Origin of the sequence: Corynebacterium sp. CNJ-954 (assembly GCF_001942345.1) — a bacterium.
Lineage (GTDB): Bacteria > Actinomycetota > Actinomycetes > Mycobacteriales > Mycobacteriaceae > Corynebacterium.
In genome coordinates this window covers 54610-168657 of the sequence record NZ_MKKI01000041.1, presented here as the reverse complement: position 1 = coordinate 168657, position 114048 = coordinate 54610, and the positions used below count along the sequence as shown (strand labels likewise).

109 protein-coding genes and 3 pseudogenes (2 of these 112 cut by a window edge) are annotated in these 114048 nt (G+C 66.2%); 67 read left to right on the top strand and 45 right to left on the bottom strand.

Going from position 1 to position 114048, the window contains the following annotated elements; translation table 11 throughout:
• The 6 genes in view from BJF89_RS12240 to BJF89_RS12205 are tightly spaced (at most 56 nt apart) and all read right to left on the bottom strand, a layout consistent with a single transcriptional unit that may run on beyond the window.
• On the bottom strand, positions 1–1517 hold the 5' portion of the coding sequence (locus tag BJF89_RS12240; RefSeq protein WP_075815240.1) for an amidohydrolase. Its footprint begins 145 nt before the window's first position; the window shows 1517 of its 1662 coding nt (coding positions 1–1517); it begins with the start codon at positions 1515–1517; the stop codon falls past the left edge of the window.
• A gap of 9 nt (positions 1518–1526) precedes the next feature.
• Positions 1527–2993: a cytosine permease gene (locus BJF89_RS12235; RefSeq protein ID WP_255372630.1), complete on the bottom strand. Its 1467-nt coding sequence runs from the start codon at positions 2991–2993 to the stop codon at positions 1527–1529.
• Positions 2994–3049: 56 nt separating this feature from the next.
• On the bottom strand, positions 3050–4849 hold the full coding sequence (locus tag BJF89_RS12230; protein ID WP_075815239.1) for an amidase: 1800 nt from the start codon (positions 4847–4849) through the stop codon (positions 3050–3052).
• Positions 4842–5870: an agmatine/peptidylarginine deiminase gene (locus tag BJF89_RS12225; RefSeq protein ID WP_075815369.1), complete on the bottom strand. Its 1029-nt coding sequence runs from the start codon at positions 5868–5870 to the stop codon at positions 4842–4844. Before BJF89_RS12225 ends, BJF89_RS12230 begins: the two co-directional genes overlap by 8 nt.
• Before the next feature lie 20 nt (positions 5871–5890).
• Positions 5891–8410 (bottom strand): amino acid permease, encoded by a 2520-nt coding sequence (locus BJF89_RS20065; protein ID WP_083650722.1) that lies wholly within the window; start codon positions 8408–8410, stop codon positions 5891–5893.
• 3 nt (positions 8411–8413) lie between these two features.
• Positions 8414–9898, bottom strand: coding sequence for an NAD(P)/FAD-dependent oxidoreductase (locus BJF89_RS12205; protein WP_075815238.1), 1485 nt, complete (start codon positions 9896–9898; stop codon positions 8414–8416).
• Between the two features lie 307 nt (positions 9899–10205).
• Here BJF89_RS12205 and BJF89_RS12200 point away from each other — a divergent pair, with 307 nt between their 5' ends.
• Together BJF89_RS12200 and BJF89_RS18285 are read left to right on the top strand one after the other, a co-directional pair.
• Positions 10206–10856, top strand: coding sequence for a TetR/AcrR family transcriptional regulator (locus BJF89_RS12200; protein WP_083650721.1), 651 nt, complete (start codon positions 10206–10208; stop codon positions 10854–10856).
• Between the two features lie 106 nt (positions 10857–10962).
• Complete coding sequence (locus BJF89_RS18285) at positions 10963–11124, top strand: hypothetical protein (protein ID WP_187344711.1); 162 nt, start codon at positions 10963–10965, stop codon at positions 11122–11124.
• A 6-nt stretch (positions 11125–11130) separates the two neighbouring features.
• Here BJF89_RS18285 and BJF89_RS12195 read toward each other — a convergent pair whose 3' ends face one another.
• Positions 11131–12657, bottom strand: a complete 1527-nt coding sequence (locus BJF89_RS12195; RefSeq protein WP_083650719.1) for a PucR family transcriptional regulator — start codon at positions 12655–12657, stop codon at positions 11131–11133.
• 130 nt (positions 12658–12787) lie between these two features.
• Between BJF89_RS12195 and gabT the strand changes: the two genes are divergently transcribed.
• The 4 genes from gabT to BJF89_RS12175 all read left to right on the top strand — a co-directional run bounded on the left by gabT (position 12788) and on the right by BJF89_RS12175 (position 16741).
• The gene (gene gabT / locus BJF89_RS12190; RefSeq protein WP_075815235.1) at positions 12788–14128 is read left to right on the top strand and encodes a 4-aminobutyrate--2-oxoglutarate transaminase; all 1341 of its coding nucleotides are present in this window, start codon (positions 12788–12790) and stop codon (positions 14126–14128) included.
• Positions 14129–14155: 27 nt separating this feature from the next.
• Entirely contained in the window at positions 14156–15619 is a 1464-nt protein-coding gene (locus BJF89_RS12185; protein ID WP_075815234.1) for an NAD-dependent succinate-semialdehyde dehydrogenase, read from the top strand.
• 235 nt (positions 15620–15854) lie between these two features.
• Positions 15855–16220, top strand: a complete 366-nt coding sequence (locus BJF89_RS12180) for a RidA family protein (RefSeq protein ID WP_075815233.1) — start codon at positions 15855–15857, stop codon at positions 16218–16220.
• Positions 16217–16741 (top strand): MarR family winged helix-turn-helix transcriptional regulator, encoded by a 525-nt coding sequence (locus BJF89_RS12175; RefSeq protein WP_075815232.1) that lies wholly within the window; start codon positions 16217–16219, stop codon positions 16739–16741. The genes BJF89_RS12180 and BJF89_RS12175 overlap by 4 nt, the downstream gene beginning before the upstream one ends.
• A gap of 15 nt (positions 16742–16756) precedes the next feature.
• Here BJF89_RS12175 and BJF89_RS12170 read toward each other — a convergent pair whose 3' ends face one another.
• Positions 16757–17416, bottom strand: a complete 660-nt coding sequence (locus BJF89_RS12170) for a flavin reductase family protein (RefSeq protein WP_075815231.1) — start codon at positions 17414–17416, stop codon at positions 16757–16759.
• A 424-nt stretch (positions 17417–17840) separates the two neighbouring features.
• Between BJF89_RS12170 and BJF89_RS12165 the strand changes: the two genes are divergently transcribed.
• The 17 genes from BJF89_RS12165 to aqpZ all read left to right on the top strand — a co-directional run bounded on the left by BJF89_RS12165 (position 17841) and on the right by aqpZ (position 33149).
• Complete coding sequence (locus BJF89_RS12165; RefSeq protein WP_369803715.1) at positions 17841–19376, top strand: aldehyde dehydrogenase; 1536 nt, start codon at positions 17841–17843, stop codon at positions 19374–19376.
• Between the two features lie 29 nt (positions 19377–19405).
• Positions 19406–20347, top strand: coding sequence for a VOC family protein (locus tag BJF89_RS12160; RefSeq protein WP_075815230.1), 942 nt, complete (start codon positions 19406–19408; stop codon positions 20345–20347).
• A gap of 16 nt (positions 20348–20363) precedes the next feature.
• On the top strand, positions 20364–21161 hold the full coding sequence (locus BJF89_RS12155; protein ID WP_255372629.1) for an alpha/beta fold hydrolase: 798 nt from the start codon (positions 20364–20366) through the stop codon (positions 21159–21161).
• A 90-nt stretch (positions 21162–21251) separates the two neighbouring features.
• Complete coding sequence (locus BJF89_RS12150) at positions 21252–21770, top strand: cupin domain-containing protein (RefSeq protein ID WP_075815229.1); 519 nt, start codon at positions 21252–21254, stop codon at positions 21768–21770.
• A gap of 5 nt (positions 21771–21775) precedes the next feature.
• On the top strand, positions 21776–22522 hold the full coding sequence (locus BJF89_RS12145; protein ID WP_038545553.1) for an SDR family NAD(P)-dependent oxidoreductase: 747 nt from the start codon (positions 21776–21778) through the stop codon (positions 22520–22522).
• A 42-nt stretch (positions 22523–22564) separates the two neighbouring features.
• The gene (locus BJF89_RS12140; RefSeq protein WP_075815228.1) at positions 22565–23347 is read left to right on the top strand and encodes an SDR family oxidoreductase; all 783 of its coding nucleotides are present in this window, start codon (positions 22565–22567) and stop codon (positions 23345–23347) included.
• Positions 23340–25037, top strand: coding sequence for a thiamine pyrophosphate-binding protein (locus BJF89_RS12135; RefSeq protein WP_075815226.1), 1698 nt, complete (start codon positions 23340–23342; stop codon positions 25035–25037). Before BJF89_RS12140 ends, BJF89_RS12135 begins: the two co-directional genes overlap by 8 nt.
• Positions 25030–25989: a PDR/VanB family oxidoreductase gene (locus tag BJF89_RS12130; RefSeq protein WP_075815224.1), complete on the top strand. Its 960-nt coding sequence runs from the start codon at positions 25030–25032 to the stop codon at positions 25987–25989. The genes BJF89_RS12135 and BJF89_RS12130 overlap by 8 nt, the downstream gene beginning before the upstream one ends.
• 61 nt (positions 25990–26050) lie before the next feature.
• On the top strand, positions 26051–26266 hold the full coding sequence (locus BJF89_RS18895; RefSeq protein ID WP_075815222.1) for a recombinase-like helix-turn-helix domain-containing protein: 216 nt from the start codon (positions 26051–26053) through the stop codon (positions 26264–26266).
• A gap of 7 nt (positions 26267–26273) precedes the next feature.
• Positions 26274–27374, top strand: a complete 1101-nt coding sequence (locus BJF89_RS12120; protein ID WP_083650717.1) for an aromatic ring-hydroxylating dioxygenase subunit alpha — start codon at positions 26274–26276, stop codon at positions 27372–27374.
• A 56-nt stretch (positions 27375–27430) separates the two neighbouring features.
• On the top strand, positions 27431–28588 hold the full coding sequence (locus tag BJF89_RS12115) for an FAD-dependent monooxygenase (RefSeq protein ID WP_075815220.1): 1158 nt from the start codon (positions 27431–27433) through the stop codon (positions 28586–28588).
• Positions 28585–29376: an ABC transporter permease gene (locus BJF89_RS12110; RefSeq protein ID WP_075815218.1), complete on the top strand. Its 792-nt coding sequence runs from the start codon at positions 28585–28587 to the stop codon at positions 29374–29376. The genes BJF89_RS12115 and BJF89_RS12110 overlap by 4 nt, the downstream gene beginning before the upstream one ends.
• Positions 29373–30302: an ABC transporter permease gene (locus BJF89_RS12105; protein ID WP_083650715.1), complete on the top strand. Its 930-nt coding sequence runs from the start codon at positions 29373–29375 to the stop codon at positions 30300–30302. Before BJF89_RS12110 ends, BJF89_RS12105 begins: the two co-directional genes overlap by 4 nt.
• Positions 30295–31110, top strand: a complete 816-nt coding sequence (locus tag BJF89_RS12100; RefSeq protein WP_255372628.1) for an ABC transporter ATP-binding protein — start codon at positions 30295–30297, stop codon at positions 31108–31110. The genes BJF89_RS12105 and BJF89_RS12100 overlap by 8 nt, the downstream gene beginning before the upstream one ends.
• A gap of 52 nt (positions 31111–31162) precedes the next feature.
• The gene (locus tag BJF89_RS18890; protein ID WP_158026062.1) at positions 31163–31474 is read left to right on the top strand and encodes a hypothetical protein; all 312 of its coding nucleotides are present in this window, start codon (positions 31163–31165) and stop codon (positions 31472–31474) included.
• Complete coding sequence (locus BJF89_RS12095) at positions 31408–32139, top strand: ABC transporter substrate-binding protein (RefSeq protein ID WP_139312023.1); 732 nt, start codon at positions 31408–31410, stop codon at positions 32137–32139. The genes BJF89_RS18890 and BJF89_RS12095 overlap by 67 nt, the downstream gene beginning before the upstream one ends.
• A gap of 242 nt (positions 32140–32381) precedes the next feature.
• Complete coding sequence (aqpZ, locus tag BJF89_RS12090; RefSeq protein WP_075815209.1) at positions 32382–33149, top strand: aquaporin Z; 768 nt, start codon at positions 32382–32384, stop codon at positions 33147–33149.
• Positions 33150–33168: 19 nt separating this feature from the next.
• On the opposite strand, the gene phnE is transcribed toward aqpZ, so the two are convergent.
• The 4 genes from phnE to BJF89_RS12070 all read right to left on the bottom strand — a co-directional run bounded on the left by phnE (position 33169) and on the right by BJF89_RS12070 (position 36822).
• The gene (phnE, locus tag BJF89_RS12085) at positions 33169–33990 is read right to left on the bottom strand and encodes a phosphonate ABC transporter, permease protein PhnE (RefSeq protein ID WP_075815207.1); all 822 of its coding nucleotides are present in this window, start codon (positions 33988–33990) and stop codon (positions 33169–33171) included.
• Positions 33987–34760, bottom strand: coding sequence for a phosphonate ABC transporter ATP-binding protein (locus BJF89_RS12080; RefSeq protein WP_222843841.1), 774 nt, complete (start codon positions 34758–34760; stop codon positions 33987–33989). The genes phnE and BJF89_RS12080 overlap by 4 nt, the downstream gene beginning before the upstream one ends.
• Positions 34757–35698 (bottom strand): phosphate/phosphite/phosphonate ABC transporter substrate-binding protein, encoded by a 942-nt coding sequence (locus BJF89_RS12075; protein WP_255372627.1) that lies wholly within the window; start codon positions 35696–35698, stop codon positions 34757–34759. The genes BJF89_RS12080 and BJF89_RS12075 overlap by 4 nt, the downstream gene beginning before the upstream one ends.
• Before the next feature lie 65 nt (positions 35699–35763).
• Positions 35764–36822, bottom strand: coding sequence for a TIGR03364 family FAD-dependent oxidoreductase (locus tag BJF89_RS12070; RefSeq protein ID WP_369803714.1), 1059 nt, complete (start codon positions 36820–36822; stop codon positions 35764–35766).
• A gap of 157 nt (positions 36823–36979) precedes the next feature.
• Between BJF89_RS12070 and BJF89_RS12065 the strand changes: the two genes are divergently transcribed.
• Both BJF89_RS12065 and BJF89_RS12060 read left to right on the top strand, forming a co-directional pair.
• A complete protein-coding gene (locus tag BJF89_RS12065) occupies positions 36980–37750 on the top strand; it encodes a GntR family transcriptional regulator (RefSeq protein ID WP_075815206.1) in 771 nt (256 codons plus the stop codon).
• On the top strand, positions 37747–38460 hold the full coding sequence (locus tag BJF89_RS12060; RefSeq protein ID WP_083650713.1) for a phosphonatase-like hydrolase: 714 nt from the start codon (positions 37747–37749) through the stop codon (positions 38458–38460). The genes BJF89_RS12065 and BJF89_RS12060 overlap by 4 nt, the downstream gene beginning before the upstream one ends.
• Before the next feature lie 9 nt (positions 38461–38469).
• Here the strand turns inward: BJF89_RS12060 and BJF89_RS12055 are convergent, their stop codons facing one another.
• The 6 genes from BJF89_RS12055 to BJF89_RS12030 all read right to left on the bottom strand — a co-directional run bounded on the left by BJF89_RS12055 (position 38470) and on the right by BJF89_RS12030 (position 47067).
• Complete coding sequence (locus BJF89_RS12055) at positions 38470–39432, bottom strand: TauD/TfdA family dioxygenase (protein WP_075815202.1); 963 nt, start codon at positions 39430–39432, stop codon at positions 38470–38472.
• A gap of 139 nt (positions 39433–39571) precedes the next feature.
• On the bottom strand, positions 39572–41932 hold the full coding sequence (locus BJF89_RS12050; protein WP_075815200.1) for an arylsulfatase: 2361 nt from the start codon (positions 41930–41932) through the stop codon (positions 39572–39574).
• Positions 41932–43554 (bottom strand): ABC transporter ATP-binding protein, encoded by a 1623-nt coding sequence (locus BJF89_RS12045; RefSeq protein ID WP_075815357.1) that lies wholly within the window; start codon positions 43552–43554, stop codon positions 41932–41934. Before BJF89_RS12045 ends, BJF89_RS12050 begins: the two co-directional genes overlap by 1 nt.
• 26 nt (positions 43555–43580) lie before the next feature.
• Positions 43581–44525, bottom strand: a complete 945-nt coding sequence (locus BJF89_RS12040) for an ABC transporter permease (protein WP_083650709.1) — start codon at positions 44523–44525, stop codon at positions 43581–43583.
• Positions 44522–45490, bottom strand: a complete 969-nt coding sequence (locus BJF89_RS12035) for an ABC transporter permease (protein ID WP_075815198.1) — start codon at positions 45488–45490, stop codon at positions 44522–44524. The genes BJF89_RS12040 and BJF89_RS12035 overlap by 4 nt, the downstream gene beginning before the upstream one ends.
• 11 nt (positions 45491–45501) lie before the next feature.
• Entirely contained in the window at positions 45502–47067 is a 1566-nt protein-coding gene (locus tag BJF89_RS12030; protein ID WP_075815196.1) for an ABC transporter substrate-binding protein, read from the bottom strand.
• Positions 47068–47336: 269 nt separating this feature from the next.
• On the opposite strand from BJF89_RS12030, the gene BJF89_RS12025 reads away from it, so the two are divergent.
• From BJF89_RS12025 to BJF89_RS11990, 8 genes and pseudogenes are all read left to right on the top strand, one after another.
• On the top strand, positions 47337–47894 hold the full coding sequence (locus BJF89_RS12025) for a 2-oxo-4-hydroxy-4-carboxy-5-ureidoimidazoline decarboxylase (RefSeq protein ID WP_075815194.1): 558 nt from the start codon (positions 47337–47339) through the stop codon (positions 47892–47894).
• Positions 47891–48220, top strand: coding sequence for a hydroxyisourate hydrolase (gene uraH, locus BJF89_RS12020; protein WP_075815192.1), 330 nt, complete (start codon positions 47891–47893; stop codon positions 48218–48220). Before BJF89_RS12025 ends, uraH begins: the two co-directional genes overlap by 4 nt.
• Positions 48221–48229: 9 nt before the next feature.
• Entirely contained in the window at positions 48230–49684 is a 1455-nt protein-coding gene (locus BJF89_RS12015; RefSeq protein ID WP_255372626.1) for a nucleobase:cation symporter-2 family protein, read from the top strand.
• Positions 49681–50969, top strand: a pseudogene (guaD, locus tag BJF89_RS12010) (guanine deaminase). Before BJF89_RS12015 ends, guaD begins: the two are co-directional and overlap by 4 nt.
• A 111-nt stretch (positions 50970–51080) precedes the next feature.
• The gene (locus BJF89_RS12005; protein ID WP_075815190.1) at positions 51081–52634 is read left to right on the top strand and encodes an amino acid permease; all 1554 of its coding nucleotides are present in this window, start codon (positions 51081–51083) and stop codon (positions 52632–52634) included.
• Positions 52635–52873: 239 nt separating this feature from the next.
• A complete protein-coding gene (locus BJF89_RS12000) occupies positions 52874–53314 on the top strand; it encodes a pyridoxamine 5'-phosphate oxidase family protein (protein ID WP_075815188.1) in 441 nt (146 codons plus the stop codon).
• A gap of 59 nt (positions 53315–53373) precedes the next feature.
• Positions 53374–54441, top strand: a complete 1068-nt coding sequence (locus BJF89_RS11995) for an MBL fold metallo-hydrolase (protein WP_075815186.1) — start codon at positions 53374–53376, stop codon at positions 54439–54441.
• Complete coding sequence (locus BJF89_RS11990; protein WP_075815184.1) at positions 54438–55088, top strand: DUF6226 family protein; 651 nt, start codon at positions 54438–54440, stop codon at positions 55086–55088. The genes BJF89_RS11995 and BJF89_RS11990 overlap by 4 nt, the downstream gene beginning before the upstream one ends.
• Before the next feature lie 26 nt (positions 55089–55114).
• On the opposite strand, the gene BJF89_RS11985 is transcribed toward BJF89_RS11990, so the two are convergent.
• Together BJF89_RS11985 and BJF89_RS11980 are read right to left on the bottom strand one after the other, a co-directional pair.
• Positions 55115–55621 carry a glutathione peroxidase gene (locus BJF89_RS11985; protein WP_075815182.1) on the bottom strand — a complete coding sequence of 169 codons (507 nt, stop codon included), beginning with the start codon at positions 55619–55621 and terminating at the stop codon, positions 55115–55117.
• 39 nt (positions 55622–55660) lie between these two features.
• Positions 55661–56638: a YafY family protein gene (locus BJF89_RS11980; protein WP_255372625.1), complete on the bottom strand. Its 978-nt coding sequence runs from the start codon at positions 56636–56638 to the stop codon at positions 55661–55663.
• Between the two features lie 118 nt (positions 56639–56756).
• Between BJF89_RS11980 and BJF89_RS11975 the strand changes: the two genes are divergently transcribed.
• Positions 56757–57140: a VOC family protein gene (locus BJF89_RS11975; protein WP_075815180.1), complete on the top strand. Its 384-nt coding sequence runs from the start codon at positions 56757–56759 to the stop codon at positions 57138–57140.
• Between the two features lie 89 nt (positions 57141–57229).
• On the opposite strand, the gene BJF89_RS11970 is transcribed toward BJF89_RS11975, so the two are convergent.
• The 4 genes and pseudogenes from BJF89_RS11970 to BJF89_RS11955 form a co-directional block, all read right to left on the bottom strand.
• Entirely contained in the window at positions 57230–58741 is a 1512-nt protein-coding gene (locus tag BJF89_RS11970; RefSeq protein ID WP_075815178.1) for an NAD(P)-binding domain-containing protein, read from the bottom strand.
• 151 nt (positions 58742–58892) lie between these two features.
• Positions 58893–59933, bottom strand: coding sequence for an allantoicase (gene alc, locus BJF89_RS11965; protein WP_075815176.1), 1041 nt, complete (start codon positions 59931–59933; stop codon positions 58893–58895).
• Positions 59934–60102: 169 nt separating this feature from the next.
• Positions 60103–61503: pseudogene (gene allB, locus BJF89_RS11960) on the bottom strand (allantoinase AllB); the annotation flags it as partial.
• Between the two features lie 20 nt (positions 61504–61523).
• Positions 61524–62744: a hypothetical protein gene (locus BJF89_RS11955; protein WP_255372624.1), complete on the bottom strand. Its 1221-nt coding sequence runs from the start codon at positions 62742–62744 to the stop codon at positions 61524–61526.
• Between the two features lie 536 nt (positions 62745–63280).
• Between BJF89_RS11955 and BJF89_RS11950 the strand changes: the two genes are divergently transcribed.
• From BJF89_RS11950 to BJF89_RS11940, 3 genes are all read left to right on the top strand, one after another.
• Positions 63281–64717, top strand: a complete 1437-nt coding sequence (locus tag BJF89_RS11950; RefSeq protein WP_075815349.1) for an MFS transporter — start codon at positions 63281–63283, stop codon at positions 64715–64717.
• Positions 64677–65249, top strand: a complete 573-nt coding sequence (locus tag BJF89_RS11945; RefSeq protein ID WP_369803712.1) for a TetR/AcrR family transcriptional regulator — start codon at positions 64677–64679, stop codon at positions 65247–65249. The genes BJF89_RS11950 and BJF89_RS11945 overlap by 41 nt, the downstream gene beginning before the upstream one ends.
• A gap of 194 nt (positions 65250–65443) precedes the next feature.
• On the top strand, positions 65444–66451 hold the full coding sequence (locus BJF89_RS11940; RefSeq protein WP_075815174.1) for a tetratricopeptide repeat protein: 1008 nt from the start codon (positions 65444–65446) through the stop codon (positions 66449–66451).
• A gap of 22 nt (positions 66452–66473) precedes the next feature.
• Here the strand turns inward: BJF89_RS11940 and BJF89_RS11935 are convergent, their stop codons facing one another.
• The gene (locus tag BJF89_RS11935; RefSeq protein WP_075815172.1) at positions 66474–67571 is read right to left on the bottom strand and encodes a GTP-binding protein; all 1098 of its coding nucleotides are present in this window, start codon (positions 67569–67571) and stop codon (positions 66474–66476) included.
• On the bottom strand, positions 67568–68203 hold the full coding sequence (gene aztA, locus BJF89_RS11930; protein ID WP_075815170.1) for a zinc ABC transporter ATP-binding protein AztA: 636 nt from the start codon (positions 68201–68203) through the stop codon (positions 67568–67570). Before aztA ends, BJF89_RS11935 begins: the two co-directional genes overlap by 4 nt.
• Positions 68204–68232: 29 nt before the next feature.
• Between aztA and aztB the strand changes: the two genes are divergently transcribed.
• From aztB to aztD, 4 genes and pseudogenes are all read left to right on the top strand, one after another.
• Positions 68233–69084, top strand: coding sequence for a zinc ABC transporter permease AztB (gene aztB, locus BJF89_RS11925; RefSeq protein ID WP_075815168.1), 852 nt, complete (start codon positions 68233–68235; stop codon positions 69082–69084).
• 9 nt (positions 69085–69093) lie between these two features.
• Positions 69094–70371, top strand: coding sequence for a PQQ-like beta-propeller repeat protein (locus BJF89_RS11920; protein ID WP_139312021.1), 1278 nt, complete (start codon positions 69094–69096; stop codon positions 70369–70371).
• Positions 70371–71284, top strand: a pseudogene (aztC, locus tag BJF89_RS11915) (zinc ABC transporter substrate-binding protein AztC). Before BJF89_RS11920 ends, aztC begins: the two are co-directional and overlap by 1 nt.
• An 84-nt stretch (positions 71285–71368) precedes the next feature.
• The gene (gene aztD / locus BJF89_RS11910; protein ID WP_075815346.1) at positions 71369–72655 is read left to right on the top strand and encodes a zinc metallochaperone AztD; all 1287 of its coding nucleotides are present in this window, start codon (positions 71369–71371) and stop codon (positions 72653–72655) included.
• Here aztD and BJF89_RS11905 read toward each other — a convergent pair.
• The 3 genes from BJF89_RS11905 to BJF89_RS11895 all read right to left on the bottom strand — a co-directional run bounded on the left by BJF89_RS11905 (position 72652) and on the right by BJF89_RS11895 (position 76037).
• Positions 72652–72954 (bottom strand): hypothetical protein, encoded by a 303-nt coding sequence (locus BJF89_RS11905; protein WP_075815166.1) that lies wholly within the window; start codon positions 72952–72954, stop codon positions 72652–72654. The genes aztD and BJF89_RS11905 overlap by 4 nt on opposite strands.
• A gap of 63 nt (positions 72955–73017) precedes the next feature.
• Positions 73018–74979 carry an FAD-dependent oxidoreductase gene (locus BJF89_RS19650; protein WP_255372623.1) on the bottom strand — a complete coding sequence of 654 codons (1962 nt, stop codon included), beginning with the start codon at positions 74977–74979 and terminating at the stop codon, positions 73018–73020.
• The gene (locus BJF89_RS11895) at positions 74904–76037 is read right to left on the bottom strand and encodes an MFS transporter (protein WP_075815164.1); all 1134 of its coding nucleotides are present in this window, start codon (positions 76035–76037) and stop codon (positions 74904–74906) included. Before BJF89_RS11895 ends, BJF89_RS19650 begins: the two co-directional genes overlap by 76 nt.
• Positions 76038–76130: 93 nt before the next feature.
• Here BJF89_RS11895 and BJF89_RS11890 point away from each other — a divergent pair, with 93 nt between their 5' ends.
• On the top strand, positions 76131–76751 hold the full coding sequence (locus BJF89_RS11890; protein WP_075815162.1) for a helix-turn-helix domain-containing protein: 621 nt from the start codon (positions 76131–76133) through the stop codon (positions 76749–76751).
• A 39-nt stretch (positions 76752–76790) separates the two neighbouring features.
• Here the strand turns inward: BJF89_RS11890 and BJF89_RS11885 are convergent, their stop codons facing one another.
• Together BJF89_RS11885 and BJF89_RS11880 are read right to left on the bottom strand one after the other, a co-directional pair.
• Entirely contained in the window at positions 76791–78389 is a 1599-nt protein-coding gene (locus BJF89_RS11885; RefSeq protein WP_075815160.1) for an ABC transporter ATP-binding protein, read from the bottom strand.
• Entirely contained in the window at positions 78386–79999 is a 1614-nt protein-coding gene (locus BJF89_RS11880; protein WP_075815158.1) for an ABC transporter ATP-binding protein, read from the bottom strand. Before BJF89_RS11880 ends, BJF89_RS11885 begins: the two co-directional genes overlap by 4 nt.
• A gap of 48 nt (positions 80000–80047) precedes the next feature.
• Between BJF89_RS11880 and BJF89_RS11875 the strand changes: the two genes are divergently transcribed.
• Both BJF89_RS11875 and BJF89_RS11870 read left to right on the top strand, forming a co-directional pair.
• A complete protein-coding gene (locus BJF89_RS11875; protein WP_075815156.1) occupies positions 80048–80647 on the top strand; it encodes a TetR/AcrR family transcriptional regulator in 600 nt (199 codons plus the stop codon).
• A gap of 74 nt (positions 80648–80721) precedes the next feature.
• Positions 80722–81765, top strand: coding sequence for an ABC transporter substrate-binding protein (locus tag BJF89_RS11870; RefSeq protein ID WP_075815154.1), 1044 nt, complete (start codon positions 80722–80724; stop codon positions 81763–81765).
• 81 nt (positions 81766–81846) lie between these two features.
• On the opposite strand, the gene BJF89_RS11865 is transcribed toward BJF89_RS11870, so the two are convergent.
• Positions 81847–83208: a YibE/F family protein gene (locus BJF89_RS11865; RefSeq protein ID WP_083650700.1), complete on the bottom strand. Its 1362-nt coding sequence runs from the start codon at positions 83206–83208 to the stop codon at positions 81847–81849.
• Positions 83209–83310: 102 nt separating this feature from the next.
• Here BJF89_RS11865 and BJF89_RS11860 point away from each other — a divergent pair, with 102 nt between their 5' ends.
• The 6 genes from BJF89_RS11860 to BJF89_RS18645 all read left to right on the top strand — a co-directional run bounded on the left by BJF89_RS11860 (position 83311) and on the right by BJF89_RS18645 (position 88944).
• Complete coding sequence (locus BJF89_RS11860; RefSeq protein ID WP_075815152.1) at positions 83311–83895, top strand: TetR/AcrR family transcriptional regulator; 585 nt, start codon at positions 83311–83313, stop codon at positions 83893–83895.
• The gene (locus BJF89_RS11855) at positions 83892–84824 is read left to right on the top strand and encodes an ABC transporter ATP-binding protein (RefSeq protein WP_075815150.1); all 933 of its coding nucleotides are present in this window, start codon (positions 83892–83894) and stop codon (positions 84822–84824) included. Before BJF89_RS11860 ends, BJF89_RS11855 begins: the two co-directional genes overlap by 4 nt.
• Entirely contained in the window at positions 84821–86437 is a 1617-nt protein-coding gene (locus BJF89_RS11850) for an ABC transporter permease (RefSeq protein WP_075815148.1), read from the top strand. The genes BJF89_RS11855 and BJF89_RS11850 overlap by 4 nt, the downstream gene beginning before the upstream one ends.
• Before the next feature lie 193 nt (positions 86438–86630).
• Complete coding sequence (locus BJF89_RS11845; protein WP_075815146.1) at positions 86631–88265, top strand: ATP-binding cassette domain-containing protein; 1635 nt, start codon at positions 86631–86633, stop codon at positions 88263–88265.
• A 50-nt stretch (positions 88266–88315) separates the two neighbouring features.
• Positions 88316–88753 (top strand): hypothetical protein, encoded by a 438-nt coding sequence (locus BJF89_RS11840; protein WP_255372622.1) that lies wholly within the window; start codon positions 88316–88318, stop codon positions 88751–88753.
• On the top strand, positions 88753–88944 hold the full coding sequence (locus BJF89_RS18645; protein ID WP_139312017.1) for a hypothetical protein: 192 nt from the start codon (positions 88753–88755) through the stop codon (positions 88942–88944). Before BJF89_RS11840 ends, BJF89_RS18645 begins: the two co-directional genes overlap by 1 nt.
• Positions 88945–89062: 118 nt before the next feature.
• Here BJF89_RS18645 and BJF89_RS11835 read toward each other — a convergent pair whose 3' ends face one another.
• The gene (locus BJF89_RS11835; RefSeq protein ID WP_075815144.1) at positions 89063–90274 is read right to left on the bottom strand and encodes a Dyp-type peroxidase; all 1212 of its coding nucleotides are present in this window, start codon (positions 90272–90274) and stop codon (positions 89063–89065) included.
• Positions 90261–90842 carry a copper chaperone PCu(A)C gene (locus BJF89_RS11830; protein ID WP_075815142.1) on the bottom strand — a complete coding sequence of 194 codons (582 nt, stop codon included), beginning with the start codon at positions 90840–90842 and terminating at the stop codon, positions 90261–90263. The genes BJF89_RS11835 and BJF89_RS11830 overlap by 14 nt, the downstream gene beginning before the upstream one ends.
• Positions 90843–91013: 171 nt before the next feature.
• On the opposite strand from BJF89_RS11830, the gene BJF89_RS11825 reads away from it, so the two are divergent.
• Entirely contained in the window at positions 91014–92507 is a 1494-nt protein-coding gene (locus BJF89_RS11825) for a PepSY domain-containing protein (RefSeq protein WP_075815140.1), read from the top strand.
• On the opposite strand, the gene BJF89_RS11820 is transcribed toward BJF89_RS11825, so the two are convergent.
• Complete coding sequence (locus BJF89_RS11820; protein WP_304441342.1) at positions 92488–93834, bottom strand: L-serine ammonia-lyase; 1347 nt, start codon at positions 93832–93834, stop codon at positions 92488–92490. The genes BJF89_RS11825 and BJF89_RS11820 overlap by 20 nt on opposite strands.
• An 8-nt stretch (positions 93835–93842) precedes the next feature.
• Complete coding sequence (locus BJF89_RS11815) at positions 93843–95060, bottom strand: M20 family metallopeptidase (protein ID WP_075815136.1); 1218 nt, start codon at positions 95058–95060, stop codon at positions 93843–93845.
• A 130-nt stretch (positions 95061–95190) separates the two neighbouring features.
• On the opposite strand from BJF89_RS11815, the gene BJF89_RS11810 reads away from it, so the two are divergent.
• Together BJF89_RS11810 and BJF89_RS11805 are read left to right on the top strand one after the other, a co-directional pair.
• Positions 95191–96198 (top strand): Lrp/AsnC family transcriptional regulator, encoded by a 1008-nt coding sequence (locus tag BJF89_RS11810; protein ID WP_075815134.1) that lies wholly within the window; start codon positions 95191–95193, stop codon positions 96196–96198.
• A gap of 195 nt (positions 96199–96393) precedes the next feature.
• Complete coding sequence (locus BJF89_RS11805) at positions 96394–97767, top strand: DUF3100 domain-containing protein (protein WP_083650697.1); 1374 nt, start codon at positions 96394–96396, stop codon at positions 97765–97767.
• A 48-nt stretch (positions 97768–97815) separates the two neighbouring features.
• On the opposite strand, the gene BJF89_RS11800 is transcribed toward BJF89_RS11805, so the two are convergent.
• The 6 genes from BJF89_RS11800 to BJF89_RS11775 form a co-directional block, all read right to left on the bottom strand.
• Positions 97816–98607, bottom strand: coding sequence for an ABC transporter ATP-binding protein (locus tag BJF89_RS11800; protein ID WP_075815132.1), 792 nt, complete (start codon positions 98605–98607; stop codon positions 97816–97818).
• The gene (locus BJF89_RS11795; RefSeq protein WP_075815130.1) at positions 98604–99581 is read right to left on the bottom strand and encodes an ABC transporter substrate-binding protein; all 978 of its coding nucleotides are present in this window, start codon (positions 99579–99581) and stop codon (positions 98604–98606) included. Before BJF89_RS11795 ends, BJF89_RS11800 begins: the two co-directional genes overlap by 4 nt.
• Positions 99578–100696: an iron ABC transporter permease gene (locus tag BJF89_RS11790; protein WP_255372621.1), complete on the bottom strand. Its 1119-nt coding sequence runs from the start codon at positions 100694–100696 to the stop codon at positions 99578–99580. Before BJF89_RS11790 ends, BJF89_RS11795 begins: the two co-directional genes overlap by 4 nt.
• Before the next feature lie 65 nt (positions 100697–100761).
• Positions 100762–101373: a TetR family transcriptional regulator gene (locus tag BJF89_RS11785; RefSeq protein WP_075815128.1), complete on the bottom strand. Its 612-nt coding sequence runs from the start codon at positions 101371–101373 to the stop codon at positions 100762–100764.
• Positions 101370–102098: an ABC transporter permease gene (locus tag BJF89_RS11780; protein ID WP_075815126.1), complete on the bottom strand. Its 729-nt coding sequence runs from the start codon at positions 102096–102098 to the stop codon at positions 101370–101372. Before BJF89_RS11780 ends, BJF89_RS11785 begins: the two co-directional genes overlap by 4 nt.
• Positions 102095–102814, bottom strand: coding sequence for an ABC transporter ATP-binding protein (locus BJF89_RS11775; RefSeq protein WP_075815124.1), 720 nt, complete (start codon positions 102812–102814; stop codon positions 102095–102097). Before BJF89_RS11775 ends, BJF89_RS11780 begins: the two co-directional genes overlap by 4 nt.
• A gap of 128 nt (positions 102815–102942) precedes the next feature.
• Here BJF89_RS11775 and BJF89_RS11770 point away from each other — a divergent pair, with 128 nt between their 5' ends.
• The 10 genes from BJF89_RS11770 (at position 102943) to BJF89_RS11725 (ending at position 111020) form a co-directional block, all read left to right on the top strand.
• On the top strand, positions 102943–103230 hold the full coding sequence (locus BJF89_RS11770; RefSeq protein WP_075815334.1) for a helix-turn-helix transcriptional regulator: 288 nt from the start codon (positions 102943–102945) through the stop codon (positions 103228–103230).
• 108 nt (positions 103231–103338) lie between these two features.
• Positions 103339–104172 (top strand): alpha/beta fold hydrolase, encoded by an 834-nt coding sequence (locus BJF89_RS11765; RefSeq protein WP_075815122.1) that lies wholly within the window; start codon positions 103339–103341, stop codon positions 104170–104172.
• 175 nt (positions 104173–104347) lie between these two features.
• Positions 104348–104653, top strand: coding sequence for an urease subunit gamma (locus tag BJF89_RS11760; RefSeq protein ID WP_075815120.1), 306 nt, complete (start codon positions 104348–104350; stop codon positions 104651–104653).
• 2 nt (positions 104654–104655) lie between these two features.
• Positions 104656–105393, top strand: a complete 738-nt coding sequence (locus BJF89_RS11755) for a hypothetical protein (protein WP_075815332.1) — start codon at positions 104656–104658, stop codon at positions 105391–105393.
• A gap of 9 nt (positions 105394–105402) precedes the next feature.
• Positions 105403–105801: an urease subunit beta gene (locus BJF89_RS11750; protein ID WP_075815118.1), complete on the top strand. Its 399-nt coding sequence runs from the start codon at positions 105403–105405 to the stop codon at positions 105799–105801.
• Positions 105798–107519, top strand: a complete 1722-nt coding sequence (ureC, locus tag BJF89_RS11745; protein ID WP_075815116.1) for an urease subunit alpha — start codon at positions 105798–105800, stop codon at positions 107517–107519. Before BJF89_RS11750 ends, ureC begins: the two co-directional genes overlap by 4 nt.
• Positions 107519–108244 (top strand): urease accessory protein UreF, encoded by a 726-nt coding sequence (locus BJF89_RS11740; protein WP_075815114.1) that lies wholly within the window; start codon positions 107519–107521, stop codon positions 108242–108244. Before ureC ends, BJF89_RS11740 begins: the two co-directional genes overlap by 1 nt.
• A 15-nt stretch (positions 108245–108259) precedes the next feature.
• On the top strand, positions 108260–108913 hold the full coding sequence (gene ureG / locus BJF89_RS11735; RefSeq protein WP_075815112.1) for an urease accessory protein UreG: 654 nt from the start codon (positions 108260–108262) through the stop codon (positions 108911–108913).
• Positions 108910–109866 carry an urease accessory protein UreD gene (locus BJF89_RS11730; RefSeq protein WP_075815110.1) on the top strand — a complete coding sequence of 319 codons (957 nt, stop codon included), beginning with the start codon at positions 108910–108912 and terminating at the stop codon, positions 109864–109866. Before ureG ends, BJF89_RS11730 begins: the two co-directional genes overlap by 4 nt.
• 56 nt (positions 109867–109922) lie before the next feature.
• Positions 109923–111020: a virulence RhuM family protein gene (locus tag BJF89_RS11725; protein WP_075815330.1), complete on the top strand. Its 1098-nt coding sequence runs from the start codon at positions 109923–109925 to the stop codon at positions 111018–111020.
• Positions 111021–111094: 74 nt separating this feature from the next.
• Here the strand turns inward: BJF89_RS11725 and BJF89_RS11720 are convergent, their stop codons facing one another.
• Complete coding sequence (locus tag BJF89_RS11720; RefSeq protein ID WP_075815108.1) at positions 111095–111514, bottom strand: type II toxin-antitoxin system VapC family toxin; 420 nt, start codon at positions 111512–111514, stop codon at positions 111095–111097.
• Complete coding sequence (locus BJF89_RS11715; RefSeq protein ID WP_075815106.1) at positions 111511–111762, bottom strand: type II toxin-antitoxin system Phd/YefM family antitoxin; 252 nt, start codon at positions 111760–111762, stop codon at positions 111511–111513. The genes BJF89_RS11720 and BJF89_RS11715 overlap by 4 nt, the downstream gene beginning before the upstream one ends.
• 103 nt (positions 111763–111865) lie before the next feature.
• On the opposite strand from BJF89_RS11715, the gene BJF89_RS11710 reads away from it, so the two are divergent.
• Genes BJF89_RS11710 through BJF89_RS20060 form a run of 4 tightly spaced genes read left to right on the top strand, consistent with a single transcriptional unit; the run spans position 111866 to position 113016 of the window.
• Positions 111866–112102 carry a helix-turn-helix transcriptional regulator gene (locus BJF89_RS11710; protein ID WP_075815104.1) on the top strand — a complete coding sequence of 79 codons (237 nt, stop codon included), beginning with the start codon at positions 111866–111868 and terminating at the stop codon, positions 112100–112102.
• A gap of 2 nt (positions 112103–112104) precedes the next feature.
• Positions 112105–112584, top strand: coding sequence for a hypothetical protein (locus BJF89_RS11705; protein WP_075815102.1), 480 nt, complete (start codon positions 112105–112107; stop codon positions 112582–112584).
• A 24-nt stretch (positions 112585–112608) separates the two neighbouring features.
• On the top strand, positions 112609–112791 hold the full coding sequence (locus BJF89_RS19645) for a hypothetical protein (protein ID WP_255372620.1): 183 nt from the start codon (positions 112609–112611) through the stop codon (positions 112789–112791).
• A 57-nt stretch (positions 112792–112848) separates the two neighbouring features.
• Positions 112849–113016: a hypothetical protein gene (locus tag BJF89_RS20060; RefSeq protein ID WP_369803721.1), complete on the top strand. Its 168-nt coding sequence runs from the start codon at positions 112849–112851 to the stop codon at positions 113014–113016.
• 93 nt (positions 113017–113109) lie between these two features.
• On the opposite strand, the gene BJF89_RS11695 is transcribed toward BJF89_RS20060, so the two are convergent.
• On the bottom strand, positions 113110–114048 hold the 3' portion of the coding sequence (locus BJF89_RS11695; protein WP_222843840.1) for a helix-turn-helix domain-containing protein. It continues 693 nt past the right edge of the window; the window shows 939 of its 1632 coding nt (coding positions 694–1632); the start codon falls outside the window, past its right edge; the stop codon is at positions 113110–113112.

Below are 114048 nucleotides of genomic sequence, written 5' to 3'. Positions count from 1 at the left end.
GGCCGAATCTGACCGGTGCTGTCCATATGTCCAGCGTAGGCACCTCCGGCAGTGAGTGCAGTGAGCGCCTCGGCGGGGGTGAATGCGCGTTCCGGGTGGTACGGCGGCAGGGAAGGGGACAGGGAGGAACCACCGGTCAGAGCGACATACAGATTAGGAAGTGCCTCGTGGGGTGCCGTCGGAGCATCGGTTCCCAGTGTCATCGGGATACCTGCCTCACGGAACTTGTGCCACGGGAAGCCGCGCTCCTGTCGTTCGTCTCCGAGGACGGCCTTCCAGTTGTCCAAGATCGCCGGATCGCTGTGCACCGGCTGCATGGAGGCGACGGCGCCGAGCTCAGCCATCCGACGGATCGTGTCATCGGTGACGCTCTCGAGGTGTTCGATACGGTGGCGGCGCGACCTGATGTCACTCTGGTTCTCCGTGGCGCAGTGCTCAAGGACCTCGATCGCTATCTCGCTGGTGCGGTCACCGATGGCGTGCATGGCGATCTGAAGGCCAGCGGCGTCCACTGCTGCGGCAACCGGTTTCATCCGTTCGGCCTCCCAGATGGGGGCGGCGTTCGATCCGTCGGCGTACGGGCAGCACATTGTTGCGGTCTTGGCGTCGATCACCCCGTCCATGATGAACTTCACGCCGGCGATCCTGAACCATTCGGATTCGCCGCTGGCCTCGAGTTCCTCCCGCAACGCGATGACCCGGTCGACCTGGTCCAGATTCGCCTGGGGATCACTTTCGGCGATCATCAGGACGTGGCCGGTGATGGGGAACGGCAGACGGCCGTCCCGTTCGATGATGGTGCGTAGCCCGGAGACCTCAGGTTCCGTCAGCGCCATGTCGGTGATTCCCGTGACCCCGGATTCCAGGTACGCCGAGAACGCCAGGCGCAGCGAGCGGATCTTGTCCTCGGTGGTGGCGACCCTGTCGAGGAAGTCCCAGGCATACTTGCGCCCGGCAGTCTCGTAGAGAAGACCGGTTGCCTCGCCTGAGTCGTCGCGGGCGATCTCTCCGCCGACGGGGTCGGGGGTGTCCCGGTCAATACCGGCCTCCCGCAGAGCAGCCGTATTCAGCCAGGTGGAGTGGAGGTCGTTGGCGTCGAGGTAGACGGGGATGTCGGGGAGGACATCGTCGAGCATCGCAGCGGTGGGGTGCGAATCACCGATGGCGTCGAACAACCAACTGACCCCCAGGACCCGGGGGGCGTCCGGATTCTCCCGGCGCCAGTCCAGGAGACGTTGCTGGATCTCCTCCAGCGACCGGCAGTCACGCAGCTGTGCCTTGCCGAGGGCCGTGCCGAAAGAGGCCAGGTGGGTGTGCGAGTCGATGACACCGGGGGCGACAAAGCGCCCGTTCAGGTCGACCTCCTCGACCGGCGTTGTTGAGTCGGCGGAAGCGGTACGAACGTCGTCGAGAGACCCCACCGCAATGAAACGCCCGTCGTCAACGGCAAAGGCGTCGGCGGTGTTGCCGTCAGCGTCTGCGGTGAAGATGGTGGTGTTGTGGTAGATCGTGGTCATGTTCTGCTCCTAGCGGGAGGTCGGGTATTCGGTGGAGGTCCTGCGGAAGAGGAGGAAGTAAACACCGGCGCTGACGAAGATGCCGACGGGGATCGAGAGGTCCATCCCGGTGAGGCTGGACACCGGGCCGACGAATACGTCGGTGTTGATGCACAGCAGGGCGGCCACTCCGCCGATGGAGATGCTGGCAAGACCGTTCCAGTTCCAGCCGTCGCGGTACCAGAAGGGGCTGCCGGGGGCATCGTCGAGCAGCATCCGACCGTCGTACCGGTTCCGACGAAGAATCACGTCGGCGGCGAAGACACTGATCAACGGGCCGGAGGCGATGACGATGAGCTGCAGGAGCAGCGACACCGAGGTGGTGAAGTCATAGACGGCCACGGAGACGATCGTCAGAAGCGTGCCGATGACGGTGATGATCAGTGTCGACGGGATACGTTTCAGCGGAATACCGAGGGCCTGCAGCGAAAGGCTTGCACTGTAGATAGTCATTCCGTTGAGTCCGATCGCTGCGACGATGACGCCGAGGGTGAAGATCGGGAAGAACCAGGAAGGCATCGCCGTTTCGAAGGCTCCGAGTGGGTCACCGATCATGTCGAATCCCGCGCCGGTGGCGATCAGTGCTCCGACCATGGTGAAGATGATGCCTGCGGTCGCTCCGCCGCAACCGGTGGCTGCGGCGGTCTTCCACTTCGGTGTTGAACTCGGCAGGTAGCGGGCCATGTCAGGACTGTTGAAGAAGGACAACGGGGAGGACGCGAGGATGGCCACTCCGACCGTCATGGTTGCCGCGAGTTCTGCCCCACTGAGGTGCTCGGACGGCTGGTAGCTCAGATCGAAGTGGGGGATCATGAACACCGTGGCGAGCAGGAAGACGACGGCCAGCCCGTTGGCGACGTAGGGGTACAGCCTGGTGATCAGTCCGTGACCGTAGATGCCGACGAGAGCGGTGATTCCGGAGATTACGATCACCACGGTGACGTCGACTGCTGCATTGGAGGGCACCCCGAACCGTGCCAGCAGGCCGACACCGTTGACGGAGGCCGCGGACCAGGTCAGAGACAGGTACACCGCGGAAAGCAGCCAGCCGTAGAGGCCGACAATGATCTTGTTGCCTCGGATGCCGTACATGGCACGGGTGATGACGGAGCCGGAGGTACCCGCCGCAGGTCCACTGACCGCGAGGATGCCGACCAGTATCCAACCCAGGTTCGCGATGACGGTGACCGCGAGTGCCTGCCACAGACTGAGTCCCAGCCCGGCGACGAGCACGGCCCCGAGGGTGATGGTGAGGAAGCTGATGTTCGGAGTCGCCCATACCCAGAACAGGGAGCCGGGGCGTCCGCCACGCTTGTCCTCGGTGATGTACTCGATTCCACGTGTCTCCGGACCGTGTACCGAGACGTCAGGGTCTTCCATGGTTACCGGACTGGTGTCGCGGGCGGCGCCGTCAACTGTGGTTGTCTCTGCGCTCATCCCGTCCGACGGTGGGCCCGGGGGAGTACTCCGCTCGGGCTTTGGTGCTAGTGCAGTCATGACACGGGCCTTTCGGTGGTGGGGGTGGTGCGTTCTGGTGGTGTTCGACGGGTCCGGGCCGGTGCTGTCGCCTCGATCTCGGCCCCGAACCGGAGTAGTCGGTTGTCGTCCCAGGCACGCCCGGCGATGGTGAGTCCGACCGGCATTCCTTTATCCGCGGTGATTCCCATCGGTACCGTGACCGTGGGGATGCCGAGGTGGCGGGGGACGAGGTTTCCGGTGGCGACCCAGACTCCGTTGCGCCAGGCGGCGTCTGCCGAGGAAGGGTCGGTGTCGGCGTCAGCCGGACCGATATCCGCCATCGCGGGGAAGATCACGGCGTCGAGTCCCAGGTCGTCCATCCAGTTCTCGAGATCGACGCGCCTGGTCTCCTCGAGCCCACGGACACCGTCGGGCAGTAACCCGAAGCTGGAGTTGTCCGTGAGGTCGGCGGGGCCGGTATAGCCGAGCCGCGCGATGAGCGACGGGTAGGTGGCGATGTCGTCGTCGAATCCGTCGTAACGGTCGGGGAGGGCCCCTTCAGGGTGGGGGAAGATCCGGGTTCCGTCGACGTCAGTGAGGGAATGGAAGGAGGGTGCTCCGTTGGCCTGCAGGAAATCCTCCCACGACCAGGCTGCGAGCGCGCCGACCTCCAGGTCAAGGTAGTCCGCGCTGACCAGCCCGCGGGTGGAGATCGTGGATGCTCCGGGGCGGTCGCCCTCGTAATTCGTGACGGCCGGGAAATCGACCTCGATGACAGTGGCACCGGCAGCTTCGAGATCGGCGCGTACGGTTTCCCACACGGCGATGACAGCCGGAGATGTGGTGATCCGCTGCCCCATAGGGCCTCCGACACCGACGTCGCCGGTGCGGTCACCACCGGTTCCCGCTGCTTCGTCTGCGTTGACGTACATCGTCGGGATTCCGAAACGGACCCCGGTCAGTCCGTGAGAGCCGTCAGCGACATCCCGGTAGGACGAGGGCCGGATCTCGGAGGACGCCGGAATGTCGATCCACGGCTGCATACGCCAGAAGTCGCCGCGGGTGGTGTGGTCGTCGGCGACGACGACGTCCAGCACCTCAGCCATGTCGGCCATGGACCGGGTGTGGGGTACGACGACGTCCATGGTCGGTACCAGCGGCCAGTTGCCGCGGGTGGAGATCACTCCGCGTGACGGCGTGTAGGCGCACAACGCGTTGCAGGACGCCGGGGCCCGTCCGGACGACCATGTCTCTTCCCCCAGGCCGAAGGCGGCGAACTCCGCCGTGGTCGCACTGCCGGAGCCGTTCGATGACCCGGAGGCGAACGCGCTGGTCAGGTAGTCAGGGTTGTAAGGGCTTTCCGCACGCCCGTGAAGGCCGCGCTGCATACCGCCGTTCGCCATCGGCGGCATCGTGGTCAGCCCCAGCAGGATGGCACCACCGTCGCGTAACCTTTCGATGGTGAAAGCGTCCTTCTGTGCGACGAGGTCGGCGAAGGCAGGCGAACCTGCCGACGCGGTCAACCCGCGGGCGAGATACGACTCTTTCGCCGTGTAGGGAATACCGTCCAAGGGGCCGAGGGTCGTGCCGGCGCGGCGACGGTCATCGGAGGCGCGGGCATCGTCCAGGGCGTCGGGGTTGTCGACGATGACCGCGTTGAGCGGGACGCCACCGTCGCTGGCGAGACCGTCCCCGCGTGCGGGATCGGGACGGTCGAACTGTCTGATCCGGGCCAGGTAGGCCTCCACCAGCTCGACGGCGGTCGTTGTCCCGTCCTCGAGGTCGCTACGGAGTTCAGCGATGGATTTCCCGGTCACGTCATAGATGTCATCCATGACGCACCTCAGGCTGCTGCTGGGTGATGCAGTGGATGCCGCCACCGAAAGCGAAGATGTCGCGGGCATCGACGAGTTCCACGGTGCGGCCGGGGTAGGACTGGGCGAGGATGCCCCGCGCGCGTTCGTCGGCCTGTTCATCACCGAAGGCGCACAGGATGACTGCGTTATTGCAGACCAGATGGTTGATGTAGGAGTAGTCGACCCAGCCCTCCTCGTCCCGCAGGACATCGGGAGCCGGGAGGTCGACGACCGTCAGGGGGTTCCCGTCGGCGTCGACGGCGGAGTCCAGTACCTTGCGGAGTTCCCGGGTGACCTCATGGTCCGGGTGGTCGGGGTTCTCCTGCCGGTGCAGCAGCACATGGCCGGCCTCGGTGAACGAGGCGACGATGTCCACGTGCCCTCTCGTCCCGAATCCGTCGTAGTCCCGGGTGAGTCCGCGAGGGAGCCATATGGCGTGCCGGGTTCCCAGGCGGGTATGGATCTCTTCTTCTGCCTGTTCTTTCGTCCATCCGGCGTTCCGGTCCGGGTCCAGCTGGACGGTATCGGTGAGCAGTACCGTGCCACGGCCGTCGACATGCAGTCCGCCGCCTTCTCCGACCAATGGTGAGTCGTCGACGGGGACGCCGGCGGCGTCGGCGACGGTGGTGGCCAACCGGGCGTCATTTTCCCAGGCAGCCCAGGACTGTGCTCCCCACCCGTTGAAGATCCAGTTCACGGCGCGTAGGGAGCCGTCGGCGTCATGGACGAAGGTGGGGCCGGAATCTCGGATCCAGGCGTCGTCGAGCGGAGTGGTGACCAGTGTGATGCCGGTGGTGCCGGCAAGGAGGTCTCGGGCGACCTGCTCATCGTCGGGGTCTGCGACCAGGGTTACCGGCTCATACAGTGCGACGGTGCGGGCGACCCTGGCCCACGCGGCACGGGCACGGGTGAGTGTCTCGGAACCGTCGGGGCCGAAAGTGTCATTGGCGGTCGGGAACGACATCCAGGTCCGCTCGTGCGGATACCATTCGGCGGGCATGGTGGTGGGGGCGGTGGAAGTCACGGGAGCGGCTCCTTTGCTGGGCTTGTCTCCGGGGTGTCGTCGAGTGTGTCGGAGTTGTCGCTGGTGGATTCGGTGACGGGCAGGGTCTCGCCACGGAAGAAGGCGGGGTGGAGGACACGGGTCCAGACCATCAGGACCACACCGATGAGCAGGACACCGACGCCGAGGATGAAGACCATCCCGATGCCGGCGATCGAGTTCCCGGAACCGTAGTCCGGGTCGAGGGAGTCGACCGCGGTCTGCACGAACATCACGAGCAGAACGACGCCGCCGATGAGCGGGAAGAGGAAGCGGAAGATAGTGGTCCGGGCGGAAATGAACAGTTCCTTGCGGAAGTACCAGACGCAGGCCAGAGCGGTGATGCCGTAGTAGAAGCAGATCATCAGCCCCAGTGCCGTGATCGTGTCCCAGAGGGCGTTCTCACTGATCAGTCGGGTGATGGTGTAGAACGCTCCTGCGGCGACGGCGGAGGTCACCGTGGCGACGGACGGGGTGCGGAACCGCGGGCTGATCTTCGCGAAGACCGGAGGCAGTGCCTGGTAGTAGCCCATGGCCAGGAGTGTGCGGGACGGGGAGATCATCGTCGAGTTAAGTGAGGAGAACGACGAGGTCAGTACGGTGATCGACATGAGGATCGCGAACGGTCCCATGATGGGGGAGGCCAGGGCGGCGAACAGGGACTCCTGGTTGGCCGGGTTACCTGCACCCAGGCCTTCGGAGCCGGCACCGGCCCAGGCGACCACGCCGACGGCGCAGAGTGTGTAGATCGCGATGATGATGACCACGGTGATGGTGGACGCCCGGCTGGCGGTCGTCTTCGGGTCCTTGGTCTCCTCATTCATGGTCAACGTGGTGTCCCAGCCCCAGAACATGAAGATGGAGAGCGAGATACCGGCAGCGATCACGGAGAAGCTCTCGATGCCGGCCGGGTTGAACCACTCGAGGCTGATTGGTGTGGGGTCGAAGGAACTGCCGTTGTTCGCCTGCACGATCGCGGAGACGGCGAAGGCGGTGAGCACCACGAGCTGGATCGCCACGAGGATGTACTGGACCATCTTCGTCGACCCCAGCCCCCGGTAGGAGACCCAGGCGGCGATCGCGATGAAGACCAGCGTGGTCGGGATGTTGACCCAGAGGTTCCGGGTGAGGTCGGCGATGTCCTGGTTGTCGAATATCTGGCCGAGCAGGATGTAGAGGAAGTCCACGGCGACGGCGGCCAAGTTCGACAGGACGATGACGGTCGCTGCGATAAGGCCCCATCCTCCCATCCATCCGACCCACGGTGAGAAAGCTTTTGTGGCCCAGGTGAAGGACGTACCAGAGTCCGGGAAGCGGGAGTTCAGCTCGCGGTATCCGAAAGCCACCAGGAGCATCGGGAGGAAACCGAGGATCAGGATCGCGGGGACATGGGCACCGACTTCGGCGATGGTCGGGCCCAGACCTGAGGTCAGGGTGTAGGCGGGTGCGATGCAGCCCACGCCGATGACGACGGTACCCAGGACGCCGATCTGGCCTTTGGCGAGGCCTTTGTCACTGGGGACGGTACTGGCCGTCGTTCCGGTGCCGGTGGTGTGTGAGGTCATGGTGTCAGCCTCCGGTTCGGGGTCGGTGGCGTGGTCCGGTTCATGGAAGGAATAGCCGGACGGGATGACGATCACCGGCACTGGTGCGACCCGCAGCATCTTCGTGGCGGTGGAACCCAGGAACATGCGGCCGTGACTGGCCAGACGGGACGAGGCGACGAGGACGATCTCGTCGTCGTGCCAGTTGAGTTCGGCCATCGCGGCGGGGACGTCTCGTCCGGTGGCGATGTGTGTTGTCGCCCGGCCGGCTTCGACGAGCTCGGTGGCGTCCTCGGCCAGACGCTTGGTGGCGTAGGTCTCGAGGTCCTGGAGGACATCGGTGGTCACCTCCGACTCGTCCTGCGGCACGGTTTTGTCGCTGACATCGAGAGTCACCAGGGACACCAGGCGTAGCGGAATCCCACGGTTGCGGGCCGTGATGATGGATTCGCCGATGAGGTCGGTGGCGCCGCGACGGGGTCCGAACATGGCGGTGACATGTCCGAGGGGGCCGGGGTGGTCGTATCCGGCGGGTGCCAGGGCGACCGGCACGTGGGACGCATGGAGCAGGTGGGAGGCCATCGTGCCCAGCCGGTGGCGACGGAGCAGCCCACCCGGTCGTGATCCGGTGACGATGATTCCCCCGCCCAGTTGCCGTGCCGCGTCGAGGAGCCCTTCCGGTGCGGACTGGCCTGGGACGAGGTGGGTTGAGCACCGGATGTCCTCGGGGACGGTCAGCGCGGCCTCGTCGAGCCAGGTCTGCAGCTGGCGGTCCCGGATCCGGCCGTAGCTCTGGTCGAAAGGCTGGGCGGCGGTGAAAACGTCATCCTCGGGGGCGACCATCACCAGGTACAGGTGGGCGTCACGTTCTCTCGCGATGGCGATACCGAGGCGCAGGGCGTCCCGTCCCGTTGACGTCGCACTGTAACCGACGACGATGCGCGCAGTGGTCATGGCTCAGAGCCCCTCGATGATGTTGTTGGCCACGGCCTCGCCCTGACGGACGGCGCCGTCGACATGCTGGTAGCCTTCGGCGGCGATGTCGGAGCACGCGTAGTGGATCGGGCCGGTCGGCTGATTCTGCAGGTGGCCCCACCGGTGGAGCCCGCCCAGGTCGTAGCTGGTGGCGTAGGCGCCCCGGGTCCACTCCTCGGCAGCCATGTCCGACAGGTAGAAGGCGATGGGGTTCTTGGTCTCCGGGCCGAGGTAGTCAGCCATCGCGGAGAGGATGGCTTCCTTACGCTCGGCCTCGGGCAGTGCCCACATCTTCTCCGCGTAGACGTCGGAGATGAAGCCGACCAGGGTGCCGTTGGCGTCCTCGACGGGCTGTCCGTTCTGCCACTGGACGTTGGTGTTGTCGTAGACCTCCTGGACCAGGCGTCCGCCACCGAAGGACGTGCCGGAGAGGCCCTTGTCGCGCCAGAAGGGGGTTTCGTAGACCGCGTGGATCTTTATCACCAGGCCCATGGAGATGTGCTGATGCGCGATGTGCTGTTCGCGGGGCATCGGGGGGACGAACTGGATGCGGTTGTAGAGGTTCGGGGGGACAGCCAGCACCACGTTCCTGGCATGCACGGTGACGCTGTCGGACACGGCAGTGACAGCGCCCGGGGCGCCGTTGTCCGAGACGCCGTTACGGACGTCCGCGGGGATCCCGTTTGCCTCGTCGGCGGTCGTCGGGTCGACGTCGGCCCAGGTCAGTTCCCGCACAGGCGAAGAGAGGACGATGTCTCCGCCGAGTTCACGGATCTTGTCGGCGAGATTGAGCGAGACGGACTGCATGCCACCGACCACGCGCTTGTCGAGGATGAAATCCTCATCCACCAGATTGGAGAAGGATCCGGCGGAGGCGGCCATCAGAACGGCCTGCAGCGTGGAGAACGCGTAGGACGGTTTGGTCAGCATGCCGGAGGCGACGTAGATCGACACGTTGTCGATGGCTTCCTGGTCGTCGCTGTGCTGGGAGAGCCAGTCGCGGAAGGGGACGGTGTCGAGTTCTGCGGCCCGCTCGGCGGCCCAGGGTGTTTCGGCCCCGACCTCGTCGGCGAGATCGTCCATCAGGGCGATGAGTTTGTTCATCTCGGCCTCCGTCTCGGCCGAGCACGGGAGGCGGTCACCTTCGTAGGTGTGACGGGAGCCGTCCGGTGAGACGTAGACGGACTTGCCCTCGCGGTAGCGCTGGTAGGTCTCGAGGCCGAGTTCCTCGACCATCTCGATCAGTCGGGTCTGATCGGGGGAGATCCACTGTCCGCCGATCTCGATGAAGTGCGGGTTGCCGTCTCCGTCGACCGCGGTTCCGTTCCAGGTGCGCCCGCCGACGCGGTCGCGGGCCTCGAGGACGGTGACGGACTTGCCGGCCTTGGCCAGGGTGTAGGCGGCGGTGAGACCAGCGGGGCCTGCTCCGATGACGACGACGTCGCGGTCGTGAGTGGTGGTGGTCATGTTTGTGTCCTCCTTGTTAAATGAACCACATTCGTTTATCGTGACCGTACATCCGCAGCGGCGGGAACGCCAGGTTTCGGCCGAGAAAATATTGCGACACGACGGGGTGCGGGCCGCCTGTGATTCACTGGAGTAGCGCACCACCTGCGCTGATGTGATTCATCCCACTCATGTAAATTATTTGTGACATTCGCGTCCGGTTGTCTCGGAGGCGGCGGATACAGCGGTTGGAGAGGCCCGGATAGTTGTGACGGAGAGTCGAACGGATCACAGGAGGGGGCGGCGTGCCGGACGTCCGACGGCACCGGTGCTCGACCGAGAGCGGATCGCCGACGCCGCACTGATCCTTGTCACCGAGGAAGGGCAGGCGCGTCTCACGATGAAGCGCCTGGCGGATCGTCTAGGGGTGTCGGTCTCCGCTCTCTACAATCACATCGCCAACAAGGCGGACCTGTTGCTGCTGGTGGAGGATGCGGTGATGTCCCGGGTGGATGCGTCCGCGCTCGGGGAGCTCGTCGTCGCGCAGAACCCCGGCACGTCATTGCCGGACGCACTGCGGTTCTGGGGGCGGTCGTACCGGGACGTCTTCGCGGCGTACCCGGAGCTGGTACCTCTTATTGCCACGATGCCGGTCTCCGGTGCCCCTGCCACCCGGCGGATGTACGAAACAGTATCGGCCGGGTTGATCGCGGCCGGTGTGCCGCGGGCACAGGTGGTGACCGTGATCGTCTCCTTCGAGTCGTTCCTGTACGGTTCGGCGATGGATGCGAACGCTCCGACGGAGATTTTCTCCTCGGCACCGGAGGAGTCGGACGCGCCGACATTCCAGGCGGCGGTCGATGCGTTCACGGCGCGGGTCTCGGATGCCCCGTCCGGGACGGCGAACCCCTACGCCGACGATCCCTTCGAGTGGGGACTGCAGGCACTCGTGGAGCGAACGGTGGAGATCGCCCAGTGATCCGCGAATCTCATAGCGGATCGCGACCTTCCCGGCGGGGATGTGCTTGACTACGAGGATCTCCACTGAATCTGTGGTCAGGCACGAAAGGACGAGGAGAATAACGATGCATTCCCCGTCCCATGGGGGTGAGTTCATCACCGAGACGTATCTCGACGAGCTCGGTCTCAGCGGGCGTCAACTCGCGGCAGCCTTGGGTGCCGCACTGTCCACGGTGTCACACCGGATTCTCCGGACAGCCGCACCATCGGAGATTCCTCGTAAGTAGTACCGCTCACCGGCGCGTCACCGACACCAGCAGCAGCTCGGCACGGACGACCGGATCGTCCAGGTCCACTTCGCAGACTCGGGCGATGCGGTCGAGGCGTGAGCGCACCGTGTGGCGGTGGACCCCCAGAATCTCTGCGGTTGTCGCCACCCGGCACCCGCTGCGCAACCATGTCGCCAGCGTGGCCTGCAGCCCGTCCTCGGCCGAGGCCAGACGGTCGATGGTCTCCGCGGCCCGCTGGTCCAGAGCGGCCCGGACGTCCGGCTGTTCCAGCCAGTCCGTCCCCGCCTCGTACGGGCCGACGTGGGTTCCCGGAGCCAGCGTCCGTGCGGCTGTCTCCAGACGCTGCACACGCTCCAGGGTCACATTGCTCCATGACATGGGTTCCCCGACCGCGATGCGTACCCGGGACGCACTGTCGCCGAAACTTGCTGCGATGGCGTCCACCGCCCGCGCCCCCCGGAACAGAAACAGCGCGCTCGCGGTATCCAGGGACGTGCCCGGCAGGTCGGTGACGAAGAGGTGGCGGCCGGTGCGGGACGCTGCCCGGTCCGCTGCGGTGACGGCCCGGTCCAGGTCGGCGCGGCGGTCCGTCGCCACGACCGTCGGGCGGACCAGCCCTTCGCCGTCCGATGCTTCATCAAGTACCCGTCCCATCGACTGGTCCCCGCCGTCCAACCCCAGCAACAGCTGGAGAGCCAGGGAGTTCAGTTCGGTGCGGCTGCGGCGCAGGTATGCGGGACGCTGGAGCAGGATGTCCGCGAGACCGGCAGCATGCTTGATGACCGACCTGTCGTGTGGACTGAACGGATGGCCGGCCACCATGGTGATCAGATGGAACCGGGATCCCTGCGGGGTCATACGTTGGGTGATTCGCCACAGCCCGTCTGAATCGTCGGCACCACTGGCGCGTTGTCCACGGGCGACGGCCACCGCCGACCACCCCGTACGGTCGTGACTCCCGTGCAGTCGGCCGTCACTGTCCGTGACTGCCACGGCAGCGTCCAGCTGGCGGGCGGCGGTCGTCAGGAGCTCGTCGAGGCCGCCACGTACGGCGGCGGCGCTCAGTTTCTCCTGGGCGACAACCAACCCCTCCTGTTCGCGGCGGCTGCGGCGGGCGCGCTCCTCCGTCACGGTGTTGAGGATCGAGATGAACGCCGTGTGGCGTGGGACCTCGAACACGGCGATGCCGCACCGTCGCGCCGCCTGGACCAGCGAGTCCGGGACCGTGGGGAAGAACAGTCCGGTCCCGAAACCGATCGCAGTCACCCCGGCTTGGGCGAGACGATCGACGTAGGCCGGGAACGGATCGTCGTCCCGATCGTCGTCTGCCGACCGGGGAGAAGCTTCCCGGGCGAGCGCCACGCCGACGGTCAGGACCACCGCCCGGGGTTGCAGGAATTCCCGGGGATCGGTGAGCTCGGTCGGCTGAATGACCGAGAACACCGCCTCTGGGTCGCCTGTACCAGTCACCGGTCGAAGGTCCAGCGTCCGCTGGGCACGGAGCCACCGTAGGGGGATGTCATCGTCCATGGCCCAAATGTACATTGTCGCGAAAGAAGTTCGCCTCGTTGTCCATGTCGCCGAGATCACGGTGCAGCGCATAATGGCACCCACGAACACCGGAAGACCGATCCCGAACAGAACGACAAGGAGAATCCCGATGAAGGACCTCAACTACCGCCTCCCGCAGGAACGCACACTCGTCACCTCCGGACCCGGCCCCGAGAGCACGGCCCTGGCCGCACGCCGGGACGCCGTCGTCCCCCGGGCGGTGACCCCGAACCTCCCGCATTACATCGTCGATGCGGACGGTGGAGTCCTCGTCGACGCTGACGGAAACTCTTTCGTCGACTTCGCCTCCGGTATCGCCGTCACGACGGTCGGCGCATCCAACCAGGCGGTGGTCGACGCGGTCAGTGACGCTGCCTCGCATTTCACCCACACCTGTTTCATGATCTCGCCCTACGAGTCCTACATCCGCATCGCCGAGAAGCTGGCCGAGATCACCCCGGGTGACCACGAGAAGCGCACCGTGCTGTTCAACTCCGGCTCGGAAGCTGTGGAGAACGCCGTCAAGATCGCCCGCAGCTACACCGGACGCAACGGTGTCGCCGTCTTCGACCGGGCCTACCACGGTCGTACCAATCTGACGATGGCCATGACCGCGAAGAACATGCCCTACAAGTCCGGCTTCGGGCCGTTCGCCTCCGAGGTCTACCGCGCACCGGTGTCCTACCCGCTGCGCGACGGACTGTCCGGCCAGGACGCCGCCGAGCGGGCGATCACTGCTCTCGAACAGCAGGTCGGTGCATCCAACCTGGCGTGTGTCGTCATTGAGCCGATCCAGGGAGAGGGTGGGTTCATCGATCCCGCTGAGGGCTTCCTGCCCGCCCTCGCCGACTGGTGCCGCGACAACGACGTCGTCTTCGTGGCCGACGAGATCCAGGCCGGCCTGTGCCGCACCGGCGACTGGTTCGCCTCCGACCATGAGAATGTCGTCCCGGACCTCGTCACCATCGCCAAGGGCGTGGCCGGTGGTATGCCGCTGTCAGCGGTGGTCGGACGCTCCGAGATCATGGACGCACCGCACCCCGGTGGCCTCGGCGGCACCTACGGTGGCAATCCCGTCGCCTGCGCCGCAGCACTCGCAGCCGTCGACCAGATGGAGACCCTCGACCTGAACGGCCGGGCGCGGGAGATCGAGTCGATCGTCCGTGAGGTCCTTGAACCGCTGGTCGGCGCCGAGACCGGGCTCGCCGAGGTCCGGGGACGAGGTGCGATGATCGCTCTCGAGTTCACCGATGCCGACGGGCGTCCGGACGCCGCCACCACCAAGGCTGTGGCCGACGCCTGCAAGAAGCAGGGCGTGCTCATCCTGACCTGCGGAATGGACGGCAATGTCGTCCGGCTGCTTCCGCCGCTGGTGATCACTGAAGACCTGCTCAGGGATGGTCTCGGCGTACTCGCCGACGCGATCCGCGATAACGGTGTAGGCAAGTAGACGAGAGAAACAGGAGGAACAACCGCCATGACCAACCGCACACTCCCGTCCGACCTGACCGACCTGCTCGCCGCCCAGGTGGGCGAGGTCGACAGCACTTTCGATGTCGAGGACCCCGCCACCGGCGAGGTGCTCGTCACCGTGCCCGACCGTTCTGCCGATGACGCGCTCGACGCTCTCGGCCGGGCCGTGGACGCCCAGAAGATCTGGGAGAACGTCCCCCCGCAGCGCCGGTCGGATGTCATCACGCGCGTCTTCGACATCATCAACGAGCGCGCCGAAGACTTCGCCACCACCATGACCCTGGAGATGGGCAAGCCCCTCGCCGAGGCTCGCGGTGAGGTCACCTACGGCAACAGCTACTTCCGGTGGTTCGCCGGGGAAGCCGTCCGCATCCCGGGACGGTTCACCCAGGCCCCCGCCGGCAACGGACACATCCTCGTCTCCAAGCATCCGGTGGGACCGGTTCTCGCGATCACCCCGTGGAACTTCCCGCTGGCGATGGCCACCCGCAAGATAGCCCCGGCCCTGGCTGCAGGTTGCCCTGTGGTGGTCAAGCCGGCGAAGGAGACCCCGTTGACGATGATTCTCGTCGGCGAGGTCATCCGGCAGGCGCTCGACGAGGTCAGTGATGAGTTCGGGGACCTCTCCGGCCTGGTCACCATCGTCCCGTCGACCCACTCCGGTGCGATCTCCGAGACGCTGATGGCCGATGACCGGCTGCGCAAGGTGACCTTCACCGGCTCCACGCCGGTCGGGGCGACGCTGGTCCGCCAGTCCGCCGACCAGCTGTTGCGCACGTCGATGGAACTCGGCGGAAACGCGCCCTTCGTTATCGCCGCCGATGCTGATCTCGACCTCGCCCTGTCCGGGGCGATGGCGGCGAAGATGCGCAACGGTGGTGAGGCTTGCATCGCCGCGAACCGTTTCCTCGTCGACGCGTCCGTTGCCGAGGAGTTCACGCAGCGCCTCACCGAGTCGATGTCGCAGGTCACCATGGGGCATGGCATGGACGAGGGCACCACCCTCGGCCCGATGATCACCGCCAAGCAGCGTGACGGAATCGCCGAACTCGTCTCTGAGGCCGTCGAGGCCGGCGCGACGGTCACCACCGGCGGCGAGGTGCCGGACGGCCCGGGTCACTTCTACCCGGCGACCGTTCTGAAGGACGTCCCGAAGGACGCCCGGATCCTCCGCGAGGAGATCTTCGGTCCCGTCGCCACGGTCACCACCTTCGACGGCCTGGAGGAGGGCGTGGCGATGGCCAACGACACAGAGTTCGGCCTGGCCGCCTACGGTTTCGCCAGCTCGCTGGAGAATGCCCAGTATCTGGCCGCGAACCTCGAAGCCGGCATGGTCGGCATCAACCGTGGTGCGATCTCTGATGCCGCGGCGCCTTTCGGCGGCGTGAAGCAGTCCGGCTTCGGACGGGAAGGCGGCAGTGAGGGCATCGAGGAGTACCTGGAGGCGCGGTACATCGCGCTGAACTGAGGTACGCGCGGGACGTGCGCCATCGGACTCGGAAACCGTCCCTGCCGATGCCAGAGGCGCGCCAGCACAAGACCGGGCCTGGGGGCCGTGAGTTGATCTGACTCGCGGCCTCCGGGCCCGGTTCTCGTGTTTGGTGAACGGTGGACCCTCATCGGTTAGGGACGAGGAATTATTGCTCACTAAGCGTTTATTCGCTAAGATACTTTGCGACCACCACCCGACGGAGAGAGTAACCATGTCTGACGTGTCCACCGACCACCCGTACAGCCCCGCGAAACGGGCGGGCGATCACATCTACGTGTCCGGGGCATTGTCAGTCGATGCTGACTACCGCCCGGTTCCAGGCCGCAGAGACTCGCTGGACGCTGCGTTGCAGCGCATGACAGAGCGATTGGCCACTGCTGGTGGGCGCCCTGATGACGTTGTGAAACTGACCTATTACGTCACTGACCTGTCGCTCCGGGAAGAGGCCAACCAGCAGTTCCGCGAGAACTTCGCTGCGACTGGGGCTGCCAGGACCTTCCTCGAGGTCTCCAGGCTTCCTTACGGTGCCTCCGTCGAGATTGATGCTATCGCCGTGACATCGGAAGGCGGCGAATGAAGTCCGAGAGGGCAGTGGACTATGTCGATCACATTGTCGACCAGTGGGGTGTTGTCGACCCCGACCTGGACGTCAGTCCTCTCGAAGTATTCGGCCGTCTGCACCGGACCTACCTGCTTTACAGCCACATCATCAGTGAGACGTTCGAAGAGTACGGCATCAACCAGGCTGGTTTTGATGTTCTGGCGTCCCTGAAGAGGGCAGGGAAGGGGGCTTCTCTCACACCGTCGCAACTGTCGGAACAGGCGTTGGTCACTTCTGGTGGGGTTTCCCTGCGGCTCAATCGGCTCGAGGATGCGGGGCTCGTGGAGAGGATACGCGGCCGTAAAGACCGCCGAGCCGTGAGTGTGCGACTCACCGAGTCGGGCGAGGAACTGATTGCACGGGTGTCACGCCGACATTTCGCCAGGGAGGCGGAACTGCTTGAGGGGCTGGACAGCGTAGACCGCCAGCAGCTGGCCGAACTGCTCCGCAAACTCTTTGTATCGCTTGACAGTGACGGGGAGGATCAGTCGGGCTGAGCTTTCCCCCGTAGCCTACGTGGTCGTCATATGACCGTTCGGACGCTGCATCGTGAATTTCTGCGCACTGTCGAGACCGAAGTAGTCACCCGGTCCACCCGCACGTAGGACGGGTTTTGCCAGCGCGGTCTGGTAGATCCCATCGACGAGTAGCTCCCGGGCGATGTGGACGCCGACGACTTCGCCGAAGACTACGCGGGTCTCCGTGACTGTGCCGGTCAGAGTCTGGAGGGGGACGACCTGTGTGGTCCGGCATTCGAAGACTACAGGGGACTCGGTGACGTGGGGTGCACGCACGATGCGTGAGGTACCGGGCGTGAGTCCGGACAATGTGAATTCATCGACTTCCCGAGGAACTGGTGCCGAGGTGGCGTTCATTGCCGAGGCAAGACCGTCCGTCACGAGGTTCCAGCAAAACTCTCCCGTGGCTTCCGCATTGGCGAGGGTGTCTTTAGGGCCGTTGCTCGCGAAGCCAATGATCGGCGGCTCGTAGTTGAAAGCATTGAAGAAGCTGAATGGCGCGAGGTTGAGGACGCCATCCGTCGATTGGCTGGAAATCCAGCCGATCGGACGCGGCGCGATGATCGCATTGAAAGGCGAGTGGGGGAGCCCGGTGCCGGATCCAGGCTCATAAAAATGGGTGTCACGGACCGCGTCGGTCGAGCTGTCTGTCATCGCCTGCGCTTTCGTTGTCGATGCTGAACACCTGATGCCCCTACACCGGCAAAAGCGTCAGCTGAGTTTATGTATGTCGGCAGCCGCATTCTACATCCCCGTGTTCGGGGGTACGGCTAACTGCTGTGACGCCTGCGAGTTGGCATATTCCCAGTTCAGTGAGTGTGAATCTGATGCCGTTCTGATGGGCGAGGTCTGATCGGGGGTGGATGACGGGGGTGAGTTCCGGTATCGCATCAAATATTTCTTTTCGGTTAACATCTTAGCGCTGAACAGTGCTTCTTAGGGGGAGCTGACCCTAAGAAGGTGATTCTGACGGGCGGATATCTCGTCGCACCTATTGAGTGCCGTCAGTCACATCAATAACATTGCGCAAAATAGTAAAGCGGTAAGTAATCAAGCGGATGTAAGAGGAGCTGACCACGTGACCACCACAACCGAGAGGACGAGCCAGGAGGCGGTCCGAGGGACACAGCCCCCCACAGCTCCGCTCGTCACCGACGCGTTCCGGCTGGGCGGTGACTGGGTCACCGGCGACGGCGGTTCGTTCACGGTCATTGACCCAGCTACGGGGCAGGCCGTACAGACGATCCACCAGATCTCGGCGGACCAGGCCACGCAGGCCATTGATGCAGCTTCTGAGGCCTTCCTGTACTCCGGGTGGAAGGACTTGTTGCCGCATGAGCGCGGTGGCTATCTCCGCACGATCGCGGACCTGATGGTGGATAACCTGGATCGGTTGGCCACTATCCAGACACTGAATACCGGCAAGACCCTGTCGGAAACCCGCAAGCTCGTTGCGAGTGCTGCCGGTACGTTCCGCTACTACGCGTCGGCTGTGGAATCCCGCGAGGAGCCCGTCACCCCACGACGTGGCCCGTGGCAGACGGTGAGCGTTCTTGAACCACTCGGGGTCGTCGCGGCGATAACCCCCTGGAACTCGCCGGTCGCCTCGGACGCACAGAAGATCGCGCCTGCACTTGCGGCAGGAAACGCTGTCGTCCTCAAGCCAGCTGAGTGGACACCCCTCGTTGCGATGGCGCTGATGGAAATCGTGGTGGAGTCCGGTTTACCTGAAGGATTGGTCACTGTGCTGCCAGGGAAGAGCTCAGTGATCGGTGACGCCATAACCGGCCATCCTGCGATTGCCAAGATCTCTTTCACCGGCGGTACCTCCGCAGGCAAGTTGATCGCTCACCAGGCGGCCGAGCGCCTTATCCCGACGACACTGGAGCTCGGTGGAAAATCCCCGACAATCGTCTGCGAGGATGCGGACATCGAACAAGCCCTCCAAGGTGTACTGTTCGGTATCTTTTCGTCGAGCGGGCAGAGCTGTATCGCGGGATCGCGACTCTTTGTCCACCAGTCCATCTACCGGGGCTTTGTCGACGAACTGGTCCGTCGCGCTCGTGCCCTGCACATTGGCCCGGGAGTCGACCCGGACACGGACGTCGGCCCTCTCGTACACCGTAGACATCGGGAGTCCGTGGCCTGGTACGTGGACAGGGCACGGAGCGAGGGCGGCGCCATCCTGTGCGGCGGGAAAGCCCCTGACGATCCGGCACTTGCCGCCGGTACGTACTACGAACCCACCGTCATCGAGGGACTCGGCAATTCCAGCGCCACCTGCCAGGAGGAAATCTTCGGTCCGGTCCTTGTCTGCCTTCCCTACGAGGGTGACGACGATCTCATCGCTCAAGCCAACGACACCGTTTACGGCCTCGCGGTCGGCATCTGGACGCCCGACTTCCTCCGCGCGCACCGACTCGCTGGCGCGATCGATGCCGGCACGGTCTGGATCAACACCTACAAGCAGTTCAGCATCTCCACCCCGTTCTCCGGGTTCAAGGATTCTGGGCTGGGGGTGGACAAGGGAATGGACGGCCTCGCCGAGTACTCGAAACGGAAGAGTCTCTACTGGGGGCTCGAATCGACCCCCATGACCTGGGGACAGCACTGAGCGACCAATCAGCACAAAAAGGAGACATCATGACCACCGCATATCATCCACCCATCGCGCAGTTGCGAAAGGTCCGCTTCGTGGAGCTGCGCACCAGCGCACTCTCCGACTCCGCCGACTTCTACTCGGGTGCATGGGGACTCGATGTCGTTGAACAGGAGGAGGGAAGCTCCTGGCTCCGGGGCACCGGATCCGAGCACCACATCCTTCAGCTGACCGATGCTCCGAAGAACGGTCTGGGACGTATCTGCTTTGCCGTCGGAACTCCGGCCGAGGTCGACGAAGCTGCCCGCCGTCTCGAAGCGAGGAACATCCCGATCGTCTTCGGCCCCGGCCCTGCGGACAACGCAGGCGCAGGCTACAGCGTCAGTTTCCTTGATCCCGAGGGCCGTCTCATCGAGTTGCTCGCCGATTTCTGGGCGGTGCCGGAGAGGTACACCAGTGACGCGATCCCCAAGAACATCGCGCACGTCGTGCTCAACACCGCGGATATCGACAAATCCGTGGACTTCTACCGCGATGTCCTGGGTATGAGGGTATCCGACTGGTCGGAGCATCAGATGGCCTTCATGCGATGCAACACCGACCATCACTCCATCGCCTTCAATCAGGCGGAGTGGGCGTCCGTCAACCATGTTGCCTACGAGATGCCGACCGTCAACGACTTCATGCGGGGCATCGGCAGGCTTAAGCAGACCGGTATGACCCCACTGTGGGGTCCAGGGAGGCACGGTCCCGGGGACAACACCTTCTCGTACTTCGGTGATCCGGCAGGGCTTGTTTGCGAGTACACCTCTGAGATTGCCCAGGTCGACGAGGACCAGTGGTTGTGCAAGGTGTGGCGCCGGACACCTGAGCTGTCCGACACCTGGGGTACCGCCGGCCCACCGAGCAAAGATGTCCGCTCCCACATGGCCGGCGTCCCCGACGAGGGTTCCTTCCACCTGCTCCCAGCGGACAAAGCCAGTTGACGAAAGGATGACGATGATGACCACACAATCGGGCCCTTCCGTGAGGGAAGGCCCCCTCGGGATCCATCTCACGGAAACCGGTGACGGAATCCCCCTGTTCATGCTCCACGGTATCGGGAGCTCCGGCGACGTGTTCCAGGACCAACTTCCTCTGCTGTCGGATGAACACCGTGTCGTCACCTGGGATGCACCGGGATACGGGCGGTCGGCTGATCCAGACAAGCCCATGACCATGGATGACTTTGCCGATGCCGCTGCCGAGTGCATCAGGGCATGTTTCACCGCTGGCGCTCACGTCGTCGGAATGTCCTGGGGTGGAGTCATCGCCACACGACTCGCACTGCGACATCCTGATCTGGTCCGGGGCCTGATCCTGGGCTCCTCGACGGTCGGTTCCGGAACCAGTGCGGAGCAGGCTGAGAGCATGCGCACGAGGCCCGACGATATCGAGCGCACCGGTGTGGAGGCGTTCGCCCGGCAACGGGCTGTCCGCCTCGTCTCTCCGGAAGCCAGCGAGATGATCAGAAGTCGCGCGGTGTCCCTCATGGCGAATTCGATCCGTCTCCCCGGTTACCGGTATGCCGCCGAATCCATGGCGACGACCGACAACTCCGGCGACCTCGATGGAATCACCAGCCCCACCCTCGTCCTGTGGGGTGAGAAGGACATCGTCACCGGACGGAAGGCGGCGGTCCCGCTCATCGCCGGGATCCCGGGCAGTCGGGGTGGAAATCCGCGACGCCGGACACCTCGCCAACCTCGAAGCCCCGGAGAGCTTCACCACCTGGGTCTCCTCATTCGCTCTTATCGCTGAGCGAATGCGGGAATCCGAAAAATACCGCAAATCAACCCCACTCGCTGCTGCAACTCCGTAACGGCGAACCATCAGAAAGGGCTCAAGACCATGACCTCCACCGCAGAACTCACCTACGACAACTCGAATCTCGAGGAGTTCACTGACTCCCTCGTGCTCACGCGTGATTCCCGCTATGAGGACTGGGACACTCTCAATTTCCAGACGAAGGCGGGTGACCAGTTTGCCCGCGCCCAGATCCGCTACGTCGGCTCCGGTGCCACCGGTAACCACGACACTGACTCCCGGACGATCCAGTCCCGCGGGTTCACTTTCTCGAATATGCTGCTTCCGGCCGGTGCCGAGGGGCCCGAGCACACCCACAATGACGTTGAAGAGGCGTTCTTCGTCCTCGAGGGTGAGGTCGACGTCAGCGTCCATCGCGGGACCGACATCGTGACCCGCACCCTGGGTTACCGGGACATGATCGTCGTCCCTGCAGGTGTGCCCCGCAGCCTCAAGAACAACACCGATAAGCCGGCCCTCTTCTGTGTCATCATCGGTGCACAGAAGCCGGAGATCCCCACGTACCCCGAGACATCCGCAATGTACGGGATCACCAGGGACTGAGAACGATGACGATTCCACGGACACTTCTCGTCACCGGAGCGGGGCGAGGCCTCGGACGGACAATCGCCCTGGATCTCGCCCGGTGCGGCTGGCATCTCTGGGTCGCCGATATACGGCAGGACGCAGTGGAAGACACTGCACGCCGGATTATCAACGCAGGAGGGTCGGCATCCCCAGTGGCCGTGGATATCTCGGACCCGGAGTCGGTCGGGGAACTCGGCAAAGATCTGAAGGAAGCGGGACCACTTCACGGTCTCGTGAATTGCGCGGCACTGGCGGACGGAGTCGGCGGCTCTCCGGTACACGAGATTCCCATCGAAGACTGGGACCGCGTCGTGTCGGTGAACTTACGCGGCACCTTCCTCATGACCAGGACCGTCGCACCGCTGATCATCGAGGCAGGTGGTGGTTCGATCGTCAACATCGGCTCAGACGCGGCAACGAACGGCTCCGCGAATCTCGCACACTACATAGCTTCCAAGGGCGGCCTCGCAGCTCTCACCCGCGCCAGCGCCACCGACCTCGGGCCGTACGGCATCACCGTGAATACCGTCTCGCCGGGGCTCACACACTCGGAGTCTGCTCTGAAGGTGCCGGAAAAGCGTCACGAGGAGTATCGCCGTCAACGTGCACTGCTCCGAGACCAGGAACCCAATGACATCACAGGTGTCGTACGGCTTCTTCTCGATGACCAGGGAAGTTTTATTACCGGCCAGGAAATTCTCGTCAATGGCGGATTTGTCTTCCGCTGAAGCTCCGGCGCTTACCCGAAACAAAGAAAGGAGGGACAGACAATGGACCTGAATCTCAGCGGAAAGACGTTTGTGGTGACGGGAGGGAGTTCCGGCATAGGACTCGCGACCGTCGATGTTCTGACCAGGGAAGGCGCGAATGTCGTCACCTGTGCCCGGAACCTCGAGAATCTGCGGCGCGCCCTTCCCACCCTGTCGAGGCCTGACCTGGTGACCGCCGTTGAGTGTGATGTGCGTTCGGAAACCGACATGCGCGCGATGGCGGACAAAGTCAGTGAGCGGTTCGGGATTCTCGACGGCGTGGTGAACAACGCCGGCGGGTCCCGGATGGTTCCGCTTTCTGACATGACCCCGGCGGACTGGCAGGACGAACTCTCGCTCAAGTTCACCCCGGTGCTCCACAGCGTTGCGCACCTGATTCCGCTCATGGCGGAGGCGGAGACTCCGGCAATGGTCAACCTCAACGCTGTGCTCGCCCGCCAACCAGAACCTGCGCTCGCCGCGACCTCCGCTGCGCGTGCCGGGCTACTGAACCTCACGAAATCTCTCTCCCAGAGTCTGGCGGCGGATCGTATCCGTGTGAACTCAGTCTGCCTCGGTCTCATCGACACCGGCCAATGGCGGCGTCGTTTTGAACAGATGAGTGACTACCCCAGTTACGAGGCTTTCTCCCACGAGGTCGCCAATGACCGGGGCATCGTCCTCGGACGCTTCGGACGGGCCGACGAGGTCGCGCCCGTCATCTCATTTCTGTTGTCCCCCTGCGCGTCCTATATCACTGGCGCCACGATCGATGTCGCCGGAGGAGTAAATCGATATGTCTGATTCAACGTCCCCGACCACATACCGCAACGGCGGTGAGCTCCTGTCTGACGTCTTGGCTGATGCCGGGGTGGACACCGTGTTCGGTGTCATCTCCGTCCACAATCTCCCTCTGGTGGAAGAGGTGTCCCGCCGGCTCCGGTTCGTCCCCGTCCGCCATGAAGCCTCGGCAGTCAACGCCGCGGACGGTTACGCCCGTGCCAGTGGCACCATCGGATGCGCACTGACCAGCACGGGTACCGGAGCCGGCAACGCAGCGGGATCACTGATCGAATCACTGAGTTCGGCGACCTCGGTCCTTCACATCACCGGCCAGATCCAGAGCCGTTACCTGGGGTCGGGTCGGGGTTTCATCCACGAAACTCGGGACCAGAAAGGCATGCTGGATGCCGTCTCCCGTGCCGCTTACACGATTACCAGCGCTGATGAAGCAGCCTCCGTCCTGCGCAATGCGGCCTGCCTGGCAGCGGATGCGGTCGGCGGCCCCGTCAGCGTGGAGTGGCCGATCGATCTGCAGTTTGCCGCGACGAGTGACCCGGGGACCCCACGAGAGGACCTGCTCACCCCGGTCAGTACCCGCAACCCTGCCGACGCCGATCTCGATCGTATGCTCGCGCTGCTCTCCTCCGCCCGTCGTCCCCTGCTGTGGCTTGGCGGTGGAGCTACCGGTCGCGATGCCCGCCGTCTCGTCACCCGGTTGTGCGAGTCCTGGGGTGCAGGTGTACTCACCAGCAACTCTGGGCGCGGAGCGATCCCCGAGGACCATGATCTGTGTGTCGGGAACTACGCATCAAGTCCCGTCGGGCGTGCACTGCTCAGCGAGGCGGACTGCCTCCTGACCATCGGAACCCACTTCCGGTCCAACGAAACCTCAGATTATTCAGTGGAGATGCCGACCATCCACATCCAGGTTGACCAGGATGAGGACGCCATCGGACGCGTGTATCCGGCGACCGCCGGTGTGCACGGTGACGCGGCGGCCGCCCTTGACTACCTCGTCGAGAACCGGGGCAAGCTCCGGTCCGACAAGGAGTGGCGGGGCCGCGTCGTGGCAGCACGGCAGGAGTGTCGCAGCCGCCAGCGCACTGCGATCGGTGCGCACGCAGAATTCGTTGACGTGATTCGCGAGGTCGTTCCAGCGGAGTCTCCCATCGCCCGCGACGTCACTATCGCGTCCAGTTCCTGGGGCAACCGGCTGCTGCCTATGCCCGCCCCGGAGGTCAATATCTTTCCCCGCGGCGGTGGCATTGGGCAGGGTCTGGGGATGGCTATCGGGGCTGCGGCCGCTGTTCCCGACCAACCCGCCGTCGCCATCTGTGGTGACGGGGGTCTGGCTGTCCACCTGGGCGAGATCCTGACCTTGGCACAGGAGAATCCCTGGCTGATTCTGCTGGTGTTCAACGACGCTGGTTACGGAGTGCTGCGAAACATGCAGGACTCCATGGGCAATGAACGCGCCGGGGTCGACCTGACCACACCTGATTTCAGGATGCTTTCCGCGTCCTGCGGACTTGACTACGCCCGGATCAGCTCACCGGACGAGGTCCGTGAGGTCCTGCGTGACGCCGTGGCACTGAAATCTGCCGTCGTCGTCGAGGTCGATCTCGCATCCTACGGGGATATGCCGTCACCGTTCACCCCGCCGGTCACCGTCCCCGATAACGAATCAGCGGAGGTGGACGACGATGAGTGACCTGTGCACGATCCCTGTGATGATTCGCTCGATGCGGGTCGAAGCCGAGGGAGTGCTCTCCCTGGAGCTGATCCGGACAGACGGTAGTGACCTGCCGGAGTGGACGCCGGGCGCACATGTCGACGTCGCGGTCGGCGACGGTCTGATCCGCCAGTACTCCCTGTGCAGCGACCCGGACGACACCAGTCACTACAGGATCGGCGTCCTCAGGGAAGTGGTGGGCAGGGGTGGCTCCCGCCATGTCCACGACGTCCTGCGTCCCGGACATGAGGTGATGATGTCCGAACCCAGGAACAATTTCGAGGTCAGCGACAACGGTAAGCCCCTGACCCTCATCGCCGGCGGGATCGGAATCACCCCGATCCTCGCCATGGCGCGGGCCGCTGCCACCACCGGCCGGGAGTTCCGTCTCTACTACGGCGGACGCAGCCGGGCCTCGATGGCGTTCCTTGATGAGCTCGCCGACCTGTCCGGAGAGCTCACCGTCACCTCCGATGACCGGGAAGGTGTTCTCGACCTCGACACCATCCTCGACGGCGCGGACAGCGGAGAGCGGGAAGTGTACGTCTGCGGCCCCGGTGGTCTACTCGACGCCGTCGAGAAGAGGGCGGACGGCTGGCCTGCCGGCACCTTCCACTGTGAACGTTTTGTCGCCAGGACGATCGAGCCGCCGCCCGAGGGCGAGCGTGAGTTCACGGTCCGCTGCATCGACAGTGACGTGGAGGTGAACGTTCCGGTCGGTTGCACCATCATGGAGCAACTCGAGGCCGCTGGCATCGACGTCCCTCACTCTTGCCGGGAGGGGACCTGCGGAACCTGCGAAACCGACATCATCTCCGGTGTTCCCGACCACAGGGACTCTCTGTTGTCGTCGGAAGAGAGGGAATCCGGGGAGACGATGCTCATCTGCGTGTCCCGGGCCAAGAGCGACGTCCTTGAACTCGAAATCTGACAAACCATCCACACCTGTCGCTCCAATTACCCACCACCAACCTGCAAAGGATTTCAGAGCTATGACCCGATACCTCGAACCGACACAAGCCCGTGACGGTGCACCGTCTAACTATGAACTGCAGCTGGCGCATGCCGTTGAGCGCCTGTTCTCCGCCGGCTCTGAATCGCCCGAATCACTGGCAGAAGGACTCAACGACGCTGATGTCCCAGGCCCGGGCGGTGCTCCGTGGACTGCGGAGAGCTTCCGAAATGAAATGGCACGACTGGGAGAGTGAATGACCAATGGCCAACTACTACAGCCCCGAAATTTCCGAGGACTTCCTGTACAGGAACGGCCTCCGTGACCGCTGGTATGCGGTGTGCCCGTCCTCCTTCATCCAGCCCGGACGGATTGAGAAGCTCCGTCGGCTCGGACAGGACTGGATCCTGTACCGCGATACCGCTGGAAAAGTGAGCATGTTGGAGGACCGGTGTCCCCACCGTGGTGCTCCGCTGAGCCAGGCCACTCACCTGGGCGACCGTGTCGGATGCAAGTACCACGGTGTCCAGGTTGACGGCACCGGAACTGTGCGGGCAGTACCGGGCATGCCCGGATGTGAGATCGAAGGACAGCGACTGGTGACCGCTCCGGTTGTCCGGGAACTCGCGGGTGCGGTCTTCGCATGGTTCGGTACTGACGCCGACGCGGAACCCGCCGAACTGACCTTCCCGGACCCGCTCACCGACGACGGGATCTCCTCTTTCCTGTGCTACGCCGAGTGGGACTGCAACTGGCGCTTCGGCCTGGAGAACCTGCTCGACCCGATGCACGGGACGTTCCTCCACCACGACTCACACTCGATGTCGGAGGGAGATACGAAGGCGAAGTTCCAGATCCGTGAGTCTGATCGGGGGTTCTTCTTCGAAAAGACCGATCAGGTTGGCGTGAACTTTGACTGGGTGGAGTTGTGCGACACCGGTGCCGACTGGGTCGACCTTTCTATTCCGTACCCGCCGTCGGCCGGCCCCGGTGGTGCATTCGGCATCGTCGGGATGGTTATCCCGATCGATGCGACCAGCTGTGGAGTGTTCTTCTGGCGTTACCGGAAGGTGTCGGGTTGGCTCCGCGACACCTGGCGTTTCCTGTACAAGACAACCCTGGAACCGCGGCACTGGGAAGTGCTCGAACAGGACCGGATCATGCTCGAGGGGATGGCGCCGGACGCCGATGCCGCCGAGAACCTGTACCAGCATGATCTCGGGGTGATGCGGATCCGCCGGTTGTTCCGGAAACAGGCGAAGCGGCAGGCGAAGGCCATGGCAGGCAGCGGCCCGTCCGGCGGTGCACGCACCAGGCCTACCGGGAACCGGAACACGACCGAAGCAACAGCTGCAACCGCTTAACAGGGCAACCGGCGGATGACGACACCACCGGTTCCTGCAGACTCAAGGAGAAGAGAATGAAGACAGCAATCGCAGGTGGTGGTGTCGGCGGACTCGCGCTGGCACTGGGCCTGATTCAACGCGGCGTGGACGTCGCGGTGTACGAACAGGCTCCGGAGTTCGGTCAGGTCGGTGCAGACGTGAACCTGACGCCGAATTCGACACGCGCTCTCGACGGACTGCACACTGAGGTCGGTGCCACGCTCCGGACCACCGGTGCCCGGCCTCGGCGACGGTTGAGTCGTCGTTGGGACAGTGGAGAGGTCACGTCGGACCTTCCGATGGGAGATTCGGCGGAGGAACGGTACGGGGCACCACAGTTGACGGTGCACCGTGCCAGCCTGCTTGACGCCCTCCGTGCACTGCTTCCCGATGATGTGCTCCACCTGGGGCATCGTCTCGGGCAGGTCGAGAACCTCGACGACCGTGTGCGACTGCATTTCAGCAGCGGTCAACCGCCCGTCGAGGCCGACGTCCTGGTGGGTGCGGACGGCATCCACTCCGTGGTGCGCGACAGTCTGTTCGGGGAACAGGACGCCGAGTACACCGGGCTCGTCGCTTACCGGACGGTTGTCCCGGGTTCCCGACTGCCTGGTGTACCGAACCTGGACTCGTTCACCAAGTGGTGGGGTCCAGACTCTGAACGGCAACTGGTCACGTTCCCTCTGAACCGTGGACAGGACCTCTTCGTCTTCGCAACGGCCGGTGAGGAGGAATGGACTGCGGAATCATGGACCACCACGGCCAACGCGACTGAGTTCCGTGAGCAGTACGCCGACTTCCATCCCGAGGTGGCTGAGATCCTCGGTGCCTGCGACCAGGTGATGAAGTCTGCACTGAGGGTACGCGATCCGATGCCACGGTGGAGCGACAACCGGGTCACCCTTCTCGGGGACGCGTGTCATCCCATGACACCGTTCATGGCGCAGGGGGCCGGACAGGCAATCGAAGACGCGGTGGTGCTGTGCCGAGCGCTGACTGAAGGCCGCGACGTGTCAGTGCCTGCGCGCCTACGTGCGTACGAGGAGGCCCGTCACGAGCGCACCGCCCGTATCCAGTTGACCTCACGCGCCAACGACTGGCTCAAATCCGGCGATGAGGCCGATTGGTTGTACGACTACGACGCGTGGAACGTCCCACTCGCCCTGCCGACGACGGAGAGGAGCCACCAGTGAAAGTCGTACGTGACCCCCTCTCCACTCCCAGTGCAGTCGGCCTCGGCATCCTCGGTGTCGTCGGCAGTGGCCTCGTTGCTGAGGTCATCCTGCGGTCCGGCATCATCACCACGGAGGGACTCCCGATCCCGAGCCAGGTTATCGGGGGCGCGATCGATCTCTTACCCGATGCCGGGTTCTGGAGCGAAGTCCTGTTCACCTTGGGGGAGTGGGGGTTGGGGATGCTCCTGGCCTGCATTGCCGGTGTGGTGCTGGGCGGTTTGATGGGTGCCTTCTCCGCCTGGCACACGGCCTTTGAATGGCCGGTGGAGGCGTTCCGCGTCTTGCCGTCGGTCGCGCTGGCACCGATCCTTGTGCTTCTCGCCGGGCGGGGGATGATGTCGCTGTCTATTGCCGTCGCACTGGCCTGTGTCTGGCCGATCCTGCTCAACACAATGTACGGGGTACGTGGGGTGGACCCCACGTCAGTGAATACCGCCCGCACTTTCGGTCTCACCAGCATGCAGATCCTGGCAAGGATCAAGATCCCCGCCGCCCTCCCTTTCGCGTTCACGGGCATCCGCATTTCAGCATCCATCGGTTTGCTCGTCGCGGTGTCGGTTGAACTCCTCGTCGGGGACGGGTCCGGTATAGGTGGCTTCATCCTGACTCAGTCGGCGAATGCTGTGAACCTGGACGCGGTCTACGCGGCGACCGTCATCGCCGGCATCATCGGCGTGATCGTCAACCTGGTGCTCGCACAGGCCGATTCCCTCCTGTTCGCCTGGAAGAGAGGACTGGAACAATGACTGATCTGACCAACACACCCCCTCGGACGGCGAGGAACCCACACGTCGGGACAGGAACGACGGGGGTGGTCCCGGGACGCACAGGTGGCCGGAGGAGTCCGGCTGAGGCAACATCGCAGTCACGGACGTCAGGCGGCCCTCGAACCCGGACGGCAGCAGCGGGACGGACGGTGCTGCTACGGCTCAGTGTGCCGGTCCTCATTGTCGTCGCCTGGTGGATAGTGTCACTGGGAGAGACCAGTGGCCTCTTCGTCCCCACTCCCTACGAGGCGGTCCAGACATTCTGGAACGAATTCATCCTAGGCACTGCCGTGGTGGACCACACTCTTCCAAGCCTCTACCGTGCGCTCGTCGGTCTCGGCCTGGCGATCATTGTCGGCATCGTCGTCGGTGTAGCGCTGGGCATGTCCACGATCCTCACCGGACTGTTCCAGCCGCTGGTGCACCTGGGGCGGTCATTGCCGTCCCCTGCCCTTCTGGGAGTTTTCTTCATCCTGTTCGGCATCGGGGACGCGCCGAAGATCTTCCTCATCGCATTCGCCGTAGTGTGGCCGGTTCTGCTCAACACCATTGACGGCGTCGGCGCGGTGGGAGAGGCACGGTCGCAAGCCGCGCAGGTCTTCCGTATCCCGGCGTACAGGGTGCTCGTCTTCATCGTCCTTCCTGGCGCTGCACCCAAGATATTCGCCGGAATCCGTACCTCCATGTCCTACTCGTTGATCATGATGATCATCTCGGAACTACAGCGTTCGGAGAACGGGCTTGGCTTCCTGCTCATCCAATCGCAACGCAACTTCGATTTCGGAACCTTCTTCGCCGTACTGATCATGCTCGTCATCATCGGTGTGGTCTTCAACGTCATCTTCAAGACCATTGAACGCCGCGTCCTGGCGTGGCACAGAGGAGTCACTGCTCAAAATGACTGACACAACTGCTACAACGACGACGTCCGCCATGGCTCCTCCGGAGCTTGAGCTGGACGGACTGTCCAAACGGTACGGAGGTAACCTCGCGGTGCGGTCGATTACGGCCACTGTCCCCGCTCACAACATCACGGTGATCGTCGGCCCGTCCGGCTGTGGGAAATCCACGCTGCTGCGGATGATCTCGGGGTTGGAGAAACCCAGCGAGGGCACCGCCGTCTTCGAAGGAGAACAGGTCAACGGCGTTCCCGAAGGCCTGGCGATGGTCTTCCAGGACTATTCGCGTTCCTTGTTCCCCTGGATGCGAGTCGACAAGAACATCGCGTTCCCGATCCGCAGCCTGCCCGCCGAGGAGCGGAAAAGAAGGGTCCGGGAGAGTATCGACGCCGTCGGCCTAGCGGGAAAGGAACAGCTTTACCCGTGGCAGATGTCCGGTGGCATGCAGCAGCGGGTGGCAATAGCCCGCGCTCTCGCCTCAGAGCCGAAGCTACTGTTGATGGATGAACCGTACGCCTCCGTGGATGCGCAGACCCGCGCCGACTTGGAGGACTTGCTGATGACCATCCAGGCCCGGTTGGGGGTCACCGTCCTGGTCGTCACCCACGACATTGACGAAAGCGTCTACCTGGCGGACCAGATCGTGGTGCTGTCGAAACCGCCGAGTGTGGTGGCAGAGGTGATCAATGTTGGTCTGGAGCGTCCGCGTGACCACCTGAGCACCAAGACATCGAAGGAGTTCATCGATATCCGTGCGCATGTCACGTCGCTTCTCCGGCCGTCGGCTACTGCGGCTGAGATTCGTCACACCTGATCACACTCGCGACATGCGGTCTTCTGTACGTCGCATCGACTTTGGAGGAAGAATGTTCAAGACAACGAGAGCGGTCGGTGCGATGGGCGCGGCGACTCTTCTGATCACCGCATCCGCATGTGGAGGAGGAGCTGATTCCTCGACGGGAGGCGCTGGCCCCAACGGCATCGAGCAGACCGACATCAGTGTCGGTGCGCTGCCGCTTGCCGACTATTCCACGCTGTGGTGGGCCGAAGAGAACGGGTTCTTCGAGGATGAGGGCCTCAACGTTTCCATCGAGCTGTGCAGGGTGGGCCCGTGGGGGCGCAAATGGTTGCCAGCGGCGAACTCGATTTCACCACGTCGACCACGTTCAACACCGTAAGTGCTACCGACAACGGCATGCCGATCGAGACTGCCGCGCTCGTGAGTGGATCGGCTGACAACTCTATCGCGATGTATGTCGATCCTGATTCAGATATCCAGGGTATTGAGGATCTGGACGGAAAGACGATTGGTATCAACAACACCAACAATACCGGTGACGTGACCTTCAATGCGCTCGCAGATTCCCTGGGTGTGGACGTCAAGCCCACATTCATTGAGGTTCCCTTCACCGAGATGCTCACCGGAGTCCAGTCTGGTGCGATTGACGTCGGCTACTCGCCGGAGCCGTTCCTCAGCGCAGCGTGGGCTGCCGGTATGCGTCAGATTATTGACCTGACCGACGGCCCGAACAAAGAGATCGCCACGTCGAACATCGTGTCCAGCAAGAAGTTTCTCGACAACAACCCGAAGACAGCATCCGCGTTCGCACGTGCGCTGTACGCCGCGAACGAAGACATTCTGGCGAATGAACAGGCATGGCGAGACTGGATACCGTCTATCGCCAAGATGGATGAGGGGACTGCACAGGACATACCGATGCCCGTCTTCTTCACTGAGATGGACGAGGGCGCGTTGCAGCACATCGCCGACCTGATGATTGAGCAGGACATCATCAGCGGCGACTATGATGCCTCTGAATTCGCCTGGTCCGGGGGAGAGTGAGGGCGCCGTGCGTAGGTACTGAACCGGAGCACCTGACCACCTTCGCACCAGCACAGGACCGGGCCTGGAGGCCGTGAGTTGATCTGACTCGCGGCCTCCGGGCCCGGTTCGCATGGTGCCGTGGGCAAGTAGAACGTCCGCTTCTGTCCACGCAGAATTCTTTATGCAGGGTATTCCCATTATGCGGGAATCGTGTTACTAAGAGGTACCGCCCCTGTGGCACAACTGAACAAGGAGACACCATGTACACCCCTCCCATGTCCAAGAGACTCTGGGCTGAGTTCCTCGGCACGTTCTGGCTGGTCTTCGGCGGGTGCGGTTCTGCCGTCCTCGCCGCGAAGGTCGTCTCGGACGACACCATCAACATGGGCATCGGCTTCGTCGGTGTCGCTCTTGCCTTCGGTCTGACCGTGGTCACGGCCGCCTACGCCGTCGGCCACATCTCCGGCGGACACTTCAATCCGGCGGTGACGCTCGGCTGCGCAGTCGCGAAACGCGTCGAGTGGTCCGCTGTCGTGCCCTACTGGGTGACCCAGGTCGTCGGCGCCACGGTGGCCGGTGCGGTGCTGTGGGTCATTGCGGACGGGAAGGACGGCTTCAGCGCGTCAGAGTCCGGTTTCGCCACCAACGGCTACGGTGACCTGTCCCCGGACGGTTACTCCCTCGCCGCGGTCGCGCTCACCGAGGTTGTGCTGACCGCCGTGTTCCTGTGGGTGATCCTGGGCGTCACCTCGAAGAAGGCCCCGGCTGGGTTCGCCCCGCTGGCCATCGGCCTGACCCTCACCTTGATTCACCTCATCTCCATCCCGGTGTCCAATACCTCGGTGAACCCGGCCCGGTCGCTGGGTGTGGCGTGGTTCGCGGGTGGGGGCGCCCTCGGTCAGGTGTGGCTGTTCATCGTCGCCCCGTTGGTCGGTGCCGCGATCGCGGGTGTGAGTTACGCCTTCCTCACCGGGGACGAGGACGAGCCTGCTGCGGAGGAGGAGGCCAGGGTCGGGGCGCGCAACTGACCCGACGTGTTTCAGGGCCCTACAGCCGGCGTCGCAGCCAGGCGGAGAACTGGTCGACGAGCACGACGAGGATGAGCACCATGATGATGTAGGTGAACATCTCGTCGAACTGGAAGGTCTTGATCGACCGGTTGATCAGAAGCCCGATCCCGCCGGCGCCGACGAGCCCGAGGACCAGCGAACTACGGACATTCACGTCGAAGCGGTAGAGCAGTAGACCGGTGATCTGCGGCAGGGACATCGGCACGGTGGCGTGTGTGATCTGTTGCAGGCGGGACGCCCCGGCGGTGCGCAGTGCGGTCTGGGGGCCCTGGTCGGTGTCCTCGACTGCCTCGGCCCAGAGTTTGCCCATCACTCCGGTGTTGTGGAGGATCAGCGCCATGACCCCGGCGAAAGGGCCGAGTCCTACCGCGGTGATGAGGATCAGTGCGAAGACGATGTCGGGTACGGCGCGCAGGAAGGATAGGATGCTGCGGCACGCCTGGTAGATGATCCTGTTGGACGTCACGGTGCGGGCGGCGCCCATGGCGAGCACTGCGGCGAAGGGGACGGAGAATGTCGTGCCGAGCAGGCCGATCCACAGTGTGGTGAGCAGGCCGTCCAGTCCTGGTCGGATGACGTTGTCCCAGTCGAGGTCCGGCGGGATGGCCTCGGCGAAGAAGCTGACGATGTTCGACCAGCCGGCGATGAGTCGTTCCAGGTAGAAGTCGGTGCTGCTGACCGCCACCCAGTGCACGGTCACCAGGGCGATAAGTCCCACTGTCCAACCGATGTTTCTGCGGGTGTTGTCCTGTCGGGGTACGGGTGAGGACGTGACGGGGGAAGGGGCTGTGGTGGTCATCGCTGGTTCTCCGGTTTCCCGTCGGTGGTGTAGAGGCGTGAGATGGTGTCGAGATCGGTCAGTGTGGACGGTTGGTTGAACGCAACCCGCCCCTGGTACAGCCCGATGACGGAGTCGCAGTAGTTCAGCGCGAGTTCTGGTTGGTGGACCACCGCGATGCAGGCGACGTCCGCGTCACGGGTGATGTCACGGAGCAGCTCCATGACCTGGTGGGCGGCGGTGGGGTCGAGAGCCGAGGTCGGTTCGTCGGCGAGGATCACCGAGGCGCGTTGACACAGTGCCCGGGCGACGGCGACGCGTTGCTGCTGGCCACCGGACAGGGATCCTGCCCGATGGTGCGCACGGTCGGCGAGGCCGACACGCTCCAGGCAACCCATCGCTTCCTCTTTGAGCGACGTCGGGAAGGTCAGTGGTGTCAGGCTGCGCCAGCCGGGGATGTGGGCGAGACCGCCTGCACAGACGTTGTCCAGGACGGTTCGCCGTGGGACGAGGTGCACTTTCTGGAAGATCATTGCGGTGCCGACACCTGCGGGGACGGAGACGTCTCCGCGGTCGTGGGTGTCGAGGCCGGCCATGATGCGGAGGGCCGTCGACTTTCCGCTGCCGTTCGCCCCGAGCAGCGCGACCATTTCGCCGCGGTGGGCATCCAGGGAGATGTCGTGCAGGACGTGGTTGTCGCCGAAGCACTTGGAGATGTGGGTGACACGGACGAGGCGTTCGGTGGTGAAGTCGGTGGGATGGGGCATGGTGGCAGCTGTCTGGTCGGTCATTCGACGTCCTCAGGGGTCATGCCGAGTTCATCGGCGAGGTGGAAGAGCGAGCGGTAGTCGTCCTTGGTGACGGTGACGAGGGGACCGGGGGGATCGACGTCGAGGAAGGCGGCGACCTCAGTGACGGTCTCCGGGCTGAGGCTGGTGAGCGCTTCGCGGAGATTCTTCTTGAGCTCGGGGTTGGCGTCACCGGGGATGGTGATCGGGTCGTTGGGGATCGGGTCGGATGTCCAGATCTGCCGGAAGTCGTCGGGGTTGAAGGTGCCTTCGGCGGTGGCGCTGGTCAGCGTCTGTGAGTTGATCTGGGCGGCGTCGACGGCACCGTTCTTCAGCGCCAGCAGGGCCTCGGGGTGCCCGCCGGTGTAGTCCATGGTGAGGTCGTCCTCGGAAAGCCCCGCTTCAGAGACGGCCATGCGGGGCAGGGCGTCGCCCGAGGTGGAGCCGACCCCGCCGAGCGCGAGTTGACGGCCCCGCAGATCCCCGATGCTCTGGACGGGGGAGTCCTTCGACACCCAGATTCCGGCGGTGTAGGTGGAGAGCTTTCCGTCGGCGTCCCCGAAGGAGACGATGGGTTCGGCATCGGCGATGCGGTCGGCGAAGACGTACCCGAGGGGCCCGAACTGGCCGAGGTTGAGCGAACCGTTGCGCATGGCGAGTACCTCGGCCGAGTAGTCTTCGACGATCTGGACGTCGACCTCGCAGTCGAGGGTGTCGCTGAGGTCGTCGGCGATCAACTGGTAGGCGGGTTCGAGTTTGTCGGGGGCCTCGTAGGGTTCGATGCCGAAGGCGATCGTGCCGTTCGGGCAGACGGGGTCGTCCGGACCGCGGCCGCCGGGGGCACAGGCGGTGGTGGCCAGGAGCACAGTGAGCACAGTGAGCACAGTGAGCACAGTGGCGCTGGCGGTGCGGCGTGCGTTCGGCATGGTGGTGCCTTTCACGGAGGGTTATCTACCGGGGGCGTCGGCCCCGGTGAGGATGAGGTCGGCGATACCGAAGGAGAGGGTCATGCCGATACCGGAGGTGACCACGGCGACGGTGGTGCGATCGTCCGGGTGGTGCAGGACGAGATTCGTCGAGGGGGAGTCGGCGTACCGCCCTTCCAGCGTTGACGCACGACGGGCCGTGAGATGCCGAGGTAGCGGGCGGTGCGGTCGAGCAGCAGGTCAGACTGCGCTGCGTCGATGAACGGGTCGGGGGAGGGGTCGTAGTCGTGGGAGTCGCCGACGAGGATCCCGTCGGGCACGGCGGTGGCCATGACGTTGGCGATGGCCTCGGTGAGGGCGGGTTCGCGGTCGACGAGTTCGCGTCGGAGGTCGTCGACCGAGGGCATGGCGGCGATTCCGTCGTACCTGGTCATGGAGGTGCCGGTGAGCATCGCGAGATCGTCCGGTGTGCCGGACGGCCGGTCGATGAGGGCCATGGTGAGCGTGCAGGTGCGGATGTCGTGGTCGGTGACGAGGTCGGGGTGGGTGTCGTTGAGGTGTTCACCGGGGCAGACGACGATCTGTGGTGCGCGGAACACCCCGCGACTGGTGTGCGCCTCGCCGTCGCCGACGGTGTGCACGGAGGTCCGCCAGCTGAAGCGCACGCCCCGGGTCGCGAGGTGCCGGGCGAGTGCGGGCGCTGCCTCGCGCGGGTTGACACGCATGTCCCGTGGCAGGTGGGCGCCTCCCACACAGTCGAGGTCCGGATTGCCGATCAGGTCGCGGACGGTACCGCGCGCGATGAGCTGGACGTCATCACCACGGTGGGCGTGGAACTCCTCGAGGACCTGCATTTCTGTCGGGGTGACTGCGGGCAGGACGGTGCCGGGACGGGACGCCCGGAAGCCGGCGTCGGCTGCGGCGGCGGCCCAGCCGTCGGCGGAGACGGCCCCGAGGTCCTGGAGGTCGTCGGCCTGAGCGGTGAAGCAGGCGTGTCCGAAGTTCTGGATGGATGCTCCGACGGGTCGGTCGGCGCGGTCGATGACGTGGACGGAGAGGCCGTGACGGTGTGCTCTCCAGGCTGTGGCCAGGCCGAGGATGCCGGCGCCGACGACGATGAGGTCTGCTGTGTCGGTCATGGTCTTCATTGTGGGGTGGCGGGAGAGACCTGTCCACACTTGTACGTACAAGTTCATGAACAGTTCACGTGTTCACTGTTCATTCATGACATGTTCCCCGCAGGTTCTCTCGATTCTGTAGGCATTATGCAGGTGGTGGCTGCTAACCTCGACGACCATGTACTCCGACCGTGCTCCGAACTTGCACGTACAACTCCAGGACTATCTCCGTGACCTGATCACTTCAGGTGAACTGCGCCCTGGCGACCCGATCCCCAGCGAGGCCGAACTCTGCCGTCGGTTCAACTCGTCACGCAGCCCCGTCCGGCAGGCCGTCACGGCACTGCGGCATGAGGGCCTGTTGTCCGGCGGGCAGGGCCGTCGGTCGATCGTGCAGTCCCGCGCCAGTTCGCAGAGCTTCACGACACTGCTCTCCTTCACCGAGTGGTGCCGCTCGATCGGTGCCGTGCCGGGCCAACGAACCCTGGAACTGGCACGGCGCCCCGGCGAGGACGAGGTGACTGCATCATTCGACCTGGAACCCGGTTCCCCCGTCGTCGAGGTCCTGCGGCTGCGCACCATGGACGGGACGCCTGCGATGCTCGAACGTGCCGTCTTCCCGCCGGAGGTCGGACGTCATCTCTTCGACTTCGACACAGACACCGGCTCGATCTACGAGCACCTCACCGGCCGGGGCGTGGAACTGTACCGGGCGGAGAACCGCATCGACGCCCTCGCTGCCCCCGATGCCGATGCCGACCACCTCGGCGTCACACCGGGGGCCCCGCTGCTGCGGGTACAACGTCGTACCAGTGATCCGCGTGGTCGGCTGCTAGAGATCGCCGATGACCGGTACCTGCCCGACAGGGCGGCTTTCACCGTGGTCAACACCCGTTCCGGAGCCGCGGGTCTCTCGCGGTTCCCCGCCACCGACAGGACAGCATCATGACTCTCATCGTCTGCGACATCGCAGGAACCACCGTCAACGAAGACGGGATCGTCTACCGGCAACTCCGTGACTGTGTTGAACGCCGCGGCGTGGAGGTGACGTCCGACCAGGTCAACGCGGTCAAGGGGACCGAGAAGAGGTCGGCGATCGCCTCTCTGCTCAGTGCGGGCGGGCGCGACACCTCCGACGGTGAGGTCGCCGAAGTGTTCGCCGACTTCATGGACGGGCTCCGCCATGCGTACGCTGACCAGCCACCGCGCCCCATCGATGGGGTGGAGGACGTCCTGTCGCGACTGCGGGCGGAGGGGGCCCGGATCGCGCTGACGACCGGCTTCCAGCGGTCCATCGCCGACACCGTCCTGGAGGCGTGCGGGTGGGCCGTGGCGGGCACGGACAGGGAGGGCCGGGAGCGCGGGGCTCGCTTCGTGGTGGATGCGCTGGTCACCTCGGACACGGTGGTCGCAGGTCGTCCGGCCCCGTACCTGATTCACCACGCCATGGAGTTGACCGGCGTGACCTCGGTGGACGACGTCGTCTCCGTGGGGGACACGGTTGCCGACCTGCAGGCGGCGGCGAACGCCGGAGTCCGTGGCATCGGTGTGCTCACGGGGTCCGTGCCGAGGGAGACCCTGGCGGCGCAACCCCATTCACTGATTCTCGACAGCCTCGCCGACGTTCCTGAGCTGGACCAGGTGCCGCGGCTGAGGTGAGGGCGTTTGTCAGATGTTGGCGGCGTCACCGGTGTAGCCGACCAGGGGGCGTGGTTCATCGATGACGGAGAACTCGGTGGCGTCTCCCGTGATGATCCGGGACTTCTCACCGTCTACCGAGGTCGGGACGGCACCGGCGAGCGTGACGCGCCGGATCTTACGGTGATGGTCCCCGAAGTCCTTCACCCCGTAGTGCTGGGTGGCGTGGTTGTCCCACAAGACCACGTCTCCGTCGTGCCAGTTCCACCGGAAAGTGTTGTCTTCCTTGGTGATCCGGTCCTGGTAGGCGGAGAAGAGGTCCTGGAACTCGCGCGGTTTCAGTCCGGTGAAACCTTTCACGAAGTGGCCGAGCAACAGGGACCGCTCGCCGGTTTCCGGATGGACGTGGACCACCGGGTGTTCAGTCTCGAAGACGTTGCGGGTGAACTCCCGACGGTGTTCGGTCTTGTCCTCCTCCTGGTGACCGGTGGCGTAGTCGTACTCGTTGGAGTGGACGGCCCAGAGGTTGTCGGCGAGGATGCGCAGGGGTTCGGGCAGCGCCTTGTAGGCGGCCGTGGTGTTGGCCCAGATGGTTGCACCACCGTAGGGAGGGAGGTCGATGGCGCGGAGAATCGAGATTTTGGGGATCCGGTCCACGAACGTGACGTCCGTGTGCCAGGAGTTCGCTGCCCCTTCGATGGTGAGCCGCTCCAGTCCTGTGGAGTGCACGGTGGGGTGGGCCAGGGTTGGGGTGCCGAGGCGTTCGGCGAAGGCGTACTGCGACTCGTCGGTGAGGTTCTGGTTCCGGAAGACGATGGCCTTGTGGGTGGCCAGGGCAGTACGGATGAACTCGACCTCGTCGTCTGTGATGTCGCCGCCGAGCTCTATGCCGTTGATCCGGGCGCCGATGTTCTGGCCGAGTCGGGTGATGGACGGACGGTCGGCTGTGTCATGTTCGGAGGTGGTGTGCGGTGCGGCGAGGGTGCTGGTCATGGTGGTTCCCTTTCAACGGTCGACTGAAGTAGACTGCTCTGTCTGTTTGTTGACGGTACGAGAGGCGGGCGTCGGTAGGCCAGGGTTTCCGTCGTCCTGAAAGGAACTGTGGGCTGGCGTATGTCCGTCACTGTCCCATTCAGTCGAAGGCCTCCGCCGCGTCGCGCGCGAGCTCTGCGAGTACCTCGGGACTGTAGGGCGCGCGTTCACCGGGCACGTAGCGTACCGAGTGCAGGTCCCCGCTGTAGCGGTACGAACCGTGGACCTCGTAGATCCCCCAGTGCACCGGGCCACCACGGTTCACACCCACGTCAATCCCGCTGAACGGGGCCATGCCGATGAACGCCCACAGGTCACGTAGCTCGCCGCGCCCGCCGGTGTCCGCTGTGTCCGTCGTGCCCGCTGTCTCCAGCAGCCAGGTCGTCCGGAAGCCCGGCAATGCCGTCGCCCGTAGCACGACGGTGCCGCGTCCCACCGGTGCCGCACCTGCGGAGACCTCATGCAACCGCCCGTACTCGTTGACCGCCAGCCGCAGTTCACCGGATGCACCGTCGACGTAGACGACGTACCCGCCGCCCTGGTCGCCGTGGGAGACCAGCACACCAGCGTCCCCGGGCCTGCAGGTGACGTCGATCTCCACGGCGAAGGATCGCAGCTGGACGAGTTTCGAGGACCGGTATCGCTCGAGTTTCGGTGTACCGGGCAGCAGGGTCACCGGTTCCGACAACCGTGACTCGGCGGGACGGCGCAGTCCGCTACGTGGATCGGAGTGGTCGTTCAACGGGAACACTGTGTTCGCCCACGCGGCATCGTCCCACCGTACGGCGAGGTCCCGCAGCACCGCGGGATGGTCGGACGCCACGTCGTGCAGCTCATTCGGATCTTCGGCGACGTTGTAGAGCTCCCATTCACCGTCGTCGAACGGGGTGCCGGGTCGGTGGTCGGCGACGATCTTCCAGCCGTCGGCGTAGAAGCCACGGTTGCCGCCGAACTCGGAGTACTGCTCCGGGTGTGTTGAGGGGTGCGCGGCGTCACGCAGAACGGGTGCGAAACTTGACCCGTCGGGGTCCTTGGCCGGCCGGTTGTTCCGCGCGCCGGGGTGCGGAACGCCAACGAGGTCGAGGATCGTCGGTGTCAGGTCGGTGACGTACTGGTACTGTCCACGCAGGTCGGCTGCGGTCGACGAGCCCAGCTCCGTCGGCCAGGACACGATCAAGGGAACGCGGATACCGCCGGCGTAGGTCTGACCCTTGTAGAACCGGAACGGCGTGTTCGAGGCGTGGCCCCACCCCTCCGGGTAGTGGGCCATCGACTGCGGTCCGCCGATGAGGGACGGGTCGAGGTGCACGTCGGCCTCCCAGTCAGAGGGGAGTCCGGCGACGTGGGCGAATCTGCTGAAGTAGGACCGGGTCCCCTCGGGGCCGCCCTCGGCGGTGCCCCCGTTGTCGGAGGTGAACACCACGATGGTGTTGTCCCGCTCACCCAGGTCGTCCAAGAGCGACAGGATCCGACCCAGTGACTGGTCGACGTTGTCGACCATGGCGGCATAGACCTCCTGGTAACGGGCGTACAGTGCCCGGGTCTCCGCGTCGAGTGAGCCCCATGCCGGGATGTTGCGACCGAGCTTTCCCTCGCGCTCGGGCAGCGGGGTCCCGGGTGGGACGATCCCCAGTTCGATCTGCCGGGTGTGTCGCGCGCGGCGGATCTCGTCCCAGCCCACGTCATAGCGCCCACGGTGTGTGACGATGTCCTCCGGCTTCGCACCGAGGGGACCGTGCATCGCTGTGTGCGCGAAGTACAGGAAGAAGGGTTTCGAGGCATCCGAGGCGCGCAGGGCCTTGATGTAGCCCAGGGCGTTGTCGGTGTAGTCGTCGGTGAGGTAGTAGCCGTCCGGCGTCTGCTCGTGCTGGACGACGGTGTTGTCGCGCACCAGCTGATTGGGGTGGAAGAAGGAGTTCAACCCCTCCAGCGACCCGTAGTAGTGGTCGAAGCCACGCTGTACCGGCCAGGAACTCTTCGGCGCGGCGGCGTTGATCAGCGCATCCCTGGTCAGGTGCCATTTTCCTACACCGAAGGTGGCGTAGCCGGCGTCCTGCAGGATCTCAGGCAGCGTGACGACGTCCTCGCCGAGTTCCAGCCGGACGCCGGGGAAGCCGGGGTCGGAGTTCGCCACGGTGGCGAATCCGGCACGGTGCGGGTTCAGGCCGGTGAGCACGGCGGCGCGTGCAGGAGAACACACCGGGGTGGTGTGGTAGTTCGTGAGGACGCGACCCTCCGCGGCGAGCCGGTCCAGGTTCGGGGTGGGGATCTCGGAACCGAAGGGGCCGATGTCGGAGTACCCCATGTCGTCGAGCAGGACGACGATGACGTTTGGTGCGCCGTCGGTGGCGCGTTTCTCTGTGGGCCAGGACGGCGTGGATTCTGCGCGGGTGCGGCCGATGCGCCCGTCGAAGTTCTCGTAGCCGCGGGCGTGGGGCGGAATCGGGGTCTGCTGTGTCATCAGGCACTCACCTTCTCGGGACGGGCGCCGACAACCGGGACCGCGGCCAGCAGGTCCCGGGTGTAGTTCTCCGCCGGTCGGGCGAACACGCTGGCGGTATCGCCGTACTCCACGAGATGCCCCTGTCGCAGCACCGCGACCGTACCGCTGACCTGCGAAACCACCGCCAGGTCGTGGCTGATGAACACCATGGCGAATCCTAGTCGCTCCTGGGTGTCGCGGAGGAGCCCGATCACGTCGGCCTGGACACTGACGTCCAGTGCGCTGGTCGGCTCATCAGCGATGACCAGGGATGGTTCAAGCGCCAGAGCACGGGCGATCGCCACACGCTGGCGCTGTCCGCCGGACAGTTCAGCCGGACTGCGGTCGGCGATGTCAGGTGGGAGATGCACGGCCGTCAGTAGTTCGGTGACCCGTCGACGTCGCGATGCCCGGGTACCGACGCGGTGGATGTCCAGGGGCTCACGGATACTCCATCCCACACTGTGGCGCGGGTTCAGGGCAGCGGCCGGATCCTGGGGGACGATGGCGACGTCACGTTGCCGGCGACGGCGTTGCCGCGGGGAGAGCCCCTTGAGATCATCCCCGTTGACGAGGGTCCGACCGCGGGTCGGTGACTGGATGCCGGCGAGGATGCGCCCCAGTGTTGATTTCCCGGAGCCGGATTCACCGACGAGGCCCAGGGTGGTGCCCGGGGCGACGGACAGTGACACTCGGTCCACCGCCGGAGCGGTTCCCTGTGACCCGTAGACCACCGAGACGTCCTGGACCGCGGCGGCAGCGGGCGTACCGGAGGTGTCTCCGGTGACACCGGCGGTTGGTGTCGCCGAGGCGAAACGCGGGACGGCGGCGATGAGTTCGCGGGTATAAGACTTCTGCGGGGCCTCGATGATCCGCCTGGCGGTGCCTTCCTCCACGATCTCGCCGTGCCGCAGCACGATGACCCGGTCAGCGTTCTCGGCGACCACGCCCATGTCATGCGTGATCAGCAGGACACTCAGGTTGCGGGTCTCCCGCAGGCGGCCGAGCAGACGCAGGATCCCGGCCTGCACGGTGACGTCCAGTGCGGTGGTCGGCTCGTCGGCCAGCAGGATGTCCGGTTCACCGGCGAGTGCCAGGGCGATTGCCACACGCTGACGTTGACCACCGGAGAGCTGGTGGGGGTATGACTCCAGCCGGTCGGCGGCGGACGGAATCTCGACGGTCTCCAGCAACTCGACAGCCCGACGCCGTACGTCGGTCCGGTTCACACGGGTGCCGGGTGTCGAGTGCGCCCGTATCGCCTCACTGAGCTGCCAACCGATGGTACGGACCGGGTTGAGCGCCGACTGTGGCTCCTGGAACACCAGCCCGATACGGCCGCCGCGGACAGCCTGCAGCCCTGATTCGGGGATGTTGAGTATCTCGGTGTCGTCGAGGGTCACGGAGCCGGATGCCTGGGCCCCGGAAGGCAGCAGGCCCAGTACGGCGCGGGCGGTCATGGACTTGCCCGAGCCGGATTCCCCGACCAGCGCCAGGAGTTCACCGCGGCGGAGATCGAAAGACACCGAGACGACGGCGGGACGCGGGTGGGAGAAGGAGATCGACAGGTCACGGACGGACAGGACGGTGGGAGTAGACATCGGGGCCTTTCGGTGGTCGGAACGGGTCATGAGACCCTGGTGGCGCGGGACAGTGCCTGTGCGATCAGGAGCAGAGCGAGGATCAGGACGACGACGACCACGAGTGGACCGACGGCGAAGAACGGTGCATGGTAGGCGTAGGCGACGCCCTCCTGGATCAGGCTGCCGAGTGAGGGAGTTGGCGGAACGACACCGAGTCCGAGGAAACTCATGGCACCTTCGATGAACACTCCGACGGACATCGCCAGAGCCAGCTGCACGACCAGGGGTTCCACACTGCTCGGCAGAATGTGGTTGCGCAGGATCCATGTCTCGGACGCGCCCACCGCGCGCGCTGATTCAACGTAGGGCCGCTCGCGGACGGAGAGAGCCATGGACCGGGTGAGTCGGCCGAACACCGGTATCTCGGCGAGGGCCACAACCACGGCGACGGTGGTCAGCCCCGGCCCGAGGATCATGGTCAGAGCGATGGCGAGAATGATCGTGGGAAAGGCGAGGATCAGGTCGAAGGTGCGTTGCATGAGCGTGTCCACCCAGCGCCACTGCGCACTGACTAAACCCAGCAGGACACCGGTCGCCGCCCCGAGCGGTACGGCGATGAAGATGATCAGCAGGTTCGCCCGGATTCCGTGGAGGGTACGGGAGAAGATGTCCTGGTTGGCGGTGTCGGTGCCGAACCAGTGGCTCCAGGACGGGCTGAGCAGGTTCGCCCCGGTGATCTGCTCGTCCGGGGAGTACGGCGAGATGACCGGGGCGAGAATCCCCGCGAGGACGACCAGTCCGAAGAGTATGACGCCGACGAGGCCGCGGCCGTGGGTGAGTGCATGCGTGAGTCGGCGTCCGGACGTGGCGGTGCTGCCCCCTCGGGAGGCGGCACGACGGTGCCTGGTGGAACGGGCGGGGTCGCCCGGGGTCAGGTCCGGCCGGTTCAGGCCGGTCGCACCGGGGACGGGGTGATTGACGGTGCTCATCGGGTACCCTCCAGTCGGATGCGGGGGTCGAGGGTGGTGTGGAGCAGGTCGGTGATCAACTGGATGAGCACGAAGAGCACGACGGACAGCAGGAGAAGGACCTGCACCACCGGGTAGTCCCGGACCGTGACGGCCTGGTGGATGAGGTGGCCGAGTCCCGGCCAGGCGAACAGTGCCTCGATGATCACGGCGCCGCCGAGGAGCTGACCGATCTGCAGGCCCAGGACGGTCACTGCCGGAGGCAGGGCATTGGGGAGCACCTGGGTGAGCAGGATTCGGCGACGGGAGATCCCGAGGGCCCGGGCGGTGGTGACGTAGGGCTGGCCGAGTTCGGACCGGATGGACTCGTCGAGGAACCGGGTCAGTGTCGCTGCTGCAGGCAGCGCCAGACAGAGTGCAGGCAGCGCCAGGTACTGGACCGTGATGTCGGGGCGGTCGAGCAGCCCGTCGCGGGGGATGCCGCCCGCTGGCAGCACGAGGAACACCACGCCGAATACGATGATCGCCAGGGCCCCGGTGACGAAGGTGGGCAGTGCGACCCCGAGGGTGGCGAACGCGGTCGCCAGGGCCCGCGCCCATGGACGGTTGACCAGTTCAGCTCCGACGCTGACGATGAGGGCGAGAATGACGGCGACGAGTACTGCTGCCATGGTGAGCAGTAGTGTCCGTCCCGCCGCTTCACTGATGAGCGAGCCGATGTCACCACCGATGACCAGCGAGTCGCCGAGATGGAGCGTCAGCAGCGAGCCGATCCAGGAGAAGTACTGGCTGACAGGGGACTCGTTGAGCCCGAGAGTGGTACGGATCGCGTCGACTGCCTCGGGTGGGGCGTCGGAGCCGGCCAGGGCTTCGGCGGGGTCGCCGGGGATGAGCCGGAGGAGGGCAAAGACGATGACCGATCCGACGGCGACCACCGCGACGGCGGACGGGAGGCGTCTGAGGAGGAACGGGGTGAGGGTGTGCACGGTCGGGGTCCTTAGGCGGTGAAGGTGGCGTCGGTGAACACGGGTTCGGAGCGTTTTGTCCATGTCACGTCGCGTAGGTTGGAGGCGGAGACGAGCGGGGCGTCGGGGCGGATGAGCTCGACAAGAAAAGCTTCGTCGAGCAGGATGTCGTTGAGCCTGTCGTACGCGGCCTGCGCCGCCGGAGAGTCGGGGTCGCCTGCGAGCCAGGCGTCGTCGGCGGCCGTCGAGTACCGCTCGCTGTAGAAGTTCGACGTGTTCTTCTCTGAATTGAAGGGGAAGGCGCTGACCGTCAGCGTGGACGGGGTGTACTGGACGAAGTCGTGGCTCAGCAGCCACATGCCGTCGAATCCGGAGTTCCGTAGCTTCTCCCCGTGGACTCCTGCTTCCAAGGGCTGCAGGTCCACGGTGACACCGATGTCGGCGAGATCGGCTCTGATGATCTGTGCGGTGTTCTGTTCGGTCGGGTCCGCGCCCCGGTAGGACAGGATCGTCGAGGGCAAGGGGCCATCCTCGGCTTCAACGTCCTTGACCAGGGAGCGCGCCTTGTCGAGGTCGTGCTGGTAGGTGTCGTTGCGGTCGGCGTCGTAGGCGGCGGAGTCTTCCGGCCACGGCAGGGACTGGGTGTAGCCGCGTCCCTGGTAGACCTCGTCGAGGATCCGGTCGCGGTCGACGGCGTAGGCGACGGCCTGGCGGACGCGTTTGTCGCGGAATGTCGGTGCCTGCACGTTCATCCCTGTGTAGTAGGTGGCACCGGTGCCGGCCTTCTCGGTGACATGGAACAGATCGTTGTCCTCAAGGGCTTCGGCGTCGCGGGGGTCGACTGCGGGGAGTACGTCCAGTTGCCCGGAACGGAGTTGCGCGAACTGCGTCTGACTGTCGGGCACCACGACGACCTCGATGCCGTCGATGGTCGGGGCGCCGTCACGGTAACCGTCGTAGGCTCCGAGCCGCAGGTGGCTGCCGCGCTGCCACTCGTCGAAACTGAACGGACCGGTGCCGACAAAGGCCGTGCCGTTGTTGAATCCGTCGATGGTGGAGTCCTCGATGACAGGGACGAACTCGAACAGGTCGATGATGTTGTTGACGGCACGGGTGAACGTGAACTCCACGGTCAGCGGATCCGGGGTGGTGATGTCATCGATCTGCTGGGCGGTACGGGCCAGCTGACCTGCGCGGGACGGGTCGGAGTAGTTGTCGAAGCTGGCCTTGACGTCCCGGGAGTCCAGGGTTTCGCCGTTGTGGAAGGTGACGTTGTCCCGGAGATGCACGGTCACGTGGGTTCCGTCGGCACTGGTGTCCCAGGACCGGGCGAGAACCGGCTGTGGATCGAGGCCGTCGTGGTCGTATTTGGTGAGGGTCTCGAAGACATTGCCGGTCACGGTGAGTTCTGCGATCCCACCACCCGAGTACAGGGTCTTGGGGCTCAGGTCGTTGGGTGTTCCCACCCGGGCAGTTCCTCCGTCGACGGGGGCGCCGTCGGCTGCGGCGAGTCTTTCACCGACTGCTGAGGTGCACGCGGTGAGGGTGCTGATGACGCTGAGCGCGGTAAGGATCGTGAGCACGGTCAGTGCCGGCATGGTCACGCCACCGTATGTCGGGCGCCACGGTCGTGGAGTTCCGGGAGTGGTGGGTGAGCGGGTCAGGCTCTGGAGCAGGGCCACACCGGGCCCCCTTTCGTTCAGGTCAGGGTGGATGGATGTCGTGGATCACACTGAGCCAGAAGTAGACCATGCTGTCTATGTGGACTGACAGTCATTCATTCCCCTTGAAATGATTGGTCCGGATTTCTCGCCCGGGTAATTCCGGGGTAACCCGCGGGAAACAGGAGACGTCGAGACTGTGTCCCATGACAACACCAGTGACACCGATCCCCGTCACCGTCACGGTCGAGGAGTTCAACCGGGTGGCGGCCGTCGACACTGCAGCGCTCGTCGACCGGCTGTCGGAACTCTTCGCCAGCGGGACGCTCGCGGCAGCCCTCGTCGACCTCCGCCCGTTCGTCACCGTCGACGCTCTGTGTGCGACAGCATCGGTCCTGCTCCAGGAACAGGACGAGGCGGAGATCCTCGAGTCCGTCAACGCCCACCCGCCCATCGGGGGTGCGGTCGCCGCAGGGAGCCTGTCCGCCGCCGAGCAGACGGCAGCCACGGAACAGGCCACGGAACAAGGAGAGTTACAGGCGATCCGGAACCTGCAGCCCACCTACCGGGACAAGTTCGGGTGGAACTTCCTGATCCGGGCGGCCGGACGGGACAGCCGCCAGATCCTCGACAACCTTGTCGAGCGACTCTCCCACGAGCCGGAGGACGAGTGGCCGGTCGTGGTCGACAACCTGGACGCCATCAACCAGGTGCGGTTGCGGGGTTTCGTGTCCGACGCTGAGCGCGGTGAGGACGAGGCATGAGTCTGTCCACCCACGTCCTGAACACCGCCACCGGAGCCCCGGCCGCCGGCCTCACGGTAGGTCTCTACACCGGGCAGGCCACCCTGGTCGAATCCGGGTCCACCAACGCCGACGGCCGTCACCGTTTCATCGCGGAACTGGAGCCCGGGACGTACCGTCTGAGCTTCGACACCGGCACGTATCTCGCCGAGGCCGGCATATCGTCGCTCTACCCCTACGTCGACGTCACCTTCCACGTTACGGCTGAGCGCGGCGGCCCAGACGGGCACCTCCACGTCCCGTTGCTGCTGTCACCGTTCGGTTACTCGACCTACCAGGGAAGCTGAGGCCGCAGGGTGGAGAGCGCAGAGAGTGCAGAGAATGTGCAGAGCGCACAGAACATCCCCGGTACGATCGGTGCCGTCGCCGCCGACGGCACCCACCCCGTCGACCAGCGTCCGCCGCTGGTCAGGATGTTCATCCTGGGCCTCCAGCATGTGCTGGCGATGTATGCCGGTGCTATCGCCGTCCCCCTCATCGTCGGCGGTGCACTCGTCGCTGCCGGTGAATTCGATGCCGGGGACATGCACCACCTCATCGTCGCCGACCTGTTCGTCGCCGGTGTCGCCTCGGTGATCCAGTCCCTCGGGTTCTGGCGGTTCGGTGCACGGTTGCCGTTGATCCAGGGTGTGTCGTTTGTGTCGGTCGCCCCGATGATCGCGATCGGGTCGGAACACGGCATCACGGCGATCTACGGGTCGGTCATCGCCACCGGCGTGGTCATGATGCTCGTCGCACCGTTCTTCGCCAAGATCGTGAAGTACTTCCCTCCACTGGTCATCGGAACGATCATCACCGTGGTGGGACTGTCGCTGCTGTCGGTCGCAGCCGGGTGGCTCTTCAACCAGAACGGGCCTGCGGAGGAGCAGGGAACGGGGCAGAACTTCCTGCTGGCGCTGGGTACACTCATCACCGTGATCTGCATCCACCGTTTCGCTCCGGCGGCGTGGACGTCGATGGCGGTGCTGGGCGGCATCCTCGTCGGTACCGTCGCCGGGGTGTTCGTGGGGGCCAGCGACTTCTCGGCTGTGGTGGACGCGGACTGGGTCGGTGTGCCCACGCCGTTCCAGTTCGGCACACCCACGTTCGACATCGCCTCCATCCTCACCATGGTGTTGGTCGGTCTGGTGATCATGACGGAGACCAGCGGAGACATCGTCGCCGTCGGTGACATCACCGGTCGTCGTGCGACGGCACGCACCCTCGCGGACGGTCTGCGCGCCGACGGTCTGGCCACCTTCGTCGGTGGTGTCTTCAACACCTTCCCTTACTCCGCCTTCGCACAGAACGTGGGCCTGGTGTCGCTGTCGCGGATCGCCAGCCGGTTCGTGGTGACGGCGTCCGGGTTGATCCTCATTGTCCTCGGACTGCTGCCGAAGGTCGGTGAGATCGCCACCGGCATTCCGTCCCCCGTCCTCGGTGGCGCGGGCGTCGCCCTGTTCGGCATGGTTGCCGCAGCGGGTATCAGGACGCTGTCCACCGTGATCTGGACGGAGACCCGTGCACTGATCGTCGGTGTGTCGATCGCCACGGCGATGCTGCCCACCGTGTTCGACGGACTGTACGCGAATGTCCCGTCCGGCCTGGAGATGATCCTGGACAGCGGGATCACCGTGGGTGCCGTGACCGTGATCCTGCTGAACCTGCTGCTCAACCGGCAGGGCGGTGGTCATCTGGCGGAGCCGTCCTTTCCGGACGGGGACGGCGCCGTCGATGTGCCGGACGTGACGGCCGGCCAGGTGGTCCGATGACAGGCGGCACACGTGCGACTGTCGTCCTCGGTCACGTCGTCACCCCGACCACGTCCGCCACCGACGGTTTCCTCGACATCCCGGCCGGTGCGGTCGCGCACGCCGACGGCGCGATCCTGGACGTCGGCGATGTGCGGGACGTCCTGGCCCGGCACCCCGGTGCGCTGGTCGAGGATCACGGTGACCGGTTCATCGTGCCGGGTTTTGTCGATGCCCACGTGCACTACCCGCAGATCGGCATGATCGCGTCCCCGGGGCTGGAACTGCTCGACTGGTTGGATCGGTTCACCTTCCCCACCGAGTCTCAGTTCGCCGACGACACCCACGCCGACCGGGTGGCGGACTTCTTCACCGACCAGCTCGTGGACAACGGTGTGACCACCGCGTGTGTGTACGCCACGGTGCACCCCGGGAGTGCGGATGCGCTGTTCCGGCAGGCTCAGAGGAAGAACCTGCGGATCATCACCGGCAAGGTGTGCATGGACCGTAACGCACCCGACCACCTGCTCGACACCCCGTCCTCCGCGGTGGAGGACAGCCTCGCGTTGCTGGAGAGGTGGCACGGTGTCGGGCGTCTGGAATACGCGATCACCCCGCGCTTCGCACCGACGTCGTCGGACGCCCAGCTCACCGCCCTCGGTGAGCTTGCCGCGTCCTACCCGGACGTCGTGGTGCAGACGCACCTGTCGGAGAACACCGCCGAGATCGCACGGGTGCGGAGTTTGTTTCCTGGTACACGTGACTACACCGACGTCTATGACCGGGCAGGGCTGGTCCGTCGGCGGTCGGTCTTCGGCCACGGTGTCCACCTGTCGGACCGTGAGCTGAGGCGTCTGGGGCAGGCGGAGGCGTCCGTGGCGCACTGTCCCACGTCCAACTTCTTCCTGGGCTCGGGCATGTTCGGGGTTGCCCGGGCTCAGGCCGTCGCGGGCCTGCGTGTGGGTCTGGGGTCGGACGTGGGAGCGGGGACCAGCCTGTCCCCGCTGGTCACCCTGGGCTCCGCATACCAGGCCTCGCGCATGCTCGGTGCTCCGTTGGACGTCGGCCAACTGCTGCGTCTGGCGACCTGGGCGGGGCCGAGGCACTGGGGGTCGAGGAATCGGTCGGTTCGTTGGAGACGGGCAAGGACGCGGACCTGGTGGTCCTCGACCCTTCCGGCCCGCAGAACACGCCGGTGCTGCGTAACCGGGTGGACGGGGCAGAGACCCTCGAGGAGATCCTGTTCGCCACGATGGTGCTCGGCGATGAACGCGCCGTGGCGCGGACCGTCGTCGCCGGAGTCTGACGGCACCGGCAGCTAGACGAAACAACATGGTGTTCGTAGGTTCTCCAAAGGACCGCACCGCAGTCCCGGAGTACGATTCTTTTTCTACGTTGGCCGAGAGGAACAGAGGACATGGGCAGATCCGGCATATTCAGAACCAAGTCGATTGAGCAGTCGATTGCGGACACCACGAACCCCGAGCACGCGCTGAAGAAGAACCTCGGTGCCCTCGACCTCGTGGTCTTCGGGGTCGGCGTGTGCATCGGCGCAGGGATCTTCGTGCTCACGGGGCAGGCCGCGGCCGCACACGCCGGGCCGGCGGTCGCCCTGTCCTTCATCATCGCCGGGATCGGTTGTGGCCTCGCGGCGCTGTGTTACGCAGAGTTGGGATCCACCGTCCCCGTCGCAGGAAGTGCGTACACGTTCACCTACGCCTCGGTCGGCGAGTTCATCGCGTGGATCATCGGGTGGGACCTGGTTCTTGAGTTCACATTGGCATCCTCGGCGCTGGCCACGTCGTTCAGTGACTACCTCGGCGTGGTACTCGAGGGCACACCCTTCGAGATCCCCGAGGCCGTGCAGTCCGCAGAGGACGGGTACATCAACCTGCCCGCCGGTCTGCTGATCCTCGGGCTGACGGTGGTGCTGATCACCGGCATCAAGTTGTCGAGTCGGATCAACCAGGTCATCACGGGTCTGAAGATCATCGGCGTACTGCTGGTCATCGTCGTCGGCATGTTCTTCATCAATGCCTCGAACTGGAGTCCGTTTGTTCCGGCGTCCGAGGGCACCAGCGGTGAGAACCTCGGTGCGATGCACGCCCCGCTGGTGCAGACCATCTTCGGTCTGGAACCCTCCACCTTCGGCTGGGGCGGTGTGGTGGCTGCGGCCGCCCTGGTGTTCTTCGCGTTCATCGGGTTCGACGTGGTCGCCACCACGGCCGAGGAGACGAAGAATCCACAACGCGACCTTCCCATCGGCATCATCGGCTCGTTGGCGATCGTCACCGTGTTGTATGTGACGGTCTCCCTGGTGATCACCGGGATGCAGTCCTACAAGGACATCGACCCGACGGACGGGGCTCCCTTGGCGAATGCATTCAAGGCGGTGGATCTGCCGTTCATGGCCGATCTGATCGCTGTCATCGCGTGCGTGGGACTGATCGTCGTGGCGATGGTCATGTTCCTCGGCCAGACCAGGGTCGCCTTCGCCATGGCGCGTGACGGTCTGCTGCCGGAGTCGTGGGCGCGCACCCACCCGAGGTTCGGCACCCCCTACAAGATCACGGCGATGACCGGTGTGGTCATCGCCGTGATCTCTTCTTTCGTGCCACTGTCGACTCTGGCTGAGCTGGTCAACATCGGGACACTGTTCGCCTTCATCCTGGTCTCGGTAGCGGTGGTCGTCCTGCGGCGTACCCGGCCGGACATCCCGCGCGCCTTCAAGGTGCCGTTCGTCCCCGTGGTACCGGTGCTGGCGGCACTGGTGTGCCTGTACCTGATGATGAACCTGCCCCTGGACACCTGGATCAGGTTCGTGGTGTGGATGGCGATCGGCGTCGTCGTGTACTTCGCCTACTCGCGCCACCACAGCCGCCTGGGACGGGGCTACGTCGGGGAGGACAACGTCGCCACCGTGGCGGCACCGGACACTGCGCCGGGTTCGTCGACGACGGGTCCGGCGTAGCGCCAGTACCCGGCGACATCGACCTGCTCCTTGGCCAGTGCCTTCTCCCGTCGCAGCCAACCACGGACCGGGGTGAGGGTCAGGGGGCTCGTCGGTGACCCAGACTCTTTGCCACGGGATACTCCTGTGTGAAGGCCGGCGTTCTCGAGGTGCCGGAGATGTCACCTCGTGGAATGTGTGGCCTAACAGACACCACGACGGGGGTGCAGGAAGAATGGTCCCGGACGGATAATAGTGTCATGAGCGAAAACAACGGCGCCGTCCGCCTGACCGACGAAGAAGCCCTTGACCGTCTCTCCACCACCTCCCTCGGCCGTGTGGTCGTCAGCAGAAGTGACGACATCGACCTGTTCCCGTTGAACTACGTGGTGAACGCGGGGAAGATCTACTTCCGCACCGCCGAGGGAACGAAACTGTTCACTCTCACCCAGGTCAACTCCCGTGTCCTGTTCGAGGCCGACCACGTGGACGCCGACGGTGACGGTAACCCGGCCCAGGCATGGTCCGTGATCGTGAAGGGGGAGGCACGTGTGTTGACCAGTGCCGACGACATCCACGCCGCCGACGAACTACCTCTGACACCGTGGCTTCCGACGCTGAAGTACAACTACGTGGAGATCACACCGTCCGAGATCTCCGGCCGGGACTTCTCCCTCGGAGAGGAACCGGAGCGTTACTGAGTCCTCTACCGGGGACGTTAGCGAACAACGGTGAGGACGACGGGGTAACCTGACTGCACATGGCAGAACGTGCAGACAGCCGCATCACCCCGATCTTCCGCGCCCAGTACCAGGCGGCGTCGGGCAGTAAGGTGCCCGCGCCGGTCCGGGTCAGTACGGTCGACGGCGAGTTGTGGGTCCGCGCCGTGCCGATGCCGGGCGCAGGCGTGATGAACAGCGTCCTGTCCACGATCCACCTCGGTGACCAGGGGGTCACGGTCGTTGATCCGGGGTGGGCCGGCGGCAAGGCGAAGGACGCGGTGGGCAACGTCCTGCGCCCGCTGGACGCGTTCCTGCGCGAGCGGGGGAGACGTCTGGAGGAGATCACCGACGTGGTGGTGACCCACGCGCACCCGGACCACATCGGAGCGACGGCGGAGATGCTGCAGGCCACCGGGGCGCGCTACCACCTGGGGGCGGTGGAACAGCGCACCGTGGACGCCGCGCGAACGGGACGTTCTCAGGACGACTATGCCGTGGAACGGCACACCATCGGCGCGCCGGACGGTGTGCTCGACAAGTTCCCTTTCCCGCTGGCGGCGAAGGGGTTGCCGCCGTTCATTCCGCGCCAGCGTCCGGACGTGACGATCGGGGACGGGGACTTCCTGCCGGATCACGGCATCACCGCGGAACTGGGCTGGCGTGCAGTACTGACGCCCGGCCATACCCCGGGGCACCTGTGTTTCGCCGACGACCGGCGGAAGCTGCTGATCGCGGCGGACCATGTGCTGCCGGAGATCTTCCCCGGCATCGGCCTGGGGGTGGCGTCCCTGGGTGGTAACCCGGTGAAGGACTACCTCGCGGCACTGGACCAGCTGGCGGAGTACGACGATTACACGGTGATCCCCGGTCACGGGTACTGCTTCACCGGGTTGGCGGCCAGGCGACAGGAGACCCGCGAGCACGTGATGGAACGTGCCGATGAGGTGGCGCAGGTGCTGGAGTGGAACCCGGAGATCAGTGTGTGGCGCCTCGCGGGACGCCTGACGTGGAGCGGCGGGTGGGAGTCGTTGGCGAACTCTCCGATGGTGTGGTCGGCTGTCCGGCAGACGATGATGTACCGGGACCTGGTGCTGGAGAAGGCGTGAAGGACGAGATCCTCGCTGCCGTCGATCGCGAGTACGCCGCCGATCCGCTCAGTGCGGTGACGTGGGAGAACCCGCATCCGGACCTCGAGGTCCGCGACGAGGAGTATTCGCGGGTCACGGATCCGGAGCGTTTCCGGATAGTCGGAGCGCGGGTGGACGCGTGGGAGCGGGCACTGGTCGGTCTGCGCCTGGCGCACTCAGAACCGATCGTCACGCCCTCGAGTTGGAGACAGTCACCGTCGCAGGAGGCTGTGCTGTTGACGCCCGAGGCGGAGGGCGCGAGGGCTCTGGTGATGGCAAAGGGGGCGTTCGACGACACACCCGCGACCGTGCTCATCGCGGGAACTGGGGGAGGTGAGCATGGGAGCGGTCTACGTGAGATCGGCGACGAACCGGACTGCGCCTGTGACGGCTGCGATGGCGGGAGTGACCGACTTCTCGAGGCTGTCGATGAGCTGGTGTGGAGTGTCGTCGGAGGATTCGTCCGGGTGTGGGGTGACGGATGGTTTGCGGAGGAATGGGAGGACCGCATGCACATCGGTCGGAAGGGGAGGGCCCGGATCCCCTATCCGCAGGCGGAGATTTTCGACAGGGCCCGCGCCGGGAAGATCACCCGGGAGACCGTCATCATCGGGGAGGCCTGGTAGGCGAGATCTGACTGGACGAACTGCGGCTACAGCGCCTTTTCTACGGCGTCGATGATCTCCGGCGCATCCGGGACGGTGGCAGGCCGGAAGCGGGAGAGCACCTCGCCGTCCTTGCTGACGAGGAACTTCTCGAAGTTCCACTCGACATCGCCTGCCTTGCCGTCAGCATCGGGGGTTTTCGTCAGTTCAGCGAAGAGCGGGTGGGCGTCCTCGCCGTTGACGTTGAGCTTCTCCGTCAGGGGGAACGTCACGCCGTAGGTGGCGGAGCAGAACTCCGCGATCTCCTCGGGGCTGCCGGGCTCCTGACCCATGAACTGGTTGCAGGGTGCGCCGAGGACCGTCAGCCCCTGGTCACGGTAGTCCTCGGCAAGCTTCTCGAGCGCGGTGTACTGCGGTGTCAGCCCGCACTTGGATGCCACATTCACGATCAACAGGGGGCCGTTGAAGTCCGTGAGATTGAGCTCGCCGCCGTCCAGGGCACGGACGGGGATCGTCTTGATGTTGGTGGTGTCGGTGCTGTCTGTGGAAGTCATGTGCGCGATGGTACGCGTCTGTTCGCGGGCGGAACTGGCTCAGGAGTGCTCGTAATGCGCGACGATGGCCTCGGCAAGGTCTGCGATCAGAGCCCTGGCTTCCGGCGGAGCAATGACGTCGATGGCGTCCCCGAACTGCAACAGTTGGCGGACGCCGCCGAGCTGGGCGTAGTTGATTATTATCCGTACGGTTTCCGTTGCGGCGCCGTCGGTCACCGCGGACAGGCGTGAACCAAGGATTCGTTGCGCGAGGTCCAGGTACCTGCGGTCCAGTTCGGCAATGACAGCTACCGACCCTGCGGGTTGTTCGAGCGATATCGCCAGCGCGGCAGAGACAGATTCCAGTGTTTCTCCCGGTCGTAGGCGCCGCGGCGCATCCAGGACCGACCAGGAGGCTAAGCGTCCTGTGGCGTACTGGCGTGGCGCACCGTCACGGTCTGCGACGAGGTACCAGCGTCCTCCCCTCCCGAGCAGACCGTAGGGGTCCACGACACGTTCATCTACCGAGTCCTCCCCGCTGCGACGGTACCGGATGGCCAGTCGTTTGCCTTGCCGGACGTCGTCGGCCAGTGCAGCCACATCGCCATTCGAGGTGGCGACGGAGAACCAGGGGCGATTGTCTACGGTGACGACCTGTGACAGGGGCAGAACACCGGTATGTCGCCCCGGCCCCGGCGCACCGAGTTTTCCCACTGCCGCCGTTGTCAGAGCCTCCATGCCGAGTTCGGTGGCACGGTCTACATCGAGTCCCGTGACCCGCAGCAGATCTTTCTCCCGAGTGGAGAGGCCGGAGACGGTGAACCGCCCTCCGGGAAGCAGGGATACTCCGCCATACCTTCCGGGTTCGGTCACGAGGGCGACGCCTGCGTCGGACAGCACGGCGAGGTCACGGTGAACCGTCCGGGGTGACACCCCCAGTTCGCGCGCAAGGTCGGGTACCGTCGACCGTCCTCGCGCTTTGAGGACGCTCAGTAGGTCGAACAGCCGTTGGGGACGGGACATCTCGGCGCCTTTCACGAATTTTTCCGGCACGAAAACTGAACCATGACAGTTTCTGTCATGGTATCGCCGCAGACTCGGTACCAGAGGCGGCGGACCACGGCGCCTCGACCATTCCGAGTGAAAGGAGGCTGTCATGGCCACCCCGAATCCCTACACCTTCATCATCTACGTCAGTGATGCCCGGGCATCTGCAGCGTTCTACGGAGACCTGCTCGATATCACTCCGGTATTCGAGTCTCCGAGGTTCATCGCCTTTGATCTGGCTCCCGGCATTCAACTGGCGGTGTGGAGCGGGTCCGATGTTTTCGGCGACACCGTCACACCGGATGCTGCGCTGACCCGTACCAGTGAGCTGTGCCTGTCCCTGGGCAGTGCCGACCAGATCGACGCACGCTTCGCAGACTGGCGGTCACGTGGCGTGCAGATTGTGACGGAACCGTATGACGATGTCTTCGGTCGGACGTTCGTCGCCGCTGACCCGGACGGCAATCTCATTCGTGTTGCCCCGGTGGACTGACCCGACCGGGGAGCGTCCTTCGATTCGACCGAACGATCTGAGTCACCGCCCAGAACGATTGTGCGCCCGGAATCGTTCTGAGCGGTGACTCAGTACCGTGGCGCGACCGGGAACCACGCCTCGCCGTCACGGTGCCGGCCCACGTTGCCGACCTCTTCGTGCTCGAAGGCCTGGAAACCGGCGAAGAAGTCCGGCCAGTTCTCCCTGGTGACATCCGTGGCGACGCGGTTCGCCAGGCGCGTCAACCCCGCGTAGATACCGGACAGCTGGTTGCCGGCCACAGCATGGGAGGCCCGGGCCCCGGTGGACAGGTGAAACAGCCGGGGGATGTAGGACTCGGCGTCTGCCGACGCGCCCTGCTTCGCCTGGAACTGGAAACCGTCCCCCAGGTACGGGCACTGTCCCAACGGGTGTCCGTCGGCAGGAGGGAACCGGTCGGACCACAGGGCGATGTCTGGCAGGAACTCGCGCAACTCGGGACGCTGCCCAAGGTCCACCGCGTACCCCGTCGCCGAGATGACGACATCGCCGAGGTGTTCCTCACCGTGGTCGTCAGTCACCGACACCTCTGGGCCGGATGCCCCGTCGCGTACGTCGGCAGAGACCCACCGCGTGTCAGTGAGCAGTCGGAAGTTGTCGTGGGCGAAGGCTCGCCACACGGACGCCTGCGTCGGCGGCTGGGGTAGTCCGCCGTTGAACAGGGAGAACTCCCACTTCTCCTCGTCACTGAGATCGAAGAAGTGCTCCTGCATGCCGGGGAACTCCATCCAGCGCAGCGAGTTCTGCCGGGGAATGTCCGCACGCCGGACGTGCATCTCCACGCTCGCGGCTCCGGCCTCCAGCGCGGCGGAGGCATTGTCGAAACCACTGGCGCCGCCGCCCAGCACGATCACCCGCTTACCCCGCAGCGCGACGAAGTCGATCGGGTCCTCAGTGTGCGCCCGGAACGGTGTCGGCAGTGCCTCCACCAGTGGCGGCAGGAACGTCCCGCCTCCGCCCACGAGCCCCATGGCGAAAACGATGCGACGGGCACGGTAGGTCAGGGACGCACCACCGTGCACGGCCGAGACATGGAAGTAACCGTCGTCGTCAGGCCTGGTCACCCCGGTGACTCGGGTGTGGAAATCCACGTCGGCACCGGTGGTCTCCCGGTACCAGGTGAGGTACTCGTTCCAGTCCTCACGGGGGGTCAGGTCGGTGGCGGCCCACGCCTCGGCGCCGTACTTCGCCTCGAACCAGCGTTCGGTGTGCAGCGCCGGGATGTCGAGTTCGATGCCCTTCATGTTCTTCGGGCTGCGCAGCGTGTGCATCCGGGCGTACCGGGTCCAGCAACCGGCCTCCTGGGGAGGGCCGGCCTCCAGCACCTTCACACCACCGATCCGGTGCCGTGAGAGAGCGAACGCCGCGCCGAGACCTGCCTGGCCACCGCCGATCACCAGCACGTTCCAGGCGCCTTCTGCGGGGGCAGGGACCCAGTCGTGGTTGTGGCCGATCAGTGCCATGTCGGCACGCGCCTGCGCGGCAAGGGACTCCAGGTTCGTCCGCGCCACGTCCTCCGGCAGAGGTGCCGGACGGTGGCGTCGGGGGATCACACGGGTCATCGGTCGATCGGCTCCGTTCTCGTCGTCGACGCCCGGAGTGGGCGGCTGTCAGAAGCGAGAGTCTAGGAACCGGCTGTTTCGACGGGGTTTCGCGGAGATGTTCCCGTTGTTCCGAAAGGGGCCGAAGGGGATCCAGCGGAGAAGGGGCCGTTTACCAGCGGCTTTCGATGTCGAGTTGGCCGTTGTCGGTCAGCTCGCCCCACACGCGCAGCCGGGAGATACCCCCGTCGGGGTAGACGTCGGCACGCACGGCGACGATCGGCGTGGGTCCGGTGGTGCCCTCGGCGGTGTCGGACACGGCGAAGCGGTGCCGGGTGTCCGGTAGTACCCTCGTCTTACCGACGAGTTCGACCTCGTCACCGTCGGCGGTGATGCCGGTGAGCTTCACGTCACCGGGGGCGTTGAACACGAAGTAGGACGTGTCGAACTCGATCCAGCGCACGCGCCCTTCCCCGGCGAGCTGGACGGTGACCGAGTCATTGCCGTCGTCACGACGTCGCGCATTCTCCCAGCCGCCGCCCATGTTGTGGGCGCGCCCGATGGAGATGATCTGGTTCGGGTGCGAGTAGAACATGTTCGTGCACTCGGTGACCCGTCCCCCGTTCTCCACCGCGGCCAGGTCGATGGTGCCGGTGATGAACCGGGGGTCCGGTGCGGGTTGCCCGTGGACGCGCAGGCGGGAGATGCCGCCGTCGGGGATCATCTCGAGCTTCACGTGCGTCACGCGCCGGGCGGCGGCGTCACCTGCGGGGAAGATCTCGAGGTGGTGCTTGTGGTCGCCCTTGGCGTCCATGGGGGCGACGAGGGTGAACCAGCGGTCGTCAGGCAGGGCGGCCAGTTCTTCACCGGTGAGGTACTCGTCGCAGGTCAGTCCGTGCACGGCGATCTGGGGCGGGTAGTTCCCCTTGAACCAGGCGGTGTCGACGACGATGCCTTTGATGTGGCCCGGGACACCGAGGCGCACGATGGCGGCGTCGTTCTCACCGACCTCGTCGTGGCGCCGGCGTCGGGTCTCCCACCCGTCGTAGACCTTGCCTTTGTTGCCGAACTCGTTCGGGTCGAAGGCAGGCTCGTGCGGCATGATGAGGTTCTCGCGCTCGGCGAAGGATTCGTCGGACGCCCACACCACGGAGCCGGCCAACGCGCGGCTGGCGAGGTCGGGGTAGGACAGGAAGTCGTAGTGCTCGGTCATGGTGATCCTCAGGGTCGGAGGGTGAAGGGGCGGACGTCGGCGGGGAAGACGGCGTCGTCGTCCAGGTCGGCTGCGGGGACGTGCGGGGTGGAGGGGCGGACGTAGACGGCTCGCCGCCGATCCAGGTGCGGGTCACGACGCCGGCCAGGGCGCGCTGGGCGTAGGCGGTGACCTTGTTGCGCTGGTGCAGTTCATCGGGCAGGACGACGAATGCGTCGTCGGCGCTCACGGTGGCCAGGTCGGCGCGGCGGCCTTCCTGGATGGCGCCGCGGTCGGGCAGTCCGGCCCATTCCGCCGGGGCCTGGCACATCCAGCCGATGACGTCCGCCAGCGACAGCCCGCGCAGCCGGGCCTGGGACCACACCACGGGCAGGCCCAACTGGACTGACCCGATGCCGCCCCACGCCTCGCCGAAGGAACCTCCGGATCCGCGTCCGTCGGCACCGCCGGCACCGAGGTCGTTGCCGGTGGCGGCGAGGGCGGAGAAGGCGGTGAGTTCATTGCGCTCGTTGGCGGACGCCTGGGCGTCGGCGACCTCGGCGAACTTCTTCAGTTCCGCGGTGCAGGGGGAGTGGTCGGAGACCACGGTGGAGATGACACCGTCCACGAGGCCCTTCCACAGGCGTTCACGGTTGCCGGCGGTGCGTACCGGTGGGCAGCACTTGTACTGGGTGGCGCCGTTCTGGATCTCCTCGGAGAACAACGCCAGGTAGTGCGGGCAGGTTTCGGCGGTGATGCGCACCCCGCGGTCCCGGGCCGCGGCGATCTGGTCGATGGAACCGGAGTCGGACAGGTGCAGGATGTGTGCCCGGCATCCGGTGGCCTCGGCCGCCTCGATCACCGTGGCGATGGCCTTCGCCTCCGCAGAGGACGGTCGGGACGCCAGGAAACTGTCGAAGGTTTCGTCGATGCCACCGGCGGCGTCCACCTTCGCTTCACCGGTGGCGATCTCGTCGGCGTCCTCGGCGTGGACGATGAGCAGACCGTCGAACTCGGCGATCTCGGTCATCACCTGACGCAGCTGCCCGGTGGACAGGGGCTGGAACTCGTCCACCCCGGAGTGCAGCAGGAAGCACTTGAATCCGAACACGCCACGATCCCACAGCGCGCGCAGGTCGCCGGTGCCGAGGTTCTCCGGCACCACACCGCCCCAGAAGCCGACGTTGACCTTGGATTTCGGGGCGGCGACGTCCTGCTTGGCGTCCAGGGCATCCACGGTGACGGTGGAGGGGATCGAGTTCAGCGGCATGTCCAGCAGCGTGGTCACTCCGCCGGCGGCGGCCGCACGTGTCACTGAGGCGAATCCCTCCCATTCGGTGCGTCCGGGCTCGTTGACGTGGACGTGGGTGTCGACCAGGCCGGGGATCAGGACCTGGTCGTCGGGGACCTCCACCACCGTGGCGTCGGTGTAGGTGAACTCGTCGGGGAGCTCGGCCTCCTGCTCGTCGAAGACGGCGGTGATCTGTTCACCGGAGACGAGGACGGTCGCGGGCCCCTGGACCGGGGTGTGCTCGTCCTCCGGCAGGTACACGGCGTGGGCCGCCCGGTAGATCGTGGTGATGTCTGTCATGGGTTCGCTCCTTAGACTCCTTAGACTTCTTGCAGTCGTCCGCTCACCTGGAGACTACGCAACTGGTCGTGGTCCGCTCCCGTGAGTTCCAGTTCCTGGTCGGTGACGGCACCGCATGCCCGGGCGCGCAGCAGGTAGCCGGCCATCGCTTTCGCGGTGGCCGGTTCGTCCATCCACCGGCTGGTGTCTCCCGCGATGTAGGCCCGGAGCCGTTCGGCGCTGAGCCGCCAGTCGGCACGGAAGTACGCGATGGTGGTCAGGTGACGTGTCACCAACTGGTGGGCGTGCAGGTCCCAGCCCTGCCGGATACCACGGCGCAGGTGACGTGCCACCAGGTCGTGGTGGATACGCCACCCTTCCATGATCTCCGCAGGCGTGCCGACGGGGATGCGGTTGGTGGAGCCGTCCGAGAGCTCCACGCCGACGGCGGTGGTGGCGACCTGCAGGACGTCCTTCGCGTGGTCGGCGACGGGGTGGTCCATGGCCTGCTCGGCGGCGTCGACCCCGAGGGACGCCGAGTAGTCGTAGGTGCCGTAGTGCAGCGACAGGACGCGGCCCTGGCCGGCGGCGATCAGTCGGGCGGGTTCGTTCGCCCCGTCGGCGGCGAGAATGGCCTGCGGCGTCTCGACCTGCACCTCGAAGGGGATCTCCGGCAGATCGAGCGAGGACTCCAGGGCACGCAGGACGTCGACGAAGACCTCGACCTGACGGTGGTGCTGCACCTTCGGGAGCGTCAGCCGTAGCGCACGGCGGTCATTCTCCAGCACGTCGCGCAGGACGTTCCGCTCGGCGAGTCCCTCAAGGACGATGACGAGGGTGCGCAGTCCACGGTTCCGGACAGCCGGGTCGAAGGACTTGAACCTGATACCGGCGAAGGCCGGAGCGTCACTGCCCGGAGCGTTGAACCAGGTGGCCAGGACCTCGGCGGCCTGCTGCGCCCTTGCGTCCTCGTCGGCGTCGCGGTCGGCCTGCGGGACGCCACGCTGGGTGAAGCCGTCCTCGAAGTCGATGCGCAGGTCCTCGATCGGCTCGCGCAGCAGTTTCTCCCGGGTGAGTTCGCCGACGGTGTCGGCGTGCTCGTCGGCGACGCCGAGGTCCCGGGCGAGTTCTGCGGGATCGCCGTATGCGTCGAGGGCGTCCAGCGCCGCAGACGCCCAGTGCCGCGGGAGTCGGCGCCGGGTGTGTCGTCGCCGACGAGGAGGTGGGCGGGGACGTACACGGTGTGGACGGGCTGGCGCCACGTGACCGGCGTCGCCCAGCGTCCGGCGACCAGTGGGTCGATGTCCGCCAACGTCGTGTCGGCGAGGGCGGTGATGTCTGTCAGGACGCTGGGGTCGACGCTGGGGGCGGGCAAGGAGGCTCCTCGACTGTACGGGGTGGTTCCTCCGGATGTTACGTCATCGGGCGCCGGCGGACGGGCGGTTGCCCCATCTCCCGGCCGTCACGGTGTAGCCGGACGGTGAATCCGTCCGGGGTGGGCGACGAGGTCCTGACCTGCAGGTGACGGAAAGGTGAATTCCGTCACCACCAGCACCTACGGTGTTGTAACTGTAACGGACGTTCGGTACAGTTCGTCAGCGTGCACAACACGTGCGGATCAACCCAGAACATCCGGAAACACCGGAACGACTGGAATACACAGGAGGTAGCGAACGTGAGCCACACGACGACAACGACGGGACCGACGCCCGGGCGTCCCTCCGGAGGTGCGGGTGTCCGGGGCGCCCGTGCCGCCTCCTCCTCCACCACACCTGCCCAGCGGTGGAGCTTCCTCGGCATCATCAGCCTCGGACTGTTCCTCGTCGGCGCCGACAACTCGATCCTCTACACGGCGCTGCCGGTGCTGCGCGATGAGCTGCACACCACGGCACTGCAGGGGTTGTGGATCATCAACGCCTATCCGCTGGTGCTGGTGGGGCTGCTGCTCGGCACCGGCACCCTCGGGGACAAGATCGGCCACCGGGTCATGTTCCTCACCGGTGTGAGCGTCTTCGGAATCGGCTCGCTGCTTGCGGCGTTCTCCCCGAATGCGTGGATGCTGATCGCCGCCCGCGCCGTCCTCGGATTCGGCGCGGCCACTATGATGCCCGCCACCCTGGCACTGATCCGGCAGACCTTCACGGACGTCCGTGAGCGCAACACCGCGATCGGCATCTGGGGATCGATCGCGGTGGTCGGTGCAGCGTCCGGACCGGTTCTCGGTGGTTTCCTGCTGGAGCACTTCCACTGGGGCACGGTGTTCCTCATCAACGTGCCGGTCGTGGTCGTGATTCTCGTCGCGACAGCCGTGTACGCCCCCGCGAACCAGGCAGACCCGTCCCGCCACTGGGACGTGCTGTCCTCGGTGTGGGCGATGCTGGCCATGGTCGGTGCGGTGATGGCGATCAAGGAGACCGCCAATTCCGCGGGGAGCACGAGCCTCGTGCTGACCGCCGTCGGCGTCGCGGTCGTCGGTGCCGTGCTGTTCGCGCACCGTCAGGGACTGTTGCGTCGCCGGGGAATGCCGGCGCTGCTGGAGTTCGGGATCTTCCGTGACCGCATGTTCGCCGGTGGCACGTTGGCGGCGATGTTCGCGATGTTCGTGCTGGCGGGTGCCGAGCTGATGACCACGCAGCGTTTCCAGACCTCGGGTGGCTTCAGCCCGCTGGAAGCCGGTCTGCTGGTGGCCTCGGCGGCGGTACCGGCGATCCCGGCCTCGATCCTCGGTGGCATGAACCTGCACCGCCTCGGCTTCCGTACGTTGATCAGCGGAGGTTTCTCCATCGTGGCGGTCGGCGTTGCTGTCGTGGTGTGGGCGGTACCGGACCAGCCTCTCTGGACTGCGGTCATCGGCCTGGGACTTGTGGGGGTCGGCTCCGGGTGTGTGATGTCGGTGTCGTCCTCGGCGATCATCGGTTCGGCACCGGAGAGCAAGGCGGGTATGGCGTCCTCGGTGGAGGCCATCTCCTACGAGTTCGGCACGCTGCTGTCGGTGGCGATCCTCGGTAGCCTGATGCCGATGTTCTACGCGATGCGTGCTCCCTCCGCGGTCTCCGGTGACGTCGACCACGGGGTGGACCATCCGGTCTTCGGCGCGGCCGCCGCGGACGCCTACGACACCGGTTACCTGCTGGTGCTCGTGATTGCCGGTATCGTCGCAGTGGTCGCCGCTCTGGTGACGGCCTGGTGCTTCCGTGGAAACCCGAAGGAGGCGAAGTACTCTGCGCACGAGTAAGAAGGACGTGATCCTGCGCGCCGCCGTCGGCATCATCGAGTCGGATGGGTTGGACGCGGTGACCTACGAGTCACTCGCGGACGCGTCCGGGATGTCGAAGTCGGGGTTGATCTACCATTTCCCGTCGCGCCATGAACTCATGCTCGGGGTGCACCGCTTTCTCGCGGGGCAGTGGGAGGAAGAGCTCGAATCTGCCGCCGGTGGTGCGGCGGGTGAGGTGTCACCGGCCGAGAGGTTGCGGGCGATGGTGCTGTCGTTGAGCCGGTCGGCGACGCGTGCCGACCTGCTGCTGCAGGTGGATTCCCGGACACACCGCGATTTCGTCGAGGTGTGGCGGGACGTCGACGAGCGGTGGCTGCCGCCGGTCGACGGTGTCGACGGTGACGGAAAGGACGCCGATCTGAAGCGTGCGGCCTATCTGGTGCAGATCCTCGCTGACGGCCTCTGGATGCATGATCACGTCCACGACCATGCGCTGACCGATGCGCAGCGTAAAGCACTGACGTCGGCGATCCTGGAGTTGATCCCGTAGCTGGTCCGGTGCTCGGGTCTGCTGCAGCGTGGTGGAGTTGCAGGGTGCTACACCTCGGCGTTGTCCCCGGGCAGTGAGAGGTGCAGGTCAGCGAACACAGGGGGGGAGAGGTGTCGCCGGGCGAGGCGTAACTAGGAGCGTCCGGGCGCCTGCTACTCGTCCGGGCCGGGCGGAACGTCCTACAGTGGGCGGTGATGGAACACCCACACAGCCACGACCACGATTCCTGTACCCCTGATCTCGACCGTGATCTTGCGGTCACAGGGATCCGAGCCCCGGGGGAGAGCCCGGAGAGCCCGGCCCGGCCGGCCCGGGCTGAGAAGGCCGCGCCGTCTCAGGTTGTCGAGCCGGTTGTCGAGGTCACGCCGTTGTCGCTGGAGTCTGAGGTCATCGCCCGGTCGTCCCAGGTGCCGGTGGTGGTGCTCATCGGCTCAATGGTCGACCCTGGGGCTTCGGCGCTGCGGCGTGACCTGGAGAACCGTGCCACCGGACTGCGGTGGATCCTCGGTGTGGTGGACGCCGACCGCTTCCCGCAGGTCGCCGGCGCCTTCCGTCCGGCGACACTGCCGTCGGTGACCGTCGTGGCAGGTGGTACCGGCGTCGGCACCTGGGCTCCTGCGGACGGGGCAGACGTGGACTGCGGGGACTGGGTCGAGCAGGTCGTCGCCACTGTCGAAGGTCGGCTCGACGGGCTCCCGGAGGACGCGGTGACCGGCGACGTTGACCAGGGGACCACTGTCAATTCCCTGACTGCGGATCCGAGGCTGCAGGAGGCGGCGGAACTGGTCGGCCACGGGGATGCCGAGGCCGCGTTGGTCCTCTACGACCGTATGCTCGCCGAGTACTCCGATCCTGCTGCGGCGTCCACCCTGCACCGCGCACGGACTGCCGTCGCTGTCCTGGCCCGTACGAGGGACATGGACCGCTCGGCGGTGTTGTCGGCGGTGGCGGACGCCCGTCGGGGGCTGCAGGGTGCTCAGGGTGATGTCGACACCCTGCTCCGCGCCGCGGACGTCCTGGTGCTTCTTGACCGCCCGTCCGCGGCGGTGGAGCTGTTGTCGGAGTCGTTGGTGACAGCGCAGGACGGAGACGGTGAGGCGGACCGGGTCGGACGCCGACTCCTTGAGTTGCTGTACCTGCTGGAGCCGGACGACCCGGTGGTGATGCTGGCCCGCCAGCGGATTGCGGCGACCGTGTTCTGACCCGGTTCGGGACACCCGTACATCACCGGACCAGGCCCAGGGCCTCCGTATCGGTGAGCATGGCGGCGTCCAGCTTCCGGAGTAACGCGGCGCCGTCGAGATTCACCCCGATGAGCACCACCTCGTTGCCTGGCTCCAGACCGGCGGCGTTCCAGGGGGCGGCCGGGCGGATCGACAGGTCCGGCCCTGCCTGGTGCCACACCTGGGCGAACTCGAGGCGGTCGGCGAACCAGCAGTAGCCTTTCGAACGGACCAGCCCGGCGGTGGAGCGGAGAGCCTCGAGAAGCCTGCCCCGGTCGAGGGGGCGTTCTCCCCGGAAGACGACGGAACTGATGCCGTACTCCTCGGTCTCCGGGGTATGGGGGTTCGCCAGTTCTTCGGCGTAGCCCTGGTAGGTCCGTGCGGTGGCTTCGTTGTACAGCTGTGCACCGAGAATCTCAGTGATTGCACTGCGGCCGTGGACCAGTCCGTCCACCATGATGTCGACCACCGCCCGCGGATTCATCCGGCGTACCAGTGACAGTGTCGCGGCGAGTCTGTCGGCGGAGACCAGGTCCGACTTGGTGACGTAGATGCGGTCGGCGAATTCGACCTGGTCGACGAGGAGATCGGCGACGGTGCGCTCGTCCTCGGGGGTGGCTGCCCGGTCGGCGTCCCGCAGGTCGACGCGGGTGCCGAGCCCGTCGAGGAACTGCACGGCGTCGACGAGGGTGACCATCGTGTCGATCGGGGCGAGATCCGCCAGTCTCGTGCCGTCGTCCCACTGCCACTCGAAGGTGGCGGCCACGGGCCTCGGTTCCGAGATGCCTGTCGACTCGATGAGAATGTGGTCGTAGGTGCCGCGGCGGGCGAGAGCTCCGACGGACTCCACGAGGTCGTCGCGCAGTGTGCAGCAGATGCAGCCGTTGGTCAGTTCCACGAAGCGGTCTTCACCCCGGGTCAGGTGGCCCTCGCCGGCGATGAGGGCGGCGTCGATGTTGACCTCGGAGAAGTCGTTGACGATGACAGCGATGCGGCGTCCGTCGCGGTTCGCGAGCACCGCGTTGAGCAGGGTCGTCTTACCGGAGCCGAGGAATCCGGACAGGACGGTCACCGGGGTGCGACGGCGTGCGGGGGTCATACCGGCTCCACCACCCGTCCGTGGTCGAGGACGATGACGCGGTCCGCACTGTCCGCCTGGTGCCGGTGGTGTGTGGCGATGACGACCGCGGTACCGGCCCGCCTCTCCTCGCGGACGGCCGTGTCGATCATGGTGACGGTGGCGGTGTCCACCGCCGACAGGGGTTCGTCGAGGAGCAGCAGCGGGGCCTGCTGTGCCAGCCCCTGGGCGATGAAGGTTCGTTGGCGCTGTCCGCCGGACAGGTCGCTGAGGGTGCGGTCGGCCAGGTCGGTGATCCCCATGCGTGCCATGGAGGTGGAGATGACGGCCCGGTCGCGCCGGGTGAGTGGGCGGAGCAGACCGCGGTCCCGCCACCGTCCCATGGACACGGTCCGGCGGACGGTCACGGGGAACAGGTCGGGTGCGACGCTGTGCTGGGGTACCAGGGCGGTGTTCTCCGGAACCCCTGTGACGGTACCTGACGTGGGGCGCAGGGTGCCGGCGAGCATGCCGAGCAGGGTGGATTTCCCGGAACCGTTGCCGCCGACGAGCGCGGTGACGGTTCCGGGGTCAACGGTGAGACTGATGTCCCGGAGGGAGGGGACCCGGGCGTAGTGGTGGGAGATGCCGGTGAGGCGGGTCGGTTCACGCATTCCTTCATGATAATGATAATCATTATCAAATGGAACTCCTTACCGCTCCGTTCGAGGTCTCGTTCGTCTTCCGGGCACTGCTGGCCGGCGGATTCGCCGCGGTGCTCTGCGCCTGTATCGGCACATGGGTCGTCCTGCGTGGTCTCGCGTTCTTCGGCGACGCGATGAGTCACGGCATGTTGCCTGGTGTGGCGGTGGCGGCCCTGCTCGGTGGCAACCTCATGCTCGGGGCGGCGGTCAGTGCGCTCGTGATGTCCCTGGGGGTGGTGACGGTCAGCCGCACGTCACGGTTGTCGCAGGACGTGAGCATCGGGCTGCAGTTCATCACGATGCTGTCGCTGGGAGTGGTGATCGTGTCGCACTCGGGATCCTTCGCGGTGGACCTCACCGCCTTCCTCTTCGGGGACGTCCTCGGCGTTACCGGCGGAGATGTCCTGGTCATTGCCGTGGCTGCCGTGGTCGGTGGACTGGCCTGCCTTGTGCTGCACCGACCGTTCACCGCGTTGACGTTCGACGAGCGTAAGGCCCGCACTCTGGGGCTTCGCCCGGGGGTGGCGCACGTGGGGATGCTGGTTCTCGTCGCGCTGGCGACCGTGGCGTCGTTCCAAGTGGTCGGCACACTCCTGGTCTTCGGTCTGTTGATCGGACCGCCGGCGACCGCGTTGCTGCTGGTCCGGGGGATCGGGCGGGTCATGGTGGTCGCGGCGACGATCGGGGTGGTGCAGGTCTATGTCGGTCTGCTGGTCAGCTGGTACGCGGAGACCGCCGCCGGGGCGACGGTGACCCTGCTGGGCGGGGCGAGCTTCCTGGTCGTGTTGGCGGCAAAGGCAGTTCTGTGTAGAGTCAGCTCCCGTACTGCAAATGATAATCATTATCAGTAGAGGAGAATGATGACGCTACAGCGCAGAACACGAGCTCGACCTCCGGTGTTGTCCGGTCGTCCTGCCGCCGTCCTTGCAGCTCTTGCCGTGCCGACCCTGATCATGGGACTCGCTGCCTGCGGTGCCGAGGACTCCGGATCGGAGTCGGCCGCCACCTCTGGTGCGACCGACACGCCACACGGCTATGTCGAAGGTGCGGAGGAAGCCACCGAACCGCAGATGAGGCTGGCGGCCATCGACGCAGACAGCGGCGGAACCACACTGGTCGACCTGCTGACGGGTGACCCGGTGGATGCACCGGCGGAGCCGGACGGGGAGGAGCCCGCCGTGCTCAAGGAGGCTGACGGTCGGTTCCTGTTCACCGCGGACGATACAGGCGTCACCGTCACCGACACCGGGGTGTGGACCGTCGACCACGGCGACCACAACCACTACTACCGGTCCGACCCTTCCCAGGTGGGCACAGTCGACGGCGACACCCCGGGCCACGTGGTATCCAACGCCTCGCAGGTCGCGATGTTCTTCGACGGCGACGGCGCGGTGAAGGTCTTCCCGCGGCAGGGGCTCGGTGACGGGGAACTGGCCGAGGACGTCTCCTTCGAGGTCGGCGCCCACCACGGTGTCGCCGTTCCCTTCGAGGACCACGTCCTGACCACGGTCCCCGGCGAGGACGACCAGGAGCTCCCCGGCGATCTGGCTCTTTACGACGACAACGGTGAGGAGGTCTCGGACGACCTCACCGGCGTGTCCGCCTGCCCGGAGATCCACGGGGCGGCAGGTCTCCGCGACCATGTGGCGTTCGCCTGCGGGGACGGTGTCCTCACGGTGGACGACGACCTCACCGGTACCGTCACCCCGTACCCGCAGGACGCCGACGGGCGCGCGTGGTCCCTGGTGGCGGGCCGGGACCTTGTGGCTGCGCCGTTCGAAGACGGTGGGCTCGGAGTCCTCGACCCGGAGTCCGGTGAGTGGCAGGTTGCCGAGACCGATGCACCGGTGGTCTCAGCGGCGGTCGCACCGGATGACTCGACCGTCTTCGCCGTCGATGAGGACGGCGTGGGCTATGTGGTCGATGCAGATTCCGGCAAGGTCACCGCACAGCGACAGGTGGTGGACGGCGGTGGCGACACGACACCGTCGGTCGTCCTCACCCGGGAACGGGGGTACGTCTCCGACCCGGCGGCCGGCACCGTCGCTGAACTCGATGTGCGCGACAACCTGCGCGAAGCCCGCAGCATCGACGTCGGCGGACAGCCCGCAGCGATCGCCGTGACGGGGGACAAGTGATGAGACACCTCCGGATCCTCACCGCGACACTCGTCTCCGGAGTGCTGGTGTCCGCCCTCGTGGCCTGCGGCAGTGACACTGAGCGACCGAGCATCGTCGTCACCACGAACATCCTCGGTGACGTCGTCTCCCAACTCGTCGGCGACTCCGCGGACGTCCAGGTACTGATGAAACCCAACGCTGACCCGCACTCCTTCGGTATCTCCGCCAGGGAGGCCGGGGATATGCAGCAGGCCGACCTCATCGTCGCCAATGGTCTGGGGCTGGAGGAAGGTCTCGGATCGAACCTCGACAACGCCCGCGAAGAAGGGGTCGACGTTCTCGAGGTCGGTGAAGAGGTCGACCCGTTGCCCTACGCCTCAGGCGGGGACGAGGGTGATCTCGACCCGCACTTCTGGACGGATCCCGGTCGCATGGTCACCGCCGCAGGAATCATCGCGGACCACCTGGCGGGCGCGGTCGACGGTGACGTCGGCGAAGAGATCCGGTCCTCCGCCGAGACCTACCGTGCGGAGCTGGATGACCTCGATACCGAGGTGTCAGAGCTCCTGGGTTCTGTGCCGCAGGACCGCCGGAAGCTGGTGACCAACCACCACGTGTTCGGCTATCTCGCCGACCGCTTCGGGTACGACGTCATCGGCACGGTCATACCCGGGGGAACGACTCTGGCAGCACCGTCGGCTGCGGACCTGCGGGACCTCAGCACCACCATCCGTGACAACCGTGTCCCGGCGATCTTCGCCGATTCCTCACAACCCCAACGCCTCGCCGATGTGCTTGCCGACGAGGCGGAATCACCGTCGATGTCGTCCCCCTGTTCACCGAATCGCTCACTGAGCCGGATGGTGAGGCAGGGACCTACATCGACATGCAACGCACAAACGCCGAGCGCATCAGTGATGCGCTCAGCTGACACCTGACTTTCATCTGACCCTCGAGAAGGAGACCCATCATGTCCCCAACGTCCCTGATCCACAACCCACGCCGGATCCGCCACATTCGACGCAGCGCGACCGCTGCGGTCGCCGCGAGCCTCTCCGCCGTCCTGGCACTGTCCGCCTGCTCGTCCGACGACGGCGGCAGCAGTGAGAACACCTCATCCGAGGAGTCGTCGCACGAAGGCCATGACCACGGAGATGAACCTGCAGCCGAAGCGCAGGAGGTCGACGCCGCCGAGCCCCGTATCCTGACCACCTATGACGGCGGTTACCTCACGCTGGACGCCAACACCCTGGAGGTGATCTCGGACGAGAAGATCGACGGTTTCAACCGCCTGAACCCGCTCGGCGACGGTCGTCACGCCCTGTTGTCCACCGGTGACGGCTTCCAGCTCATCGATGCCGGCGTCTGGACTGAGCCGCACGGTGACCACACCCACAGCTACGCCGGTGACCCCGTGCTCACCGACACCGTCTTCGGCACCGACACCCCCGGTCACGTGGTCAGTCATGACGGCAACGTCGCCTTGTTCGGCGACGGCGACGGTAAGATCCAGCTGTTCAAGGCCGAGGATTTCCTCGGCATCTCCGGTGGTGACGGCGACGATGTCCCTGAGCCGACGGTGAAGGAGACGGACGATCCCCACCACGGTGTCGCCGTCGAACTGTCGGACGGGACCCTGCTCCACACCGAGGGGACGGAAGAACACCGCGACACTGTCGTGGCCCTCGACGTTGACGGTGAGGAGATCGCCTCCAGCAATGACTGCGAAGGGGTCCACGGTGAGGCGACGGCTGCAGGCGAGGCGGTCTCCTTCGGCTGCGAGGACGGAGTGCTGGTCTACAAGGACGGCGAGTTCACCAAGATCGACGCCGAGGACAGCTACGGGCGTACCGGTAACCAGTCCGGCTCCGATGAGTCACCCGTTGTCCTGGGTGACTACAAGGTGGAGGAGGACGCGGAACTGGAGCGTCCGACCAGGATCAAGCTGACGAACACCGAGGACAACACCGCACAGCTCGTTGAGCTGGGGACGTCCTACAGCTTCCGCTCGCTGGCCCGCGGGCCGGAGGGTGAGGCGCTGGTGCTGGGCACGGACGGCAAGCTGCACGTCATTGACCCGGAGACCGGTGAAGAGACCGACTCCTGGGATGTCATCGACGAGTGGGAGGAGCCGGTGGAATGGCAGGAAGCCCGCCCCACCCTGTTCGTGCAGGGAGACCGGGCCTATGTCTCTGAACCGTCGACCAACGAGCTGCACGTGGTTGACCTGTCCAACGGCGAGATCCTGACCTCCGCCGAACTGCCGGAGACCCCGAACGAGCTGACCGGCGTGACCGGTTAGGAAGGTCCTTCCTCCAGCAGCCAACTGCGGAGATCATTGACTGCGGAACGGTATCCTCCGGGGTAAGAGGATTCCAGAGCATCCTCGGCCCGCTGGAGAATACGCGTGCTCAGCGCGAGCTTTTCGTCCCTTGTCCAGGTGAGCCGTCCCTGCTGCAGGGGAATATCCGTGTGCGCGTCCGGTGCTGTCCACTGCAGTCGAGGCCCGTCCGGTTGCAGGACACGCACGAAAGAACCGCTCCAGTCTGAGTAGATTTCCACGGTGCCGAACTGCAACGTCGTGAACTGAATGGTTTCCACCTGGCGTCCAAGAGGTAGTCGGGTCAGTGTCGGGGAGTCACCGTAGCAGGTGATCCCGTGCTGTCAGGGCTTTCCCCACCGACGGCGCAGCAGGACGATCCGGTCCGGGTGACCGCCGAGCTCGCGGTCGTAGCCGATGATCGTGCGCTCCACCGTCTCGTCCCGGACGATTTCCCAGGCGTCTTCATCGAAGCCCAGTGCGTCGACCGCGCCGGACTCCTCGGGTGTGGCATCCGGCATGACGTGGGAGAGGATGAACAGGTGTCCGCCGGGTGTGACCAGTTCGCCGGCCCTGAGGAGCAGCGAGGAGCGACGGTCCTGTGAGGGGGCGTGCAGGTAGCTGGTGGTGACCAGATCAAAGGCGTGATCACCTGTGGACTCGAGCAGGCCGACCAGACCTGTGTCGGTGAAGGTCACACCGTCGACGCCTGCGGCGGTGGCGGCGTCGCGTGAGCGTCGGGCAGCGGTGGAGGACACCTCCACGCCGAGGGTGTCCCATCCTTGTGTGGCGAGCCATAGGGCGTCCGCGCCCTCTCCGCTGCCGATGTCGACGGCCCGGCCTCGCGACGCCCCGAGTTCTTCGGTGAGCACGCGCACCAGGGCAGGGTTCGGACGTCCCGACCACCGGGGTGGGGCCTGCGAGTAGGTGGTCTCCCAGAACCCGTCATCGGCGACGTCAGGCCAGGCGTCATGGGAGGTCGGTGCCGTCAGTGCGTGCACCGCGTTGTCGGTGTCCTCGTTGACCAGCGTGGTGTTGAGCATGCCTGCCGTCATCGACGCCTGCCCCATCGAGGACGGTACGTTCGCGCGGGGGTCGATGACATTGCCGGCCGCCCACACCCGCGGGTGGCTGGTCTGCCCGAAAGCGTCGACGGTGAGGAAGGAACCGATGCCGGGAGTCTCGGTGCGCTTCAGAGCGAGTGGGGCGAGGAAACCGTCGCGGGGGCGGGCCTCCGGGTGAATCCCCAGGGCATCGACGGGGTGGATGGTGCCGTCGTCGGTGCGTACGCCCGTCAACGTCCCGTCGGTGGAGACGATCTCGGCCACCGGGGAGGTCACGAGGGTGATCCCGCGGGCGTCGAACCGTTGCTGTGTCGCGTCATCCACCTGGGCGGCGACGCCGGCGTCGGTCACGAAGACCGTGAGGTCCTCGGTCCAGTTCCGGACGAGCTGGGCGTACTGGAAGAGCATGGGGGACGACGCGAGCACGCCGATGCGCTGGTCGCGGTGCTCCCATCCGTGGCAGTAGGGGCACTGGAACACGGCGTCGCCCCAGTGGTCCGCGAGGCCGGGGACGTCGGGGAGGACGTCGTCGATACCGCTGGCGACGAGGACGGCGCGGGCGTACTCGACGGTGCCGTCGGTGCACGTGAGCTTCAGGCCGCGGACGACCTCAGTGACGGACTCGATGCTGTTGGTGGTGACCGTGACGCCGTAGGCGTCGAGTTCGGCACGACCCTTCTCCAGGAGCTCCAGTGGGGGAAGACCGTCGTGTCCGAGTACGCCGTGCATGTGCGGGGCGAAACGGTTGCGGGGCGCGGCGGAGTCGATGACGAGGACGTCTCGCCGGGCCCTGCCCAGGAGTTCGGCGGCGCTGAGTCCGGCCGCGCCGCCACCGATGATGATGATGTCGTGTGCTCTCATGCTCCTGATCATCCTGTTCCGTCGGCGGGGTGGCAACACGCGTTGCCGGAACGGCACACGGGGGAATGCTGCCGCAGACAGCACCAGGACCGCGGCTCCGCAGACGGTGACGATGACCCACCCGGCGACGCCACCCGCGGTGATACTGCCCGCGACGGCGACACCGAGGGCCGTGCCCACCTGCCGTGCGGTCGACGTGAAACCACCGGCCACCCCGGCGCGTTCCGGTGGCAGACTGTTGACGGCGGTTGTGGTGACCGGGGCGCTCGACAACCCCACACCGGATCCGATGAGCAGGTAGGCGATCAACAGGACCGGGACGCCCGTCCCTGTGTCGCCACGGTGAAGACCAGGAGCAGGACTCCGCCGAGCACCAGACATGCTCCGGCGGCCAGGAGGGGGACGCGTGGGCCGGAGTCGCCGACGACTCGTCCAGATAGCGGGGCGAACACGAGGACCCCGGCAGCCATCGGGAGTGTCGCTGCTCCCGTCGCCACCGGCGACCAACCCAGGGTGTTCTGCAGTAGCAGGGTCGTGGACAGTAACGTCAGGCTGAATCCGGCGAACACCACGATGGCGGAGATAATGGCGCCGGTGAACGCGGGTATCCGGAACAGTTCGGGGTCGACCAGGGGCTCGCGCCGGCGTTTCTCGACGTGGTGGAAGCCTGCGGCCGTAAGCAGGAGGATGACGCAGCCGGTCAGCGTCGTCGGCGACGTCCACCAGGTGCCTGTAGCACTGGGGCCCTCGATGAGAATCATGACTGTGGTGGCCAGAATCAGTATGAGCAGGACCTGACCGGGTATGTCGAGGTGGCGGGGGCGGGTGGATCGTGACTCCGGGACGACGAGGGAGACGAGCAGGAGCGTCGTGAGGACCAGGGGACCGTTCATCCAGAACACTGCACGCCAGTCGAATGCCGTGACGAGGAGTCCACCGGTCACTGGTCCGGCAGCCATGCTCATGCCGAACATCGCGCCCCACACGCCGATGGCGCGGGCGCGTTCCCGCGGGTCAGGCATGGCGTTCACTACGATCGCCAGGGCGACTGGGGTGAGCATGGAGGCACCGGTGCCCTGCACGATCCTCGCGGTGATCAGGAGTTCTGCCGACGGTGCTACGGCACAGGCCAGCGATGCCAGGCCGAAGATGACGAGGCCTGTCCGGAACACCCGGCGGCGTCCGAAGCGGTCGGCCAGGGCACCGGCGGTGATCAGCAGGCTGGCGAAGGGCACTGTGTAGGCGTCGACCACCCAGGCCATGCGGGCATCCCCGACGCTGAGCCCGTCGCTGATATGCGGCAGGGCGACGGTGACGATGGTGGTGTCCAGTCCGACGAGGAACAGGGCCGACGCACAGATCGCGAGGACGGCCCAGCGCCGGCGCAAAGACAGTGGTTCATTCTGGTGTTTCACGTGAGGATCGGTCGGTGTATCCACGGCAGGCTCCTTCATGGTCGCATCTGCTGTTTATCGTCAGGGTCGGGGACTGCACGTGGGGAGTCTTTTTGCGGATTCTGCAAGAATGAAGCGATGGACGCACGAAAGGACGGTAGCGGCGGCAGCAACAGTGGCACAGACGAGATTCTTGCCGCTGTCGGTCCTCGTCTACGCCGGATGCGTACATCCCGTGGCATGACACTGTCTGCGGTCTCCGGGCGGACCGGCCTGTCGGTCAGCGCCCTGTCCCGCGTGGAAACCGGCAACCGGCAGCCGACGCTGGATATCCTCATCCCGCTGGCGCAGGTCTACGAGGCCACCCTCGACCAGCTCGTCGCACCTCCGCAGACCGGGGACCCACGCGTGAACCTGAGACCGCGTTCCCTCGCAGGTGGGGGAACCATCGTCCCGTTGACCGGTTACCCCGGCCGGGTGCAGGTGTTCAAACATGTGCTCGGCCCTCGGACACCCCACCTGGTCAGCCACCAGGGGCATGCCTGGCTCCATGTCCTGGCCGGTCGGCTGAGACTTCTCCTGGACGACGACGAGTACATTCTGGTTCCCGGTGAGACCGCCCAGTTCGATCCCGTCACGCCGCACTGGTTCGGCCCGGCGAATGAGGGGACCGTGGAGATCCTCCACCTCTTCGGGCCGCAGGGACAGCGCCCGGTCGACCGGACTCTGCCGGGGTCGGGCCCGTCTCTCGGATCCTGACGGCTGGCGGCCAGAGGGGGAACTCACCTCATTTACACGTCAACCTCCGGAATGATGACGGACACGTGGGGCCGGCAACTCGATGACGTGGTCCGGACGCCAGATCCCGGGGTTCCGGTGAGTCACCACGACGAGGGTGTGGGCCAGGGAAGTGATCGCCTCGGCGACACGTTGCTCGGTCTTCTCGTCGAGAGCTGAGGTCGCCTCATCGAGGATCAGGACCGGAGCCCGTTTCACCATGGCGCGGGCCAAGGCCACCCGTTGTCGTTCTCCACCGGACAGTGCCGAACCGTGCGGGCCCACCTCCTGGCGGATCCCCAGAGAGTCGCTGGCCAGGAGATCCTCCAGACCAGCGGTGTGCGCAGCATCGACAATGTCGGCCTCAGTGCATCCGGGCCGCCCCAGGCGGATATTATCCGCCAGTGAACCGGTGAATACCACCGGTTCCTGGGGCACGTAGGCGATCCGGGAAGCGATCTCATTCTCGTCCAGACAGGGGAGTGGGACACCGCCGAGAAGGACCGTTCCCGTCGCGGGGTCGTCGAAACGCATGAGCAGCCCGAGTAACGTGCTCTTACCCGCACCGGTGGGGCCGGACACATGAACTCGGGTGTTCTCCTGGATTGTCGTCGACATCTGACCCAGCGCGGGTGGTGCGGACACACCCACCAGCTCCATGCGGTGACCGTCCGGGATGGACGACGTTCCGTCCGGCGGCGTCGGAAGCCCCGGGGCCGAGACCACCGCGCGGTAGGCGGCGGTGTGCGCACGAATGTCACTGACGGCGACACCCGCCAGTGCAAGGTCGTCTAACGGTGCGCCCGCTCGTACGGCGAGGACAAGGAGAGCCAGCGCTGCGGCTGGGTCATTGAAACCGTCGCTTCCCACGAGGTAGAACAGGATCCCGGCGAGTGGGGCCACGCTTGCCAGGGTTGAGACCACTGTGGCGGGGGCGGCGGCCCGGTTGGTGCGGGCCATCGCGGCTTCCTGAGAACTCCATACGCGCTCTACGCGGTTCAGTACCTGCGAGACGGGTGCCGCGGTCCGAAGCAGTTCACGATGGGTGACGAGTTCAATGGTTGCTTCGGTGAGTGCGTGTTCAGACTCCTGCCGCTGACGGTCGGCCTCGGCCAGGAGACGCTGCGCCAGGAACTGGGCCCCAAGTGCCGCCGCAAGCAGAACTGCCAACACTGCCGCCACGCGTGCTCCGCCCACGAGGGCGACGGCGATCACCGTCGCCATCGGGACGAGCGGAGCCACGATGAAGGTCTGCAGCTGGTGGGCCGGGATCCCCATCATCGTTGGGACGCCACGACCGGCGGCATCGGTGATGAGTGCCCGGTGCGCTGCGGTGAACCAGGACAGTTTCGTCCGCGCTAGCGCCTGTCCGATCTGCGCGTAGAGATCTCCCGCCAGACGTGCTCCCGCTAGGTAGCCCGCACGCGAGACCAGGACCGTGACCAGCAGTGACAGTGTGACCATGGCGAGAACGGCCCACGGAGCGGCGTCGTGTGCAATGGACAGTGCAAGCACCAGGTACACCGCAGCCTCGACGAGGGCGGCGATCACCCATCCGGTGCCGGTTGCGATGAGCCGACGCCGGGACGCGTCAGGAAGGAGAGCTTCGGTTGTCGTCATGTGTGCTCTTCCTGTGATTGGGGGAGGGGGTGAAGGGTGACCCGATGATCGGCGCGGCCCGCGAGGGCCGGGTCATGGGTGACCACAATGACGGCTTTGCCGGCACCGTGAGCGAGGGCATCCAGTTGAAACCACACTCTTCTGGCGGTATCGGCGTCCAGCGCGCTGGTCGGTTCGTCCAGCAAAATTACCGGAGCGTCGGACAGGAATGCGCGCGCCAGACCTAGTCGTTGTCGTTCGCCACCTGACAGCGTGCTCGCGTCGGCGTCCAGGGGGATCTCGAGCTGGGCCCGGTCTAGGGCCCGGTTCAGGGCGCGGTCCGGTACCCGGTCCGGGGCGGTCAACGAGAGGTTGTCGCGCACCGTGCTCGGGAGGACGTCCGCTCCCTGAGGGACCAGGAGGGCGGTACGGGGCCGCTCGTGCTCCAACACCTCGTCCACCCGAACTCCGCCGATCTCTAGTATTCCGCCGTCCGGGCGCTCCAGTCCGGCGATCATCCGGAGGAGAGTGCTCTTCCCCGCTCCGCTGGGGCCGGTGACTGCGGTGACCGTCCCGGGCGGTGCCCGAAAAGTGGTGGGGCAGACGACGACCCGGCCCCCGCGGCGCGCGGACACGCGCGCGGCCACAAGTTCCGGGCTGCCGTCGTCACTGCGGACGACCTCGGAACCGGAGTCGAGGGTGGGCTCCGCGAGGAGTTCTCCGATCCGGGCTGCGGCGGTCCGCCCCTCGGTCACGTAGTCGAGGCCATGCCCGAGTCGGAGCGCTGGAGTGACCAGTGCGAGGCTGAGCAGGAGGACGGCGGCGAGGGTGGAGGTGTCCCAGCGTGCGCCGACGGTGTAGGCGACCGCATAGCTGGCCGGGGCCTGTAGCAGTCCGACGGCCACCGCAGCCGGGACCGCAGCTCGTCGAACCCACGCTGTCATACTCGTGGCGAACCGTCCCGTCGCTTCAGCGTAGTCGGCACGTGCGCCATCGACTGCTCCGTTGCTCCGTAAGACACGGATGCCCCGTGCGTAGTCGTTCACGGCAGTGGTGATGGCACCCATGATCCGCACACGTTCTGCGCCGTGCGTCGCCGACAGTCGCGGAATCACTGTCAGGTAGGTGAGTGCGGCGACGACACCCGGAATTAACGCGAAGAGTGCGCTAGGGCCAGCGAGTAGTACCAGGAGCGCAGCCGCACACAATGGGGTGACCAGGAGTGTCGCCGCCTCAGCTGGGGCATGAGCGATCATATGGTGCAGCGCTGTGACATCGTCGGAGACGAGTCGTCGAAGCCGGTCTTCGGGCCAGGTGTTGAGCCGGTCCGCGGGGATTCGCAGTATGTGCCCGGCTATCCGGCGGCGCAGCCGGGCCTCGAACCTGGCCTCGGTGCTGTGCGACACCCAGGCAGACATGGCCGTAAGGAACGCGGTGCAGATCCAGGCCGCGCATGCTGGTATTACCCATGCTGTCGACGGGGCCCCGACGGCCTGCACGATGCACCAGATGGCGGCGAGACCCGTGATGCCGGACAGTGTCGCGCCGGCGGTGCTCAGCGCCAGGGCGCTGGTCGATGGGGCCAGGACCGGTTGTATGTGGGGATCAAGGAGGTGACGGGGACGGATCATGGTGTTAGTATACGCGTATACTTAGGCATGCCAACCCTGGAGGAGAGAATGAGTAAACTGGATGGAGCGCGGATCGTGGACGAGGCGATGCTGATCCTGGACGAAGAAGGGGAGGGTGCCTTGTCCATGCGTGCCCTCGCTGCACGGCTCGGCGTCACCCCGATGGCGTTGTACCGCCATTTCACTGACCGGGACGAACTCCTGCTCGCCCTTGTCGAGCGTGTCTCGGAGGAGATCAGTTTTCCGGAACCGGCCGAGGGGCCGGTGGACCGCGCCGTTGATCTAGCTCTGTGTCTGCACGACGTTCTCGTCCAGTATCCGTGGATGAGCCGACTCATCTCATCTGGCCGCCTCGCCAGTCCCGCAGGACTGCGTTTCCCGGACGGCCTGATCTCCTGTGGCAGAGAAGCCGGGCTCACCGATGACGGGGCATTCGTCTTCTACCGCACGATGTTCGCGGCGATCCTCGGCCAGGCGGCCATCACGCATGCGCAGGCAACGACGTCGGACGGATCACTTCCGAACCATGTGGCAGACACGGCTCTCCCCTCCGTTGCGGCGCTTGCACCGCGCTGGTTCGATCTCGACCGGTCAGCGACACCCCGCCGGATCTTCCGTGGTGTCGCCGCACTTCTCCCTGCTTTCTGACTCCGCTCTCCGGTCTCGCGTTCTTCGGACTCGGTCCCCACCCTTCCGCCCCGCCCACGAGAAAGACTTTCGCCATGTCATCACATCTATCCGCCCACGTCCCCGTTCCGCCGTCACGTAGGTTCCGAAACAGCTCCCGGACTCTCGGTGGTGTCGTGATTGCCACGATGCTCCTGGCAGGGTGTACGGGCACGCCGTCGGAGGACGCAGGGACGTCTACCGTTGACGGTGGTGCATTCCCGGTGATACTCGACACCGCCTACGGCGATGTCACCATCCCGGAAAAACCGGACCGTGTGGCAACGCTCGGTTATGCGGATGTTGCGCTGGCGTCTGCGCTCGGGGCCGATATTGTGGTCGCCCCCGAATCCTTCAGCGCGACCACGGAAGCCACGCGGGACAGGAACCTGCCCTATATCGAACCGCTTGGCGACGACACGACCTGGATCAACCCCATGGAGATCAGCGTGGAGGAGGTTGCCGCCGCCGAACCGGATGTCATCCTGGCGACGGCAGCGTACAGCCTTGACGATGACTCCTACAGTCGGCTCAGTGACATCGCACCAGTCGTTACCTACGAGGAGACGCTTTACGGGGAGTCCAACGATGAGTCGGCCAGGCGGATCGGTACCGCTCTCGGAGAAGATGACGTCGCGGAAGAACTCATACGCAGAGCCGATGACTCCGTCGCTGATCTTCGCCGGCAGTTACCGAGCCTCGATGGAGGAACCTTCCTCTACGGTCAGGCCCGTGATGGAGTTGTCGTGATGCTTGTCGACGACGCCAACGTTACTGCCCAGTTCATGCAGGAACTGGGGTTGGTCGCGCTGCCTGCCGTCGCCGACCTCGACGGTCCGGGGGCGGTGCTGGGGTCAGTGGACGTCAGTATCGAACGGGCGTCGATATTCAATGATGCAGGCGTGTTGTTCATGACCTTCCAGTCTGAGGCGGCACAGGAGGCTTTTGAGAAGTCGCCGATTGTCGCGGCCCAACCCATCATGTCGACCCGCTACGCTCCGGTCGACCTGGAGACGGCGACTGCGCTGCAGGATCCGAACGTGGTTGCGGTGCCCTGGCTGCTAGACCAGCTTCGCCCCGGCCTGGAACTTATCCCCTAGGATCTGGTGCTGCCCACCGGCCATCGCGGAGGAAGGTCATGGTCACCCTCAAGTCTGTTCGTGCACTGAATGCCGGACGGTCTACTGGGTCTTCTGTGCCCTCTGCCGCCACACCGACGAGGTGGTGACCGCGGCGATGGCCGTGGTCAACGGCACGGCGGCCACCAGGGCCAGGGAACCGGTCGCCGAGCGGAGGATCTCTGTGGCCATGATGTCCGAGGTCAGGATGTGTCCGAGACTGCGGCCGGACACGCTGAGCAGCACCAGCAGGGGCAGCGCGGCACCGGCGTAGGACAGCACCAGGGTGTACACGGTGGAGGCCAGGTGGTCGCGGCCGACCCGCATCGCGGTGCCGAACAGTCGCAGGTTCGACGCAGTCGGATCCAGCTGGCGCAGCTCGGCGATGGTCGAGGCCTGGGCCACCGTCACATCGTTGAGCACGCCGAGGGTGCCGATGATGAACCCCGCCAACAGCAGTCCACTGATCGACAGGCCCGGGAGATAGAGCATGATCTGCATGTTGTTCTCGTCGGCGAGGCCGCGTAGCTGGTTCGTGTCGATCGCCAGCCACGCCAGGCCGGTCCCCACCAGCATTGCCGCCAGGGTGCCGCCGAGGGAGGACGCCGTCTTCCAGTTCATGCCGTGGACCAGGAACAGTGCCAGGTACAGCACGGCGGAGCAGGCTGTCACCGCCAGCAGGACAGGGTCGCCACCACGGGCCAGGGCAGGCAGCAGGAAGAGTCCGAAGATCCCGAGCGTCACGCCGAGACCGAGGATGGACCGGAAGCCGCGCCACGCACCGACCACGACGATCGCCACGAGGGTCAGCAGCAGCCACACCCACACCGGGGTGGTGCGTTCATAGTCCTGGAAGCCGTAGGTGCGGCTGCCGTCCTCGGCGGTGCCGGTGGTCATCAGGATGTCCTTGCCCACCGGCAGCTCAGGAGAACCATCCGCGTCGGTCACCGCGAGCAGTGTGCGGCGCCCCTCCTCCGGCCCGGAAGTGATGTCCACGATGACCTGCGGACATGATGCGTCCTCACCTCCCGCGGCACTGGGATGGCCGGTGGGCGGCGAGGTGTCGAAGGCGCGCCCGATCGCCGGCGAGTTGCAGGCCCCGGTGGTCTCCAGGGCGACGGTGCCGGACGAGACCTCCTGGGCCAGCCCGGAGGTCTGGTGGAAGTCGTCACCGGTCGACGGTTCCCCTTGCGGCCACTGCAGGGCCACGGCGACCGCCGTAACGACGAAGCCGATGACCAGGGCGATGAACAGGATCGACCGGGGCAGGGTCCACTCGATCCGGCGTGGGTCGAGGTTGCGCGGATGCAGACGTTCCGCCAGCGGCCGGTCGTCGGACGGGCCGTGACTGTGAGCGTGACTGTGCCCGTGCTGCCCTGCGGCGGCGAGGGGGTCGGACGGTGCGGGGGCGTGGTGGCGTCCCAAAGCAATGCTGCTTTCTCTCGGAGATGATGCGGGGTGACGCACCTGAGGATAGCCGGGACGGGCCGTTGACACGCAGGGCTGAACAACTGTTCAATGTTAAACATGCGTTCAACCGAGATTCTTGAGGCCGCCATCGGCGAGTTCGCCGCCCGCGGATTCGCCGGCGCCACGGTGCGCGGTATCGCCCGTGCCGCCGGTGTGTCCCCGGGCCTCGTGCTGCACCACTTCGGGTCACGCGACGGATTGCGCGAGAAGTGCGACAACCACGTCTTCGTGGTGATCACCGAGGCGAAGAAAGCCAACGCCGACCGTGGCACCGATGCGTTGCCCACCATGTTCGCCGACCCGCGTATGCGGGTGTACGTGGACTACCTGGTGGCGTCGCTCGTCGACCCGTCGGAGCACGGTCAGCGGTTCTTCGACCACTACGTGGACACCGTCGAGGAGATCCTCGACGACGGTTTCGCCGGCTACACCTTCCGCCGTGCGGGCGGGGAGGCTGGGGAAACTTCTGCCGACCGACGCGCCAGGGCCTGTGCCGTCGCAGTGCTGGGGCTGGCACCGGCCCTGCTGCATCAGCGTGCCGGCACGGTCCTCGGCACAGCGGACATGCCGGAGACCCTGTCCCGGCTCGGGCCGCAGCTGTTCGACATCTACCTGCACGGACTCATCGAGGAGAAACCATGACGACCTCCGACTCCATTTCCGACTCTGCCGTCGATCTCTGCGACGTCACCAAGAAATTCGGTCACGTCACCGCCCTCGACGGCCTCACCCTCCAGGTCGGGCGAGGGGAGGTCCACGGTTTCCTCGGCCCGAACGGTGCCGGCAAGTCCACGGCCATCCGCATCCTCCTGGGGATCCTCCGGCACGACGACGGCCGGGTCCGGCTGCTCGGTGGCGACCCCTGGAAGGACGCCGTCAGGCTGCACCGCCGCCTGGCGTATGTCCCGGGCGACGTCGAACTGTGGCCGAACCTCACCGGAGGTGAGGCGATCGACCTGTTCGCACGGCTGCGTTGCGGCCGCGGCGGTGCCGGTGCCGTCAACACCCGCCGTCGTGACGAGCTCATCGAGCGGTTCCAGCTCGATCCCCGGAAGAAAGGACGCACCTACTCCAAAGGAAACCGGCAGAAGGTCGCGTTGATCTCCGCGCTGGCGTCCGACGTCGACCTGCTGCTGCTCGATGAACCGACGTCCGGTCTGGACCCGCTGATGGAGGCGGAGTTCCAGGAGTGCATCCGCGAGGCGGTCCGGGACGACGGACGCACCGTCCTGTTGTCCAGCCACATCCTCGCCCAGGTCGAGGCCCTGGCCGACCGGATCTCGATCATCCGTGACGGACGCGACGTGGAGACCGGGACCCTGGACGATCTCCGGCACCTGCAGCGCACCGCGGTCTCCGTCCGCACCGACCGGCCGCTGGACAATTTCGCCGACCACGAGGGTGTCCATGACCTGACTGTGGACGGGGGCGGACACGTGCACTTCGCCGCGGATACGTCAGCCCTGCCCGGCATCATGGGCGAGCTGGCGTCACACGGTATCCGGACGATCACCGCCACACCACCGACACTGGAGCAGCTGCTGTTGCGGCACTACGGGGATGCGTCATGAAGGCGGAGTTGACCGGCACCTGGACCCTGCTGCGGCTCATGCTGCGCCGTGACCGCGTCCGCCTGCCCGGCTGGGTGCTCGGCATGGCGGCGCTCACGGCGTACTTCGCCAATGCGTTGGGCACGGTGGTGGACGAGGAATCCCTGGCAGGACTGGCATCCCTGGCCACCACACCGGTGATGGGCCTGATCGGTGGGCCCGGGTACGGCTTCGACGACATCACCCTGCCACGGCTGTTCGCGGGAATGTACGGCCTCTACCTGATGATCGGCGCGGCACTCATGGCGATGACGACCGTGTCCCGCCACACCCGGGTCGAGGAGCAGACAGGACGGGCTGAGCTGCTGCGCGCCAATGTCGTCGGACGGCACGCCCAGCTCGTCGCAGCACTGCTCCTGTCCACGCTCATGACCGTTCTCCTGACGGCGGTCATGTGGGTCGTCGTCCAGTTCTCCGTGATGGCACCCGGCCCGACGTCGGCGAACCTGCTGTTCGTCGGCGCGGTCGGGCTGGTGTTCACCGGCGTCGCAGCGGTGACGGTGCAACTGTCCCCGTTCTCCCGGGTGGGGTCGTCGGTGGCCGGGGCCGTGCTGGCGGTCGCCTTCGTCATCCGGGGACTGGGTGACATGTCGGCGCTGCAGCAGGGCCACGACGGTGGGGTGGCCTGGTTGTCCTGGCTCTCCCCGCTGGGATGGTCGCAGCAGACCGCGCCCTACACCCTCGACCGGTGGTGGCCGTTGCTGTTCGCGGTCGGCACCACCGTCATCCTGACCGGTGTCGGTGTGGCCCTGCAGGCGCGCCGGGACCTGGCCGCAGGGCTCGTGGCCGACCGTCCCGGCCCCGCGACCGCCGCGACGTGGTTGGACAGTCCCGTGGCCCTCGCGTTCCGGCTGCAGCGGGCGTCGCTGGTGGGGTGGTCGGTCGCGATGCTGGTGGCCGGGGTCGTCTTCGGTGCATTCGCCGGGCCGATGGCCGACGGCGCAGACTCGATGCCGCCGGAGATCATGGAGGTGCTCGGCGGAACGGCGGGAGTCGTCGAGGGCTACCTCGGGTTCATGGGAATCTACTTCGCGGTGATGATCGCCGTCTACGCCCTGCTGTCCGTCCAGTCGTTGCGGAGCCAGGAGCAGGGGTTCCATACCGAGACGGTGCTGTCCACCGCGGTGTCCAGGCGCTCCTGGCACGTGTCCTGGGTCGGGGTGACGGCTGTCGGGGCACTCTGGCTGTCGGCGCTCGCCGGTCTGGGGGAGGGGATCGGTGCCGCGACCGGGCTCGGCGATGCCGGTCTCATCGGACGCACCCTGCTGGGGCACGTGGCGCAGGTACCGGCGGTGTGGGTCCTGCTCGGCGTCGCCGCCCTCCTGTACGGGGCGCTTCCGAGGATCGTCGGTCTGGCGTGGGCGCTGCTGGGCTACTCCACCCTCCTCGTGCTTTTCGGGGAGATGATCGAGTTGCCTGAGGGCGTCCTCGACACGTCCGTGTTCCGGCATGTCGGTCAGTACCCCGCCGAGGCGTTGTCCTGGGCCGCCGTCGGCGCGCTGACGGTACTGGCGGCGTTGTTCACGGCGCTGGGTGCCCGGGCGTTCGGGCGACGGGACCTGGTCACCACCTGATCCCGCCTGCTACGGTGAACGACATGACTGACATGGGATTCTCGATCGCCAGGATCTGGGGCCACCGCTGACGGCGGTGGGGACTCCTGTTCTCTGACTGACTCCTCCACCGTCGTCCCGACGATGATTCATCGCCGGGCGGCGGATCTTGTGCTGCCCGGCTCCGGACCACGACACTGGAGTACACGGACACATGTCCCGTCAGAACAACCCCGAAGAACATCAATCCCATATCCGTGCCGTCGACCTCGGCATATCCGTCGCAGGACACCAGATCCTCACCGGCGTCACCGCCACCGTCTCACCCGGCAACCGCCTGGTCATCGTCGGCGAGAACGGCGTCGGCAAGACCACTCTGCTGCACACCCTCGCCGGAGTGCGCGAGCCGGACGGGGGCACGCTGACCCGTACCGGCACCGTCACTTTGGTGCAGCAGGCCATGGACGACGAGTCCGGTCAGACCGTCGGTGACCTGGTCGCCGACGCCACCGCCGAGGCCGACCGCGCCCTCACCGATCTCGACACAGCCGCCGTCGCGCTCGCCGAGGGCACCGCTGCGGCCGAGCAGTCCTACACCCGTGCCCTCGACCGCGCGACCAGTCTGGACGCCTGGGACGCACGACGGTGTGTCGACGTCGCCCTGGCCGGTCTGGACGCCTGTACCGACCGCAGCCGCACACTCCGGACCCTCTCCCACGGGCAGCGTTACCGCGTCCGGCTGGCCTGTGCCCTGGGACGGGACGGCAGCCTGCTGCTGGACGAACCCACCAACCACCTCGACGCCGGCGCGCTCGCCTTCCTCACGTCCTGTCTTCTGGAACGTCGTGGCCCGGTGGCGGTGGTGACCCACGACCGCGCCCTGCTGCGCGACCTCACCGGCGACGGACAGGGCACATTCCTCGACCTCGACCCGACCTCCGACGGCACACCCCGGGTGACCACGGGAACCTACGACGAATGGGTGTCCCGTCGCCGCGCCGAGCGGGAGCACTGGGAGCAGGAGTACGCCGCACAGGTCGCCGAGCACCGTCGTCTCGAATCTGCCGTCGACGATGCCCGTGGCCGCCTGACCACCGGGTGGCGTCCGGAGAAAGGACACAACAAGCACGGGCGTGCCACCCGAGCTGCGGGCACGGTGCAGACCCTGCACCGCAGGCAGGAGGCTCTGGCTGACCATGCCGTCGACATTCCCGAACCACCCCTGTCACTCCGGTGGCCGGACGTGTCTGTCGCACCGGGACGCACACTGCTGACCTGTGACGGGGTGTCCGTGGACGGGCGGTTGAGCGGTCCGGTCTCGCTGGAGATCTCCGGCGGGGACCGGCTCGTGCTCACCGGACCGAACGGCGCCGGAAAGTCCACCCTCGTCGATGTCCTGCGGGGGCAGGTCGGGCCGACCGGTGGGTGGTGCCACATCCACGACGGGGTGCGGGTCAGCGTCCTGACCCAGCATGAACCGACATGGTCGGAGTATGCAGGGCAGCACACCCGTGCCGCCGAGGTGTACGAGCGGGTCGCCGGGTCGGGTGGCCCTGCACTGTCGTCGCTCGGGCTCCTGGACCGGACGGCGCGGTCCACCCCCGTGGAGCGGCTGTCGCAGGGGCAGCAGCGACGTCTCCACCTGGCGCTGTGCCTGGCGTCGCGTCCGGACCTGCTCGTCCTCGACGAGCCGACGAACCACCTGTCCGCCACCCTCGTCGACGAGATGACCGATGCACTGCGGACGACTGAGGCCGCCGTCATGGTGGTCACCCATGACCGGCAGATGCTGCGGGACCTCGTCGGGGAGGCGGGGGACGGTGCGTGGCCGGTGCTCGCGCTGGAGTGATGCCTGCGCATGGTTAGGACACCGGACCGCGGAAGCGCTAGCCTGGGACCATGTCCACAATCAGCCACGCCCCGGCAGCGGAGGTCGGTGCCGCCGGTGAGGGTCGAGACACCACGGCGCCGGTGTCCTCCGCTGACCGGTTCATGCTCCGGTTGCTCCGTGTCAGGGAGATCGACCGGATCGACATGGAGGCGGTGGCCGGTGCCCACCGGGCGTTCCGTTGGGCGATCGTGTTCTCCGCCGTGCGGTGCACGATCACATACCTGCTGGTTCCCATCCTGATCCCCGTGGTCAGCGTCGCCGGCATGGTCGCGACTCCGCTGAACATCACCCTCTGTCTCCTGGCACTGGTGAACGGGATCGTGAGCATGCGTCGCTTCTGGCGTACCGACCACCCGGGTAAGTGGATGTACACATGGTTCATGGCGGTCGTGTTCCTGATCCTCATCGGGACACTCGTCTACGAGTTCATTGGATTGGTGGCGTGATGAAACCCGAGTCAGAGGCTACTGCGGCTACTGAGAACACTGAGGCACCTGCAACCCCGGAGAACATGGAGGCAGTGGAGGAGCCTGAGCAGCCGGAGATTCCCGGCTCCTCCACCGCAGACGTGGTGACGCTGCTGTTCATGGCGGCGATGATCATCGCCACAGTGGTCTGCTTCATCTTCCTGATGTGAGGGATCAGGCGCTGCCCGTACGTGGGACGGTGCGTGACAGAATCGGGCTTCTGCAGTCACGGGAAGCTCGAAAATGTCACGCACTCTCAGCTGTAGTTCACATGGCGGGACCACTCGGCTACCCCAGCAGGTCCTCACCCCAGTAGCTGTCCCCGGTCGTCCCGCCCGGAACGTGGAACACCGCGGAACCGACGTGGGTGATCCACTCGTTCAACCGGTCGCCCCCGGCGAGGCGTCGCTGGACGGGGATGAAGGACGTACCCGGGTCACGTTGGAAACAGGTGAAGATCAGTCCGGTGTCGGAGAGATCGATCAGGTCGGCGTCCTGCAGACCTGTCGCTCCGGCTGTGACGGGAAGATCGTAGTTGTAGGCGCGCCGCAGCATACGTTCCGCGTCACCGTTGCGTGAGGTCGCCAGGGCCACGTGGGAGTGGGCGTCGATGAGAGGGAGACCGTCGTCGCCGATCTTGTTCACGTCGACGTCGGTGAACTCGTCGCCGCCGCTCAGTGGTGCTCCCTCGACGATGGTGCGCCCCATCGCGACTTCCCGGGTGCTGCGGTCCACGGACTCCCATTCGGGCATGTCGAAGGCGACACGACGGACGATCATGCAGGTCCCGCCGTCGTCATTCCACACCTGGGCGTCGAACTCGTTCTCCGAGTGAGGGTTGACGGTGCCGTCCTTGAAACCGAAGAGGTTGCGCGGGGTGCCGTCCTGCACGTCCAGGAATCCGGTCTGGCTCCAGGACGGTCGGGCGTAGTCGGCGCCGCCGCGGACGAGGACGCGCAGCGCGTGGGAGACGGTCGTGCGGTCATCGCCGCAGATCTGCAGGACGATATCGCGGTCGCCCCAGATGTCCTCGAGCCTGTCACCGGCGAAGTGCGGCAGCGGCGTCAACCATGAGGGGGCTTTGTCGGAGATCCCGGCGGCAGCGTAGAGCCCCAGGCCGAAACCGCAGGTGACGGTGAGGTTGCCGGGGTTGGAGGCGAGTTCCGGTTCCAGGTCGGCCAGCACGGGCGTGCCCGCGCAGAGGCGTCGCGCATCTCCGGTCCAGATGCGGAGCAGGCGTTGGACGGCCCTGCGGTCGACGCCGTCACGCAGTGAGAAGGCGACGGTGGTGTTGTGTGCCTGGAGGGGTGTGGCGATGCCGGCCTGGTGGTCACCGTCGAACGGGACGGTGGCCGTCTCCGGTTCTGCGGCGGCGTCGTGCCCGTCGGAGCAGGACGCCGTGACCGCGGTGGTGCCGAGGATACCGAGAGTGCCGAGTCCGCCGAGGAAACCGCGGCGGGTCAGTCCCCGTGCCGCCGTGTGAGGGTCAGTGCCCGGCATGCTCGTCGTGCTCGCCGTCTGCGCTGTCACCGGTGCCGTAGTCCTCGTGGGCGGACTGCTGCACGCGGACGGGGATGTCGCTGATCTCGTAGGTGGTGCCGTCCTCGCCGGTGAGGGTGAGGGTGAGTGCGTCGCCGGCGGCGATCTCGTCGTTGTTCTCCATGATCATGATGTGGGTGCCGCCGGGTTCCATTGCGACGCTGCCGTTGGCGGGGACGACGAGGCCGTCGTCGGTCTCCTTCATGATGCCGTCGACGGTCTCGTGGAACTGGTAGACGCCGTCGAGGTCACCGGTGACGCGGGTGAGGTGGATGTCCTCGTCCGTGGAGTTGGTGAGCTCGCCGAAGACGGCGGTCATGGACGTCTCGGTGTCTTTGGCACCGACGTAGCCGTCGGAGAAGGTGATGGCGTCGCTGCTCTGCCCGGTGTCCTGTCCGGTGGTTGTCGCCGCGTCGCTGTCGTTGCTGTCGTTGCCGTCGTTGCTGCCGCCACCGCAGGCGGTGAGGCTGAGGGCGAGGACGGAGGCGAGGGAGGCGGCGGTGAGGCGGCGCTTCATGGTGTCGGGCATCGAACACTCCTGAAAATCACGACAGAGTCTGAATTACTGGTCAACCTACTAGTCGGTTCTATCGTCAGAAGAGTTCCGGTACGTCACCGGGATCACGTCCGGGGGTGGGACGACTCGTCCTGTGACACCCCCGACCGGAACCGTCCGGGTCGTGGATCCGACAACTCCATCGTGACCAGCACCGTGACCACGACAGAGTCCACAGAGCCCCCAGGGCCCCCGACGTCCCCGCGCACTGCGGACCGCCAGCAGAGCCATCTGCTCAGACGACTGCATTTCTTCGCGGGTGTGGTGTGCGCGCCGCTGATCCTCGTCGCGGCGGTCACCGGCCTGCTCTACGCGTTCGCACCGACGGTGGAGCAGGTGACGAACCACTCCATGCTCACCGCCACGGCGCCCGACGGCACCGACGGCACCGACGGCACAGTCAGGCTCCCCGTCAGCGAACTGGTGTCCACCGCGCAGGAGGAGCATCCCGACCTGGCGTTGTCCGGTGTGAGGATCGGTGGTGACGGTGAGACGACCCGGGTACTGTTCAACGACCCCGATCTGCCGGAGTCCACCGTGCAGGCGGTGTTCCTCGACCCCTGGACAGGCGAGGTGAAGGGTGACACCACCCAGTACGGCAGTTCGGCCTCGCTGCCGTTGCGACAGTGGATCGCCGAGGGCCATCGCACCGCGTGGCTCGGGGAACCCGGACGACTGTATTCCGAGACGGCCGCGAGCTGGCTGGGAGTCCTTGCGGTCGGTGGGGTGGTGATGTGGTGGCAGCGTCAGCGGAAGAGTCGGGTGGCGGCGTCGAGGCTCAGGAACATGCTGCGTACCGGCGGCCGTGGCCGGACCCGGACGATGCGTCTGCACGGGGCGACGGGGACGCTTGTCGTGGCGGGCATGGTGTTTCTGACTGTCACCGGACTGACCTGGTCGTCCGTCGCCGGCGGCACGATCGGGGAACTCCGCGAGAAGCTGAGCTGGGGGACGCCGTCGGTGGAGGCCACGTTGCCGGGTGCGCAACCGGTGGCACCGTCCGGTGGCGGTGCGCACGCCGGTCACGGGGGGCATGAGGGACACGGGGGTCATGCGATGCCGGCCGGTGTCCGGGTCAGCGGGCTGAACTCCGGATCAGTCGACCGGGTGGTGGCGACGGCGGAGGCGGAACTGCGTGCTCCGGTGACGATCACGCCCCCGGCCGTGGAGGGGCAGGCGTGGACGGCGTCGGAGGACCGGGTCGCCTACCGGTTGTCGAATGACGCGGTCGCGATCGACTGGGCCACCGGCCGGGTGACCGACCGGCTCGACTTCGCGGACTGGCCGCTGGCGGCGAAGGCCACGGGCTGGCTGATCCAGCTGCACATGGGCACCTTGTTCGGTCTCCCGAACCAGCTGGTGCTGGGGCTGCTGGCCGCAGCGATCATCGCGATGGTCTGCTGGGGGTACATGATGTGGTGGAAGCGTCGACCCGCAGGAGGTTTCGCGGGACCACCGCGGAGGGTGCGGTGGTCGCGGCCGACGGCGGGAACTCTGGTCCTCGTCATCGCACTGGTTTCCTACGGTGTCGTTGCACCGCTGTTCGGGATCACTTGCCTGGCTTTCGTCCTGGGCAGCGCACTCTGGGACGCGGCGCGTCGCAGGGCGGGCGCTCCGCTCAGCACTCCACCACGTTGACGGCGAGGCCGCCGCGGCTGGTCTCCTTGTACTTGTCGTTCATGTCGGCACCGGTCTCCCGCATCGTCTGGATGACGGCGTCGAGGGAGACGACGTGCGAGCCGTCGCCGGCCAGGGCGAGACGGGCGGCGGTGACGGCGGTGGATGCGGCGACGGCGTTGCGTTCGATGCAGGGGATCTGCACCAGTCCGCCGATGGGGTCGCAGGTCAGACCGAGGTGGTGCTCCACGGCGATCTCGGCGGCGTTCTCCACCTGTGCTGCGGTACCGCCCCGGACGGCGCAGAAACCTGCGGCAGCCATGGCGCAGGCTGAGCCGACTTCCGCCTGGCAGCCGCCTTCGGCACCGGAGATCGAGGCGTTGGCCTTGATCAGCGAACCGACGGCTGCGGCGGTGAGCAGGAAGGTGCGCACGTCGGCGTCGGTGGCGTCGGGCGTGGTCTTCCACCAGTAGTGCAGGACGGCGGGGATGATGCCGGCGGCACCGTTGGTGGGGGCGGTGACGACGCGTCCGCCTCCGGCGTTCTCCTCGTTGACGGCCAGCGCGTAGACGTGCAGCCATTCATCGATGGCGGAGGTGGGGTCGTCCTCCAGGCGGCGACGCATGGCTGCGGCGCGGCGTCGGACGTGGAGGCGCCCGGGGAGGACGCCTTCGGTGTGCAGGCCGGCGTCGACGCAGGTGCGCATCGCCGCCCAGATGGCGTCGATGCCGGCGGTCACCTCGACGGGGGAGCGGCGCGTGCATTCGGCGGCCCAGGCGACGTCGGCGATGGTGCGGCCGTCGGTGCACAGCGCGAGGAGTTCGCTGGCGTTGCGGAAACCGGGACCGTCCGCGCTGGTGGGGGGCTCAGTTCCACTCTCGTCGCCGACACGTTCGATGAAGCCGCCCCCGATGGAGAGGTACGTCTCCTCCACGGCCGGCGAGGGTGCGCCGTCGGTCCACGCCTGCAGGACCATGGTGTTCGGGTGGCGGAGGTCGCGGGAGGCGGGGTTGAAGACCACGTCATCCCGGCTGAAGAGGACCGGGGTTCTCCCGTCGAGCAGGAGTTCTGTCGGGATCTCAGGGTGCTCCGACCATGCGCCGCGGACGTCGTCCGGGTCGCACGTCTCCGGCTGTGCGCCGCGGAGCCCGGCGACCACGGCGTCCGGGGTGCCGTGCCCGCGTCCGGTGGCGGACAGGGACCCGTAGAGCTGGACGCTGACCCGGGCGATCCCGGGGAGGTCGGCGGTGCGGTGCGCGAAGTCCGCGCCCGCGCGCATCGGCCCGACCGTGTGGGAGGAGGACGGTCCGATGCCGATGGAGAACAGGTCGAGGGCGGAGACGTACACCGTCATATTCAGGACTCTACCGTGGTGGCCCCGGCGGGGCGGGCGGCCTGGCGGGCGAGCAGTTCGTCGCGGGTCTCCGGGGTGAGCGCCACGGTGGCGGCGGCAAGTGCGAGGCCCTTCGCCGAGACGATCGCGGCGTCGTCGCCGGCCGGGGTGGCGGCCGCGGCAGCGAAGCCGGTCGTGTGCGGCGGGGCGTCGGTGCCCAGGAGCGCGATCATCGGGTGGATGGAGGGGACGACCTGGGAGACGTTGCCCATGTCAGTGGAGCCGCCTGCACTGTCCGGCTGTGCCGTGACCTCACGTCCCAGGTCCGTCAGGGCGGTGTTCCAGGCGTCGGCGAGGAGGGGGTCCTGGACGAGGCTGGCGTAGCGGGGCTCGGTGTCCACCACCGACCAGGAGCAGCCCGACGCCAGGGCGCCGGCTTCGAAGCAGTTCATCACCCGGCGCTTGGCGTCCTCGAGGACGTCCATGTCGAAGGCGCGGACTTCGGCGTCGATTTCGGTGTGGTCGGGGATGATGTTGGTGACGTGGCCGCCTTCGGTGACCACACCGGCGACGCGGACGGACTTGTCCAGCTGCTGGCGCAGCAACCCGATGGAGGTCAGCGCCACTGTCGCCGCGTCGAGGGCGTTGACGCCGTTCTGCGGTGCGGCCGCGGCGTGGGCGGGGACGCCGGTGTAGGTGACCTTGAAGCGGTCGACGGCCTGACTGGTGAAGTCGCCGCACCGGGCGTCGGTGGTGCCGGGGCCGCCGTGGACCATGAGGGAGATGGTCGCGTCCTCCCAGGCACCTTCGCGCAGCATGAGCACCTTGCCGCCGCCGTGTTCCTCGGCCGGGGTGCCGAGGAGCTTGACGCGGATGCCCGCGGCGTCGGCGATCTCGGCGAGCCCCAGTGCGGCTCCGAGACCGGCGGTGGCGATGATGTTGTGTCCGCAGGCGTGGCCGATGCCGGGGAGGGCGTCGTACTCGGCGCAGACGGCGACGACGAAGTCTCCGCTTCCGTAGGTGGCTTCGATGGCGGTGTCCAGGCCGTAGACGCCGACGGTGACGTCGAAACCGGCGGCACGCAGTTCCTCGGCGACGAGCGTGGCGGAGTCGTGTTCCTCGAAGGCGAGCTCGGGGTTCGCGTGGAGGGTGTGGCTGATCTCGAGCAGGCGGTCGCGGTGGTGGTCGATACGTCCGGTGACGGCGTCCGTCGCGGTGGTGAGGGTGGTGAGATCAGTCATTCGGGGCTCCTTGAAAAGAGGGTCGGTGGTCACCGTGGTGGGCGCGCACGTCAGGCGTAGTGTGAGCATAAGGTAGTGAGGCGCTGGAACCTTCAGGCCGTAGAGCAGGAAATCGACGGAAAATGGTCAGATGACGCAGGAAATGACACTGGATGCTCTGGATGAACGGCTAGTTCACGCCGTTCAGGTGGCTCCGCGTGCAGCGTGGGCGGCGCTGGCGCCCGTTGTCGGTGCGGACCCGGTCACTCTCGCCCGCCGGTGGTCGCATCTCAGACGGCAGGGGGCCGTCTATGTGACGGGGTACGGGTGGGATCCCGACGCGGTGTTCTCCCTCATCGAAATCGAATGTCAGCCGGGGCGGACCATGCAGGTGGCGGAGGCGTTGGTGGAGGAGCGCGGGGCGTTCACGATCGACCTCACCGCCGGTGCCCGTGACATCATGCTCAGCCTGCTGACCCCGGACACCTCGGCGTTGGCGCACTGGACCCTTGAGCACATCCAGGACCTGGACGGGGTGCGCCGTGTGCGCACGCACCTGGTCTCCCAGATCGTCGCTGACGCCCGCGAGTGGCGTCTGCGGGCCCTCTCCCGGGACGAGGTGTCGGCGATCGCCGGGCGTACTGCGCCCGGCGGTACCGGTGCGGCGATGCCACGACTGAACCCCGATGAACTGGAGAAGGTCCGCGAGGTGCTGGCGGTGGACGGGAGGGCCTCGTCTGCTGAGGTGGCGGAGGCGGCGGGCATCACCGCACGTAAGGCCCGCGAGGTCGTGGCGGCGATGACCGCCACGGACCGGTACAAGGTCCGCGTGGACGTCGCACGGTCGCGGACCCCGTGGCCGGTGTCGGTGTGGTACTTCCTCCAGGTGCCGGCGGACAAGGTGTCCAGGGTCGGGCCGTTGCTCAGCAAGATCGATGAGGCCCGTCTGGTGGTCACGGCGACGGGTGAGTACAACGTGATCATGGCGGCATGGCTTCGTTCGCTGCTGGAGGTGAACAAACTGGAGGCGGTCCTCGAGGAGCGGCTGCCGGGAGTCCGGATCGTCGACCGGTCAGTGGTGCTGCGGTCTCTGAAGCACCTCGGTCATGTCCTCGACGACAACAGTGACGCCACGGGACGGACAGTTCCGATGCCCTGACGGGGCTCATGTCAGATCCTGCGATCTCGGACCTCTTGACGTCATTTCCTGCATCTGCACGTGTTTGTGTGTTGGGTCACGTACTTTCGCGCCATCCCCGCACCGGGGACGGGCAGGCGGCACGTGACGACCTCGGGATGACACCCCTCCCGGCGCCGACTGACCGGTGAACTCACCACGAGAAGAGAACCAGACATGAGTAACAAGCCTGTGGAGGCCCCGGCCGCCACGAGTGAGCCCAGTCCGCCGCGCATCATCGCCCCGACACTCCGTAGTCCCGGCCTCTGGATCCTGGCCGGGCTCATCATCGTCATCGCGGCGATCGCCCAGTTCATCGGGCCAGTGGAGATCTCGCTGGGTTTCGCCGCACTGTCCCTGCTCCCGATGATCTGGGCGTTGGCGATGGGGGTGGGGATCTCGACACAGCGGATCCGGCGCCTGCCGCTGGACCTCCAGCATGTGGCGAATGCGGTCATGGGTGTGGCGGTGCTGGTACTTGTCGCCCGCCTGTCGTTCACGCTGGGGCCGAACATTCCGTTCCTCCTCGACGCCGGGCCTGCACTCCTCCTGCAGGAGATCGGCAACATCGTGGGACCGATCTGCCTCGCACTGCCCCTGGCGGTGATGCTGCGCATGGGGTCCGCCACGGTGGGCGCCACGTTCTCGATCGACCGTGAAGGTGCCTTCGCCATGGTGACCGAGCGGTTCGGGCCGAACTCGCAGCAGTACCGGGGTGTGCTGTCGATGTACATCTTCGGGTCGGTGTTCGGTGCCGTGATCATCAGTCTCATCGCGTCGTTGGCGTCCTCCCTGGGGATCTTCGACTGGCGTGCCCTGGCGATGGGTGCCGGTGTGGGGTCGGGGTCGATGATGGCCGCAGGGTCGGCGTCGGTGACTGCGGCACACCCGGAGTTCGCCGACCAGATTCTCGCGCTCAGTACGACGGCGAACCTCATCGCCTCCATCGCCGGTGCGTACCTGGGCATCTGGGTGGCCCTGCCGCTGGCCGGCCGGTTCTACCGCTTCCTCACCCGCCGTCAGAGCGCGAAGGACGACAAGAAGGCAGTCAGCGCCGACAAGGTGCTGAAGACATCGGTCGACCTGGCGTCCGCTGTGACGGATGCGCCGATCGTGAAGATGCCCCTGTGGATCTCACTGTCGATGATCAGCGTTGCCGGGGTCGTCGTCTCCGTCGTCTCGACCGGTGGGTTCTCCTGGGACATGGTGATCACCTACCTCGCCATGGCCCTGCTCACCGCAGCCGGGATCTGGGTCGCCCGGATCACGAAGGGGAAGGCGCCGGCGATCATCATCGTGATCACGGTCGGGACGCTGCTGACGATTCCGGCGTCACCGGTGTCCTCGTGGCTGCTGCAGGTCTCTGAGAGTGTGGACTTCCTTGCGGTGATCACCATGATGCTGTCGGTGGCTGGCCTGAGTATCGGCAAGGACCTGCCGTTGCTCCGCCAGATCGGGTGGAAGATCATCCCTGTCGGGATCGTGGTCATCGTCGCGACCTACCTGGCGTCGACCGTCATTGCCGAAGGCGTGCTCCAGATCATCGGGTAGGCGCACCCGTGCCGCAGATTGTTCTAGTGAAGTGCACGTATTTCTCGACTACATGTGCACGTGGCTAGAAACATTCTGCGCGGTCCGGGGGAAGACCAGGGTGATCTCGCCGCCGATGTCGACCCTGGTCACCGGACGTTGATACACCGGCTCCAGGATGTCCGGGACGAGCACCTCGTCCGGGGAACCGTCGGCGACGACGTGGCCGTCCTCCAGGACGACGATGCGGTCGCAGTAGCGGGCGGCGAGGTTCAGGTCGTGGAGCACGACGGCGGAACCGGGAAGCCCGCTGACCAGTTCGAGGATGTCGTGCTGGTAGCGGATGTCGAGGTGGTTCGTCGGTTCGTCGAGGAGGATGTGGGGGGTCTGCTGGGCCAGTGCCCGGGCGATGAGGGCACGCTGGTGTTCACCGCCGGAGAGACCGTTCAGGTCGCGGCGGGCGAGGTCGGTGAGCCCGACGGCGTCGAGTGCACCACCGACGACGGCCCGGTCGTGGCCGGTGGTGCGCGCCCCGAATCCCTGGTGGGGAAGTCGTCCGAGCATCACCAGGTCGGCGACGCTCATCGGTATGCCGGAGGAGGCGGCGTCACGTTCCTGAGCGACGACGGCGATCCGGGTGGCGATGTCGCGTCGCCGTGTCGTGGCGATGTCGTCGCCGTCGAGCAGGACGCGCCCGGCCGTCAGTGGTGCCGCCCCGTAGAGGGCACGCAGCAGCGTGGTCTTCCCCGAACCGTTGGGGCCGACGAGGCCGAGCGTGCCGGTGGAGGGCACGGTGAGGGAGACGTCGTCGATGACGGGGTGTCCGGCGTAGGTGACCCGGATGTTCTCTGCGGTGATCACGGGTGCTCCCGCAGGTACTCGTTCAGCGTGTCCACGCCGTCCAGGGCGAGTGGCGTCGGTGGTTCGGCGTAGTTGAGCAGCATCGGCAGAATCCGCTGGTCGCGGCCGGCGGTGGTGCGGTCGATACCGGGAAGACGGTTGACCTCGTCGACGATGTCCCGGCTGTCGCCGGAGCTGTACAGGGCGACGATCACGTCGGGGTCACGGTCGACGATGTCCTCGGCGGTGACGTCGAAGACCCGCTCGCTCTGATCGTCGTAGACGTTGGACGCCCCTGTCGCAGCGACCACGGGGGCGGCCATCGAGCCGGTGCCGTAGGCGTAGGTCACTCCGCCGCCGACGGTGGGGTACAGGACGGCGACACTGCGTCCCGTGCCCGCGGCGTTCGACGCCTCCTGAGCGGTGTCCAGACGGCGTTGCAGATCGTCGACGAGAGCTGTGGCCTGGTCCGGACGGTTGAAGACGGTGCCGTAGAGTCGGATCTGGTCCCAGACGTCGTCCCAGGTGACGTCGCCGTCGATCGCTCCGCAGAACGCGGGTTCCTCGATGAGCGGGATGTCGGAGCTGGCCAGGGTCTGGCGGTTGACGGTGTCGGTCTCGCCCAACACAAGATCGGCACCCGAGGCGACGACCTCTTCACGCGAGATCTGCAGGTGCCCGGAGTCGTCGGTGCGGTCGGTGATCGAGGGGATGCCGTCCAGGGTGGCGTTGGTGGCGTCGTCGTAGTACTCGGTGGGGTACTGACCGGCCCGGTGGGTGACGTGGTCGAGGACGCCGAGGGCGCTGAGGGTGCTCACCGCGGCGGGTTTCAGCAGGGTGACGTTGTCCGGCACACCGTCGAGGGTGACGGTGTCACCGCAGTTGTCGACCGTCGTCGCCGCTGTCTCCTCTGCCTGGGAGCATGATGCCAGGAGCAGTGATGCCGCCAGGACGACTGATGCGGTGGACAGGGTGGTTGTTGTGGTGCGTGTCATGCTTGGACTCCCTGGTGCATGCGGTGGACGAGAAGGAGGAGGAAGGGTGCGCCGACGATGGCGGTGATGATGCCGACGGGGATTTCCTGTGGCGCGAGCAGCGTGCGTGAGCCGATGTCGGCCCAGCACAGCAGGATCGCGCCGAGCAGGGCGGCGACGGGGACGTTCGAGCGGTGTGCACCACCGACGAGCCGTCGGGCGAGGTGGGGGACGACGAGACCGACGAAGCCGATGGATCCGGCCATCGCCACGACCGTGCCGACGAGGAGGCACGAGAGAATCAGGAGGACGACGCGCAGGCGGTCCGGGTGAATGCCCAGCGTGAGGGCGGTGTCGTCGCCAGCGGCCAGGGCGTCCACTCGAGGAGCGATGACCAGGAGCACCGCCGTCACCAGAAGGATGACGACAACCACGGCGGCCAGTGGGCCGGACCAGGACGCCAGCCCGAGGGAACCGAGCAGCCAGAACATCACCGACCGGGACGATTCCGCCGAGTCGGAGGCGAAGATCATGAAGCTGGTCACCGCCGACAGGGCGTAACCGACGGCGACGCCGGCCATGATCAGACGGGTGGCGGTGAGCCGGCCGGCGGAGCGGGCGACGCCGAAGACGATGAGGGACGCCACGGTCGCCCCGAGGAAGGCACTGGACTGGAGGGCGTAGTCGCCGAAGCCGGCACCCACGCCGGTGAGTATGGCGGCGGCGGCGCCGACGGACGCCCCGGAGTTCACACCGAGGACGTAGGGGTCGGCGAGGATGTTGCGCACCGTGGCCTGCAGGATCGCCCCGGCGACGGCGAGACCGGCGCCGACCGTCGCGGCGAGGACGGCGCGGGGCGTCCTGATCGTCCAGATCACGGCGTCATGGCGGGAGAGGTCTGTGCCGTCCGGCATGTCGAGTGCGGTGCCGAAGAGATGGTGGGAGAGGATGCGTGCGGAGTCGAGGGGGGAAATGGAGACCGGGCCTACGCCGACGCTGAGCACCAGAGTTACTAGAAGTGCGACGGTGAGAACTGTCGTCCAGAGTGCTGTCCGGCGCCGCGCCGCGCCATGCCCGAGGGTGTCGCGGTCCACGGTGCCGGTTGTCGTTACTGCGGAGCGGGCTCGGATGGTCACAGGGGTTCACGCTACTGCCCCGGACATCTCATTCGCACGTTCAAATGAACGTTTGAATGAAGGTTTTACCTGCCGGAAATCTCCGGGGTGATGTTCGCCTGCAACGCAGGCGCGTAGGCGGCGACGACATCGTCGATGCAGGTGCTCGCGAGAGGTTCGATCCGGGCAACATAACGCATCAGGGCCAGGCCGGTCAGTTGACTCGCGATCAGTGAGGCCCTCAGTTGCCCGTCGGGCCCCTCGAGACGCGCGGTGAATCTCTCCGTCACCACGCTCTGGGCGAAGTTGAGTAGCGGGGCGTTCTCCAGACTGCCGTCGAAGGTGCTCCGGACGGCAGCGGTGAACACGTCACGGTGCGGATCCCAGGACTCGCAGAACGTCCGGACGAGCCGGTTCCCGAGCCCGTCCAGCGGCCCGTCGAGGACACCAGCGATCTTCTCGAGCGGGTTGAACGGCAACGCCATGGTTGCCACGAGCAGGTTGGCCTTGTCGCCGAAATGATGGTTGATCAGACTCGGGTCGACTCCCGCAGCGCCGGCGATGGAGCGGACAGACGCTCCGCGGAAGCCGCGTTCGGCGAACTGGGCCCGGGCGACGTCGATGATGGTCTGCCGGGTCAGTGCCGGATCTCCGCCGCGTGGGCGTCCCCGTCCGCGGGGGCTGCGTTCCGCGCTCACGCTGTACGCCGTCGCAGTGTCAGGGCGGCCAGGGCGACCGACGCCAGAGCGAAGGCCAGTACCACCGTCAGGTCGACGGCGAAGTCGCCGTTCCATCCACCGGACTGTGTGAGGCGGGTGAAGGAGTCCGCGGAGTAACTCAGCGGCAGGACATCGGATATGCGGGTCAACACGGTGGCCATCGTGTCACGTGGGGTGAGCAGACCGCACAACAGCAACTGGGGTATCACCACCAACGGCATGAACTGCACGGCCTGGAACTCGGTCCGGGCGAACGCTGAGGCGAGTAGTCCCAGGCCTGTCCCGAGCAATGCGTTCGCCACCGCGAAGACGCCCAGGATCCAGGGGGTGGCCACGTCCAGGTCGAGCAGCCAGATGCCGACGGCGGAGGTGACCGCGGCCTGGACGAGTCCGGCGGTCCCGAAGGCGAGGGCGTAGCCGGCGATGAACTCGCCGCGGCGGAGACGGGTGCTCAGCAGCCGTTCCAGCGTCCCTGAGGTCCGTTCCCGGACCATGGTCACCGAGGTCAACAGGAACATGATGATGAACGGAAACAGTCCCAGCATCTGCGGGCCCACACGGTGGAACATCTCGGGGTTGGCGTCGAAAACGTACTTGAACAGCCACAGGAGCAGGGACGGAAGCGCCAGGACGAGTGACAGGCTCCGGGGATCGTGGAAGAGCTGTGCGCCGACGCGGCGGGCGGTGGCGAGTGCGCGGTTCATGACGCGTCCCTCTCTGCCAGAGTCAGGAAAGCCTGCTCCAGGTCGTCCTGTCCGGTGTCCTTCCGGAGTTCATCCGGGGTCGCGTCGGCGATGAGCTGTCCTTCACGCATCAGCACGACACGGTCGCAGCGTGCGGCCTCGTCCATGACGTGGCTGGAGACCAGGAGCGTCTTCCCGTCCTGCGCCAGGCCGGTGAACAGCGTCCAGAGGTCGCGGCGCAGGACCGGGTCGAGGCCGACGGTCGGTTCGTCGAGGAGGTACACCTCGGCGTCGCCGACGAACGCCGCGGCGAGGGACACCCGGGTGCGTTGCCCGCCGGAGAGGTTTCCGGTCAGGTCGTGTTCACGCCCGGTCAGTCCGACGTCGTGGAGGGCCTGGGCGACGGCGGTGTGGTCCGCCCCGCTGATCCGCGCGAAGTAGCGGAGGTTCTGTTCCACGGTCAGGTCCGGGTAGACGGAGCTCGCCTGGGTCACGTAGGCGACCTTCTCCCGGTTGGCTGCGCTGCCGGCCGACTGGCCCAGGACGGTGACATCGCCGGACCGGATGACCTGTACTCCGGCGATGGCGCGGATCAACGTGCTCTTGCCGCACCCGCTCGGGCCGAGGATCCCGGTGATGGAGCCGTTGGGCACACGGAGGTTGAATCCGGTGAGGACGTGGTGTTTTCCGCGCGTCACGTGGAGGTCCGTGATCTCGACTGCGGTTTTATTCAACATACGTTTAATATAGCGCCGACGGAGAATGCGGGGCAATACCTCTCGTCGTTCCGCTACAGTGCAGAGACATGGACGGTGCCGCGGAGAGGAACAGGGAGCATGCAGCTCATGACGCTGATCTCTCCCGTATGCGTGCGCTCTCCGACGAGTGGGCGGAGACGTTCCGCCTTCTCGGCGATCAGACGAGGCTGAGACTCCTCACCGTCCTGCACTACGTCGGGCCCGGCACGCTGAGCATGTCCGAACTCGCTGCACGCGCCGGGGTGAAGACGGCGACGGCGTCCGCGGCGTTGCGGCTCCTGACCACCGCGGGTGTGGTGACGGCGACGCGCGACGGACGGATGATGCGGTACGCACTCACCGATGAACGTGTGCACCGGTTGCTGCACCACTTCGGCGGGACGCACGCGCACTGAACCGTACTGACCCGCGCTGAACCGAGCTGACCAGGGCACCCCACACGCGCCCGCAGAGCACGTACTCTCGGTGTGGCAACCGAACTCTCACCGAGGAGGCTTACGGACATGAGCACGATCACCACGCGCGACGGTGTGAACCTGCACGTCGACGACAGCGGAGAGTCAGGGGACCTGGGGCGTACCGTCGTCCTGATCCACGGCTGGCCCCTGTCGGCGGAGTCCTGGTCGGCACAGACATCGGTCCTGCGCAAGAACGGTTACCGGGTTGTCGCCTACGACCGTCGCGGTTTCGGACGGTCCGACAAGCCCGACTCCGGTTACGAGTACGACACCCTCGCCAAGGACCTGGAGGACGTGCTGGCCGGACTCGACCTCACCGACGTCACCCTCGTCGGGTTCTCCATGGGCGGCGGTGAGGTGGCACGCTACTTCAGCGTCGGTGACACCTCGCGCATCCGCAGCGTCGTCTTCGCCGGTGCGGTGCCGCCGTACCTGCTGAAGACGGACGACAATCCGGACGGCCCACTCACTGAAGAGGCCGCCAAGGAAATGGAGGACGGTCTGCGTGCGGACCGCGACGCCTTCTTCGAGGACTTCACCACCGGATTCTTCTCCGTCGGGGATGACCTCAAGGTCAGCGAGGAGACCAGGAAGGACGCGGTGCGCATGGCGCAGCAGAGCGACCAGACCGCTGCGCTGGGCTGCATGGAGGCCTTCGGGACCACCGATTTCCGCGAGGATCTGCCGAAGATCGAGGTCCCCACGCTCATCATCCACGGTGATTCGGACGACATCGTGCCGTTCGAGGGATCGGGTAAGCGCACCGCCGACATTGTGCCGCATACCCGCACCACCGTGATCGAAGGTGCGCCGCACGGGTTGAACGCCAGCCACGCCGCCGAATTCAATGCGTCGCTGCTGGAGTTCCTCGCGGACTGAGTTGTCCTGCCCCACCCTGCAGGCACCTGAGCCACCGCACCAGTGACTGCACCCCCGCAGTGTTTCCGCCGGGTAAAACCTGCGTCGTACTGTCCCCAGGCACGCTGTGCTTCGCTACCGTTGGACAGGTAGGCCCATCGGCCGATGCACATCAGCACGCACAGAAGGACGCATCGTGGAACTCAGTCCCCGGGAGCAGGAGAAGCTCCTCATCTTCACCGCCGCCGACGTCAGCCGCAGACGGCAGGCCCGGGGACTCGCCCTCAACGTGCCCGAAGCCACCGCGCTGATCAGCGAGGCAGTCATCGAGGCCGCGCGGGACGGCAGGACCGTGGCCGAAGCCATGGAGATCGGTACACAGGTCCTCGGCAGCGACGACGTGCAGGACGGAGTCCGTGAACGACTGACCCTGATCCAGGTCGAGGCCACGTTCCCCGACGGTACGAAACTCGTCAGCGTCCACGACCCGATCGGGATGTGACCGTGAGCGTCACCGTCCTCTACGCCGGCCCCGAGGCGCCGACCCCGTCCGCCCTGCAGGACGCCACGGGGGTGCCGGTGGTCACCGGCCCCCGCGGTCTTTCCCGCCACGCCGAAGAGGTTCGCACGCAGGACGTTCCGCTGGTGGTCATTCCGGCGGGGACGGGGCGCGCGCTGACGTCGGTCACCCAGGCCGCCCAGGCGTTGCAGTGGGCGCGGCGTTCCGGGACGCAGGTCGTGCTCGGACCGTCACTGATCGACGCGACCCGCGCCGTCGCCGAGATGCGGCGCCACCTGCGTGCTGCGGCGGTGTCGCACGACGGTGTCCTGTTCCGTGCGAACACCGTCGACCCGTTCGCCGACGCAGAACTGCTGCGCCGGGTGCGGCTCGCCCAGCAGTTCTCCGAGAATCTCCTGGTGGAGGTCACCTTCGAGGGGTCGTGGCCGTCACCGGACACCGCGCGCGAGCGCCTCCGTCTCCTCGGTGCCACGGGTGTCGCGGAGATCCGTGCTGATCTGGGCGCGGATCATGGGGCCCCGTTGTTCCGGCCGTCGTCCCTGGCCACCGCCGTACAACGTGCATCGCACACCGCGCTGCACCTGCTTCGTGATCATCATGACGACGGCATCGCTGCGGGTCTGCTCGCGGACCACGCCACCGGTTTCGCCCACTCGCACGGCGACGAGGACGGGCACACGCACTCCCACCCGCACAGCCATTCCCACTCCCACCACCACTAGGAGAGCCCCATGTCCGGATCCGTCAGCTACGGTCAGGCCTCAGACCAGCCGTCGGTGGTCGAGCTGAACCCGGGGCGTGCCACCAGGACCCTCCGGGTGTCGAACACCGGTGACCGGGCCGTCCAGGTGGGCTCCCACTACCATTTCTTCGAGGTCAACCCGGCCCTCAGCGTCGACCGTGAGGCGGCGTGGGGCATGCATCTGGACATTCCCTCGGGACTGGCGGTGCGCTTCGAACCGGGCGATTCCCGCGAGGTCACCCTGGTGGACTTCGGTGGTCGGCGCATCCTGCACGGTTTCGCGGGACTGGTCGAAGGGTGCCTCGACGATCCGGCGGTGAAAGCCCGCGCCCTGGAGAACCTGCCGGGCTTCCTCGCCACCAACGATGAGCTGGAGATCCTCCCATGAGCACCATCGACCGGTCCCGCTACACCGAGATCTACGGCCCGACCACCGGTGACACCGTCACCCTGGCGGACACGTGCCTGCAGGTGCGCATCGACTGCGACTATCTCGCCGACTCCTACGGTGACGAGTCCGTGTACGGCGGCGGCAAGGCGGTGCGTGACGGCATGGCCCAGGACCCCACCGCCGTCGGGAACGCCCTGGACACCGTCATCACCGGCGCCATCGTCCTCGACGCGGTGGTCGGTGTCGTCAAAGGTGATGTCGGCATCCGCGACGGCCGCATCGTGAAGATCGGCAAGGCAGGCAACCCCAACACGCAGGACGGTGTCGACCCCGACCTGGTCATCGGGCCAGGTACCGAGGTCATCGCCGGTGAGCACCGCATCCTCACCGCCGGGGGCGTGGACACCCACATCCACTACATCACCCCGCAGCAGGCCGAGCACGGCCTGGCCAACGGCATCACCACCTTCTTCGGTGGCGGCACCGGACCGGCCGAGGGCACCCTCGGCACCACCTGCACGCCCGGGGCGTCCGGCGTGCAGTTCATGCTGCGGGCCGCTGAGGGCATGCCGGTGAACACCGGCTTCCTCGGCAAGGGTTCCGGCGCGCTTCCGGACGCACTGGCCGCGCAGATCCGTGGAGGGGCCGCCGGGCTGAAGATCCACGAGGACTGGGGCGCGACTCCGGCGAACATCCGCAACGCCATGGACGTCTGCGACGAATTCGACGTCCAGCTCGCCATCCACACCGACACCCTCAACGAAGGCGGCTTCTTCGAGTCCACCGCCCGCGCGTTCAAGGGACGTCCTGTGCACACCTTCCATTCGGAGGGGGCCGGCGGAGGCCACGCGCCCGACATCCTGCGGGTCACGGGCATGCCGAATGTCCTGCCGGCCTCCACCAACCCCACGTTGCCGTACACGGTGAATTCCGTGGAAGAGCTGCTGGACATGGTGATGGTCTGCCACCACCTCTCGCACGACATTCCGGAGGATGTGGCCTTCGCGGACTCCCGGGTGCGCGCCGAGACGATCGCCGCGGAGACCGTGCTCCACGACCTCGGCATCATCAGCATCTTCAGCTCCGACTCCCAGGCGATGGGGCGGGTCGGCGAGTCCTGGATCCGCGCGTTCCAGACCGCCCACCACTGCCGGGAGCAGCTCGGTGAACTGGACGGGGACGCCGGTACCGGTGCCGACAACAACCGGGTGCTGCGCTACCTGGCGAAGATGACGGTCAACCCGGCGATCGCCCAGGGCATCGGCGGTTACGTCGGCAGTATCGAGCCGGGCAAACTGGCCGACCTGGTGCTGTGGCCGGTCGACTCCTTCGCCGCGAAGCCCCGCCTGGTGCTGCGTCAGGGGCGTATCGCCTACGCGCAGATGGGTGACCCGAACGCGTCCCTGGCCACCCCGCAGCCAGTCCTCTACCGTGACCAGTTCGCCAACTACGGGACGGCCCTGCAGAGCACCCGGGTGACGTTCATGTCCGCCGCGGCGATCGCGGCGGGCGTCCCCGAACAACTCGGACTGACCTCGACCGTCCTGCCGGTGACCGGCACCCGTGACATCGGCAAGGAGGACATGGTCCGCAATGACCGTCTCGCCGACATCGCCGTGGACCCGGACACCTACGAGGTCACCGTCGACGGCGTCGCCGCAACGATCGCCCCGGCGACCACACTGCCGCTGGCGCAGAAGTTCTTCTTGTTCTGATGCTCCCGATGCTCCCGTTCCTGCAGGCCCTGACCTACGCAGACTCCGCCTACCCGTCGGGACGCTACACCCTGTCCCACGGACTGGAGGGGCTGGTGCAGGCCGGACGGGTCCGTGGGACGCAGCAGGTCACGGACGTGCTGACCGACCATCTGCGCCACACCGCCGGGCCCGGTGACGGTGTGGCGACGGCGGCCGCGGTGATGACGGACGACCTCGCCACCCTGGTCACCCTGGACCATGAACTCGCCGCGACGAAGGTCACCGGCGAACTCCGGCGTGCGTCGTCCCGGGTGGGGCGCCAGCTTCTGCAGGTCACCGCTCAGGTCGCCGACCGGCTTGGTGAGGATCAGCCGGTGGCCCTCCGGGAGTACGCCGCGGCGGTCGCAGCCAAGGAGGCTCCCGGGAACCAGGCTGTCGCCGCCGGTCTGATACACGCGTGCCACGGGTTGGATGCAGCAACCGCTGTCGCCACCGAACTCACCGGTCTCGCCGTCGGATGGGCTGGTGCGGCGCTGCGGCTGCGTCAGTGTGACCACATCGGTGCCCAGGTCGCCATCACCGCCGCACACCCGGTGATCGCGGAGGTCGCCGACCGGGCCGTCCGTACCGCCGCAGAGCTTCTCGCCAACGGCGACTGGAGCATGGTGGGACGGGCCAGCCCCGGCAGTGACCTGGCCTCCGCCGCGCACGAGACCGCCCCCGCACGACTGTTCATGAGCTAGAGAGGAAATCACCCCATGACTACCCCGAGTACCCCTGACCCCGTCACCGGCACCGGTTCGCCGCTTCGTATCGGCATCGGCGGCCCCGTCGGCTCCGGCAAGACCGCCCTGATCGAGGCATTGGTGCCCCGGTTCGCCGAGGCCGGACGCCAGGTGGGGGTGATCACCAACGACATCTACACCCAGGAGGACGCCATGCACGTCCGCCGGGAGCTTGACGGGGTGATCAGTCCCGACGTGGTCATCGGTGTGGAGACCGGCTCCTGCCCGCACACCGCGGTGCGTGACGACCCGACGATGAACCTCATGACCGCCGCCGACCTGCTCGACGAACATCCGGAGATCGACACCCTGTTCTTCGAGTCCGGCGGCGACAACCTCACGCTCACCTTCTCCCCGGCGCTGGTGGACGTGTTCGTCTTCGTGCTGGACACCGCAGAGGGGCAGAAGATGCCGAAGAAGCGGGGGCCCGGCATCACCGAGTCGGACATCCTGGTGATCAACAAGACCGACATCGCCCAGTACGTGCGCTGCGACCTCACCGTGATGAACGCCGACGCCGTGGACGTACGTGACGGCAACCCCGTCGTCCTCACCGACTGCTTCTCCGGTCAGGGTATCGTCGAACTGCAGCAGAAGCTGGAGGGGTTCCGGGAGAACCGGGAGTGACCTCCCTCGACCCGTCCTCCCTCACTCCACCCGTCCCGCACGAGATGGCGGACGTCGCGGGGGAGCGCTCCTCCGGAGGGGTGATGCCGGTGGGACGTCCCGGCAAGGTCGGTGTCCTCGACGTCACGCTGGGGGTGAGAGGTGGACGGACGGGAGTGGTTTCGCGGTTCGTCAAAGCGCCGATGCAGCTGACCCGCCCGCTGTACATCGACCCGTCCGACCCCGGCGAGGCGTTCCTCTACATTCGTACCACCGGCGGTGGGCTGGCCCAGAATGACCGCATCCGTCAGGTCCTCCGCCTGGAATCCGGCTCCCGGGCGACGGTGACCACCCAGGCCGGTACGCCGGTGCACCGCATGGATGCCGGGATGGCGTCGCAGTGGGTGAGCCTGCACGTCGCCGATGGTGCGGTGTGCGAGTACCTGCCCGGCCAGACGATTCTCTTCGCCGGTTCCCGCCTGCTGCAGACCACCGACGTGGACGTCGCACCCGGGGGGACGGTGCTTGCCGCGGAGGTGATGCTGACCGGACGACTCGCCCGCGGGGAGGTCAACGGTTTCGACACCCTCGCGCAGCGCTTCCGGGTCACGCGGAACGGTCGCCCGCTGCTGTCTGACACCTTGTGCGTCACCGGTGCGACGGCGAATTCCGAGATGCTGCTGTCGCGCTGGCCGGTGTGGGGGACCGTGCTCATCGTGCCATCGGCGGGTTCGGCGGGTACGTCTGTGAAGAAGCTGCTGGTGTCGGTCAGGGAACTGCTGGTGGAGCAGTGTGCGGGAACCGACGCCGGGGACCTGACCGCCGCGGCGTCCACCATGGTCGGGGACGCCGGCCTCACCGTCCGCGTGGCGGGGGAGGATCCGGTCGCCGTGCGGGCGGTCGTGGATGCCGTCCACGACCATGCCCGCCGGGCCCTGCTGGGCCGGCCTGCGGTGGACCTGCGCCGGATGTGAGTGCTCAGCTACCATCGGCGACAGTAGTGGACGGCACGTCAGCGGAGGGGAACACCATGGCAGATGATGAGAACGGGGACGACCTGGTCATCGAGAACGTGGACGGGCTCGGGGAGTTCGTCATCTACACGACCGAGGACGGGGATGTGGAGGTCCATCTCCGGGTGGTCGACGGGACGGTGTGGCTGACGCAGCGCGAGATGGCGGAGCTGTTCGGGGTGAGCCGAGCAAACGTGGATGCACACCTGCGGAACATCTATGAAGAAGGCGAGCTGACCAGGGATCGAACCTGCAAGAAATTCTTGCAGGTTCGATCCGAGGGCGACCGCACGATCCGGCGAAGCATCGACCACTTCAACCTCGATGCCGTCCTCGCCGTCGGGTACCGGGTGAGGGGACGTCGCGGTGTCCAGTTCCGGACCTGGGCCAGTAGCGTCCTCACGGAGTACCTCATCAAGGGTTTCGCCATGGACGATGAGCGGCTCAAGGATCCGCGTGGCCGCGACTACTTCTCCGAGCTGCTGGAGCGCATCCGGGACATCCGGTCCTCCGAAGTGCGTCTCTACCAGCAGGTCCGTGATGTCTTCGCGCTCGCCGACGACTACGACAAGGATGATCCGCGTTCCGTGTCGCTGTTCCGACAGATTCAGAACAAACTGCACTACGCGGTCACCGGTCAGACGGCCGCCGAGGTCATCGCCACCCGGTGTGATCCGACCGCAGACAACCTCGGCTTGACCAGCTTCGCAGGAAAGACGGTGCGCAAGAAGGATGTCGGAACCGCCAAGAACTACCTGACCCGGGAGGAACTCGACGAGCTCAACCGTCTTGTCGATCAGTTTCTCAGCTACGCGGAATCCCAGGCCCGACGCCGCAAGGTTATTCACATGGCGGACTGGTTGGAGAAGACGGACCAGTTCATCGAGTTCAATGACTACGAGGCGCTCAACGACGCCGGTCGGATCCGGATGAACGACGCCAGGCAGCTCGCCGGTGACCGGTATGCCGTCTATGACGCGCACCGTCGGGCACCCGGGGAGGCTCAGGCGGCAGCGGCGGAGTTGGCCGAGCTACAGAGTATCGAGCGACGCATTCTGGCTGACCGGGAACGCCTGGCACCGCGACGGATTGCGGACGTGGGTCCGAGTGACTGACTGTCGCACGGGGCGTCGGCATCTTGGGATCTGAGGATGGTGAGTCGACATTTTCCACGTCCGGAGTGGTAGGACTACTGTTCCCAGGGGTTGACCAGGGGAACCCCGGTCGGTGTGAAGTCCCGGGTGTTGCGCGTGGCCACGGCAAGTCCGTGGACAAGCGCTGTTGCTGCGATCAGCGCGTCCCTCTCTGGAGCGGGGTCGGGGACATGGAGGGTCGCTGTCCGGACTGCCGTGTCCACGTCGATCTCAAGAGTCCGCGAGGTGAAGACGTCCATCACATCGTCGTCGAGCCAGTTCCGGAGGCGTCGGCCCTGGACGATGTCGCGGCGTTCCACACGGCGTACCCCGAGTTCAAGTTCCATGACGGTGATGACGCTGATGTAGAGATCTGTCGGACGCTGCGCCGCGATCCAGTGGCGGACGGAAGGATCGGCACGGCGTGGGGACCTCCTGAGTTCACTGAGCACGTTGGTATCGAGAAGGTATCTCACAATTCAGGGACCCTCAGTCCGAAAGAGACTGGGCCCGGGTCAAAGTCGATCTCGTCGGCGTCCTCGTCGTTCATGCTGAGGCGGTCGAGTAGATCCTCGTTGTCTCCGGTGAGGTCGCGGTAGTCGTCGATGGTCAGGAGGACGTAGGCGGGACGGCCCCGGTCGGTGATGACCAGTGGTTCTGTGTCTGCGGAGCGTTTGGCGGAACTCACGTCCTGGTTGAACGCGCGGGAAGACATTGTTGTCATAGTTTCCACCTCCTCGATGTAGGAACAATGCTACAACAGCCGAGCAACGGACGGCACAGCAACATTCCCGACACAATGTAAAGAATACTGTACATTATGTAATGTGAACGATACATCGAAGGATGCGGCCGAGACGACCAACGTGGTCCGCCGGTGGCGACGCTGGGAAGAACTCTCCCAGGCGGAGCTGGCTGAACGGGTCGGCGTGTCCAGGCAGACGATCGCGAACATCGAGAAAGGCAACTACTCACCCTCGGTCCATCTCGCACTGGCTATCTGCCACGAACTGGGCCGCACCGTGGAACAGATCTTCGGTGACGAGCAGGAACAGGAGAAGTGACCATGAGCTACGGGGGCACCGTCATCCGCCGCGTCAACGACCTGGTCGACGACGAATACCAGGAACGGATCGTCCACCAGGCGTCCACCGTGGGAATGCAGTGCCAGACCTGGGCGCTGCTGCTGGTCGCCGTAGCCCTGGCCTGGATTCTGCCCGGTGGGTACTCATGGTTCATTTTCCCGGTGGTGCTCATCCCGGTCGTGGCGGGAGATGCCGGGTCGTTGATCTGGTCGAAGCGGTACGCGCCGCGTCCGCGGTACCGCACGCCCTCGATTGTGGAGGGGGTGTTCATTGCGGTCGCGATCCTGGCGGTGCTGCTCGGAGTGGTCGTCAACGGCGCCGACGGTGATGCGTTCGCGTTGATTCCGGCCCTGATCCTCTGGGCTGGTGCTGCCGTGGCAGGCATGCTGAACGCGCGTCGACTGACGCTGCGGCGCCGGGCGCGTGACACCAGCCGACTGGACGCTGACCTGGAGGACTGACCGCAGGTAACTACCCTCCGGACCATGATCCCCACCGACCTGCAGGACGCTGTCCGCACCGCCCGCCGCGTCGACGTCCCAGGCCATGGGCGCCCTCGACTCTTGGCGCCGCGACCCCGACCCCTGTGTGCCTGGTACCTGTGGCGGGCTGCCCGGGCGCGGGACGCCGCGCCCAACGCCGGCCACCTCGCGCTCGCCCCGTGGTAGGACGCCCAGGATGGCGACAGTACCGGGAACGGATATCTCCCCGTCACCACCCAGAACATCGATGACCTGCATGAAAGTGCCGGAGTCGCGGACCTGTACCACCTGCACGGCAGTCTGCCGGCCGAACCGGTGGAGCGGTTGCCCCACCGACCTGCACAGTGTGTGGCGGCCCGGTGCGTCCCGGCGTGGCATCCCTGTCATGGAGATCATTCCGGCGACGACTGACCTGACCCCGTTGACCACCTGGTCGCTGCGCACGATCACGGTGTCCGGCCTGCCAGCCCTGGTGGATGCCGCGTTCGGTTGAGTGGAGTGCAGCTATGCCGTCCCCGCCTCCCGTTCCTGGTATTCGCGTGGTGAGATGCCGTGGAACCGGGAGAAGGCGGCGCTGAAGGTAGGCAGGTGTGCGTAGCCGACGCGTCGTGCCACGGCACTGGGTTTGGCTCCGCCAGCGAGAAGTCCCCGGGCCACGCGCATGCGTGCGGCGTACCGCCACCGGGTGAAGCTCATACCGGTCTGTGACCGGAAGATGTGGTGGACGTCAGCCGGGAGGTCGTAGGTTGCTGCCGATGCGGGAGCGCTGATGCTGCGTAAATAGGCCAGCGCTGCGCCCCTGGCGCAAGGATCTGTCGGCATCGGTAGGGCGAGCGACTGTTGCGCGGCGAGCTGGGCGGAGAACAGGCCGAGGATGTGGGTTGGGTCGTGGTCGTCAGGACGCAGTATCGAGCGGTCGCTCACAGCGCAGTACATGAGGTAGTTGTCCCAGGCCCTGGGGAACACTACCTGGAGCGGGTCGGTGAGCTGGAGGTCACCGGTGGTGACGGTGCCGACGGGAAGCGAGATCGAGTCGGCGTGGATGCCGGTGGTGTGCTCCACACCCGCCGGGATCCAGGTCGCCGTCCCGCGTTGTCGTTCATAGTGCTGACCCTCGGCGTCAAGGTAGCCGCTGCCGCGGTACATCCAGCTCAACACGTGCACGGCATTGGTATGGACCGGCGTGTGTGCGGGGAGCAGGAGGTCGGGGGCGGATGGTACGGCCGAATAATCGCCGCCACTGACAGCAAGATCCAGTGCGTCATCGGTTTGTCGGACAGCGGTGGCGTGGAGGACGAGTTCACTGTCGGCTGGCCGGGCCACGAGGTCACGGGTGAATTGTCGGGGTGTGATACCGAACTGGGTGCGGAAGGCACGGGTGAAACCGTTGCGGCTGGTGAAACCGACCAGTGCGGCCACGTGGTCGACACGACGTCCGGCGGC

Bases quoted from the DNA above. Each gene is read 5' to 3' on its own strand.
- BJF89_RS11870 (WP_075815154.1), top strand. From the start codon at position 80,722: ATGTCATCACATCTATCCGCCCACGTCCCCGTTCCGCCGTCACGTAGG.
- BJF89_RS12145 (WP_038545553.1), top strand. From the start codon at position 21,776: ATGACGATTCCACGGACACTTCTCGTCACCGGAGCGGGGCGAGGCCTC.
- ureG (WP_075815112.1), top strand. From the start codon at position 108,260: ATGACTACCCCGAGTACCCCTGACCCCGTCACCGGCACCGGTTCGCCG.
- BJF89_RS12080 (WP_222843841.1), bottom strand. From the start codon at position 34,760: ATGACCGACCAGACAGCTGCCACCATGCCCCATCCCACCGACTTCACC.
- BJF89_RS12050 (WP_075815200.1), bottom strand. From the start codon at position 41,932: ATGACACAGCAGACCCCGATTCCGCCCCACGCCCGCGGCTACGAGAAC.
- BJF89_RS12170 (WP_075815231.1), bottom strand. From the start codon at position 17,416: ATGACAGACAGCTCGACCGACGCGGTCCGTGACACCCATTTTTATGAG.
- BJF89_RS11830 (WP_075815142.1), bottom strand. From the start codon at position 90,842: ATGCCCGACACCATGAAGCGCCGCCTCACCGCCGCCTCCCTCGCCTCC.
- BJF89_RS11850 (WP_075815148.1), top strand. From the start codon at position 84,821: ATGAAGGCGGAGTTGACCGGCACCTGGACCCTGCTGCGGCTCATGCTG.
- BJF89_RS11890 (WP_075815162.1), top strand. From the start codon at position 76,131: ATGGACGCACGAAAGGACGGTAGCGGCGGCAGCAACAGTGGCACAGAC.
- ureC (WP_075815116.1), top strand. From the start codon at position 105,798: ATGAGCACCATCGACCGGTCCCGCTACACCGAGATCTACGGCCCGACC.
- BJF89_RS12235 (WP_255372630.1), bottom strand. From the start codon at position 2,993: ATGAGCGCAGAGACAACCACAGTTGACGGCGCCGCCCGCGACACCAGT.
- BJF89_RS11975 (WP_075815180.1), top strand. From the start codon at position 56,757: ATGGCCACCCCGAATCCCTACACCTTCATCATCTACGTCAGTGATGCC.
- BJF89_RS12195 (WP_083650719.1), bottom strand. From the start codon at position 12,657: ATGGACGATGACATCCCCCTACGGTGGCTCCGTGCCCAGCGGACGCTG.
- BJF89_RS11715 (WP_075815106.1), bottom strand. From the start codon at position 111,762: ATGACAACAATGTCTTCCCGCGCGTTCAACCAGGACGTGAGTTCCGCC.
- BJF89_RS11885 (WP_075815160.1), bottom strand. From the start codon at position 78,389: ATGACGACAACCGAAGCTCTCCTTCCTGACGCGTCCCGGCGTCGGCTC.
- BJF89_RS12100 (WP_255372628.1), top strand. From the start codon at position 30,295: ATGACTGACACAACTGCTACAACGACGACGTCCGCCATGGCTCCTCCG.
- BJF89_RS18285 (WP_187344711.1), top strand. From the start codon at position 10,963: ATGCATTCCCCGTCCCATGGGGGTGAGTTCATCACCGAGACGTATCTC.
- BJF89_RS18895 (WP_075815222.1), top strand. From the start codon at position 26,051: ATGACCCGATACCTCGAACCGACACAAGCCCGTGACGGTGCACCGTCT.
- uraH (WP_075815192.1), top strand. From the start codon at position 47,891: ATGAGTCTGTCCACCCACGTCCTGAACACCGCCACCGGAGCCCCGGCC.
- BJF89_RS12155 (WP_255372629.1), top strand. From the start codon at position 20,364: ATGACCACACAATCGGGCCCTTCCGTGAGGGAAGGCCCCCTCGGGATC.
- BJF89_RS12105 (WP_083650715.1), top strand. From the start codon at position 29,373: ATGACTGATCTGACCAACACACCCCCTCGGACGGCGAGGAACCCACAC.
- aztA (WP_075815170.1), bottom strand. From the start codon at position 68,203: ATGCGTGAACCGACCCGCCTCACCGGCATCTCCCACCACTACGCCCGG.
- BJF89_RS11705 (WP_075815102.1), top strand. From the start codon at position 112,105: ATGAGCTACGGGGGCACCGTCATCCGCCGCGTCAACGACCTGGTCGAC.
- BJF89_RS11835 (WP_075815144.1), bottom strand. From the start codon at position 90,274: ATGCCGGGCACTGACCCTCACACGGCGGCACGGGGACTGACCCGCCGC.
- BJF89_RS11995 (WP_075815186.1), top strand. From the start codon at position 53,374: ATGGCAGAACGTGCAGACAGCCGCATCACCCCGATCTTCCGCGCCCAG.
- BJF89_RS11970 (WP_075815178.1), bottom strand. From the start codon at position 58,741: ATGACCCGTGTGATCCCCCGACGCCACCGTCCGGCACCTCTGCCGGAG.
- BJF89_RS12175 (WP_075815232.1), top strand. From the start codon at position 16,217: ATGAAGTCCGAGAGGGCAGTGGACTATGTCGATCACATTGTCGACCAG.
- BJF89_RS11845 (WP_075815146.1), top strand. From the start codon at position 86,631: ATGTCCCGTCAGAACAACCCCGAAGAACATCAATCCCATATCCGTGCC.
- BJF89_RS12040 (WP_083650709.1), bottom strand. From the start codon at position 44,525: ATGAGCACCGTCAATCACCCCGTCCCCGGTGCGACCGGCCTGAACCGG.
- BJF89_RS12185 (WP_075815234.1), top strand. From the start codon at position 14,156: ATGACCAACCGCACACTCCCGTCCGACCTGACCGACCTGCTCGCCGCC.
- BJF89_RS18890 (WP_158026062.1), top strand. From the start codon at position 31,163: ATGTTCAAGACAACGAGAGCGGTCGGTGCGATGGGCGCGGCGACTCTT.
- BJF89_RS12135 (WP_075815226.1), top strand. From the start codon at position 23,340: ATGTCTGATTCAACGTCCCCGACCACATACCGCAACGGCGGTGAGCTC.
- BJF89_RS12045 (WP_075815357.1), bottom strand. From the start codon at position 43,554: ATGTCTACTCCCACCGTCCTGTCCGTCCGTGACCTGTCGATCTCCTTC.
- BJF89_RS12140 (WP_075815228.1), top strand. From the start codon at position 22,565: ATGGACCTGAATCTCAGCGGAAAGACGTTTGTGGTGACGGGAGGGAGT.
- BJF89_RS11725 (WP_075815330.1), top strand. From the start codon at position 109,923: ATGGCAGATGATGAGAACGGGGACGACCTGGTCATCGAGAACGTGGAC.
- BJF89_RS12055 (WP_075815202.1), bottom strand. From the start codon at position 39,432: ATGACCAGCACCCTCGCCGCACCGCACACCACCTCCGAACATGACACA.
- BJF89_RS19645 (WP_255372620.1), top strand. From the start codon at position 112,609: ATGATCCCCACCGACCTGCAGGACGCTGTCCGCACCGCCCGCCGCGTC.
- BJF89_RS11750 (WP_075815118.1), top strand. From the start codon at position 105,403: ATGTCCGGATCCGTCAGCTACGGTCAGGCCTCAGACCAGCCGTCGGTG.
- BJF89_RS11940 (WP_075815174.1), top strand. From the start codon at position 65,444: ATGGAACACCCACACAGCCACGACCACGATTCCTGTACCCCTGATCTC.
- BJF89_RS18645 (WP_139312017.1), top strand. From the start codon at position 88,753: ATGAAACCCGAGTCAGAGGCTACTGCGGCTACTGAGAACACTGAGGCA.
- aztB (WP_075815168.1), top strand. From the start codon at position 68,233: ATGGAACTCCTTACCGCTCCGTTCGAGGTCTCGTTCGTCTTCCGGGCA.
- BJF89_RS12160 (WP_075815230.1), top strand. From the start codon at position 19,406: ATGACCACCGCATATCATCCACCCATCGCGCAGTTGCGAAAGGTCCGC.
- BJF89_RS12060 (WP_083650713.1), top strand. From the start codon at position 37,747: ATGACTCTCATCGTCTGCGACATCGCAGGAACCACCGTCAACGAAGAC.
- BJF89_RS11840 (WP_255372622.1), top strand. From the start codon at position 88,316: ATGTCCACAATCAGCCACGCCCCGGCAGCGGAGGTCGGTGCCGCCGGT.
- BJF89_RS11775 (WP_075815124.1), bottom strand. From the start codon at position 102,814: ATGTTGAATAAAACCGCAGTCGAGATCACGGACCTCCACGTGACGCGC.
- BJF89_RS12030 (WP_075815196.1), bottom strand. From the start codon at position 47,067: ATGCCGGCACTGACCGTGCTCACGATCCTTACCGCGCTCAGCGTCATC.
- BJF89_RS11770 (WP_075815334.1), top strand. From the start codon at position 102,943: ATGCGTGCGCTCTCCGACGAGTGGGCGGAGACGTTCCGCCTTCTCGGC.
- BJF89_RS11935 (WP_075815172.1), bottom strand. From the start codon at position 67,571: ATGACCCCCGCACGCCGTCGCACCCCGGTGACCGTCCTGTCCGGATTC.
- BJF89_RS12005 (WP_075815190.1), top strand. From the start codon at position 51,081: ATGGGCAGATCCGGCATATTCAGAACCAAGTCGATTGAGCAGTCGATT.
- BJF89_RS11855 (WP_075815150.1), top strand. From the start codon at position 83,892: ATGACGACCTCCGACTCCATTTCCGACTCTGCCGTCGATCTCTGCGAC.
- BJF89_RS12025 (WP_075815194.1), top strand. From the start codon at position 47,337: ATGACAACACCAGTGACACCGATCCCCGTCACCGTCACGGTCGAGGAG.
- BJF89_RS12130 (WP_075815224.1), top strand. From the start codon at position 25,030: ATGAGTGACCTGTGCACGATCCCTGTGATGATTCGCTCGATGCGGGTC.
- BJF89_RS12065 (WP_075815206.1), top strand. From the start codon at position 36,980: ATGTACTCCGACCGTGCTCCGAACTTGCACGTACAACTCCAGGACTAT.
- BJF89_RS11810 (WP_075815134.1), top strand. From the start codon at position 95,191: ATGACGCAGGAAATGACACTGGATGCTCTGGATGAACGGCTAGTTCAC.
- BJF89_RS12000 (WP_075815188.1), top strand. From the start codon at position 52,874: ATGAGCGAAAACAACGGCGCCGTCCGCCTGACCGACGAAGAAGCCCTT.
- BJF89_RS11920 (WP_139312021.1), top strand. From the start codon at position 69,094: ATGACGCTACAGCGCAGAACACGAGCTCGACCTCCGGTGTTGTCCGGT.
- BJF89_RS12115 (WP_075815220.1), top strand. From the start codon at position 27,431: ATGAAGACAGCAATCGCAGGTGGTGGTGTCGGCGGACTCGCGCTGGCA.
- aqpZ (WP_075815209.1), top strand. From the start codon at position 32,382: ATGTACACCCCTCCCATGTCCAAGAGACTCTGGGCTGAGTTCCTCGGC.
- gabT (WP_075815235.1), top strand. From the start codon at position 12,788: ATGAAGGACCTCAACTACCGCCTCCCGCAGGAACGCACACTCGTCACC.
- BJF89_RS19650 (WP_255372623.1), bottom strand. From the start codon at position 74,979: ATGTCTGGTGCTCGGCGGAGTCCTGCTCCTGGTCTTCACCGTGGCGAC.
- BJF89_RS12150 (WP_075815229.1), top strand. From the start codon at position 21,252: ATGACCTCCACCGCAGAACTCACCTACGACAACTCGAATCTCGAGGAG.
- BJF89_RS12230 (WP_075815239.1), bottom strand. From the start codon at position 4,849: ATGGATGACATCTATGACGTGACCGGGAAATCCATCGCTGAACTCCGT.
- BJF89_RS11880 (WP_075815158.1), bottom strand. From the start codon at position 79,999: ATGATCCGTCCCCGTCACCTCCTTGATCCCCACATACAACCGGTCCTG.
- BJF89_RS12205 (WP_075815238.1), bottom strand. From the start codon at position 9,898: ATGACCACCACCACTCACGACCGCGACGTCGTCGTCATCGGAGCAGGC.
- BJF89_RS11875 (WP_075815156.1), top strand. From the start codon at position 80,048: ATGAGTAAACTGGATGGAGCGCGGATCGTGGACGAGGCGATGCTGATC.
- BJF89_RS11740 (WP_075815114.1), top strand. From the start codon at position 107,519: ATGCTCCCGATGCTCCCGTTCCTGCAGGCCCTGACCTACGCAGACTCC.
- BJF89_RS12120 (WP_083650717.1), top strand. From the start codon at position 26,274: ATGGCCAACTACTACAGCCCCGAAATTTCCGAGGACTTCCTGTACAGG.
- BJF89_RS11860 (WP_075815152.1), top strand. From the start codon at position 83,311: ATGCGTTCAACCGAGATTCTTGAGGCCGCCATCGGCGAGTTCGCCGCC.
- alc (WP_075815176.1), bottom strand. From the start codon at position 59,933: ATGACCGAGCACTACGACTTCCTGTCCTACCCCGACCTCGCCAGCCGC.
- BJF89_RS11805 (WP_083650697.1), top strand. From the start codon at position 96,394: ATGAGTAACAAGCCTGTGGAGGCCCCGGCCGCCACGAGTGAGCCCAGT.
- BJF89_RS11795 (WP_075815130.1), bottom strand. From the start codon at position 99,581: ATGACACGCACCACAACAACCACCCTGTCCACCGCATCAGTCGTCCTG.
- BJF89_RS12070 (WP_369803714.1), bottom strand. From the start codon at position 36,822: ATGACCGACACAGCAGACCTCATCGTCGTCGGCGCCGGCATCCTCGGC.
- BJF89_RS11985 (WP_075815182.1), bottom strand. From the start codon at position 55,621: ATGACTTCCACAGACAGCACCGACACCACCAACATCAAGACGATCCCC.
- BJF89_RS11780 (WP_075815126.1), bottom strand. From the start codon at position 102,098: ATGAACCGCGCACTCGCCACCGCCCGCCGCGTCGGCGCACAGCTCTTC.
- BJF89_RS11815 (WP_075815136.1), bottom strand. From the start codon at position 95,060: ATGACTGATCTCACCACCCTCACCACCGCGACGGACGCCGTCACCGGA.
- BJF89_RS12180 (WP_075815233.1), top strand. From the start codon at position 15,855: ATGTCTGACGTGTCCACCGACCACCCGTACAGCCCCGCGAAACGGGCG.
- phnE (WP_075815207.1), bottom strand. From the start codon at position 33,990: ATGACCACCACAGCCCCTTCCCCCGTCACGTCCTCACCCGTACCCCGA.
- BJF89_RS12225 (WP_075815369.1), bottom strand. From the start codon at position 5,870: ATGCCCGCCGAATGGTATCCGCACGAGCGGACCTGGATGTCGTTCCCG.
- BJF89_RS11765 (WP_075815122.1), top strand. From the start codon at position 103,339: ATGAGCACGATCACCACGCGCGACGGTGTGAACCTGCACGTCGACGAC.
- BJF89_RS20065 (WP_083650722.1), bottom strand. From the start codon at position 8,410: ATGACCACTGCGCGCATCGTCGTCGGTTACAGTGCGACGTCAACGGGA.